Raw genomic sequence first — 89,642 nt, forward strand, 5'->3', positions numbered from 1 at the left:
GACTTCGCGGAGGTGCCGGCGCACATGTTCACGTCCATGTTCACCTGCGCCCGTACGGCGGGCTGGTCGGCGCACATCCTGGAGCAGAAGCGGACCGGACGCCTCGTACGGCCCTCCGCGCGGTACGTCGGACCGGGCCCGCGCGACCCGCGCGAGATCCAGGGGCACGGCGACATCGCCCACTGAGCGGGAACCCCCGGGGCGCGGCCCACGCGCCCCGGGGCGACAGCGCTCACGCCGGTGTCAGCAGACCCGGGTGATGCCGTTCCGCCACCAGCGGGTGGGCCCGCAGCTTGCCCTTCAGTTCGTTGTAGCCGTACTCGGCGAACAGCGGGTTGGCCGGGTCTGCGGTGACGCCCGGCGCCGCCGACGCGTGCGGGAAGGGCAGCGGCTCCACGCGCGCGTCGAGGCGCGGGTTGTAGAAGAACGGCACGGAGAACCGCTCCACGGCCGACGGCGGTGACACCACCCGGTGGTTGGTGGCGACGAGGTACCCGTCGGTCGCGACCTCCAGCAGCTCGCCCAGGTTCACCACGAACGCGCCCGGCAGCGCCGGCACGTCATGGAACAGCCCGTCCTCGCGCTGCACCTGCAACCCGCCCACCGCGTCCTGCAGCAGCAGCGTCAGGAAGCCGTAGTCCTTGTGCGCGCCCACGCCCTGCTCGGCGCCGTCGCGCGCCCGCCCGGGGTAGCGCACCAGCTTCAGGTGCGGATGCGCCCGCTCCCCGAAGACCGGGTCGTAGAAGTCCGGCGGGGCACCGATCGCGGCGAGCAGTTCGCGCAGCAGCCGCTCGGCGACCCCGCTGAGCCGGTCGATCCAGTCCAGGGCGGCGGTGCGCAGCTCGGGCAGGGACTCGGGCCACTGGTTCGGGCCCTGCAGCCACCAGTAGGCGGGCTCGTCCGGGCCCGGTGCGCGGGCCGGCCGCTCGGCGCCGATGTCGAGCTGGTCCCGCCAGTCCCGGCGGCCGCCGGTGCGCTCGTCGCCGGTGCGGGTGTAGCCGCGGAAGTGCGGCGAGTTGACGTTGTCGAGGGCGAGCCGCTCGGCTTCGGGCAGTGCGAAGAAGCGCCGCATCGCCGAGTCGAGCCGCGCGGTCTGTGCCGCGCCGACCCCGTGGCCCACCAGCTGGAAGAAGCCGACGTCGTGCGCGGCGGCGTGCAGCCGCGCGTGCAGCACGGCCCGCGCCTCGGGGCCGCCGTCGGCGAGCGACAGGTCGATGATCGGGAGTTGCCGGTACGACGGAGTGGACCGGTGCGACGGGTCGGACGGGTACGTCGGGTTGGACGGGTACGTCAGGGTGTGCGACATGGGTGTGTCCACGTGGAGGTGAGGCGGCGGTGACCGCGGAAGGAAAAGGGGGCCGGACTGCTCAGAAGGAGCGTCGACAGCCCGTGCTCGTGACGCGGACGTAGTCCACGTGGCGGCGTCGAACGAGCGAAAGCATGCCCTCAGGGTACTGCGCGCCGGAGAATCCCCGTATGACGCGCCTCACGGCCGCAAGTCCTCCGGGAAACGCAGACGGCCCGTGGGCTTGGTCCTCTCAAGGAGGAGCCGGCCGGACGTACCGGCAGCCCACGGGCCGGGTGACTGCGTTGGATTGGCCGGCTGCGTGCGTCGCGCGCACGCCGGTCCGGCGCCGAACCGAGTACGACGGCGGGCCGTTAGCCCGCAGTCACCTCGCGCGTCCGGGATTCACTCATGTACCGGATCACCTCCTTTCAGCGATGGCACCCACCCTAAGAACCGGTCGGGCAGTCATCAACAGCTTTTTCGAGAAGCGCGGCCGCGGATCGCGGTCCCAGGCGTCGCGCCGGCCTTCCGGCGACCGTTCCCGGCGTGATCGCGCCGCCGGGGCGGACGGGGCCCGGTGCGGCGCGGGCGGTGGTGCCGGGCGATCACAACGATTCCTTCGCGATATTGCGGGAACCCCGTGTGGGCTGCGTCACGTTCCAGTTGAATGAAGGCCAACAACGGTCCGACGAGGGGCTGACGAGAGGCCGACGAGGGTCGGCCAGGGCCAAGCCTGCAGGGGGTCCACAGGTGAGTGCTTCCCGGCGTAGCGGGACCACGGACGAGCTGGGGCCGGACGAGCCCGAGCCGCCCGAGCGGGGCGGCGCCGCGAGTGCCGAGCACATCGGCGGTTCCGATCTGCTCGCGGCGCTGCTCGACGGCATGGACGCGGCGCTGTGCGCCTTCGACGCCGACGGCGTCGTCACCCACTGGAACCGCGAGGCCGAGCGGATCCTCGGCTGGAGCGCCGCCGAGGCGGTCGGCCGGCAGGGGTTCGCCGGATGGGCGGTGCGCGCGGCGGACGCCGAGGAGATCGAGCGGCGGCTGATGGCGGCGATGCACGCGCCGGGGCGCCAGGTGCACGAGTTCGCGCTGGTGACCAAGGACGGCGGCCGGGTCCTGGTGCGCACGCAGTCCGCCGCCGTACGCGGCCCGGACGGCGAACCCGCCGGCGTGTACTGCGCCTTCAGCGAGGTGCACGCGCAGATCGACCTGGAACGGTCGATCGCGCTGAGCGAGGCGCTGTTGGAGGACGCCTCCTGGGGTGTGGTCCTCGTCGACGCCGACCTGCGCCCCGCCGTCGTCAACGCGCACGCGGCCCGCGCGCTCGGCTCGGGCCGCACCGCCGTCCTCGGGCGCCCGCTCGGCGACCTGCTCACGCACGGTGTGGAGGAGGTGGAGAACGCGCTCACCCACGTGCTGGCCGAGGGCGCGCCGCCCGCGCTCACCGAGATGTGGGTGGGGGTGCGCACCCCCGACGGCGAGCAGCGGCGCTGCTGGCGCAGCGGCTTCCTGCGGCTGGCCTCGCCGCTCGCCGAGGAGCCCGTGCCGCTGGGCGTCGGCTGGCTGTTCCAGGACGTCACCGAGACCAAGCAGGGCGAGCAGGAGGCGTCAGTGCTGCGCTTCCGCACCAACCAGATGCACCGGGCCGCCCGCGCGGCGGCCGAGTGCGAGGACCCGGCGGAGGCGGTCACCGTCCATCTGGACTTCGCGCTGGCCGGTTTCGCCGACCACGCCCTGATCGACCGGGTGGCGGGCGGCACGACGTCCGGCGACGGCGGGACGACGCCGCTGCGGCTGGTGCGCATCGCCGAGACCCCGTCCGGCGGGCCGGGCCCCGCCGCGCTCACCGGCCGGGCCGGTCTGCCCGTGCGGTACGCCGAGGGGCACCCCGCGCTGCAGTGCGTGGCCCGCGCCGGTTCCGTGCGGGCGGGCAGCGGCGCGGTCCCGCAGGAGCGGTCCGCCGAGTGGGCGCGGGGCCGCCAGTGGCCGCAGGACACGGTCCACGCGCTGTGTGCGGCGCTGCGCAGCAGGGGCCGCACCCTCGGCGTCGTCACCTTCCTCCGGGGACGCGGCCGTACCGCCTTCGAGCGCTCGGACACGACCTACGCGGAGGACGTGGCCCTGCGCATCGCCGCCGCGCTCGACCTCGCGGACACGGCCCGGACGGCCGGACCGGAGGAACCCCGGGGGCGCGAGGGCTCCGAGGGGGCCGAGAAGGCCGCGGGATCATGGGGACCTGAGGGACCTGAGGGACCTGAGGGACCTGAGGGGCCTGAGGGACATGGGGGACCTGAGGGACCTGGGGGACCCTGGGCGCAGGGCGAGCGGTAGGCGCGTCAGTGGCGGTAGAAGATCCGGTCCCGGTACTCCTCCATCACGCGGCCGTTCCACTCGTGGCCCCCGTCGACGTTCCCGGAGCGCAGCAGCGGGGGTTCGACGCCGCGGTCGGCGAGGGCACCGGCGGCGGTGGCCATCACGGCCTGGAGGAGGGCCGTGGTGACGACCGTGGAGGCGGGCGCGAAGGGCGCGGGGACGGCGTCGTGGGTCAGCTCGGCGTCACCGACGGCGATCTTCGAGTCGAGGACGATGTCGCAGTGGTCCTTCAGGAAGCTCCCCGAGGCGTGCCGCGACTTGGTCTCGCTCGCGTACGCCACCGAGGTCACGCCGATGACCTTGACGCCGAGGGCGCGGGCGTTGAGCGCCATCTCGACCGGCAGGGCGTTGCGGCCGGAGAGGGAGACGATCACCAGGGCGTCGCCGGCCCGCACGGGTGAGGTGTCGAGGACGGCGCTCGCGAGGCCGTCGACGCGCTCCAGGGCGGAGCCGAGGGTGGCGGGGGTGACGTCGACCCCGACCACGCCGGGGACGGCGAGCAGGTTCATCAGCGCGAGGCCGCCCGCGCGGTACACGAGGTCCTGTGCGGCGAGGGAGGAGTGGCCGGCGCCGAAGGCGAAGAGGCGGCCGCCGGCGGCGACGGTGTCGGCGAGCAGGGTGCCGGCGGCCCGGATCCCGTCGGCCTCCTCGTCGCGGACCCGCCGCAGCAGTCCGATCGCCGCGTCGAGGAACTGGCCGCCGAGCGTACGGTCACTCATCCGAGGGGCCCCTTTGCCGTGTCCGGTGTCCGTGTCGCGGATCACGGTGCGGTCTGGACCAGTGCGGTGTCAATACGGCGTGGGGGCGGTCGGGAACCGGGCGGTTCCTTCCGTGCGGCACGGTTGTCGGCGGCATCCGGCAGAATTGGGCACAGGGCCAGCGCACGCGTTCGCCGGAGAGCCGTCGAGCCTCCGGGAGATCTCATCGAGGGGCACGTATGTCCGGACTGATCGACACGACGGAGATGTATCTCCGCACCATCCTCGAACTCGAGGAGGAGGGTGTCGTCCCCATGCGCGCCCGTATCGCCGAGCGCCTCGACCAGAGCGGTCCGACGGTTAGCCAGACGGTGGCCCGTATGGAGCGGGACGGACTGGTGTCGGTCGCCAGCGACCGTCATCTGGAGCTGACGGACGAGGGCCGTCGCCTGGCCACCCGGGTGATGCGCAAGCACCGCCTCGCCGAGTGTCTTCTGGTCGATGTGATCGGCCTGGAGTGGGAGCAGGTGCATGCGGAGGCCTGCCGCTGGGAGCACGTGATGAGCGAGGCCGTCGAGCGGCGCGTGCTGGAACTGCTGCGCCACCCCACCGAGTCCCCGTACGGCAACCCGATCCCCGGCCTGGAGGAGCTCGGCGAGAAGGACGGCGCGGATCCGTTCCTGGACGAGGGCATGGTCTCGCTGGCCGACCTCGCCCCGGGCGACGAGGCCAAGACCGTCGTCGTGCGCCGGATCGGCGAGCCGATCCAGACCGACGCGCAGCTGATGTACACGCTGCGCCGCGCGGGGGTGCAGCCCGGTTCGGTGGTGAGCGTGACGGAGTCGGCGGGCGGGGTGCTGGTCGGCAGCGGTGGTGAGGCCGCCGAACTGGCGGCGGACGTCGCCTCGCACGTCTTCGTCGCCAAGCGCTGACCTGCGCCCCGGGCGCGGACGGCGGGCCGCCGGGAAAGCGGCGGCCGGAAACCGCAGCGCCGTGTCGCGTCTCGTGCCAGTCTGTCGCTGAGGCACAGCCGAGGCATATGACCTAGGGGGCGGGAAGATGTGCCGCAGACGAGCGGAGGGCCCCGGCGCCCAGTGGCGCCGGGGCCTGTCCTCCCCTGTGCTGACCCGGAGCCCCGAGCTCTCAGGGTCATTCCCGTCGGACCGGTTTCCCCGAGCGGTCCGCCTCCCGCAGAAGATCTCCCCTCGACAACGGCGATCATTCCTTGAGTGTCGTCACTCGTACGAGGGGTGTTGGCCGGGAAGAGAGCGAGTCTCGAATGCGAGTTCGATAATCTGCGCGTGACGTGAGAGCGGCAACGGCAACAGCACCAGTACGCGTGAGAGTGGGCAGCGGCCGAGCGAAGCCAGGGGGTGCCGGACCAGTGGCGCGACGCAGCGACGTGACCGGGGCGGGAGGCGTACGCCTGGCCGCGTGGGAGTTCGGCGACCCGCCCGAGCCGGTGCCCGACCGTCCGATGCCCGTCCCGTTCCCGCCCGGCCGGCCGGCCGGAGCACCGGACGGCCACGGGCAGCGCGCCCCCGGCGTGCTGTTACTGCACGGCCTGATGGGCCGCGCCTCGCACTGGGCGGCCACCGCCCGCTGGATCGCCGAGCGCCACCGCGCCGTCGCCCTCGACCAGCGGGGCCACGGCCACAGCGAGAAGCCCCCGCGGGCCGCCTTCACGCGCGAGGCCTACGTCGAGGACGCCGAGGCGGCGCTCGAACAGCTCGGCCTCGCCCCGGCCGTCCTCGTCGGCCACGCCATGGGCGCCCTGACCGCCTGGCAACTCGCCGCGAAACGCCCCGACCTGGTGTGCGGCCTGGTCATCTGCGACATGCGGGCCTCCGCCCTCGGCGCGGCCTCGCAGCGCGAGTGGACCGACTGGTTCAGGTCCTGGCCCGTACCGTTCGCCACCCTCACCGACGTCCGCAGGTGGTTCGGTGCGGACGACCCCCGGGTCGAGCGGCCCGACCCCGCCCGCGGCGCGTACTTCGCGGAGATCATGCGGGAGTGCGCCGACGGCTGGCGGCCGGTGTTCGACCCCGAGCAGATGCTGCGCTCGCGCGAGACCTGGGTCTACGACGCGCACTGGGAGGAACTGGCGCAGGTGCGCTGCCCGACCCTGGTCCTGCGCGGACCGGACGGGGAGCTGGGGCGGGCGGAGGCGCAGGAGATGGTGCGGGTCCTGCCCCGGGGGGAGTACGCGGAGGTCGCCGACGGGGGACACCTCGTCCACTACGACCGGCCGGCGGCCTGGCGGGACGCGGTGGAGCCGTTCCTGGAGAAGGTGCTCAAGACCTGACCTGCCCCGCGCCCCGCGAAGGGCCGCCCGGGCCGGACCGGCTCCCTCCACCCGTTGTCGACCTGCGATCACCCGTTGCCGACCGGCTGCTGCGGTCACCCGTTGCCGGCCGGTTCCCCCTCCGCCCGATGCCGACCGCCGTTCACCCCTTGCTGACCGCCGTGAGGATCTCCGGCAGCCGGGCCGCCGTCCTCGGTGCCGCCAGCCGCAGCCCCAGCCAGGTCAGCAACGCCCCGTACCCGGCGCCGCACGGCAGCAGCAGCCAACTCCACGCGTTGCCGACCCCGGTGACGTTCCACCAGATGGACACCGCGATGACGGGCGAGCACAGCAGGGCCGCCGCGACCATGCCGCCCACGATGCCCGCCCAGGCGAGCCCCACCTGACCGGGAGCCACGTTCTTGTGGCCCTCCTGGGGGATGGAGTAGGGGAAGCGGGCCGACGTCCAGGCGCCGGTGGCCAGCAGGGCGCCGAGCAGCGCGAAGGAGAGCCCCAGCACCTCGGGCAGCCGGGCCCAGTCGCCGAGGAGCCCGGTCGTCACCACGGTCACCAGCGTCACGTACGGCAGGGTGATCACCAGCAGTGCCAGCGCCCGTCCGCGCAGCTCGACGTACGCGTCCCGCGGGGAGGAGATGGTCATGGCGACCGTCCAGAAGGCGGAGGTGTCCTGGCCGAACTGGTTGTACATCTGGATGCCGAGCATCCCGGCGGCGAAGCAGGCGAAGTAGACCGAGCCGGTGCCCTGCACCGCGTTGAACAGCGGCACGATCAGACCGATGGCCAGCGCGGTCACCCAGGCCGCCTTGGTCTTCGGGTCGCGCCACACGTACCGCAGGCCGCGCTCCATGACGGCCCCCGTCCGCCCCGTGGGCAGCAGCCGGGCGAGACCACCGGAGCGCCGCCGGCCCGCGCCCGGCTCGGCGGCCGGCAGCGTGGACCCGTCGGGCGCGGTCATCAGCCGGTCAAGGCTCGCCGCCCACGCACCCACCAGACCCGCCAGCGCCCCGGCGCACAGCAGGAGCTGCAGCACCGCCGCACCGTACGAGCCGTCGCTCGCCGAGTCGGCCGCGCCGACGGCCGCCGCGGGCGGCACCCAGCGCAGCACGTCCGCGACCGGGTCGAGCTGCCCCAGCCCCGACGTGCCGAGCCGCTGCACACCGAAGTTGACGACCTGCGCGCCGACCGCGACGACCAGTCCGCTGAGCACCGCGAGGTCCCGGCCCCGGCGGCTGGTCAGCAGCCGCATGTTCGCGGCGGCCACGGCCCGCGCGAGGGCCACGCACACCAGCAGCCCGAGCACGACGCCGACGGCCCCGACGGCGTACGCGAACGCCCCGTGCGCCACGGACACCACCGAGCCCGCCAGCAGCAGGACGGTGAACAGCGGGCCGATGCCCACCAGGGAGGCGGCGAGCAGCGCGCGCACCAGAGGGCGGGGCCGCAGCGGCAGCATCACCAGCCGCGTCGGGTCCAGGGTCTCGTCCCCGGCCGGGAAGAACAGCGGCATCACCGCCCACCCCAGCCCCAGCACCGCCACCAGCGGCAGCACCAGGGACGCGGCGTGCTCGTGACCGCGCAGCGCGATCAGCCCGATCAGCTGCAGCGCGGCGAACGCCACGACGAGCACGGCGGAGGCGACGTATACGGCCCGCCGCCCGCCGGACTGCCTCAGCCCGTTGCGCAGCAGCGACAGCTTCAGCCGGACGACGGTCGCGGTCAGCGGGCTCATCGGGTGCCGCCGCCCAGCCAGTCCAGATCCGACCCGGCGTCCCGCCCCGGCGCGCCGACGAGTTCCAGGAACGCCCGTTGCAGCGAGGGCGCGTCGCCCCGGACCTCCGCGAGGGGGCCCTGGGCCCGGATCCGCCCGGCGGCCAGCACCGCCACCCAGTCGCACAGCGACTCCACGAGCTCCATGACGTGGGAGGAGAAGACCACGGTCGCGCCGGAGGCGGTGTAGCGCTCCAGGACGCCCCGGATGGTCTGCGCGGACACCGGATCGACCCCCTCGAACGGCTCGTCCAGGAAAAGCACTTCGGGGTTGTGCAGCAGCGCCGCCGCCAGCCCGATCTTCTTGCGCATGCCGGTCGAGTAGTCCACGACCAGTTTGTGCCGGGCGCCGGCGAGGTCGAGCACGTCCAGCAGCCGGTCGGCCCGCCGGTCCGTCTCCGCCCCCGGCAGACCGCGCAACCGCCCGGTGTAGCCGAGCAGTTCCCGCCCCGACAGCCGTTCGAACAGCCGCAGGCCCTCGGGCAGCACCCCGATCCGCGCCTTCACGACCACCGGGTCCCGCCACACGTCGTGTCCGACGACCTCCACGCTCCCGGCGTCGGGCCGCAGCAGCCCGGTGACCATCGACAGGGTGGTGGTCTTCCCGGCACCGTTCGGTCCGACGAGCCCGATGAAGCGGCCGGCCGGCAGATCGATGTCGATCCCCCCGACCGCGACCTGCTCCCCGAACCGCTTCCAGAGTCCCCGCACCCGAACAGCCGCTGACGTCATGCGTCAAACCCTACGGCGGAGTCAACGGCCGGGCAGAGGCGCGCAACAGCGCGGGCGAGCCCGCCGGACCGGCACCCGCGGCCCTACCGGTCCCGCCCGCACGCGTACGCGAGCGGTGAGATCAGCTCCTCGGCGTCCGGCAGCCACCGGTTGGCCGGCGTCGGCCGGCAGGCCCACTGCACGGCGCCCCGGGACCCGAACCGGGTCGGCGGGGCGGCGACGTACGCGCCCTCGCCGAGCGCCGTCAGATCGAGGGAGGACAACGACCAGCCCAGCTTGCGCACCAGATCGGCGATCTTCACGGCGGCCCCCGGCAGCACGAAGAAGTGCATCCGCCGGTCCGGCGACAACGTCACCGGACCCAGCGTCAGTTCCATCCGCTCCATGCGCGCCAGCGCCAGGAACCCGGCCGTCTCCGGGACGGAGATCGCGTCGAAGGTGCGCCCGGTCGGCAGCAGGATCGACGCGGTCGGCTGCTTCTGCCACATCCGGCGCGCCACGGTCGCGCTGCCGGTGGCCTGGGTCGCCCAGTCGGGCCGGGCGGGATGCGCCCCCGGCGCAGGGCACCCGGCGTCTTCGCAGGAGCAGCGTTGCGCCCCGTCCACGGCTTCCAGCCAGGTGCCGGGAAAGACGTCCCAGTGTCGCTCCTCGGCGTAACGGACGGCGGTCTCCAGCAGCGATTGTCCGCGCTGCTTCGGGATCTGAGCGGCTTCGGTGCCCGCGATGGTGTCTTCCACGATGAACACAACTCTGGCGGTCACCAGGGGTTACGCCCGCGCGCGTGCGCGGGGGAGGTGCATCGCTCCGGGCTCCGGGGCGCATGGGTGCACGGGCGGGGGCGCGTGGAACGAACGGGAGCGGGAGGGGGTAGTCAGGAAGGGGGTCGGCATCCGCCTTTACCCCGGCAATCCTCGCATGCCTCGCATTTTCGTCCTGTGTGCGGGGCATTGATCTTCACGGCCGGATCTTTTCGCTTCATCAGGCTCGCAGGGGGTTATGCCATGGCCGCAAGGCCGCTTGTGGCGCGGCAGCCGAACGAACGGTTGCAGGCGCTCATCCAGGAAGCCGGGTGCTCGAACGCCGGGCTCGCACGCCGGGTCAACATGTGTGGCGCCGAACACGGGCTCGACCTGCGCTACGACAAGACGTCCGTGGCCCGCTGGCTGCGCGGCCAGCAGCCGAGGGGCCGGGCACCGGCGATCATCGCCGAGGCACTGGGCCGCAAACTCGGCCGTACGGTCACCATCGACGAGATCGGCATGGCCAACGGCAAGAACCTCGCCTCCGGCGTCGGCCTGCAGTTCTCGCCGACGGTGCTGGGGGCCATCGAGCAGGTCTGCGAGCTGTGGCGCAGCGACGTGGGGCGGCGCGACTTCCTGTCCGGGTCGTCGGTGGCGGCCTCCGCGCTGGTCGAGCCGAGCCGGGACTGGCTGATCTCCGCCCCGGACGCGCAGGTCGCGCGCTCGGCGGGGCCCCGCGTCGGGCAGTCCGACGTGGCGGCCGTGACCGCCATGACGCGGGCGCTGGTCGACCTGGACCACCAGTACGGCAGCGGGCACGTCCGCCCGGTCGTCGTGCACTACCTCAACAGCGTCGTCTCGGGACTGCTGGCCGGCTCCTACCGGGAGGCGGTCGGCCGCGACCTGTTCGCCGCGGTCGCCCGACTCACCGAACTCGCCGGGTACATGGCCGTGGACACCGGCCAACCGGGCCTGGCCCAGCGGTACTACATCCAGGCGCTGCGGCTCGCCCAGGCGGCGGGGGACCGCGGCTACGGCGGCTACGTCCTCGCCGCGTCCATGAGCCACCTCGCCGCGCAGCTCGGGAACCCGCGGGAGATCGCGCAGTTGGCGCGCGCGGCGCAGGAGGGGGCGCGGGGGCGCGTGACCCCGCGTGCGGAGGCGATGTTCCACGCCGCGGAGGCGCGCGGGCACGCCCTGATGGGCGACGTGCGCGCCGCGCAGGCGGCGTCGGGGCGCGCGGTCTCGGCGCTGGAGGCGGCGGATCCGTCGTCCGGCGACGACCCGGCGTGGATCGCCCACTTCGACCAGGCCTATCTCGCCGACGAGTTGGCGCACTGCCACCGCGATCTCGGCCAGGCCGAGGCGGCGGCACGCTGCGCCGAGCAGTCTCTCGCCGGCCACCCGGAGAGCCGGGCCCGCCGGCGTGCCATCGGTTACGTCCTGCTCGCCACCGCCCAGGTCCAGCAGCGCGAGGTGGAGCAGGCCTGCCACACCGGCCTGCAGGCCGTGGAACTGCTGGAGACCCTGCGCTCCAACCGCGGCGCGGAGTATCTGGAGGACCTCCAGCAGCGGCTGGAACCCTTCCGGGAGGAGGCGGTGGTGAGGGAGTTCGGGGCGCGGCTCGACGTCCAGGTCGCGGCCTGAGCGCCGTCAGCGGGGTCACAGGGCGGCAGGTCGCCTTCTGAGCTGCGTGGCACGGACTTTGGGGGACCCGGTAGCGTGAGCCGACGATTCCGAAGGTCCCCCATCAGCAGGAGTCCCGGTGACGCAGAGTGGACAGGGCGAGGAGCCCTCGTCGCGACCCGCGCGCGAAGGCATCGTGCTGCCCTCCGACGGCGGCGAACCCCTGCTGCCGGGCTTGTCCGGCGGCCCCCAGGGCCCGCCCGGCCACGCCGACGGCTACGGCGGCGGTTACGGCCACGGCGGGTACGGCGCCCCGGCCGGTTACGGCGACCAGGCCGGTTACGGTCACCAAGCCGGGTACGGCGACGCCGGCGCCGACGGCGGCGGCCACCTGCCGGGGCAGCAGCCCGGCCCGCCCGACGCCTCGTACGGCGGCCCGCAGCCCGGCGCGGTACCCCAGCCGGGTGCCGACGGCGGCTGGGGCGGCGGCTGGGACGCCGGCGCGCAGCAGGGCGTGCCCCCGCAGCCCGGCCCCGGCGCGCAGCCCGGCGCCGCGCCGCACGCCGGTCCGGGAGCGCACCCCGGGTCCCCGCCGCAGCAGCTGTCCGCCCCCGGCGGCTGGCCGCTTCCCGCGGACCAGCAGCAGTGGGGCTCCGCCCCGCCGCAGCCGGGGCAGACGGGGGCGGACCCGTGGGGCGGCGGCGCACGGTCCGGCGGCCCCGGCCCGCTGCCGCCCGAGAACGCGCCGCAGCCGCCGTACGGCCAGGGCCGGACCGCGGGCGGGCCGCTGCCGCCCGCCGCGGACGAGGGCGCGACCCAGTACATACCCCCGGTGACCGGCGCGCCGGGCGGCCCCGGCACCGGTCCCGTGGACAACGCCACCCAGTACCTGCCGCCGGTCGCCGCGCGCGCCGACGAGGGCGCCACCCAGTACATACCCCCGGTCCCGTCCGGCGCGCTGCCGCACGAGAACCGGGCGGAGCCGACGCGCTACCCGGGAGCCCAGGCACCGGCCGCCCCCGGCGGCTCCGACGCCGACGCCACCCAGTACATACCGCCGGTGACCGGTGCTCCGGCAGGCCCGCAGGGCGGCTACGGCGGTCCGGGCGCGCCCGGCGGCGACGGACGGCAGCCCCCGGCGGAGTTCGACAACCTCTTCCGCGGGGGTCCCGCCGACGCCGAGGCGCCGGCCGCCTCCACCCAGCAGATGCCGCGCTTCACCGAGCCGCAGTCCGGCGGCCACGGCACCCCGGCCGGCTACGGCGGCCCGCCGCAGGGCGCCCCGGCCCCGCAGGGCTCCTTCATCCCGCCGTCCGCGCGCCGCGCCGTGCACGACGACGCCGACGACCACGGCGGCCGCCGCGGCGGCACCGGCTCCCGGCTGCCGCTGTTCGCGGCGATCGGCGTCGCCATCGCCGTGGTGGGCATCGGCGCCGGCGCCCTGCTGGGCGGCGGGGGCGGAGGCGACGACAAGGACGACGGCAAGACCGTCGCCGCGTCGGCGCCCGCCGGGACGCCGTCGCCGTCGGCGACCGTCGACGAGGCCGAGCAGCAGGCGATCGCCCTGGACAAGCTGCTCGCCGACAGCGGCACCAGCCGGGCCAGCGTGATCAAGGCCGTGTCGGACGTGAAGTCGTGCGGCAACCTCGCGCAGGCCGCCGCCGACCTGCGGGCCGCCGCCCGACAGCGCGCCGACCTGGTCACTCGCCTGGGGGCCCTGCCCGTGGACAAGCTGCCCCAGCACGAGGCGCTGACCACCGCCCTCACCAAGGCCTGGCAGGCGTCGGCGTCCGCCGACAACCACTACGCCGCCTGGGCCGACCAGGTCGCCGCCAAGAAGAAGGACCTGTGCAAGAAGGGCAAGGCGCGGGCGACGGGGGAGACCCAGGCCGGCAACCGGGCCAGCGGCACCGCCACCGCCCAGAAGGGCAAGGCGGCTCCGCTGTGGAACGCCATCGCCCAGCCGTACGGCCTGACCCAGCGCCAGCCCAGCCAGCTCTGAGCCGGCTGCCCGGCGCCGGACGGCCGCCGGGCTCCCCTGGGTTCCCCGAGGCCGCCGGTCAGAGGTCGGCGGCCTCCAGCGTCCGCGTCACGTCGACGAAGCCGTTCCTGGCCGCCACCAGCCGCCCGTCACGGACCACCTGCAACGTCACGTCGGCGTTGACCAGGCGCGGCAGGCCGACCGAGCCGAGCCGCTCGGCGAAGCCCCAGCGCAGCGTCGGCGTGAGGCCGCCCGTGGTGACCTTCAGCCCGTCGTTCAGGGCGCCCCGGACCGTGTCGGCGCTCACCTCGCCGCCGCCGAGCGACTCCACGACCTTCCGGAAGACGGTGTAGGCGAGGTAGGTCGTCTGCACGCCGGTGTCGTCCGGGTCGATCCGGTTGTCGGTGAACGCCTCCTCGTTGATGATCTTCTTCATCTCGTCCCAGCGCTTGTCGCTGGACACCGGGTACCAGCCGGTGACGTACGACCCCTCGTAGGGGCTGCTCGCCCCGCCGGTGGAGTTGATCAGCGTCTGGTCGACGCTGCCGAGGACGGTGCCGGTGCGGACGTCGGCGGCCTTGTCGCCGGTGCGCCGGAAGGAGTCCATGAAGGTGCTGGTGCGGTCCCCGAGCACGGGCACCACACAGCCCTCGCCGTCGTCGCCGCGCCCCGCCGCCCGCAGCGCCCGCTCGGCCTCGGTGGAGTACTCGGTGGCGTCCTCGGCGGCGCGCTGGTCCCGGGCGCCGTCGTGGCCGCGGGACTTCAGGCCGGAGTTCAGCATGCCGGGCAGGGAGTCGCCGGCGATGGTGTCCGGGCGGATCAGGGCGACCTCGCCGCAGGTGCGGGCGAGCTCCTGGCCGAGGCCCGCCAGCAGCGCGGGCTGGCCGCCGTTGACCGGGTAGGACAGCGGACTGGTGAACTCGGCGGTGGTCACGCCGTAGCCGCCGATGTACGGGATGCCGGCGCCCTCCAGATGCGGCAGGAAGGACGCGGAGTACTGGCTGTAGGAGCCGACGACCGCCACGGCGCCCTCCTTGACGGCACGCCGGGCGCAGTCCGCGGCGCCCACCGTGTCGTTGCGGTCGTTGCAGGCCAGCACCTTCAGTTCCCGCCCGTTCAGGCCGCCCTGGGCGTTGATCCAGCGGGCGTAGGCGAGGGCGAAGGCGGGCATGCCGGGCTTGTTGGTGGCCGTGGTGTCCTCCGGCGCCCACGTCATCACGGTGATCGGAGTGTCGCCGGAACCCCCCGTGGTGCCGGGGAGGACTCCGCAGCCGGCGACGAGCGACGCACCGGCGGCCAGGGCGCCCGCGTGCAGCGCGGTGGATCTGAGCCGCCGGGTGAAGCGGCGGTACGTGGGGAGAAGGGGGCTTCGTGTACATCGCCTGCCGGTCATGGACACGCACGATTCCGTCACACCACTAACCCGGGCGTGACCCGAGAGCAACGGAAGGTGACGTGACGGTGAATTGGGGGAGCCGGGGCGCTGCGCGCAGGTCGCGGCGAGGGCGGGACGCGGCCGGTGTGACACGGATCGTACGATCGATGACCGTGCAAGCTCAGGAGAACACTTCCCGTCGCGGCCGTCGCTCATCCACCATGGGCGGCATGCCACTCAACGACATGCCGTGGTGGCGCTGGCGCAGCAATGTGCGCTCCGCGCTGCACATGCTCTCCGACCCGGCGTTCCAGCGGGACGTATGGCTGGCCGGTGCCGACGGTTACGGCGACGTCACCGACGCCGTGTACCGCCTGGTCGAGGACACCTGGCTGGACAACTGGTCCGCCGAGAAGTACGTCGGCACGATCTTCCGCGACTCGCAGGAGGCCGCGCTGGTCGACACCGCCGTGCTGCGGGTGCTGCGGATCATGCACCAGGTCGGGCCGGACGCGCCGGTCGCGGCCTATCTGGAGCACCAGGGCTGGCCGGACGCGGTCCGGGCGGCGCGGGACGCCCACGTGCGGCTCGCGGCGAGCGACGGCGACGACCCGGACGCGCCGCCGCGCAGCCTGGAGGTCCTGCGGATCATGACCCGGGCCGCTTAGGACCCGGCGCCGGGCGGGTCCGCGTTCCGGGACGCCTGCCCGGAGCGGGGCGCGGTATGGGACCCTGTGCTGCATGAACGAGCAGCCCACCCGAGCCGCCGCGGCCCTCGCCGACCAGTACGTCCTCACGCTGTCCTGCCCCGACAAGCAGGGCATCGTGCACGCCGTGTCCAGCTATCTGTTCATGACCGGCTGCAACATCGAGGACAGCCAGCAGTTCGGCGACCACGACACGGGACTGTTCTTCATGCGGGTCCACTTCTCGGCGGAGGCGCCGGTGACGGTGGACAAGCTGCGGGCCAGCTTCGCGGCGATCGGCGACTCCTTCCAGATGGACTGGCAGATCAACCGGGCCGACGAGAAGATGCGCGTCGTGCTGATGGTGAGCAGGTTCGGGCACTGCCTGAACGACCTGCTCTTCCGGGCACGGATCGGGGCGCTGCCGGTGGAGATCGCGGCGGTGGTGTCCAACCACACGGACTTCGCCGAGCTGGTGGGCTCGTACAACATTCCGTTCCACCACATCCCGGTGACGAAGGAGACCAAGCCGGACGCGGAGGCGCGGCTGCTGGAGCTGGTGCGTGAGGAGCGGGTGGAACTCGTGGTGCTCGCCCGGTACATGCAGGTGCTCTCCGACGACCTGTGCAAGCAGCTGAGCGGGCGGATCATCAACATCCACCACTCCTTCCTGCCGAGCTTCAAGGGCGCCAAGCCGTACCACCAGGCGCACGCCCGGGGCGTCAAGCTCATCGGGGCCACGGCGCACTACGTCACCGCCGACCTCGACGAGGGGCCGATCATCGAGCAGGAGGTCGAGCGGGTGGGGCACGACGTCACCCCCGACCAGCTGGTGGCCGTCGGGCGCGACGTGGAGTGCCAGGCACTGGCCCGGGCCGTCAAGTGGCACGCCGAGCGGCGCATCCTGCTCAACGGCCGGCGGACGGTCGTCTTCGCCTAGCCGAGCCCGGCCGACTGCCGAGTCCGGCCCCCGGTGGAAAGGGTGCCCTCCGCCGTCGGCCACCGCCTACATCCGGCTCAGTGACGCCACCGAGAACAGCACGTCTCTGATCGCCCCGCGGTCGCCCACCTGGCCCGCCGCCGCCTCCTCCGGCGGAACGCGGCCTGCCGCGAGATGGCAGAACTCCACGCCGTCCAGGGCCACGTGGGCCACCTCGTGGTCGGCGGAACCGAGGGCGGCGGGGGAGTCGAGCGGGATGTGCCACTGGCCGCCGCCGTGGCCCTCGATCTCCAGACGGAGGCTGCGGCCGGGCCGGCCGGCGGTGACCAGGCCCTGGACCGGTTCGGCGAGACCGGCGCGGCGGCGGGCCGCGAGCGCGTCCGGGAGCAGCCCGGCGGCCCGTTCGATCAGCTGGTTGAGATGGCGGGGCGCGGGCGGCCCGTGGGGGTAGTTCACGGCGTCCGCGATGTCCTCCGCGTGCACCCAGCACTCGAACGCCCGGTCCAGCATCGCGTCCCGCAGCCGCAGTTCCACGCCCGCCCCGAACGCCACCCCGAGCTCCCCGGCACCGCCGTCGGCGCAGGACGCGGTCCGCACGATCGCGTGGGTCTGGTCCCGCCACGGGCCGCGCACCGACCGGGTGTGCGGGAAGCGCGCCTCCTTCCAGTACCTCTCCGTGCGGTCGGCCGGGGTCGCGACCGGGTCGTCCCCGCCGGTGTCGGCGGTGCCGGCGCCCTGGTGCAGCGGGTCCGCCAGGCCGAGCGCCACCGCGACCAGCCCGTCCACCGCCAGCAGGTGCGCGATCACCCCGGCGACCGTCGTACGGCGCCGCCGGGTCGCCTCGCCCTCGTACCACCGCAGCCGTACCGGCGCGTGCCACTCGGCGTCGCCGAAGTCCTGCAGCAGGGCGTCCAGGCGGGCCGTCTCCGCGTCGTAGGGCGCGACCCACTCGGGTACCGGGATGCGCGGCGGGCGCCGGTCCAGGCAGCCGTCCAGGACCCGGGTGCGCAGCCCCGGGTCGAGGTCGAGGCTCTCCGGGCGCTGCAACAGGCCGACCGCCTCGCGCAGTCGGCGCGCCTCGTCCGCGCAGGAGCCGCAGTCGCCGAGGTGCGCCTCGACGGCGGCGGCCTCCTCGGCCGAGCAGGCCGCCAGTGCCCAGGCACCGAGCAGCGCCTTGAGCACCGGGTGCTCCAGACGCGGCGGCGTCGCCGTGTCCCCCTCGTCATTCACGCCGTGCGTGTCCTCCCCCTCGGCACGGTCGGACGGCATCGTGGTGTGGGGCGCCGGAGGCGGCTGGTCAGGTCCGCGTCCGTCGCCTCGATGCCCGCCGTGGTCGGTGCGATCGGTGTGGTGGCCGGTGTGGTGCGTGTGGTCGTCGTCGTGCCTGTGGTCGGTGTGGTGGCCGCCGCGGCGGGCGGGGTGGTCGCCGCGCCCCTCGGTTCTTCCCTGGGACCCGCCGCGGCCGTCGTACGCCTCGTGCCGTCCCGCACCGGTCACGCCGCACCCCCGTACCCGGGCGGGGCGCCGGGGGCCGCGGAGTCGTGGGCGGTGGCCAGCAGCTGCAGGCCGAGGCGGAGGCGGCGACGCGCCTCGTCCTCGGTGATGGCGAGGTCGGCGGCCGCCTGGCGGTAGTCGCGGCGCTGGAAATAGGCCAGCTCCAGGGCGGCGCGCAGTGGGGCCGGCATCGACTGGACGATGTAGTCGGCGCGGGCCGCCACCGAGGCGTGCCGCACTCGGTGCTCCAGCTCCTCGGGGGTGCCGGGGCCGCCGAGGGCGAGGGCGGCGGTCCCGGTGGCACGCAGCCGCTGCACGGCGAGACGGTGGGTGAGGGCGGCGACCCAGGTGCGCAGGGGGCCCTGCCGGGGGTCGTAGGCGTCGGGGTGCTCCCAGACGTGGCGGAAGACCTCGCGGGTGACGCGGTCGGCGGCCTGTTCGTCTTCGAGCACCCGATGGGCGAGTCCGTGCACGAGTGAAGCGAAGCGGTCGTAGAACTCACCGAGGGCGGCTGCCTCGCCGCGGGCCAGCCGCTGCTGCATCGTGCGGTCCCAGCGGGCCGGTGTGTCCTTCGCCGCCATGTGAACCCCCTCACCCCGTGCCTGCGTCAAGCCTGCGTCCTCGGTCCCTCCGAATGTAGTCGGCACGTCCGAAAGCGCACGCCCCTTTGTCGCGATGTGCGCCCCCCGTGCGATCCGTGTCCGCCCTCGATCGAACCGGATCGAATACGACGGAAACAAGCCTCTTTCCTTTGGTTTCTGTTTTCCGGCTCGTGTTTCGGGGAACGGCCGCTGGGCAGCCGCGCTGCAAGGAGGCGAAGGGACCGCTTCCGTACCGGCGAGTGAAGGGCGTGGTGGTGGCTTTCAAGGTGACCTGCGGTGAGCAGGCCGGATGGGCCGTGCTCCAGGTGTCCGGGGAACTGGATCTGATGACCTCGCCGGTGCTGCGGCAGCGGGTGCACGACGAGGTGGCGGACGGGCGGCGACTGGTCGTCCTCGACCTGTCCGAGGTGCGCTTCTGTGACTCCAGCGGCATCGGCGTCCTGATCGCCGCCCGCCGGCTGCTGCGCAGTTGCCAGGGCCGCCTCCGGCTGGTCCTGCCGGCCCGGGGCGCGGTGGAGGGCTCGCACGTCAACCGGGTGCTCGGGGCGCTGGGCGTGCGGCGGCTGTTCGACGTGTACGTGGACGTGGAGGACGCGGTGGCCGAGGGGTCGGAGCCGCTGTCGGCGTAGCGCGAAGAGCCGGGGACGGGACGCGAGACACCGTGTTCCGTCCCGTCCCCGGCTCTTCGCCGTTGCCGGGGCGCCGGACTACGAGGGGCTGTTGTACCGCTCGATCATGTGCATGCTGTTGAAGGTCCAGCTGCCCGCGGGCGCCTCCCAGCTGTGCAGCGGCGAGTTGAGTGTGCCGTCCGCCTTGCTGGTCCAGGTGATGGTCTTGACCCTGCCGTCCGCGTATCCGTAGACGGTGGCGAGGTCGTCGCGGCCGTCGCCGTCGTAGTCGCCCGTGACGATCTTCATGCCGGAGCGGGTGTAGTTCCCGGCCGGGGTGCTCCAGATCTCCGTACGGTCGCCGAACGCCCCGTTGCCGTCGAGGGTGAACCGGATGACCGCGTCGTGGCCGTCGCCGTAGTCGTACCAGCTCACGATGTCGTCGTGGCCGTCGCCGTCGAAGTCACCGGAGTGGATGCTGGCCCGGTCGAAGTTCCAGCCCGTGCTGTTCCAGCCGTGGACGGGCTCGTTGAATCCGCCGTCGGCCTTGGCGAGGAAGGTGATGAGCTTCACCTCACCGCTGGCGTAGCCGTACAGCGTGCCGAGGTCGTCGCGGCCGTCGCCGTTGAAGTCGCCGGTGGTGAACTTCATGTTCGAGGCGGTCCAGCCGTCGGTGCGCTGGAACGAGGAGAACGGCGCGCTGAAACCGCCGACGGCGTTGGCGAGGAAGGTGTGCAGCTTGTCGCTGCCGTCGGCGTAGTCGTACCAGACGGCGATGTCGTCGCGGCCGTCGCCGTTGAAGTCGCCCGCGTTCGCGGTCATGCGCGAGAAGGTCCAGCCCGACGTGACCTTCCAGGAGTGCAGCGGGTTCTGGAAGGTGCCGTCCCCGTTGCCGAGCCAGGTCAGCAGCGCGACGTCCCCGTTGGCGTAGCCGTAGAAGGCGGCCACGTCCGCGATGCCGTCCCCGTTGAAGTCGCCGGTCAGCCGCTTCATGTTCTCGGCCCAGTAGTTGCCGGGGGCGGTGTACCACCCGTGCACGGGGCTGTCGAACCCGCCGTTGTCGGTGGCGAGGAAGGCGTGGATCTTGTCGCTGCCGTCGGCGTAGTCGTACCAGTCGGCCATGTCGCTGCGGCCGTCGCCGTTGTAGTCGTGGCGCGGCGCGCTGTTGCTGGACCACTTGGAGACGCCCTGGGCGTCTCGGACGACCAGGTCGCCGCCGGGCCGCAGGGTGGCGGTGCCGCCGGTGGCGGCGGTGGCGGACTGCCACAGGACGGTGGTGCCGGCGGCGTCGCGGACGACGAGGTTGCCGGTGGTGTCGAGCGCGGCGGTGGCGTCGGGGTGGCCCGCGGTGCCGGCGGACCACAGGGTCCTGCCGGCGGGGGAGACGACGGCCAGGTCGCCGTCGGTGCGCATGGTCAGCCGGACCCGGCCCGCGATCAGACTGTCGCCGGAGGACAGCCGCTGTCCGGCGGTGAGGCGGGAGGCCGGCATCGCGCCGATGTCGTCGACGCGGCCGGCGATGGCGCCGTTGCGGGTCTGGGCGGGGTCGGAGCCGAAGCAGCCGCCCTGCCAGGAGCGGCTGCCGACGCCGACGAGTTGCGGGGTGCCGCCGGTGACGCGGAGCAGCGGGGCTCCGGCGTCGCCCTTGCAGATCGCGTCGTCGGCCGTGGTGCCGTGGATGTCGACTTCGGTGGCGGTGACGGCTTCGACGGTGAAGGAGGCGGTGTGCAGGCCGGTGGGCGCCCACTCCGTCCTGGTGCGTCCGTAGCCGGGAACGGTGAGTGTGTCGCCCTGGGCCGTGGGGGTGGTGGAGACCTTGACCGGGGTGATGCCGGTGGCGGGCTGTGCGAGGCGGGCCAGGACCAGGTCGCGGCCGGGGCGGGGCACGAGGTCGACGATCTCGCTGACGTGTCCGCCGGTGGTGGTCAGGTCGGTGCGGCCGACGGTGGCGACGGTCTTCTCGGCCGGTGCGCCGGGGGCGAGTTCGCCGGAACCGCCGGTGAAGCAGGAGGCGGCGGTGAGGATCCACTGCGGGTCGACGAGAGCGCCGGTGCAGGCGTGCAGGGTGTCCTCCCCGTCGCCTATCTCCAGCCGTGCGGTGAAGGCGTAGCCGCCGTCCGTCACGGCGGGACCCGTGACGGCGTGCGCCGACGCCGGCAGTCCGGCGGTCAGCAGGGCGGCGGCCAGGAGGCCCGTCGCCATGGCGGTACGGCGTGGAACATGTCTGGTCATGAAGCGGTGTTCACTCCTGCCGATAAGTGACGATAAAGGGAAAGAGGAGCCGGGCGAGTGCGAACCGCTTCGCAGTCCGGCAAGGGCGGAGGGGATCTCGCGCGCCCGCCGCCGCATTTCTCGGAATCCGCGAAAGGGGGGCCGCGTCGGTCATCGCCCGTACCGGCCCGGATCGTCCGTCCCGTGGGCCGGGGGCCGGTTTCACTGCTTTCCGCTCGACCGCGGACCGCGCAATGGCGGACGGACCGCCGTGTCCCCGGACGTGGCAGTCTTCTCTCATCGCCGGACATCCCCCCTTGTGTCCAGACGGCGAGCACCGAAATGCAGTGAGCTCGAACGTCTTCACCCTACACACGTAACTCCGGGGTCCGGCGGACGGGTTCGAGGGGCGTTATCACGCCATGTCCGAAAACCTTTCCCGCAGCCGGTACTTGAGCACCTTCCGCAGGGTTTCATTGCGCGGCAGGGCGTCCACCACTTCCAGTTGCTCCGGCAGTTTGTGCACCGACAGACCGCGCGCCCGCAGATACGACGTCACCGTGTCGAGGGTCACCGCGTCCGCCCCGTCGGGCTGTTCGACCACCGCGCAGACGCGCTCCCCGCGGTCGGGGTCGGGCAGGCCGATCACCGCGGTGTCGGCGATGTCCGGATGGGCGCACAGCAGGTCCTCGATCTCCTTGGCCGAGATGTTCTCGCCCTTGCGGATGATCACGTCCTTGCGGCGGCCGGTGAGGACGAGGTGGCCGGTGGCGGTGAGGTGTCCGAGGTCCCCGGTGCGCAGGAATCCGTCCGCGTCGAAGACCTCCGCCGACTGGGCGGGGTCCAGATAGCCCCGGCAGACCGCTTCGCCGCGCAGCCGCACCTCCCCGTCCACGATCCGGATCTCCATGGACTCCGGCGGCCGTCCCTCGGTGGTCGCGAGGTGCTCCGCGGTGTCGTCGGGCGACCCCATGGTGATCATCGGGACTTCGGTCATGCCGTACCCATGGGTGAGCTGGACGCCCATCTCCCGGACGACGGCGTGGTACAGCTCGGGCGGCTTCGGCGCCCCGCCGCCCGCGAGCAGCCGGAGGGAGGGAACGGCCTTCTCGCCCGGCGGCAGTTTGCGCTGCTCGGCGAGGAACATCGAGTAGAACGCGGTGGAGCCGCCGGCCACCGTCACCCCGTGGCGCCGGTACTCCGGCAACGCGTCCGGCAGCGCGAAGTGCTCGAACAGCACCGCCGGGAAGCCGTACAGCAGCAGCATCACCGTGTAGTCGGGGCCGCCGATGTGCGCGTAGGGGAACGCCACCGAGCCGACGTCGTCGGCGGACAGCCGCAGCGCGTGGGCGAGGCAGGCGCCGCCGGCGATCAGTGAGCGGTCGGTGTGCAGCACGCCCTTGGGGTCGGAGGTGGTCCCGGACGTCCAGTAGATCCAGCGGACCGAGGTGCCGTCGCGGGGCGGGGCGGGCAGCGCGTCCGGGTCGCCGTCCGGGAGGGCGTCGTACGCCTCGAAGACCCCCCGGGCGCCCAGCCGCCGGGCCATCTCCGTGTGGTCGAAGCCCCGCCAGACACCCGGCACCGCGAAGTACTCCGCCCGCGACTCGCGCAGCGCGAAGCCGACCTCGCGGTCCCGGTAGAAGGGGATGACCGGTGACTGCACGGCGCCCAGGCGGGCCAGGGCGAAGACCAGGACGACGGTCTCGATGCGGGTGGGCAGCTGCCAGGCGACCACCGTGCCGGGGCGCACCCCCATGGCGTACAGGCCGGCCGCGGTGCGCTCGGCGCGGGTTCGCAGGCCGTCGAAGGTGACGGTCCGGTCCTTCTGGAGCAGGACGGGCCGGTCCGGGGTGAGCCGGGCGCGGCGGTCCAGCAGGTCCCACAGTGTGCGGGCGGTGCCCAGGGAGTGCGGGGTCTCGTTCACGGGTGCCCCCTGCTTGGCTGACGACTCGTCAGGTGCCATGCTATCTGACGAGTCGTCAGATAGTGAGACAGGACTCGTCAAGGAGCACTCCTCAGGGAGAACTCCTCAGAGAGAACCGTCAGCTACCCACGGTCCGGCGGAGGCCAGCCATGGAGACCGAACTGCCCCGTGTCGTCAGCGTCGACGACCACGTGATCGAGCCCGCGCACCTCTTCGACACCTGGCTGCCCGCCAAGTACCGCGACCGCGGCCCCCGGCCGCTGACCGCCGGGATCGGCGAACTCGCCTACATCGGCGGCAAGTACCAGATCACCATGGACCCCGACGGCCCGCCCACCGACTGGTGGGTCTACGAGGACCTGAAGTTCCCGTACAAGCGCAACATCGCCGCCGTCGGCTTCGACCGCGACGAGATGACCCTGGAGGGCATCACCCGCCAGGAGATGCGGCGCGGCTGCTGGGACCCCAAGGCGCGCCTCGCCGACATGGACCTCAACCACGTCGAGGCCTCCCTGTGCTTCCCCACCTTCCCCCGCTTCTGCGGGCAGACCTTCGCCGAGGCGCACGACAAGGAGGTCGCCCTCGCCTGCGTCCGCGCCTACAACGACTGGATGGTCGAGGAGTGGTGCGGCGACAGCGGCGGCCGGCTCATCCCGCTCTGCCTGGTCCCGCTGTGGGACGTGGCGCTGGCCGTCGAGGAGATCCGGCGCAACGCCGCGCGCGGGGTGCGGGCCGTGACCTTCTCCGAGATCCCCACCCATCTCGGGCTGCCGTCCATCCACTCCGGCTACTGGGACCCCTTCTTCGCGGTCTGCCAGGACACCGGCACGGTGGTCAACATGCACATCGGCAGCAGCTCCCAGATGCCCGCCGCCTCCCCCGACGCCCCGCCGGCCGTCCAGGCGTCGCTCAGCTTCAACAACGCCATGGCCTCGATGACGGACTTCCTCTTCAGCGGGGTGCTGGTGCGCTTCCCGAAGCTCATCCTCGCCTACTCGGAGGGCCAGATGGGCTGGATACCGTACGCGCTCGAACGCGCCGACGACGTCTGGGAGGAGCACCGCGCCTGGGGCGGCGTCCGCGACCTGATCCCCGAACCGCCCTCCACGTACTACTACCGGCAGATCTACTGCTGCTTCTTCCGCGACAGGCACGGCGTCGCCTCGCTGGACACCGTCGGCCGGGACAACGCGACCTTCGAGACCGACTACCCGCACGTCGACTCGACCTTCCCGCACACCAAGGAGGTCGCCCTGGACCATGTGAAGGGCCTCGACGACGAGACGGTGTACAAGCTGATGCGCGGCAACGCGATCCGCATGCTCGGCCTCGGCCTCGACGGCAACCCGGCCCGCTGATGGAACTGGCCGGCACCCCCGAGGAGGAGGAGTTCCGGGCCCGGCTGCGCGCCTGGCTCCGCGCGGTGCTGCCCACGCTGCCGCCCGAGCCGCCGCCCGACGACTGGCCCGCCCGCCGCGCCTACGACCTCGGCTGGCAGCGGCGGCTGTACGACGCCGGGTACGGCGAGGTGCACTGGGACGCCCCGCCGGCGGTACGGCTGGTCTTCCTGGAGGAGACGGAGCGGGCGGGCGCGCCCTACGTCGGCGCCAACTTCGTCGGGCTGCTGCACGCCGGCCCGACCGTCGCCGCCGAGGGCACCGACGCGCAGCGGGCCCGCTGGCTGCCGCCGATCCTGCGCGGCGAGGAGGTGTGGTGCCAGGGCTTCAGCGAGCCGGACGCTGGGTCCGACCTCGCCGCCCTGCGCACCCGCGCCCGCCGCGACGGGGACGTCTACCGGGTCTCCGGGTCGAAGATCTGGACCTCGCACGCCGAGGTCGCCGACTGGTGCGAGCTGCTGGTGCGCACCGACCCGGCCGCCGGGAAGCACCACGGCATCACCTGGCTGGCCATGCCCATGGACGCGCCCGGCATCACCGTACGGCCGCTGCGGACGCTCGCCGGGTCCGCCGAGTTCGCCGAGGTGTTCCTCGACGACGTGCCGGTGCCGGTCGCCAACCGGGTGGGCGAGGAGAACGACGGCTGGCGGGTCACCCAGGTGACGCTGTCCTTCGAGCGGGGTACGGCCTTCGCGGGCGAGGTCGTCGCCTGCCGCCGCGTCCTCACCGAACTGGCCCGCGCGGCGCGGCGCAACGGCCGCTGGGACGACCCGGCGCCGCGCCGCCGACTGGGCGCCCTGGACGCCGAGTTCCGGGCGCTGTGGCGGCTCGTGCAGTGGAACGTCAGCGAGGCTGCGGCAGGTGTCCCGGGAGTGGGCGGCTCGGTCTTCAAACTGCGCTACTCGCACGCCCGGCAGGAGCTGTACGAGGCCGCCGCCGAGGTCCTGGGCGACGACGCGCTCGACCTCGACCGGCCCTGGGTGCGCGACCGCCTGTCCGCCCTCTCGTACACCATCGCCGCCGGGACCTCCCAGATCCAGCGGACCATCGTGGCGCAGCGGATTCTCGGGCTGCCGAAGGGACGGTAGAGGCAGGTGCGTTTCCGACTGAGCGACGAACAGCGGGACTTGCGGGACAGCATGCGCGCGCTGCTGACCCGGCGCTTCCCCGCCGAGGCGCTGCGGGCCGCCGTGGCCGAACCCCGCCTCGACCGCGGCCTGTGGCGGGAACTGGGTGCCGCCGGCTTCTTCGCCCTGCGCCTGCCGGAGTCCGGGGGCGGCGTCGGCCTCGGCCTCCCGGAGGCCGCCCTCGCCTTCGAGGAGGCGGGCCGCGCCCTGTTGCCCGGCCCCCTCGTCCCCACCCACCTCGCCGCCGGCCGTGTCCCCGGGGCGGCGACCGGGGAGACGGTGGTGACAGCGGTGGACGGGGGGCTGGTGGAGTGGCTGGAGGAGGCGGACGTGGTGGTGGGGGCGGACGGGGTGATGGGTTCTTACGGGGTGGCGGGTTCTTACGGGGCGACGGGGTCGGAGGTGGTGTCGGGGGCGGGCGGGGCACCGGGGTCACGGGACGAACCGGCCGTGGAACAGGTACCGGGCGTGGAACGACAAGTACCGGGCGTGGGACGGGTACCCGCGGCGGGCGGCTCCGGTGCCCGCGGGCCGCTCGGGGCCGTACCGCTGCGGTCCGTGGACCCGCTGACGCCCTTGCACCGGGTGCCGGGGACGGCGGGGGGCGCGGGCGCGGCGGCCGGTTCGGGCGCCGGCCCCGGAGCGGGGGAGGCCGGCGCCGGTCGGGCCGCCGGGTCCGGTTTCGGCGCGGGTCCCGTCGCCGTGCTGCTGTCCGCCGCCGAGCAGGTCGGGTCGGCCGGCCGGGTGTGCGAGCTCGCGGTGGGGTACGCGCGGCACCGGGAGCAGTTCGGGCGGCCGATCGGGACGTTCCAGGCGGTCCAGCACCTGTGCGCCGAGATGTTCGCGCGGGTGGAGACGGCCCGGGTGGCCGTGTACGCGGCGGCTGTGACCGGCGACCCCCTGGACATCGCCGCCGCGCGCCTGCTGGCCGACGAGGCCGCCGTACGCGGTGCGCGGGACTGCGTGCAGGTGCACGGCGGCATGGGGTTCACCTGGGAGGCGGAGATCCACCTGCACCTCAAGCGCGCCTGGGTGCGTGCCCGGCGTGGCGGCGGCCGCACGGAGAGTGAGGAGGCGCTCGCGGCGGGGCTGGTGCGGGCGGGGGGCGGCTAGCGCCGGCCGCCGCCCTGGGCTGGGGTGGCGGGGGTGGCGGCCGGCCGACGCTCCCGAGCCGGGGCCAAAGGTGTCGCGGATCGTGGCATTCCGTCATCACGCACCGTAGTGGGCCGCCGAGACCGGGTTGTGTCCTTACCGTGCCCCGTCACGTCCTGGAGTCGTGGAGTGGCTCCGGTACCTTCGGGGGATGCGAGTGGTTCCCGGTGCGTGGCGAGCCGGTGTTGCCTGTTCGACTCCCCCCGCGGGGCGTCGCACAGTATGCCGCACGGGTACTCCTTCGCGCTGGAATATGCCTGAAGCGCTTGTTGGGGTGACACAACGTCAACCATCCTGTGCGGTAAGGGATTCACGGTCCGTCACCCCGCTTCCCGCTGTTGTTCTGCGCATGCGGAAAATGGCTACGATCGTGGCCCTCGTCGTCACGGTGTTCGTGTGTCGCGCGTGGTTCGCGTGGCGTGCGCCCGTGTGTCCGCCGGTTCGGATGGTGTGAGCGGTGCAGGTGCTTCAAGTGCAGCTGGAGATCCGGCCCGACCCCGCTGAGGTGGGGCGGGCCCGGAAGTGGGCCCGTTCGCGCCTGGCCGGGTCCGGTATGGGTGACGATGACCCCCTCGCCGAGACGCTGGTCCTGCTCGTCTCCGAACTCGTCACCAACGCCGTGGTGCACACCGGCCGTCCGGCGGTGCTGCGGCTGAGCCTCCCGGCGTCGGACGCGGCGTCGGACCCGGCGAAGGGTGCGGTCACCGTGCGCCTTGAGGTCACCGACCGCAGCGAGCGGGTGCCGGTGCCCCGCTGTGCCAACGGCGACGCGACCGGCGGCCGGGGGCTGGCCCTCGTCGACTGCCTCGCCGACCGCTGGGGATGGAACGTCGAGGGAGCGGGCAAGCGCATCTGGTGCGAGCTGGACCGCTGCGCCGCGTCCGACGCCATGACGGCGGTCGGCGGCAGTGTGGGGCGCCCGGAGGCGGCGTGCGGCGCGTACGAGCCGTACCAGGGGTGCGGGGGCGTCGAGGGGCTCGCCTACGAGGCTGTGTGACCCGCTGGGGCGCGGGGTCGCAGGGAGCGCTGCCGGTCCGTCAGGAGCCCCGGGTCGTGCGCCCGGACGTGCTTCCGTGCGCGCCCGTGGTGAATCGGACCAACCCCCACAAACTTCCGACCCCCTGTTGACGAGACGTGTCCGTTTGATCACGCTTGTGGTCAGCGATTCGCCGCGAGGGGACGACGAGGGGCTCGGTGACGGAGACCCTCGACGAGTGTGGGTCGTGGATTCGGCGCCGTCCCGGCTCAGGGCCGAGGGGGAGCGGGGCGGGTGCGCCGAAGCCGGTCGGGCGGTGCGCGGTGCCGTGCTCGGGGCGGGCGCGGCGCGCCGCCGGCCGGAGGCCGGAACGTCCCGGCGGAAGGCTTCGGGGGCTTCGGGGGGAGCTTCCGAGGGGGGCTTGGGGAGAGCCCCTGGGGGGCCTTCCGCCGGGATCCGCCGGCATCCCGCGGGGGTTCCCGTGCGATCCGGGCGGGCGGACGCGGTCTCGTGCCGTCGGGGGTCGCCGGGGGCGGGGCCGGGTTGCGGGACGGCTACCGGCGCTCGCGTCCCGCCGGGGGCGGGCCGGGCTGCGGGACGGCCGCCGGCGCTCACGTCCCGCCGGGGGCGAGGCGCGGCTACAGGACGGCCACCGGGGCCACCGGCGCTCCCGTGCCGCCGGCGAACGGCTCGGGCGTCGCCGACAGCAGGAAGGCGTACCGGCCACTCTCTCCACAGGCTGTGGACAACTCCTCCAGGTTCCAGTTCTGACCCTGCATCATCCCCATCTCCACCAGGTCCAGGGCGTGCACCGGCAGCCACAGGTCCTCGATCTCCGGGGGGAAGATCTCGAAGGTCAGCGTGTCGTTGGCGACCGCCGCCACATCCCGGGCGTGGAACCACTCGGGGGTGCGGACCGACAGGCCGGGCGACGGATACCCGTAGGCGTGCCGGTCGCCCGCCAGGAGCACCCGGACCTGCCCCGTCCGTACGAGGACGATGTCGCCGGCGCGCACCCGCGTACCGGCGAGTTCCTCGGCCGCCGCCAGGTCGCCCGGGGTGACCGCGTGGCCGCCGGGCAGCCGCTCCACGCCGTGTGCCCGGGCCACGTCCAGCAGTACCCCGCGCGAGACGATGTGGCGCGGCTTGTCGATCCCGGCGAAGGCGGCGCCGGCGTGCGCGGTGATCAGCTCCGCCGGGCGGCCGTTGTAGAGGCGGCCCGAGTGCGAGACGTGGCTCAGCGCGTCCCAGTGGGTGCCCGCCTGCAGGCCCATCGTCACCGCGTCGTCGCTGCACGCCACCGTGCCCGGACCGAACAGCTCCTGGTTGATCTGCACCATGGCGTGCAGGGGGTTGACCCGGCCCGGGATCACACCGGTCTGGACGCCGTCCTCCCGCAGCGGGAGGGCGAGCGCGACGCGTCGGCCGGTGCGGACCTCGGCCGCCGCCGCGCGCACCACCTCGTCGGTGATCAGGTTCAGCGTGCCGATCTCGTCGTCGGCGCCCCAGCGGCCCCAGTTGTTGACGCGCTCGGCGATTGCGTGGAACTCGGCCGGAAGTGTCATCCGGTGCCTCCCCGGGGCTTGTCCTCGCGCGGCTGACCGGTCATAAAATCTAACGGTCCGTCAGATTCTGCGGGAAGGGGCCGGACGTGGGGAACTTCTTGGCCGGCAAGGTCGTGGCCGTGACCGGGGCGGGGCGCGGCATCGGACGGGCGGTGGCCCTCGCCGCGGCGGCCGAGGGCGCCCGCGTCGTCGTCAACGACCACGGCGTCGCCGTGGACGGGGCGGCACCGTCCAGCGAGGTGGCCGAGGCGGTCGTGAAGGAGATCGCCGCGGCGGGCGGCGAGGCCGTCGCGGTCGCCGACGACATCTCGACGATGACCGGCGGGCAGCGGGTCGTGGACACCGCCCTGGCCTCCTACGGGCGCCTCGACGGGGTCGTCTGCGTCGCCGGGATCCTGCGCGAGCGGATGCTGTTCAACATGACCGAGGAGGAGTGGGACCCCGTCGTCGCCACCCACCTCAAGGGCACCTTCACCGTCTTCCGCGCCGCCTCCGCCGTGATGCGCGCCCAGCGGTCCGGGACCCTCATCGGCTTCACCAGCGGCAACCACCAGGGATCGGTGTCGCAGGCCAACTACAGCGCCGCCAAGGGCGGCGTCATCTCCCTCGTGCGCAGCGCCGCCCTCGGCCTCCACAAGTACGGGGTGACCGCGAACGCGGTGGCCCCGGTCGCCCGTACCCGGATGTCCGCGAACGTCCCCGTCGAACTCGCCGAGATGGGGGAGCCGGAGGACGTGGCCGCGCTGGTGACCTACCTGCTGTCCGACCGGGCCCGGGAACAGGGCGTGACCGGACAGGTGTACACGATCGCGGGCGCGAAGCTGGCGGTGTGGGCGCAGCCGCGTGAGCTGCGCGCCGCCTACGCCGACGGCTCCTGGTCCGCCGAGCGGATCGCGGAGGTGCTTCCCGGGTCCGTGGGGGTGGATCCGATGCCGCTGCTGGAGCGGGTGAAGGAGATGGAGCGCGCGGCGAGGGAGGGGGCTCGGCCGAACGCCTCCTGAGGCGGGGCGGGTTGTGCGTCGGCGGGTGCGGGACGCGTCGTGGTCGATCGCGCGGTTCCCCGCGCCCCTGAAGGAGTTGGAGTGAGCGTGGAGTTCGAAGTCGACCCTGCTGACGAGGACCTTCGTGCCGAGGCCCGGGCGTGGCTCGCCGAGCACGTGCCCCACGCCGCCGGCCGGCGGAGCTGGGAGCGCACGCTCGGCGCCGCCGGGTGGGTCGGGATCGGGTGGGGGGAAGGGGGCTACGGCAACCGGGTGGCCTCGCTCGGCGGGCAGGTGGCCTGGGCGGAGGAGTACGTGCTATCCGGGGCGCCCGGGCGGTGCGGGCACATCGGGGAGAACCTGCTGGCACCGACACTGCTCGCGCACGGGACACGGGAGCAGAAGGAGCGGTTCCTGCCGCCCATCGCCGCGGGCGAGGAACTGTGGTGCCAGGGCTACAGCGAGCCGGAGGCCGGGTCCGACCTCGCCGGGGTGCGCACCCGGGGCGAACCGCAGCCGGACGGGACGTACCGGGTCACCGGGCAGAAGATCTGGACGTCGCTCGCCCGGGACGCCGACTGGTGCTTCGTGCTGGCCCGGACCGACCCCGGCTCCCGGCGCCACCACGGGCTGAGCTTCCTGCTCGTCCCGATGGACCAGCCCGGCCGCATCGAGGTCCGGCCGATCCGGCAGATGACCGGGACCAGCGACTTCAACGAGGTGTTCTTCGACGGCGCCCGCGCCGAGCAGCGCGTCGGCGCCGAGGGCGACGGGTGGCGGGTCGCGATGAGCCTGCTCGGCTTCGAACGCGGGGTGTCCACACTGGCCCAGCAGATCGGGTTCGCCGAGGAACTGCGGCAGGTGGTGCGGACCGCCGTGGCCAACCGGACCGCCGCCGACCCCGTCGTGCGCGACCGGCTCGTCGAACTGTGGGGCGAACTGCGGGCCATGCGGTGGAACGCGCTGCGCACCCTCGGCAGTTCCCCGTCCCCCGGAGCACCCAGCGTGGCCAAGCTGCTGTGGGGCGGCTGGCACCAGCGGCTCGGGGAGGTGGCCGTGCGGGTGCGGGGGGCCGGCGCGGGCGTCGGACCGGTCGACTGGTCGGCCGCCGCGCCGTACGAACTCGACGACGTCCAGCACCTGTTCCTGTTCTCCCGGGCCGACACGATCTACGGCGGCTCGGACCAGATCCAGCGCACGATCATCGCCGAGCGGGTGCTCGGCCTGCCCAGACAGCCCAGGCAGTAGGGAGACGGCCGTGATGCGAGGCGTGGTGTTCGACGGGCGGCGGGTCGAGGTCGCCGACGACCTCGGCGTACGCGAGCCCGGCCCCGGGGAGGTACGGGTCGCCGTCGCGGCGGCCGGGCTGTGCCACAGCGACCTGTCGGTGATCGACGGGACGATCCCCTTCCCGGTGCCCGTGGTGCTCGGGCACGAGGGGGCGGGCGTCGTGGAGGCGGTGGGGGCCGGGGTGACGCACGTCGCCGCCGGGGACCACGTGGCGCTGTCCACGCTCGCCAACTGCGGGGCCTGCGCGGAGTGCGACCGGGGACGGCCCACCATGTGCCGGCGGTCCATCGGACGCCCCCAGCGGCCCTTCACCCGGGCGGGCCGGCCGGTGTACCAGTTCGCCGCCAACTCCGCCTTCGCCGAGCGGACCGTCGTCAAGGCGGTGCAGGCGGTACGGATACCACCGGAGATCCCGATGGCGTCGGCCGCGCTCATCGGGTGCGCGGTGCTGACCGGGGTGGGCGCCGTCCTCAACCGGGCCCGGGTGGACCGCGGCGACAGCGTGCTGGTGATCGGGGCGGGCGGGGTCGGACTCAACGTGATCCAGGGGGCGCGGCTCGCGGGCGCGCTGCGGATCGTCGCCGTGGACGCCAACCCGGCGAAGGCCGAGGCCGCCCGCCGGTTCGGCGCCACCGACTTCCTGACCTCGGTGGACGAGGTGCGCGAGATCCTGCCGCACGGCGTCGACCACGCCTTCGAGTGCGTCGGCCGCGTCGAACTGATCCGCGCCGCCGTGGACCTCCTCGACCGGCGCGGCCAGGCGGTGCTGCTCGGGGTGCCGGACGCCCATGCCGAGGCCCGCTTCCTCGTCTCCTCCCTCTTCCTCGACAAGGCCGTCCTCGGCTGCCGCTACGGCTCCTCCCGGCCCCAGCGCGACATCGCCCTCTACGCCGGCCTGTACCGGGCCGGGCGGCTGCTCCTGGACGAGCTGGTGACCGCCACGTACCCGGTCGAGGACTTCGCGAAGGCCCGCGCCGACGCGGAGGCGGGCCGGGTGGCGCGGGCGGTGCTCACGTTCTGACGGCCCTGCCTTGCGTCTCGCACCGTCCGGACCCTTCCCATCTGACGGTCCGTCAGTTTCAATGGAGGGGTGATGGGACACGCAGGAGCGGCCGCCGCCGCCGTCCGGCACCTCCGACCGGTCTCGGCCGCACCGCCGGCCGGGACCGCACCCCCGGTCGAGCCGCCGCCGCGCCCGCGGCTGCGGTGCGTCGGCGAGGACGAGCGGGCGGCCGTCGACCAGGGCGAGTTCCGCCGGGTGCTGGGCCACTTCGCGACCGGTGTCACGGTGATCACCGCCCCCGCCGCACCGGACGAGCCGGCCCCCGCCGGCTTCGCCTGCCAGTCCTTCACCTCCCTCTCCCTCGACCCACCCCTCGTCGCCTTCATGGTCGGCCGCACGTCCACGACCTGGCCGCGCATCGCCCGGGCGGGCGTCTTCTGCGTCAACGTGCTCGGCGCCGCACAGGGTGACCTCTGCCTGGCCTTCGCCCGCAGCGGCACGGACAAGTTCACCGGCGTCGCCCACGACCCGGCCCCCGTCACCGGCTCCCCCCGCCTCACCGGCGCCGCCGCCTGGATCGACTGCGTGGTCCACGCCGTCCACACCGGCGGCGACCACCTCGTCGTCGTGGGCCGCGTCAGCGCCCTCGGCGCCGACGACGACACCGCGCCGCTCCTCTTCCACCGGGGCCGCTTCCGGCGGTTCGGCGACCGGTGATCGGCGAGTGCGTGTCACCGGCGTCCGCGCCGGCCTGCGCCTTCCGGCCCGCGCGGTGACACGTACCCGCCGATGGCCGGCCCCGGTACACGGGCCTCAGGCCGTCGCCGCGAGGGGCGGCGCCGGGCGGCGGCGGATGACCAGGGCCATCAGGGCCGCCGCCGCGCACAGCGCGCCCGAGGCGTACCAGACGACGTCGTAGGAGCCGAAGACGTCGCGGGCGACGCCGCCGAGGAACGCCACCAGGGCCGCCCCGACCTGGTGCGAGGCGAGGACCCAGCCGAAGACGATGGCGCTGTCGTCGCCGTAGTGCTCACGGCACAGCGCGAGGGTCGGCGGGACCGTGGCCACCCAGTCGAGGCCGTAGAAGACGATGAAGAACACCATCGGCGGGTGGACCGTCGGCGCCAGCAGCAGCGGGAGGAACAGGAGGGAGACGCCGCGCAGGGCGTAGTACACCGCCAGCAGGCGGCGCGGCTCGAAGCGGTCGGTGAACCAGCCGGAGGCGATCGTGCCGACCACGTCGAAGACCCCGATCACCGCCAGCAGCGACGCCGCCGCCGTCACCGGCATCCCGTGGTCGTGGGCGGCCGGCACGAAGTGGGTCTGGATCAGGCCGTTCGTCGACGCGCCGCAGATCGCGAAGGTGCCCGCCAGCAGCCAGAAGGGGCCGGTGCGCACCGCCGACAGCAGCACCCGCACCGCGCGCGTCGCCGCCCCCGCCACCGGGGCCGGCTTCGGGACGAACTCCGTCGAGCCGTACGGCTTCAGGCCCACGTCGGCCGGGTGGTCGCGCAGCAGCAGCCACACGAACGGCACCACCGCGAGCGCGGCCAGCGACACCGTGACCGCCGCCGGACGCCAGTCGTAGCGGGTCACCATCCACGACAGCAGCGGCAGGAAGATCAGCTGGCCGGAGGCGGAGGCGGCCGTCAGGATGCCGCTGACCAGGCCCCGGCGCTCGGTGAACCAGCGGTTGGTGACCGTCGCCGCGAAGGCCAGCGCCATCGACCCCGCGCCGAGGCCCACCAGCACACCCCAGCACAGCATCAGCTGCCAGGCCGCCGTCATCCACACCGTCAGGCCCGAGCCCAGCGCGATCACCGTCAGGGCGACGGCGACCACCCGGCGGATGCCGAAGCGGTCCATCAGGGCCGCCGCGAACGGCGCGGTCAGCCCGTACAGCGCCAGGTTCACGGAGACGGCCGCCCCGATCGTGCCGTGCGACCAGCCGAAGTCCGCCTGCAGCGGGTCGATGAGCAGTCCGGGCAGCGAGCGGAAGGCGGCAGCGCCGATGATCGTGACGAACGTGACGGCGGCGACGAACCACGCCCGGTGCACGCGCCGTCCCCGGCGCCGCCCCTCGACGCCGTCCGTCCCTGCTGGTGCTTCGGTTGTCTGGGTCACGCCATAGAGCTTCCGGTCCGCCGCCCCGCGCGACGAGTGGCCCGATGGACAGGGTTCGCTAGGATCGGGCCATGGACCGTGAGCCCGGGTACCGTCCCCACCGCGTCGTCGTCCTCGCCCTCGACGGACTGCTCCCCTTCGAACTGGGCATCCCGCACCGCATCTTCGGCCGCCCCCGCGACGCCCTGCGGCGCCCCCTGTACGAGGTGGTGACCTGCTCCGTCCGCCCGCCGGGCCCCGTCGAGACCGACGCCGACTTCGCCGTCCACGTCGCCCACGGCCCCGAGGCCCTCGCCACCGCCGACACGGTGATCATCCCGGCGTCCTACGAACTCGGCCCGGTCCACGACGACGGCGTCCTCACCGACGAACTGGCCGCCGCCCTCGCCCTGATCCGGCCCGGCACCCGGCTCGCCTCCATCTGCACCGGCGTCTACGTCCTGGCCGCCGCCGGACTCCTCGACGGCCGGCCCGCCACCACCCACTGGGCCGACGCGGACCGGCTCCAGCGCATGTTCCCCCGTGTCAGGGTCGACCCCGACGTGCTGTTCATCGACGACGGCGACGTCCTCACCTCGGCCGGCGTCGCCGCCGGCATCGACCTGTGCCTGCACATGGTGCGCCGCGACCACGGCACCGCCGTCGCCAACGACGTCGCCCGCCGCACCGTCGTACCGCCGCACCGCGACGGCGGGCAGGCGCAGTACATCGAACGGCCGGTGCCCGACCCCCAGCAGGCCACCACCACCGCGGCCCGCGCCTGGGCGCTCGGCCGGCTGCACGAGCCGATCCAGCTGCGCGACATGGCCGCGCGGGAGGCGATGTCCGTACGGACCTTCACGCGCCGCTTCCGCGAGGAGACCGGCGTCAGCCCCGGCCAGTGGCTCACCCAGCAGCGCGTGGAACGCGCCCGGCACCTGCTGGAGACCACCGGCCTGTCCGTCGACCAGGTCGCCCGGGACGCGGGCTTCGGCACCGCCCAGTCGATGCGCCAGCACCTCCAGGCGGCGCTGGGGGTGACGCCGACGGCGTACCGGCGGACGTTCCGGGCGGGCGCCGGACCTGCCGGACAGCCTGTGCCGCGACGGGACCCGGGTGCCAGAGTGGGGGACACCACGTCCTCGTAGAGCAGGAGATCGTCCGGCATGGCCGTCATCCACCACACCGTTCTCAGACCGAGCAAGCTGGAACTGCTCGCCGCCTGGCTGCCCTCCCGGCCGTGGTACCGCGGCGGCGCGGCCGGGCCCGAGCTGGTGAAGTCCGGCGGGTTCCGGCTGGACGACCCGGAGGGCGAGGTCGGCATCGAGTTCATGGTGGTCACGGACGTCTCCGGGCCCGAACCGGTCCCGTACCTGGTCCCCCTGACCTACCGCGGGGCCCCGCTCGACGGGGCCGAGCACGCCCTGGTCGGCACCATGGAGCACGGCGTCCTGGGCCGCCGCTGGGCCTACGACGGCTGCCACGATCCGGTACTGGCCGCCCAGCTGACGGCGCTGCTGGAGGGCCGGGCGCAGGCCCAGGACCAGAACACCAGCGATCTGCCCGACCGCGAGATCACCGCGTCCTACGACGGTGCGGGCCCCCTCGGCGACGCGGTGACCCCTGCCGTCGCGGACGACGAGGACGGCACCGAGCTGACCGTGTCCGAGGACGTGGTCCTGCGCCTGCGGAGGACGCCCCGCGCCACCCCGGAGGGCGCGCCCGTCCTCCCGCAGGGGGCGATCGGCCATGTCACCGGCGCGTGGCAGCAGCCTGACGGCACCCACGCCCGGGGGCTGTTCGCCGTGCTCCGCCCACGAGCCTGAGACGGTCCCCGCGACGGGCGCGCGGGCGGCGGGAGTTGCGAGCCCCGCGGCCCGGGCGGGCGTCAGCGGCCCCGGAAGTCCGGTGAGCGGCGTTCGGTGAAGGCGTGCAGGCCCTCCTGGGCGTCGTGGGTCGTCATGTTGATCTCCTGGGCGGCCGCCTCCGCCGCGAAGGCCGTGGCGCGGTCGGTGTCGAGGGAGGCGTTGACGAGGTGCTTGGTGAGGGCGAGGGCCCGGGTGGGGGCGGTGGCGAGGCGGGCCGCCCATGCCTGGGCCGCCTTCGCCAGCTCGCCGTCCGGGACCGCCCGGTTGACCAGGCCCAGGCGTTCGGCGTCGGGTGCGGTGAGCGCGTCGCCGAGGAACATCAGCTCCTTCGCGCGGTGCGGGCCGACGAGGCGGGGCAGCAGGTACGCCCCGCCCGCGTCGGGGACCAGGCCCCGGCGGACGAACACCTCGATGAACCGCGCCGAGTCGGCGGCCAGCACCAGATCGCAGGCGAGTGCGAGATGCGCGCCGAGCCCGGCCGCCGTCCCGTTCACCGCCGCGATCACCGGCTTCTCGCAGTCCAGGACGGCGGAGATCAGGCGCTGGGCGCCCAGCCGGAGGGTGCGGGCGACGTCACCGGCCACGCGTGCGGCCTCGGTCACGCGTGCGGCCTCGGTCACGCGTCCGGCCCCGGCCGCCGGGCTCGCGCCCCGCACGCCCCGCAGGTCCGCCCCCGCGCAGAACCCCCGCCCCGTCCCCGTCAGGACGACCACCCGGACGTCCGGGTCGGCCGACGCGGCGGTCAGCAGCGCGATCAGCCCGTCGCGCATGGCGGGGGTGAGGGCGTTGAGCGCCTCGGGCCGGTCGAGGGTGATGTGGGTGATGCCGCCGTCGGTGGTGGTCCGCACCCCGGCGGTCACCGGCACACCGCCAGCGCGTCCAGCGCCACCGCGCCCTGCCCGCGGTCCAGGACCATCAGCGGGTTGATGTCCAGCTCGGCGAGCAGACCGTCCAGTTCGAGGGCCATGCGCTGGACGCGCAGCACCACCTCGACCAGGGCGTCGGTGTCCGCCGGGGGACGGCCCCGCACACCGTCCAGCAGCGCCCGCCCCCGCAGCTCGGCGAGCATGTCCCGGGCCTGCTCCTCGCCGAACGGCGGCACCCGTACGGCGGTGTCGCGCAGCACCTCCACCAGCACCCCGCCGAGTCCGACCGTCACCGTGGGTCCGAAGAGGTCGTCCTGGGCCACGCCCACCACCATCTCCACGCCCCGCTCGACCATCTGGCAGACCAGGATGCCGTCCAGGGACACGTCCTCGTAGCGGGCGGTGTCCGTCAGCTCGCGGTAGGCGTCGCGGACCTGGCTGGCCGAGGTCAGGCCGACCTTGACCAGGCCCAGTTCGGTCTTGTGAGCGATCCGGGCGCCGGACGCCTTCATCACCACCGGGTAGCCCACCTGCCCCGCCGCCCGCACGGCCGCCGCGGCGCTGGTGACCAGCTGCTCGCGCGGGACGCGGATGCCGTACGCCCGCAGCAGCTGCTTGGCCGCGTGCTCGCTGAGCCGGCGGCCCGGCTGGAACAGGTCGCGGACCTTGCGCAGGGACGGTGAGGGGGTGCGGGGCGCCTCGTCGAAGGGGGAGCGGTAGGAGCGGGTGAAGCGGTGGTGGTCGAGGTGGGCGCGGACGGCTGTCAGACAGTTCGCCACGGTGCGGAACGTGGCCACCCGGGAGGAGCCGAGCAGGACGTCGCGGTAGGCGGGCTCGGTGCCGACGGGGGAGCCCCACACCACGCAGACCAGCTTGTCGGTGTGCTCGGCCGCGTCCACCAGGTCCCGCACCAGCCGGTCGCTCAGCGGTGGGAACGGGCCGGTGACCGGGCAGATCAGGACGCCGATCGACGGGTCGTCGAGGATCGCGTCGATGATCTTCCGGCCGCGCTCGTCGCCGACCGGATGGCCGCCGCTGTCGACCGGGTTGGCCACGTTCAGGTACGCGGGGATCCACCGGTGCAGCTCCGCCTGCCGGGCCGCCGACAGCCGGGGCAGGTGCAGCCCGGCCGCCGTCGCCAGGTCGGCGACGTGGGCGCCGGTGCCGCCGGAGATCGAGTAGACGGCGACGCCGTCGGCGCGCGGCGGGCGGGCCCGCGCCAGCAGGGCGGCGGTGTCCTGGAGTTCGTCGAGGCCGTCGACGCGGATCACGCCGTACTGGCGCATCGCGGCGTCCACGACGTCGTCGGCGCCGGTCAGCTTCCCGGTGTGGGAGGCGGCGGTGCGGGCGCCGGTCTCGGTGCGGCCCACCTTGACCGCGACGACCGGTACCCCGCGCCGGGCGGCCCGGTCGGCGGCGAGCAGGAAGGCGCGGCCGTCCTTCAGCCCCTCCACGTAGGCGGCGATGGCGCCGACCTCCGGCTGTTCGGCGAAGTAGGAGAGGAAGTCGGCGGTCTCCAGGTCGGCCTCGTTGCCGGTTGGCGCCCAGTGGGAGAGCCGGACGCCGAGCTCCTGGAGGGCGAAGACCGGGCGCCCCTGGTGACCGGACTGGGTGATCAGCGCGATCGCCGGTCCGGTCAGGTCGTCGCGGAAGTGCTCGAAGGCGTTGAGGTTGGTGTTGGGGCCGAGCAGCCGCAGCCCCGAGCGGCGCACGGCGGCCGCGAGGCGGGCCTGCGCCGCGGCCCCCTCCTCCCCGGTCTCCGCGAAGCCGGAGGCGAAGGCGACCGCGAACCGCACCTTCGCCTCGGCCAGTTCCTCGATCACCGGCAGCGGATCGGAGACCAGCAGCACGGCCAGGTCGACCCGCTCGGGCAGGTGGGCCACGCTCGGCGCGCAGGGCAGGCCGAAGACCGTGGCGCGGGTGGGGTGCACGGGGTGCAGCCGGGCCCCCACCCGCTCGGCCCAGGCCACCAGCTGCCGGGTGATCCCGGCGGCCGGCCGCCCCTCGGCGTCACTCGCGCCGACGACGGCGACGGACTCGGGGCGGAAGAACCGGTCGAGGTCGGGGACGTCCGCGTACAGCGGCCGGCCGCTGACGTCCAGGTCACCCGCGTCGGCGGGCCGGCCGTGGACGGCGGGCCCGGGCGGTTCGCCGCACGCGAGGACGCGGGCCCGGCGGGAGTCGGTGGTGAGGGTGCCGTGGGTTGATCCGAGCATCGATCCGCCCCGCTCCTGTGTGACTGCCGAGTAAGCTGACGTCCTGTCAGATTAGCGAACTGACGGGGCGTCAGGAATACGGCTGCGCAGAGCAGAATGCGGGGCGGGCGACCCTGGGGCGTCGCGCCCCGGGGTGTCGTTGCGCCCGGGGTGTCGTTGCGCCCGGGACGTCGTCACGCCCGAGGCGTCGTCACGCCCGGGACGTCGTCACGCCCGGGTGTCACGGGTCAGCCGCCGAGCCGCGCCGTGTCCGGGCCGCTGCGCGCGGCCACCGCCTTCGCGATCTTCACCGCGTCCATCGCCAGCTCCCGGAACATCCCGCTGATCGGGTTGGTGAACCCGGTGAAGTAGAGCCCAGGGGCGTTCTGAGGCGTACGCGGTCCGTGCACCGCCGGTCTGCCCCGGCCGTCCAGCACGTCCAGGTGCCCGACCAGGCCCTCCAGCGCGCGCTCGTACCCGGTCGCCGCGATCACCGCGTCCGGCGAGATCCGGGTGCCGTCGGCGAGCAGCACCTTGTCGTCCTCGAACCCTTCGACGGCCGCGACGACCTCGACCTTCCCCTTGCGCACCGCGTCGATCAGACCGACGTCCTGCACCGGCACCGCGCCCTGAAGGACCCGGCTGTACAGCCCGGTGTCGGGGCGCGGCAGGCCGTACGCCGTCAGGTCCGGGGTCAGTTTCGCCACCGGCCGCGCGAGCCGGTCGACCAGGCGTACCGGCAGCCGGCGTACGAGGACGCCGGAGTACTGGGCCGCCCAGCCGGCCGTGGAGCGGCGCACGATGTGCGGCGCCGTGCGCACCGCCAGCCGGACGCGCGAGGCCCCGCTCTCGGCCAGGTCCACGGCGATCTCCGCGCCGGTGTTGCCGACGCCGACGACCAGGACGTCCCGGCCGGCGTACGGCGTGCCGTTGCGGTAGGCCGAGGCGTGCAGCAGCTCGCCGCCGTACGTGTCCGCGCCCGGCCAGTCCGGCAGGCGCGGGGTGTGGTTGTAGCCGGTGGCGACGACCACCGCGGCCCCGGTCAGCTCCCGGCCGCCGGTGGCGTGCAGCAGCCAGCCGGTGCCGTCGGGGGCGCGGTCGACGCGGGAGACCTCGACGCCGGTCACGATCTCCAGGTCGTGGTACTCCGCGTACTTCTCCAGGTAGCGCACCACGTTGTCGCGGGACACCCACCGCCCGAACCGGCGCGGCATCGGCAGGCCGGGCAGGGCGGACAGCCGGCGCGTGGTGTGCAGGTGCAGCCGGTCGTAGTGGCGTCGCCAGGAGGCGCCCACCCGGTCCGACTTCTCCAGCACGACGGCCCGTATGCCCCGGGCCCGCAGCGCGTACGCGGCGGCGAGCCCGCCGGGGCCGCCGCCTATGACGTAGACGGGGTGCGCGGCGGGCGGGGCGGAGGTGGTCCCCGACGGTGCTGAGGGTGCTGACGGTGTGGAGTCGGCCATGCTCGCGAGCGTAATCACATGCCGCGTTGATGGGTATCGGTCAAGACCGGAATTGGTTGCGGATTGATCACGGATGGGCGGGAAGTGTGCGGGTCGTGTGGCGTGGGTCTCCTTGCGTCGGCGTCCACCACTTCCCGGGGCCGTAAATCTGACGTACCGTCAGATTCATGGACTCGATCTGGCTGGACGGTGCTCAGTGGCTCGCGGTGCTGCGGATCGGGCTCGGTCTGTGGTGGCTGGAGAGCTGGCGGCACAAGGACAAGAAGAGCTGGTTCGAGGGCTCGGGCATCGCCTGGGCGGCCGGCGTGGCGGCCAAGCACCGCTGGACCGCGGTCCGTTCCGGCTTCGACACCGTGGTCCGGCCCCGGCCCCGGACCATGGCGTACGTCGTCGCGTACGGCGAACTCGCGGTCGGCCTCGGCCTGGTGGCCGGCGTCCTCACCCCGGTCGCGCTGGCCGGGGGCCTCGCCCTCAACCTGCTCTACTTCGTCCTGATGATCCACGACTGGGCCGAGCAGGGGCAGAACTCGATGATGGCCCTGATCTCGGTGGTCGGCCTGTTCGGGATGGCGTGGCAGACGTGGTCGGTGGACGCGGCGCTGGGGTGGTTCTGATGGGGAGCCCGGAGGCGGTCGGCCGGTCGGAGGCCCTGGAGGCGGAGGCGGAGGCGGTCGGCCGGTCGGAGCGACCGGGGGCGGAGGCCCGCTACGACATCCCCGAGACCGACGCCTTCACGCGCGCGTACTGGACGGCCGCCGCCGAGGGCCGGCTGCTGGTCCGCCGCTGCCGTGCCTGCGACCGGGTCCACCACTACCCCCGCGAGTTCTGCCCGCACTGCTGGAGCGAGGACGTCCGGTGGGAGCGGGCGAGCGGCCGGGCGGCCCTCTACACCTGGTCGGTCGTCCACCACAACGACCTGCCGCCGTTCCGTGACCGCACGCCGTACGTCGCGGCCGTGGTGGAACTGGCGGAGGGCCCGCGCATGATGACCGAGGTGGTCGAGGCCGTGCCCTCGGACCTGCGGGCGGGCATGGACCTGTCGGTCGCCTTCCGGGACGGTGTCCCGGTCTTCCGGCCGTCGTAGCCGGCCCGTCCCCGCACCTGACCGCGCCCCCGCCGGGAAACCGGGTGAAACCCGCGGCCGTGGCCGCTTCAATGACCGCATGGACACGGACCGCACCCCAGCCCCCGCCCCGGCCCCCGAACTCCACGGCCACGGCCTGCGCCTGTGCACCTGGGACGTGGAGCGCGACGACCACGTCGAGGCCTGGTGGCACGGCCAGCGGGACCCGGAGTTCAAGCGCTGGAACACCCCGCTGGTGTTCGTGACCGACATGGACAGCTCCCGTGACTCCCTGCGCCGCTGGGCCGAGCGGACCGCCGACGGCGAGGGCGTGGCCTTCCGCGTGGCCGACGCGGCGAGCGGCACGACACTGGGCCAGATCAGCGTCAGCGCCGTCAACCGCACCACCCGCAGCGCCATCGTCGGCTACTGGGTCCTGCCCGAGGCGCGCGGTCACGGCGTCGCGACCCGCGCCCTGCGGCTGATGGCCCGCTGGGCGTTGGCCGACTTCGGCCTGCACCGGCTGGAGCTGGGCCACGCCGTCGGCCACGAGGTGTCCTGCCGCGTCGCCGAGAAGTGCGGCTTCCGGTACGAGGGCACGCTGCGCGGCGCGATGTTCGAGGCGGGCCGCCGCGACGCCTTCCGCGACATGCACCTGCACGCCCGCCTGACGACGGACCCGGAACCGAACCCGAACCCGGCGCCGAACCCGGCCCCGAACACGGACCCGGAACAGACTCCCTGAGCCCCCTGGGGACGAGACGGGCTTCGCTCGAAACCCCATCCGTCACCTGCGTATCAAGCACGGCGTTTCGGCCACCCGCGCCGGCTCCGGGGGCCGTACGCCACCGCGACCGGCCCGCACCGCCCCCGGAACCGCGGGCCTGCGCGGAGTCCGAAATCGAGCGCGTTCGAATCACCCGCCCTCTCGTTGAGCCGGGCACCGCCGGACCACCCAGGTGCGGCGAAACGGCTTGAGGAGGAACGCGGGTGACCGTGACCGAGAACCCAGGGAACAGGCAGAACGCCGGAGCCGGCCCCGAGAGTGCGGCGGGCACACCGCCCTACCCGCCGCCCGCGACCCTCACCTACGGCGGCAAGTGGGGCAAGAACCCGCTGGCCGAGGCCAGTTTCGGGCGGATGTGCGCCCGGCTGCCCGGCGTTCTGGGCCGCACCGCGCGCATGGCCTGGGCCGTCGACCGGCCCGCCGTCGCCCTGCTCCTCGTCTGCCAGTTCCTCACCGGCGCGGCGGCCGCCGTCGTCCTGGGTTTCACGGCACGCGCCATGACCCACCTCCTCGGCACCGGCGAGGTGTCCGAACGCCTGCACGCCGCCCTGCCGGCCCTGGTGGTCGTCACCGTCGCCGCGGCGACCGGCCGGATCAGCGGCGCCCTCGCCTCCTACGCCGACGGCCGGATCACGCCCCGCCTGGTCACCGAGGCCGACGTGGCGCTCGTCGCCGCCGTCTGCCGGGTGGAGGCCGCCGCGTACGGCGAGGACGGGTTCGCCGACCGGCAGGAGGCCGCCGAGGTCGGCGTCACCCGCACCACGTACATGGTCAAGGACGCCCAGCGGTTCATGGCCGCCCTCACCCGCATGATCGCGGCGGCCGGCGTGATCACCGCCCTGCACCCCCTCCTGCTCCCCCTCCTCCTGCTCGCCGTACTGCCCACCGGCCTCGGCGCCGTGCTCTCCGCCCGCGTCGACTACGAGACCCACTACGCCAACGTCGGCGACCGGAACGTCCGCGGCATGATGCGCACCTGGGCGACCTACTCCCGTTACACCGACGAGGTCCGCGCCAACGGCATGACCGGCTACCTCGTCCACTGGTACCGCGCGCTGTCCGAACGCATCGACGAGCGCACCCTGACCGCGGCCCCCCGCACCCTGCGCATCGTTCTCGCGACCTCCGCCCTCGGCGGGGCGTTCCTCCTGGTCACCTGGGCCTGCCTGGCGTGGCTGGCGATGACCGGCCGGATCGCCCTCCCGGTCGCCGCCACCGCCGTCGTGGCCGTCCAGACGACCCTCGGCGCCCTCTCGCAACTCGTCCAGAACGGGGCGGCGATGTTCCACACCTCCCTCTACCTGGCCGACATGCGCGCCTTCCTCGACCTGGCCGCCGAACGGGCCCCGAAGCGAGGCGAGTCGACGATCCCGGCGGACGTCCCCGAGATCGCACTGGACGAGGTGGTGTACCGCTACCCCGGCAAGGCGGAACCGGCACTCGACGGGGTCTCGCTCACCCTGCGCCGGGGCGAGATCCTCGCCGTCGTCGGCGAGAACGGCTCCGGCAAGTCCACCCTCACCAAACTCATCACCGGCGTCCTCCTGCCCGACAAGGGCACCGTCCGCTGGGCCGGCACCGACCTGGCGACGGCCGACCCGGATTCCCTGTGGACCCGCACCGCCCTCGTCCCCCAGAACTTCGCCTGGTGGCCCCTGCGCGCCCGCGAGAACATCACCCTCGGCCAGCCCCGCACCCACGACGACGCCCCGGTCTGGGAGGCCGCCGACGCCGTCGGCATGCGCGAGGCCGTCGAGAAGCTCCCGCACGGCCTGGACACCCTCCTGGCCCGCGAACTCTTCGGCGGCGCCGAACTCTCCGGCGGCCAGTGGCAGCGCCTCGCCTGCGCCCGCGCCCTCTACCGCCGCACGCCGCTCCTCATCCTCGACGAGCCCACCTCCCAGATGGACCCGCGCGGCGAGCACCAGATCTTCCTGCGCGTCAAAGGCATCGCCGCCGAACGCATCACCATCGTCGTCACCCACCAGCTGGAGAACACCCGCCTCGCCGACCGGATCGTCGTCCTCCAGAACGGCCGCATCACCGAGGAGGGCACCTACGACGAACTGGCCTGCGCCAACGGCCTGTTCGCGGAACTCCTCACCCTGTCGAAGGACCGCTAGGACGGCCGGGACCACGTGCAGGGTCCGAGACTCGATGCGCAATTTCGGCCGAGGGTGCGCAATGAACGCGCAAACCCAGGGCTCGGTGAGCATGCGCTACGGTTCGCGGCCGTCGTTGTCGATCTCTTGCGGCCTTTCGGGCAGTGGCCCGGAACCGGTGGGTGCGACCACGAGCGCGGCGAGTTCCGCGGCGAGATCGGATGGGACGGGGTCACCGGTAACGAGCAGTCTGAGATAGACCGGACCGAGCAAGACCTCGATGGCCAGGCCCACGTCCGTCAGGCGCAGCCGCCCCTGTTCCTCGGCGCGTCGCAGCACCTCGTGCAGGATCTCTCGCCGCTCCCGCTCCACCGCGCGCAGAGCGGCGGCGAGCTCGGGCGATCGGGGCAGTTCACTGACCAGTCCGGCGATGACCCGCCCCAGAGATGTGCCGGTGAGAAGCCGGATCGTGTTGGACAGCACGGTCACGAGATCCGCCAGCGGGTCGGCGGTGTCGGGGGCTTCGGGGTTGGCCTGGGCGAAAGCCTCCCGGACCGCGGCCGCGATCAGCTCCGTACGGTCTTTCCACCGTCGGTAGACCGTGGGCCGGGAGACGCCCGCGCGGGCGGCCACCGCGTCTACCGACACCCCGGCCGCCCCGCCCTCCGCCAGCAGTTCGACAGTCGCTCGCAGGATGCGCTCCGAGGCTTCGCTGCTGCGCGGGCGGCCCGGCGCGGACGTCCGCTCAGCCACCGGCCACCACCGGCCCGCGGGCCGCGACGCCCCTGTCGTACGCGGCGAATCCGTCCTCGATCCCCATCGCGACCTGCTTCACCTCCACATACGGCACGGAGAACAGATCGGTGTCCCGGACCGCTTCCCAGAACATGTAGTAGGCGGAGAGGTCCTCGGTCTCCACGAACAGGATGTCGCTGTACTCGGCGCAGAATGCCTCCGCGTCGAACCAGCGCAGCCTGATCCCCTCGGCGCGGGCGGCCAGCGCCTTGACCGTCTCCCAGACGGCGGCGCGTTCCGCCCGCTCGAGCCGGAGCCAGGCGGGCTGGAACCGCAGCATGTTCATCACGATGTAGGTCATGGCGCTTCTTCTCCTTCACGGGATCTCACCCGACCGAGGAGAGATAGATTACAGTACTGCTATGTAATTCAAATCGTCGAAGGAGGTTCAGTCGTGTCGGCAGGACTGACTGTGATCACTGGCGGCACCGCGGGCGTGGGACTGGCCCTGGCGCGCCGGCTCGCACATCAGGGCGAGCAGGTCGTCGTCTGTGGGCGGGACCGGACCCGCGTGGCAGCAGCCGACGCCGTACCGGGCATCGAGGCCCTGCGGTGCGACCTCACGGTGGAGAGTGACATCGCCTCCCTGGCGGCAGAGCTGCACGCGCGAGGAGGCGTCCGACTGCTGGTCAACAACGCGGCTGTGCAGTTCGGTTACCGAGTCGCCGAGCACGACCGTGACGCCATGCTGCGCGACGTGGACACGGAGATCGGCACGAATCTGACCGGCCCGGTCAAGCTCACCGCACTGGTCCTGCCGCTGATGCTGCCCGGCAGCGCCATCGTGAACATCACATCGGCCCTGGCCCTGACACCCAAGCGCAGCGCACCCCTGTACTGCGCCACCAAGGCCGCACTGCGCAGCTACACCACCGCCCTGCGCTACCAGCTCGCCGACGACGAACGCGGTATCCGGGTGACGGAGGCCGTGCTGCCCCTGGTGGACACGGCCATGACGGCCGGCCGGGGCAGTGGCAAGATCAGCCCGGAACAGGCCGCCAGGGAGCTGCTGGACGGCCTCGACCGCAACCGCCCCGTCGTCCGCGTGGGCAAGGTCCGCGCCCTGGCAGCCCTTCACCGCCTGTCCCCCGCACTCGCGGCGCGCCTACTCCGGGACAGCTGACCACCCTTCCCGCGCTGTGCCCAGATGCGGAGCGTGACACCCAGACGAGGCGCACAGTTGCCGATTGCGCACCGCCCACCAACGGCCTCCACACCTCACTGTGCGCGCCGCGCACCTCCGTTGCAGGTCGCAGCCTTCCCGATGCGCACGACTCCGCGGAAGCTACAGCCACACCTGCACCGGTTCTCCACCAAGATCGCTACAACCTTTTCCGGCTGTGGCGCACATCACCGCGACCCCACGGGCGTTGGCCGGATCTGCCCCCCTTTCTGAGGTGGACGGCGCCTGCCGGCTGCGGCTTCGATGAGGGCGGCGACCGCAGGGGGGCGGCGACATCTCTTCCCTGGCGCGGGCCGTGCGCGGCGGCGGGGGCCGGCCCTCCGCCGGGGAGGCCGTTCGAGCCTCGCGCCCGGCTCCGCGTACCGCGGGTGGACCGACGACCGCGGCAGTCCGTCGACGGCCGGGACCACACCCGGCCGGGATCAGTGGAGCAGAAGGGGAGCCGTGATGCCACAGCCTTCGGGGCGGGCGTTCAGCAGACGTCAGATCATCGGTATTTTCACCGGGATGGCGGCCGGGGCCGCGATACCCGCCTGGACGATCGGGGCGGCCCGTCCGGCCTTCGCGGCGGGCGAGGCCGGCACCGCGGCGATGCCGGAGGGCACGGGCCTGCCGGACACCGACCGCGGCAAGGTCGTCTGGGCCTACCGCTCGGGCGGCCGTGCCGTCCGCACGGCGGCCGCCGCCGCCCTGGTGGGCACCGCGGCGGACGTGACGGCGTTCCTGGAGCAGAAACTGCCCGCGGCCCGCGCCGAGGACAACCGCTTCACCCTCACCAAGTCCCTGGTCTCGGCGGGCCGGGCGACACGCGAGGGCATCGACGGCGCACTGTCCGCCGGAGACGCGGCGGTCGAGACCTTCCTCAAGGGCGGCTTCCGGACCGCGGTCCACGAGGACCTCCGCGTGGCCGCCACCACCGTCATGTCCCACGGCGACCGTGCCGTCAAGCGCGCGGCGTCCGCCGTCCTGGACACCGACGAGGACTTCGCGCTGCGCGCCTTCCTCAGCGGCGGGCAGTTCACCGCCCACGAGGAGGACGAGCGCGTACAGGTGCTCACCATCCTCATGTCGGCGTCGCCGCAGGTGGCCGAGTACGCGCAGCGGGCGCTGGACGACGGGTCGCCGAGGGCGGTCCGCTGGTTCCTGGAGACGGGCCAGTACATCGCCCGGGCGCGGGACGAGGAATCGGCGACGATCGAGCAGCTCGTCGAGGTCGTCGAGAAGGAGGGCCGCCGCGCCGGCCGGAAGACCGACGAGGCCCTGGAGCTGTCCGCCCAGGCGGTCGAGGCCGCCGAGAAGGCGAAGGCCGCCGCGCTGGAGGCCAAGGCCGAGGCCGAGGCCGCCGAGCAGGACGTCCAGCGCTCGGCCGCCGCGGCGAACAAGGCGGCGCAGGCCGCCAAGGGCGCCGCCGCGGCCGCCTCGACCGCCGTGTCGGCGTCGCGCACCGCGCAGGCCGCATCGCGTCGCGCGGTCGCCGCCGCACAGGCCGCCGCTGCCGCCGCCGCGTCGGCGGGGCGCGCCGCGGCCCGCGCGTACCGTGCCGCGATCGCCGCCTCCAAGGACGCCTCGAAGGCGTCCGCGGCCAGGTCGGCGGCGGAGGCCGCGCGGAAGATGGTCGGCTACGTCCGCTCCGTGGCCCTGAAGGCCGACATCGCCGCCGTGGCCGCCGCCGCGGCCGACCAGGCCGGCGCCGCCGCCGCCGGTTCGGCGGTCAACGCGGCCGCCGCCGCCCGCGCCTCCGCCGACGCGGCCGTGGCCTCCGGCGCCGCGCAGTCCGAGGCCGCCGCCGCGCAGCGGGCCGCCGCCGAGGCCGAGGCCGCCGCGAACCGCGCCACGCAGGCCGCGGGCCGGGCCCGCACCCTGGCCGGGAAGGCGGCCGCCGCCGCCCGCACGGCCCGGGACGCCGCCAACAGCGCCGCCGACCACGCCGAGAAGGCGGCGGACGCCGCCGAGGAGGCGGCCGACCATGCCGGCGAGGCGGTCGACTACGCCAACCGTTCGACGGCCGCCGCCGACGCCGCCCTCGAAGCGGCGAACAAGGCGGCCGACGCCGTCGCCGAGGCCCGCGAGGTCGAGCGGGCGGCCCGCGACGCCGAACTCGCCCGGCTGGCCGAGGAGACCGAGGAGGCGATCGAGCGGGCACGGCTGGAGGCGACCGCCGAGACCGACCTGCTCGAACAGGCCAACCGCCGGCGCACCCAGGAGGCGCGGCTCTCCGACGAACTCCTCGCACTCATCGGCACCGCGGAGTCGGCGCTGAGCGACGGGAACACCGCCGCCGCCGTGACGGCCGGGCGCAAGGCCGCGGTCCAGCTCATCGACCGGTCGGGCACCTGGACCGGGCAGGCCGCCGAGTTCGCGCTGGCCGGGTCGGACGAGGACGTCGTCCACTGGGTCGAGGCCGACCGCGTCATCGCGATGAACCAGGACGACGCCGAGAACGCGGCGGCCATCGCCGCGGTGTCCACGAAGAACGTGGCCACGGCGGCCCACGACGCCCTGCAGACCGAGGACGCCGCCCGGATCCGGGGATTCCTGGAGAGCGGGGCGGTCGCCGCGGCCAGGGAGGACAACCAGGTCGAGATCCTCACCCTGCTGTCCGACGCCTCCACCGGCAAGGCGGTGCGCGCCGCGGCCCAGGCGGCGCTCGACGCCGGAACCGCCGAGGCCCTGCACACCTTCCTGCACGTCGAACGCGCCGCCGCCGTCCACGAGGACGACCGGGTCGCGGCCACGACGCTCCTCGCGAACGGCGGCCCCTACGTCAAGGCGGCCGCCCAGATCGCCCTCGAGGGCGACACGCACATGCTCCGCCAGTTCGTCGGGACGACGCAGTACGACTTCGCGCGGCTCGACCACGACCACGCGACGCACGTCAGCGCGATCCGCGCGGCCATCGCGCGCGCCGCGAAGATCGCCTGGGACGCCATGGAGGACGCGGCCCGCGCCTCCGAGGCGGCCGCACTCGCCCGCAACGCCGCCTCCGACGCCACCGACTGGGCCAACCGCGCGCAGGGCTACGCCGCTGACGCCAAGGCGTCCGCCGACGAGGCTCGCCAGAACGCCGAGGCCGCCGAGGGCTCCGCGGCCGCCGCCGCGCAGTCCGCCGAGACCGCGCGCCAGGCCGCCGCGGCGGCGCGCCAGGCGAGCAGCGTGGCGCGGCACGCGGCGACGCGGGCCGTGCAGTCCGCCACCGTCGCCGCGTCCTACGCCGCGGACGCCGCCGCGTCGGCGACGGCCGCGCGCAAGGCGTCGCTGGAGGCGGGCAAGGACGCGGCCGCCGCCGCGCAGGCCGCGTTCGAGGCCAAGGTGCTCGTCATCCAGGCCGCGATCCGCCAGGCGATCCAGGACGCCCTGGACAACGCGACCGTTCCCATCAACCCCGAGGAGAACGGCCTCCCGGAGGGCGCCGAGAGCTGCCTGACGCCGTTCGGCGACCCGGTGCCGTCCGGCAACGACACCAACCCCTGGGAGCTGGGCTGGAGCTGGCTCACCGGTGACGGCCCCCGGTCGCAGTGCTTCGGCCCGGACGACGAGTTCACCAAGCTCTACCGCGACCACCAGTTCACCAAGGAGGCCATCGCCTTCTTCGCCTCCCGCACCAAGTCCGGTGACTACGAGCTGGGCCACACCTACATGTACGACTACCAGCTCGGCGGCTTCGACGGCGTGGGCAAGTACCTCACCGACTACGGGACGCTGACCACGGCCGGCCTCACCGGCAACCTGGCGTACACCTTCCTCGGCTCGCACTACGTGCGGATGACGCCCATCCGCGAGAACGCGGACGGCTCCGTGGTGTGGCGCTACACCGCGTTCAACGAGTCGGACATCGAGTCCGCGACGCACCCGCCCGTCATCGGCTACACGGACTGGTGGAGCGACACCGTCGGCTCGCTGGTCGACAAGATCGTCGGTGACTCCGGTCCGCTGTCGCCCAAGACCCAGGTGATCCAGTTCGACGTTACGCTGGGGCCGTGACAGGCAAGAAGGCCGTCGGCCGCTGGCCGGCCGCCGCCCTGACCGCCGCCGCGCTGCTCCTCTCGGGGTGCACGGGCTCGGACTCGGTCGACGTCGGCGAACTGCCCGGCGTGTACCGCGACGCCGCGTCCGGCGGCGAGATCGTCCTCGATCCCGACGGGACGTTCGCCGCCACCCACGTCCCGGGCGACGCGATCGGCGGCGGCCGTACCGCCCCCGCCGACTTCGCCGGCCGGTGGGAGTACGTCGACAGCAGCGTGGCCGCCGACTTCGTCTACCTCACGGTCGACGACGGCGGCCTCGGCAAGGCCGGTGGCCTGAAGGTCTACCCGAGCGGCAGCACCCTGGAGTTCCACCCCGACCCGGACGCCCCACCGTCCCTGGTCCTCACCAGATCGCCGTCCTCGTAGTCCCCCACGCCCTCGGTCCGGCCCGGCTCCCAGCCCCGCCGGACCGAGGCGCGCCGGACCGGGCGCGTCGGCAACGGTGACCGCGTGGAACTCCGCCGGTCAGCCGTGCTCAGCGGCAACGCCGGCGAACAGGACGGCTGCCGCACCGAGAACACGTCGGCGCGTCCGAGAACAGGAGTCGAGGCCCGGTCGGCAGGCTCAGCGGTCGGCGGTGCCGGGTGGTACGACCCATTCGGCGGCTTGGCCGGTGAGGGAGGCGATCATGTCGAAGTCGCCGTCGTAGTGGAGGACTGTCCGCCGGTGCAGTTCCGCCGTAGCGGCGATCAGAAGGTCGGGGAGGGGCAGCGCGCGGTGGAAACCCGCGTTGAGAGCGTGGTGTTGGACCTCCAGGGCGCGGGCGAAGGTGTGTTCGTCGGCGTGGAGGTAGTCGAAGGCATGGGGCCAGGTGCTGATCCGGATCGCCTCCGAGTTGTCCCGTGCGGAGTGGATCATCTCGTACTCGGTGGGCCGGCACACGGCCAGGAGGTAGCGCTCGTGCAGTGGCTTGAGTACCTCCTGACGTCGGGTCTGGCCCAGCGGGCGAGGGCGGACTTGTCGATCAGGTAGCGGTCCTGCATCAGGCGGCCCGCCCTCCGTCGCGGTCGCCGCTGCGCTTGAGGGAGCCGTCGGGGTTGCGGGGACCGGTGTTCTTCACGATCTCGCTGAAGTCCAGCTCGCCGGCGTCGATGGCGTCGAAGCCCTCCTGCCGCAGATGTCGCTTGACGGCGTCTTCCATGGCGAGGCGGACAGCTTTGGCTTTGGTCTTGGTGCCGAAAATGCGCATGGCCTCGCGGACCATGTCTTCGTCGAGGTCGATGACGGTTCTGGCCATCAGGATGGTCCCTTCGGGGAGGCTTCTGTGCTTCAGCTGTACGTGCCGCCTGTGCTCGTCTCCTTGAAGAACTCCAACGACTCCCGCTGCCAGAGGTAGACGGTCCAGGGTGAGGGCTCTGCGGCCGGGTCCGTCCGGGCTCGTTCGCAGGCTTCCTCCGATTCCCTCGCCGGTGACTCCACCGACTCCGTGGTCCACGCCTGCGGGGCGATGGGGCATCGGCGGGCAGCGGACTGAGACGGGAGCCGGTCGAGTTGTTGTCAGGCGTCGCGCCACCACGGGGGGCGGATGGTCTCGTTCTCGTCGGCGGCGCAGTTGACGCCGTGGACGACCTCTGAGCCGGCCAGGTCCCAGCCGGTGATGCCGTTGCCCTGCCGGGCCAGTTCCACCAGGCGGGCGCGGTGGGTTCCGCTGCCGATGTCCACGTCGCACGTCTCGACGCTGGTCCAGGAGCGTCCGTCCAGGGCGGCGGTGATCGCCACGGCGGGCAGGACGATGCCGCCGAGCAGCAGTCCGGCGATCCACAGGGCGTCGGCTGCACGCTGGGGGGCGGTCTCGGCCCGGTTGCCGGTGCGGCGGCCCGTGGTGTCCTCACGGCGGCCGGTCTTGTAGTCGACCATCACCCCCACCCTCAGTACATAGGAGGCCAGGCCGGTGGCCAGGCCCCAGCCCAGGCCGTTGAACGCACCGACCACCACCCCCAGGGCTGCCGGAACCACGGCGGCAGTGGCCGCGGTCACCGCCATGGGGGTGACCCGATGTCCGAGGGCACCGCCCCTGGCCGCGAAGTGGGCGTAGGTGGCGCGCGAGACGACCACGGCCAGCACCGTGGCCAACAGGGCCTCGTTCAGGAACATGCCGATGAGGATGTCCGCCCAGTTGCCCGGACCCATGGCGATCAGCGCGTCCCTGGCCGCATCACCGCCGCCGAGGGTCCAGGCCAACTTGAGCGCCGGGACCGCGAGCACCACTGCCAGCAGCACCACGTGCCCGGCCCTCTCCCGGTAATCCCCGGGCGCCCTCTCTTCACTCATGCGACGAGTCTCACGGACCACCCGGCACCGGCAAGGTCCGACACACGTACACACCTACGTCACCCTGACGAGCCGAAGTCAGTAACGGTGACGCAGACGATGACGGCGACTCGTGCAGACGCACCCTTTGATGAAGAACTGCAAACCCGAAGTGATCGACCAGTTCCCGGAGATGTACAACAACAACTGGCGTCGCGCATTTGGAATGGAGCTCCGGTGATCCTCACGGAAGGCGGCAGTCGGGTCGCGATCCGGACAGACGAGGAGTCTGCCGCGTACGTCGGCGTGGATATCGTATGCGGCGAGCGTGCGGCTGCGCCGGAATCCGGTCATGCGGCGCGGGCCGTCGTGGAACTGAGCCGAGCATTGGGCGGCGTGACGATGCGGGCGTTGCTCGGTGCCGAGTTCTCGCCGGATCCTCGGGGGGCGGTGACCGTGTTCGAAATTCCTTTCGGCGAGTCGGCGGGGCTTGGTGCGGTCACCGGCTGCGGAAGTGAACTCGGCCCTCCGCTGGTAGCCGGATTGCCCAGCGACTTCGCCGCAGCAGCTCTCGACGGACTGGCCGGGGACACGGGGGTCGCTGCATTGCCGGCCGGGCTGTTGCGCGTGGGCCGCGCGGGCTTCGACGAGGTCGGTTCCTCCGAGATGGCGTTCAAGCTCGCTGGACGACTGCTGCGGTGCGTGGTCGACGCTCTGCTGCGCGGCCGGGATCCATACAACGCAGTACGGGCTGCGGTCGGCGCCTGGTGACGGCGTGTTCCACGGTGCGGAGGGCCGGGCTGACGCAGGTCCGGTGCGGCTCGCGCCCGCAGGGGATGCCGATATCTGTTACGGCCACAGCAGCCGACGCCGCCAACCCCCGCTGTCGCGCCTGCACTCCAGCCGTACGTGCCGCCTGTGCTCGTCTCCTTGAAGAACTCCAACGACTCCCGCTGCCAGAGGTAGACGGTCCAGGGTGAGGACTCTGCGGCCGGGTCCGTCCGGGTTCGTTCCCAGGCTTCCTCCGATTCCCTCGCCAGTGACTCCACCGACTCCAGTGGCTCGCTCTGGTGGCCGGGGAGGGCGGAGGCAAGGGCGCCCGTCGATCCGGCGCGGAGATCGGCCCGGGCTGCCGCCGTACCGGTCACGACCGGGCCCTTGACCCGCGCTGACCCGGACGGCTCACCGTCCAGGGTCCTCGCCAGGTCGACGGCTCCGTCGGCATGACGGCGGTCGGCCCGCAGCCGATACCAGGTGCGAACACGTCCTCAGAGCAGGTGATCGGCGTTCCCGGCCTTGATTCCCAGGATGAGCGCGCGGAGGGCTTCGCGGGTGTCGGTGAGCGGGGCGTCCTCGTGTCCGGCGACGGCGATGTAGGCGTTGCCGGTGGGGTCGGTGCCTATGCGGAAGCAGTTGGCGCCCTCGGCGCAGTACGGGTCTTCCCAGGTGATCTCGTTCATCGTGGGTTCCTCAGAAGTCGCTGGCGATCCGGCGCATGAAGTCGCGCGATGCGGCGGGTGGGAGTGATGCCGTGTCCATCCAGTCCAAGTGGGCACGATACTTGTCGAGTTGTGACTGGCCGTGCAGGAATTCCGGCCCGTGAGCCGAGTCCAGCTCCACGGTGTCGAGTTGCGGTACTGGTCCCTCGGCGTAGATCACCGCCTGCCCGGCCCCGGGGAAGGCTCCGGCCCGGAACGGGATCACCCGCACCTCGATGTTCTCCCGCTCGGACGCCTCGCAGAGGTGGTCGAGCTGCGCCCGCATCACTCTGGCCCCGCCGAACTCGACGCGCAGGGCGGCCTCGTGGACATACCCGATGTAGTCGATGGGGCGGTCTCGGTGCAGCACCTGCTGGCGCTGCATGCGGAGGGCTACGCGCAGTTCGACTTCACCGGGTGACAGGGGTGGCAGCGCGGCGGCGAAGAGAGTGCGGGCGTAGGCGTCGGTCTGGAGCAGCCCAGGTACATGCATCGCCAGACCTGCCCGGATCCGCCGTGAGTGCCACTCCAACTCGGCGATGTCCATGAGTGCAGCCGGGAGTTGGCCTCGGTAGGTGTCCCACCAGCAGGGGGTGTTGTCCGCTGCCATCTCGGCGAGTGCGTCGACGTAATCCTGGTCGTAGCAGTCGTAGTTGCAGGCGAGAGTGCGCAGCCGGTCCGGAGTGATGATGCGGACCCCCGCCTCGATGTTGGAGACCTTGGTCCGGTCGATGCCGAGCAGCCCGGCCGCGTACTCGGTGCTCACTTGCGCCGCGAGGCGCATCTTGCGCAGCTCCGCGCCCAGGCGCTTCTGGCGCTGGGTGGGTGTCGCCCTTGGCGGCATGTGTCGATTCCCTCCCTTGGTTGCGGCGCCAGTCTGCCGGTTGGCGCGGTGGCAGTGCACCAGAGTGGTGGCAATTTTGTTCAAGCAGTGGCAACGTGCCACCATTTCGCTCTACAGTCTGTGACGCAGCGACCACGCAAAGCGCATAGTCGCCTCGGAAGTGCATCACGTGGACCCGCCCGCGTCCTCCTCCCCTGGGAGGGGTGGGTCCGCGTCAGGGAGACAGGCCACCGGGGCTGCCGAATGCCTCTCCGCTCACCCTTCGTACCCGCTCAGGGAGTTGCCGTGCATCCAGACACCGCGTCCTGCCGGACGCCCAAACTCACCCCCGCCGATGCCCCGTTCACTGCCGTCGGCCCCGAATCCCTCGCCTGCAGCCTCACCCTCCCGGCAAACCCTCGAAGTCCCGGCATCGCCCGAGCGGCAACCCGTACCGTCCTCCAGGCCCACGGCCTGCCCGAGACGACCGACGCCGTCGTCCAGGTCGTCAGCGAACTGACCGCCTGCGCCTGCCGTTTCTCCACCACACCGGAGATCTACATCTCCCTCCGCTACCGGGACACGGCTCTACGCGTCACCCTTTACGACGGCCACCCCCGCCACACCCACCCCCGACTCGACGCCGCCTGCCGGACCCACCGCCGCCTCGCTCTCCGCGTCCTCGATCAGGTGGTCCACGCCTGCCGGGGTGACTGGGGCATCGGCGGCCCGCGCGCCGACCCGGTGGGCGGCACCAGGATGTGGGCGGTGCTGCCTCACGAAGGTGCAGCGGGCTACGCGCCGGGGCGGGCGGGCACGCCGGTGACGGCGGATCCCAGCCGGTGACCGGCACTCTGTTCGCCGCGCTCCACTGCTGCTGACGGCGGCCGCACGCTCCGAACCGTGGCGATGCAGATGCGGGCCGGGCCCTGGTGGGCCGGCCCGCATCACCTGTCTCTCGTCACCCGACGGCTAGAAGATGCCGGTGATCAGGGTTCCCCAGCCGGCAGTACCGGCGAGGTAGGGCTTGCGGTGCGTGGTGGGGCCGCCGGGGTAGGTCAGGAGGCAGCCGGTGGGGCAGGTGGTGGAGGTGAGCGTTCCCCCGCTGTCGACGTACTGGATCTGAAGGTCGGGGTCGGCGGGGGTGGTGGCCCAGAAGTCGCCGTACTCCTCGTTGGCGGTGGGCTGGAACTGCTTGAACTGGGTCACCTGGCCCCAGTCTTCGACGGACGAGTCGACGACGGTGCCCTGGATGTTGCCGGGCGAGGTCAGGTACGGACGCGAGGTCCATCCGCCGCTGCCGTACTCCGTGGGCGTTCCGAGGGAGAACGTGCAGGAGTCGGGGCAGGTGCCGGTGAGCTGGCCCGGGTACAGGTAGAGCTTGCCGTCGGAGGGGTTGCGGCCGATCAGGTCACCGACTCCGTCGCCGTTGATGTCGTCGACGGCGAGGTTGGTGAAGTCCCGCCATCCGCCTGTGCCGATCACGGTAGGCGTGGCACTGAAGGGCTGGGTCTGGTCCTGGCCCCCTTCGACGAAGTTGCCGCTGTAGAGGTACAACTTGGCGTTGACGCAGTTCGGAGGCGAGGAGATTTCACTGGAGCCTTTTGCTCGGCTTCATGAGCTCGGAATGGCTCGAGAATTCAAGATGGTAGGCAAAAGCTCGATGCGGGAGTTCGTGGGGTGATTTCGATGCGAGTTGCTGGTGGTGGTGCTGCCATCATAATTAGTCTAGGGTTGCTGATGTCGGCGTGCTCCATGTCGAAGCCGGGGCGGTCGGAGTCATGCCTGAGTGGAGGTCTCTCGGGAGAGCTAAAGAGGAAGTATTCCTTGGATAATCTTCCGGATGTGTCATCCTTTCGTTTCTGTGAGAGGGAGGATGGGGACGGGTTTTCGGCGAACATGCCATTTGTCGCGGAACCGGCCGAAAGTGTCGAGTATCTGGCCTCTATGGGAATGCGTTGGAAGGATTTCGTTCGCGCTTCCCCCGAGCTGGTCAGTCGACTTTCTCATGCATCGGGAGCGGGGTGGGCGTTGAAAAACGGTAACCCCTACCTGACGAACTCATACGCTCGCGAATGGAACGGGGAGTGCTTGGTGGATTATCACGCTTACGTGCCCGCAGGGAAAGCGTGGAAGGGGGACGTGTATGTCGGGATGTATTGCCAGCAGTAATCGCTCTGACCGCTTCGAGTAGCGCGGGCTATGGAATCGTTGTGTGCTAAGCAGCCGGTGAGGTTCAAGCGAAATCAGCGACATCGCTCACACGGAAAATCGTGCGGCAGGCAGCGCCACTGTACCCCGATGCGGTCCACGTACAGGATCGCGTTCATGATTTCGCTCGCGCTCGGGCGTGCGTCCGATGTCCACCGCATGGCGACGCCGCTCGGTCCGCTAAGACCGTGTCCTACGTGGTGAGGCGGATGAGCCGCTTGTAGCAACACAGGGCCGAGGCAAGTCCGAGAAACGCGAGGTAGTTGCGGGAATGGCGCTCGTAGCGCGGGCTGAGTCTGCGTCCGATGCCTAACCTCGCGCTTTCACGCGGCAGGGCGTCCGGTGGGTGATCAGAAACGCAGAGAGTGCTCCTCGCTGTCGCGCTTGGCGGAGACTGCCTGGCAGACGTGGGCATGCTGCGGGCCGAGCCGGCGGTGTTCGGGCCGGTGGCTTCCGACCCGACGGTGTCCCGGCTGGTCGACACGCTGGCAGCGGAGGGGAAGCGTGCGCTGACCGCACTGCGCCAGGCCCGCGCTCAAGCCCGTGAACAGGTGTGGACGTTGGCCGGTGACGCGGCGCCGGACGCTTCCGGTCAGGTGGTCGTGGACCTGGACGGGGTGCTGGTGATCGCGCATTCCGAGAAACAGGACGCGGCCGCGACCCGGAAGAAGACCTTCGGCCATCATCCGCTGATGGGGTTCGTCGACCACGGCAGGGGCGGGTCCGGGGAGCCGGTGGCCGCCCTGCTGCGGCCCGGGAACGCGGGCAGCAACACCGCGGCCGACCACATCGATGCCGCCCGGCTCGCCCTGGCACAGCTGCCGAAGGTTGGTTGGGATGTAATTCCACGGGGTTGATAATCTATATTCCGCATATGTGCTGCATGTGGGGCGCACCCCGATGCCTCCAGCTGCAGTGAGGAGTGGTTTCGATGAGTAGGTATATTGACATCGCATTCGAATTCAATAAGGCTAACTCTGTGTCGTCGATCATCGGCGCCCTCGTGGGTGGGGGCTGGCGGCCGGATGATGATGGACGGATCAAGTTTCTCGTCGAGCCTGATTTGTTCGATTGGGAGGATATGCCTCTCGATTGCGATTGCGTTGCAATCGAAAAAATGGAGGTGGCTAGGATTGTTAACGGATCGTGTGCAATTATCCTTACGTGGGAGAATACTGGAATCGGGGTATCGTTTCTCATCTCCTCCGCGGGGAGGCAGCTATCGGTAGATCCAAGAGTCGATACGGTTTATAGGCGGGATGTCGATATTTACGTTGACTTCGAGTGGTATATCTCCAAAATTCTTCCTTCTGTGAGTGGCTTGGGCCTAAGCGGATACCGCATCTCCGATCTGCCGGCCTGAATGGCTGCGGCCAGTGCCGGAGCACCCGCCGCACCTTCGCGATCCACGTCAGTGGTAGAGCTGGAGCTGTTCCACCAACGGCAGGCTCCCCGCCCCGAGCCCCACCGCGATGGCGAGCTGGCCGAATCCCCTGGTCCGCCCCCGTCACCCGGCACTCTGCTGGAAGGTGTTCGACGTCATGTTCTCGGTCGTTCCGCTCTCGAACGGGGGATTCGTGAACTGCAGCAGTACGTCAAGCAGTCGAGTCCCGACGCCAACGGCGCTCTGGTGTACGCCTAGTCATGTCGCCTGTGGAAACCAGCACGAACTCGCCGCCCAGACCCGCAGTTTCTTCCACCGCGACAGCGTCGGCTCCACATCGTGCGCGAATACCTCGGCGACCGATACGTCCGGTACCTCCTCGACGAGTGAGCCCCGTGAATTTCTGATCAATACGCTTGTTTACCACCCGTGATTACGGCCACAGCAGCTGACGCCGCCACCCCTCGCCCTCGCGCCTGTACTCAAGCCGCACGTGCCGCCGCCTCTCGTCCCCCTGGAAGAACTCCACCGACTCCGGCCGCAGGCGGTACAGGGTCCACGTGGAGGAATCGGCGGCCGGTTCCGTCCGGGCCCGGGTCCATGCCTCCTCCGATGCTCGGGCCAACTCCGCCACCGACCCCAGCGGCTCGCTCTGGTGCCCCGTGAGGGCCGCGGCCAGGGCGCCCGTCGATCTGGCGTGGAGGTCGGCCCGCGCCTCCTCCGCCGTGCCGGTCACGACCGGGCCCCGGACCCGTACCTGGCGGCCCAGGGTCGGCCAGTAGAAGGCGAGAGCGGCGTACGGGTGGGACGCCAAGGCGCGGCCCTTGGTGCTGGTGCGATGGGTGCCGAAGGACCAGCCGGTGTGGTCGGCGCCGTGGAGCATGACGATGCGGACGTCGGGGTGGCCGGCCTCGTCCGTCGTGGCGAGCGACATGGTGTGCGGCTCGCGTTCGCCCGCCGCCACGACCTCCGCGAACCAGGTGGTGAAGAGGGCGAGGGGGTCCGCGGGGGCCGAGGCCGGGTCGAAGGGCGGAAGGGTGGTCGTCGCCGGGTCCCAGACCCGTTGTGACCTCAGGAGTTCATGGAGTGCGTGGAGATCCGGTGCCATGGCGTCATGGTCACACCTGGCCCAGGTCCGACGACACCCACCTCTCCGGACGCATGTGGATCACCACCTGCTCGCCGTGTTCCTTCCACGCGAAGTCGACGTAGCCGTCGACCTTCTCGGCGGGCAGGTACCGGGCCGACATCTTGCGCAGTTCCTCCTTCGTCGCCGGGTCTACCGCCACAACCGGGCCCTCCACCGACACGTACCGAATCGTCGGCTCCAGGCGGTCGACCATCAGGGTGAAACGGCCCGCGGCCTCGATCAGGCCGTACTTGCGCGACTCCCGGCCCGTCATGATCCATACGTCGCCGCCGTGCTCGTACCAGTACCAGATCGGTACCGACAGGGGTGCCCGGCCCGGTCCGCCGTCCACCGACAGTGCGGCGATGTGGGGCTCGGACAGGAACGTCTCTCGTTCTTCGCGGCTCAGGGGCATCGGAGGATCCTTAAGTATGTTGGGCGGTCAACGGGGCGGGCCGCAGCGACAACACCGCCCCCACCCGTCGCCTTCCCGGCCCTCCCGCGCACCGCTCAGTTTCGGCCGAGCACCACCGTTCCGGACGAGCAGAACCATCCCCCGGTGCCCGAGGCCACGCCGAGCCGCGGCAACCCGCCGTCGCGGGCCCGCACCTGCCGGGTCCCCGCCTCGCCCCGCAGCTGACGTACTGCCTCGACCAGCAGGAACAGGCCGCGCATGCCGGGGTGCTGGGCCGAGAGGCCGCCGCCGTCGGTGTTCACCGGGAGGGCCCCGTCGGTCACCGTCAGGCGGGCGTCCGTCACGTACGCCCCGCCCTCGCCCTTTCCGCAGAAACCCAGGTCCTCCAAGGTCACCAGCGTCATGTAGGTGAAGGCGTCGTAGAGCTGCGCGAAGTCCATTTCCGGTGGTCCGACGCCGGCCCGTTCGAAGGCCAGGCGTCCGCTGGCCGCCGCCGGGGACACCGTGAAGTCCTCCCACTCCGACATCGCGGCGTGGGACACCGCCTCTCCCGTGCCCAGGATCCACACCGGGGGTGTGCGACAGTCCCGTACGTACTCCTCGGCGGTCAGCAGCACCGCCGCGCCGCCGTCCGAGCGCAGGCAGCAGTGCAGCTTGGTGAACGGGTCGGCGATCACCGGCCCGGAGAGTACGTCGTCGACGGTCAGGGGGTCCCGGAACATCGCCTCCGGGTTCAGGGCCGCGTTCGCTCGGGCCTGGACCGCGACCTGCGCCAGCTGCTCGGCCGTCGTGCCGTACTCGATCATGTGGCGGCGGGCCGCCATCGCGTACTTGGCGATCAGGGTGTGGCCGTAGGGGACCTCGAACTGGGTCGGGCCGCGCCCGCCGAAGGAGAGTGTGCCCGTGCGGCGGCCCGCCTTCACGTCCGAGCGGGCCGTGGAGCCGTACGCCAGGAGTACGGCGTTCGCGTGGCCCGCCGCTATCGCGTCAGCGGCGTGGGCGGCCATCACCTCCCAGGTGGCGCCGCCCACCGAGGTGGAGTCCACCCAGGTGGGGCGCAGGCCCAGGTAGTCGGCGACCTCGACGGGGGCGAGGGTGCCCAGGCCCGCCGACGCGAAGCCGTCGATCAGCCGCCGGGGCAGGCCCGCGTCCGCCAGGGCGCGGCGGGCCGCCTGGGCGTGGAGGGTGTACGGCGTCGCGTCGGGTACTCCTCCGCAGTCGGAGAGGGCGACGCCCACCACTGCGACGTTCCGGCTCCCGCGTGTCATCGGCGGCCTCCCGACCCTGGGCAATCCGTCCCCGCCCCCCTAATATGACGGACCGTCAGATGAAGACGGAAGAGTCAGGCAAGAGCCAGGGAGCCGCCATGGACGCCCGCCTCACCGCCGAGCAGGACGACATCCGCCGCGCCCTGCGCGAACTCCTCCGCAAGCGGTGCACCGGCGCCGACGTCCGGCACGCCGTCGACACCCCCGCCGGACACGACCCCGCCCTGTGGACCGCCCTCGCCGGCCACCTCGGCCTGCCCGGGCTCGCCCTGCCCGAGACGTACGGCGGCGTCGGCTGCTCGGTGACCGAACTCGCCCTCGCCGCCGAGGAGACGGGACGCGTCCTGGCGCCGAGCCCGCTGCTGGCCACCGCCGTCCTCGCCGCCCCCCTGCTGCTCGCCCTCGGCACCGACGTCCAGCGCGCCGAGCTGCTGCCGCGCATCGCCGCCGGACAGCTCACCGCCGCCCTCGCCGTGCCCGGGTCCGCCCTCGCCACCGCGCTCGCGCTGACCGGCCCCAACAGCGGCGAGTGGGCGGGCGGCGGGCGCGCCGGGGGTGTCCAGGCCCGCCGGGTCGGCGGTGGCTGGCGGCTGTACGGGGAGGCGGCCCAGGTCCTCGACGGGCACGACGCCGGACTGCTGCTGGTCGCCGCCCACAGCGGGGGGTACGTCCGCTCGCGCGTGCTGCTGTTCCTCGTGTCCGGGGAGGCGTCCGGACTGGTCCGGGTGCGGCAGACCGCGCTGGACGCCACCCGGCCCCGGGGACGGATCCAGCTCCGCGACACCGAGGCCGAACTGCTGGGCGACGGTGATCCGGCCGCCGTGCTCACCGCGCTCGCCGCCACCGGCGACACCGCCGCCGCCCACCTGGCCTGCGAGGCGGTCGGCGCGGCGGAACGGGCGCTGGAGCTGACCGTCGGGCACGTCGGGCGGCGCGAGCAGTTCGGGCGGCCCATCGGGTCCTTCCAGGCCGTGCAGCACCGGCTGGCCGACGTCTACGTCCGGGTGCAGGCGGCCCGCTCGGCGGCCCACCACGCCGCCTTCGCGGCCGGGTCCGGCCGCGAAGACGAAAGGGAGTGGGTCGGCGGGCTCGCCCTCGCCCAGGCCCTGGACGCGCTGCGGGTCTCCGCCGCCGAGGCGGTCCAACTGCACGGGGGGCTCGGTTTCACCTGGGAGCACGACGCGCACCTCTACGTGAAGCGGGCCGCCGGTGACGAGTTGCTCTTCGGGCCCGTGCACCGGCTGCGGGCCCGCGCGGCCGACCGGGCCGGCCTCTTCGACGCGTCCGATGCACGCGATACATCCGACGCGCGCGATACACGCGATACATACGACGCCTCCGACCGGAAGGCGGTGGTCCTGTGATCGGCGTCAGGCTCGTGCAGAAGGTGTCCGCCACCCGTGCCTTCGCCCGGATCGGGCCGCACGTCTTCCCGCCGCTCGACCGTGCCGTGCACCGCCTCACCCGCGGGAAGGTCCTGCTCAGCGCCCAGATGCTGCCGGGGGTCGTCCTCACCTCCACCGGCGCCCGCAGTGGGCAGGCCCGGCGCACCCCGCTCGCCTGCATGCCCGACGACAGCGGCTGGATCCTCGTCGGGTCCAACTTCGGCCGGCCCGGCCACCCCGCCTGGACCCACAACCTGCTCGCCCACCCCGACGCCGAGATCAGCTGGAAGGGTGCCGACGTCCCCGTCACCGCCCGCCTGCTCAAGGGGGAGGAGCGCGAGGCCGCCTGGAAGGCCGTCCTGGCGTTCTGGCCGCCGTACGCCGCCTACCAGGAGCGGGTGGAGCGCGAGATCCGCCTCTTCCGGCTCACCCGGCGGGCGTCATAGGCGTACGCCACGGGGACTGCGTCACAGCGCGTGCTGGACCAGCAGGAACGCCCCTATGCCCAGCATGGCCGCGCCCGAGGTGCGGGTCACCGCGCGGGCCGCGGCCGGGCGGGCCGACAGGAGGGCGCGGGACAGGGCGCCCACGATGCCGTAGACCAGGGCGCAGCACGCCATGTGCAGGACGCCGAGGGTGGCGGTCTGGGCGGCCACCGGGAGGCGGGCGGCGCTGCCGGTGGTGAGGAACTGCGGAAGTACTGACAGGTACAGCAGCAGCCCCTTCGGGTTCAGGCCGCTGATCGCCGCCCCGCGCAGGAAGACCGACGTACGCGACGACCCCAGCGTCTCTGCGCCCGTCCCCGTCCCCGTCTCCTCGCCCGTCCCTGTCCCCGTCTCCTCGCCCGCCCCCGGCACCCCCGGCCGCCGTACGACCCCCCAGCCCAGCCACACCAGGTACGCCGCACCCGCCACCGTCAGGGCGGTGAGCAGCGCCGGGGAGCCGGCCACCAGGACGGCCAGGCCCGCCGCCGCCAGCGCCGTGTGCAGGGCGTAGCCGCTGACCAGGCCCGCCACCGCGATCCCCACCGACGCCGGCCGACCGCGCAGCCCGGCGGCGATCGTGTACGCCCAGTCGGCGCCCGGTACGCACACCAGCAGCAGGTCGACGGCGAGGAAAGAGAACAGCGCTCCTGAGTCCATGACGGTGAGATTAGGAACTTTTGTCGCGAAAGTGTTCCTGAAGTTTGCCACCAGGCCATCCCATGCCGGGAAAATATGCCTCATGGACGACGTGGACCGGAAAATCCTTGCCGAGCTGCAGCAGGACGGGCGGCTGACCGTGACCGAGCTGGCCGCGCGGGTGCGGCTGAGCGTCTCGCCGTGCCACCGCCGGTTGCGCGAGCTGGAGCGGTCGGGGGCGATCAGCGGGTACCGGGCGCTGGTGGAGCCGACCGCGCTGGGGCTGACCTTCGAGGCGCTGGTCTTCGTGTCCATGCGGCAGGAGGACCGGGACACGGTCGCCGAGTTCGAGAAGGCGCTGGCCGACATCCCGCACGTACTGGACGCCGAGCGGCTGTTCGGCGAGCCCGACTACCTGCTGCGGGTGGCCACCGCCGACCTCGCCGCCTTCCAGCGGCTCTACGACGAGCGGCTGGCGACGCTGCCGGGCGTGCAGCGGCTGACGTCGACGCTGGTGATGAAGCACGTGGTCAAGGACCGGCCCCTGCCCGCACAGGCATGAGCCTCTGGCCGCCCGTGCCCCGTGCGGCCCTGAGCCGCCGCCCCGTAAAGCCGCGAGCGGTGGCCACCCGTGCGTCAGGTGGACCACCGCTCGTGAGACAGGACGTGAGGGTTACTTCGTGGGCTTCTTCCCGGTGACGCCCAGGTGCACCAACAACGCTACGTTCGGCTTGAGTTCGGCCTGCTTCACACCCCAGCTGGTGAAGCCCTTCTGGTGCGAGGCGACCGCCGCGAGCATGGCGACGAGCGAACCGGCGATCGCCGCCGGGTTCACGTCCTTGTCGACCCGCCCCTTGGCCTGGAGCTCGGCGACCGCGTCCGCGAGGGAGTTGTTCACCGAGTTGAGGATCTTCATCCGGAGTTTGTAGAAGCGTTTGTCCCCCTCGGCCGCGCCGAGGTCGACGACGCGCAGGATCGCGTCGTTGTTCCGCCAGAACTCCAGGAAGCCGTCGGTCAGTTCCTGCGCGGTCTGCCAGCCGGCCTTGCCGACCCAGGAACGCCCCTCCAGCAGCTCGGCCAACCCGGCGCCCTCGGCGGCCATTTGCTCGGCGATCTCCAGGACGGCTCCCTCGACGTCCGGGAAGTACTGGTAGAAGGTCGCGGGCGAAGTGCCCGCCTTCCGGGCCACGTCGATCACCTTGACGTCCCGGTAGGGAGAGGAGCTGAGCATCTCGCTGAGGCAGTCCAGCAGCTTCTGCCGCGTCGCCTGCCCGCGCCGACCGGCAACGCGGCCGTCGACGGTACGCACTTGTCCTGTCATGCCGTCAGCTTACCGAGGGGGTGTCCGAGCGCGATTCGGCCGACTGCAAATGGGGTGCGCGGGTGCTCGGAGGCGGGTGTTGCTGGTCTGCGGGGTGCGTCGGCCGCCGCTACTTTGGGTTCATGGCCGAAAACAGGGCATCGGAGTCAACGGGGGCATCGGAGTCATCAGGGGCGCCGGAGTCGTCGGGGTCGTCGGGGTCCTCGGAACCGACAGCGTCGCCTGAGTCACCGCCCCCGCCCCCGCCCGGCTCCCCCGAGCGCGTGGAGTCACCGCCCCCGCCCGGCTCCCCCGAGCGCGCGGAGGCACCCCCACCACCCCCCTCCGGCGCCACCGAGAGCGCGGCGGCGCGGCTGTACGCCGAGGGCGTCCCCTGCTGGGTCGACGCCCAGCTGCCCGATCTCGACGCGGGCCGCCGCTTCTACGGCGAGCTCTTCGGATGGACGTTCGAGGACGCGTACGGCGGCTCGGTGTGGGCCCGGCTGGACGGTGAGCCCGTCGCCGCGCTCGCCCACAAGGCGGACGGGCGGATGCCCACCGTCTGGACGGTGTACTTCGCCGCCCCGGACATCGAGGCGACCGCCCGCCGGGTCCTGGCCGCCGGGGGTCAGGTCGTGATGGCTCCGCTGCGGGTCGCCCGGCTGGGTGTCGCCGCCCTCGTGACCGATCCCGAGAACGCCGTCTTCGGCCTGTGGCAGGCCGACACCCACCCAGGCTTCGGGCGGCGGCGCGCCCCCGGCGCCTTCACCTGGGCGCAGCTGTACACCCGCGACACCGAGCGCGCCAACGCCTTCTACGGCGATCTCTTCCACGACGCCCTGTTCGGCCCGGACGCCGACCCCGACTTCGGGCGGGCGCCCGTCTCCGACGTCTTCCCCGCGGAGATGCCCCCGCACTTCGTCGTCCATTTCCAGGTGGCGGACTGCGGCGCGGCGCTCGATACGGTCATCCGGCTCGGCGGCCGGGTGCGGGCCGGCCCGTTCACCGCCTCGTACGGCACGGTCGCCGTCGTCAGCGACAATCAGGGGGCGTCGTTCGCGCTGCTGGAGCGCCACTAGGCTCTGCTCTGATATGAGACACCCCGTTTGTGCAAGGGTTCGCCAGCGGGCGTCCGGCCGGGAACAATCAGGGTGCGTGCCGCCAAGGCGGTGCGGTGGTGAGACGCTGCACGGGGCCGCGTGAACACATCGGTGGCGCGGCCCGTACGGGGAGGTGGCAGGCAAGTGGTGGATCAGCTGACGCAGCACGATCCGCGGCGGATCGGGCCGTTCGAGGTGCTGGGACGGCTGGGTGCCGGCGGCATGGGGCTGGTCTATCTCGCGCGCTCGGCGTCCGGCCGGCGGGTGGCGATCAAGACGGTGCGCACGGAGCTCGCGGAGGACCAGCTCTTCCGCGTGCGCTTCACGCGTGAGGTGGAGGCGGCCCGGGCGGTCTCCGGCTTCTACACGGCGGCCGTGGTCGACGCCGACCCGCGCGCCGCCGTGCCGTGGCTGGCCACCGCGTACGTGCCCGCGCCCTCCCTCGAAGAGATAGTGAACGAGTGTGGGCCGCTGCCGGCCCAGGCGGTGCGCTGGCTGGCGGCGGGTGTCGCCGAGGCGCTGCAGTCCATCCACGGCGCCGGGCTGGTCCACCGTGACCTGAAGCCGTCCAACGTGCTGGTCGTCGAGGACGGCCCCCGGGTGATCGACTTCGGTATCGCGTCCGGCGTGTCGAACACGCGTCTGACGATGACGAACGTCGCCGTGGGCACCCCCGCCTACATGTCCCCGGAGCAGGCGAAGGACTCGCGGAGCGTGACGGGCGCGTCCGACGTCTTCTCGCTCGGCTCGATGCTGGTGTTCGCCGCCACCGGGCACCCGCCGTACCACGGCGCGAACCCGGTCGAGACCGTCTTCATGCTGCTGCGCGAGGGCCCGGACCTCGAAGGACTCCCCGACGAGCTGCGCCTGCTCATCGAGTCGTGCATGCAGATGGACCCCACCGCCCGGCCCAACCCGGCCGACCTCCAGGCCCAGCTGGCGCCCCACCTGTTCGGCTCCGGCTCGGACGACAGCGGTACCGCGTCGGCGTGGCTGCCCGAGCGGGCGGTCGCCCTCATCGAGACCCGCCGCGGCGGCCGGACCACCGCGTTCCCCGCGTCAGGCCGAGGCGGACACGGCGGACACGGCGGGCATGGTGGCCCCGGTGGCCCCGGCGGGCATGGTGGCCCCGGCGGCCACGGTGGCCCCGGCCGGGGCGGCTCCGGTGGCGGCCTGCCCGCCGTGCCGCCCCCGCCGTCCCACGAGCCCGCGCTGCCGGCCCACCCGGCCCGGCCGCCCGTGCCGGCCGGCGTCGGCGCCCCGGACACCGGCCCGGTGCGGCTGGCCGGGGCCGCCGTTCCGGTCGGGCCCGGCCCGCGCGTCGCCGATGTCCGCGCCTCCGCCGCCACCAGGGCGCCGGCGCCCGACCCCGGCCTGGTCGCCTCCTGGTCCAAGCCGCGCCCCGGCGTCAACGGCGCCGACCCCGCGGTGCCGCCCGCGCCGGCCGCGCCCCCGGAGGCCACCGGCTGGCGGCCCTGGCGGTTCCGCATGTCCAACGACGTCTGGGGCACCCCGGCGGTCGGCGGCGACCTGGTCTACGTCACCTCCTTCGAGGTCCACGCGCTCGACGTGGCCACCGGCCGGCGCCGCTTCAAGACCCGTGACGTCGCCTGGTCCATGGCGGTCGCCGACGGCCGTATCCACGCCTCCGACGGCCCCACCCTGTTCGCACTGGACTGCCGTGAGGGCCTGGACCTGTGGCGGGTGCAGACCGAGGCCTGGGTGTACACGCTCAAGGCGGAGCGGGGCACCGTCCTCACCGGGACGCGCGGCGGCGGCGTCCAGGCCTGGGAGGCAGCGGGCGGCCAGAAACTGTGGGAGATCACCGGCTGCCAGACCGACTTCGAGTCGCCCGAGGCGGGGCCCCAGCTCCACGAGGGCACGGTGTACGTCTGGCAGGACGCCCGGCTGCGTGCCCTGGACGCCCGTACCGGCGAGGAGCGCTGGTCGTACCCGATCGGCGACGCGGCCTCCTGCGGCGGCGTCCCGGTCCGGGTCACCCCGGCCTCCGACGGTTACGTGTACGTCTCGGCCGGCACCCGCGTCCTCGCGGTCGACGTGGTCAGCGGCATGGTGCGCTGGCACTTCGAGGCCCCGGCGGTCTTCCTGTGCCCGCCCACCTTCGTGCCCGGCCCCGCGGTCACCGGCGGCGGCCTCTACCTCGCCGACTACCTCGGCACCGTGTACGCCCTCGACGCCACCGACGGCCGCGACCGCTGGCGCATCGCCACCGAGGCACGGTCCTCCGTCGAGCCGGTGCTCGTCGCGGGCGGCCACGTCCACGTGGGCAGCGGCAAGGGCCTGTACACCCTTGACGCGGTCACCGGCACCCCGAAGTGGCGCTTCCAGGCGGGCGGCGACATCGTCGGCGCGCCCGCGGTCGCCGAGGGCCGCATCCACTTCGGCTCCACCGACCACCTCCTGTACACCCTCAAGGCCGACGACGGCCGCCTGCGCTGGAAGCTCGCCACCGGCGGCGAGATCACCGGCTCCCCGGTGGTGAAGGACGGCGTGGTGTACGCGTGCAGCAAGGACCGCTGCGTGTACGCCCTGGACGCGGAGAAGGGCACCGGTACGGCACGCACGTCGTGACGCCGCAGGGCGGTCGCCGGGCTGCGGCGGGACGGACGGCCGGGGGTGCGGGACGGTCGGTCCGGCGTGTGCAGGGCGGTCGCCGGCGCCTGCGGGACGGTCGGTCGGGGCAGGACGAACTGACCGCCGGTCACCGCACCTCGGGCGGGGTGGTCCGCCGGGCGGCGTACAGGGCCGCCTGGCGGTCGGCGGGCAGGTTGCCCAGCGCGATCAGGTGGGGTGCCTGTGCGAACGCCGCCGCCCGGGCCGTCTCCCCGGCCGCCCACAGCGCCCGTACGGTGCCCTGCACGGCCTCGGCGGGATACCCGGCGAGCACCGAGGCGCGGGCCACGGCGGCGGCGCGGGCTGCGCCCGCCTCGGTGACCTCGGAGACCAGTCCGACCTGGTGGGCCCGCCGCGCCGACACCCGTTCGGCGGTGCCCATCAGCATCATCCGGGCGGCCTCCCCGTAGGGCATCCGGTGTGCCATCAGCACCGACTCGTAGGCGCTGACCATCCCGTAGGTGGTGTGCGGGTCGAAGAAGGTGGCGTCGGCCCCGGCGATCAGGAACTCGCACTCCCCGAGCAGGTAGAAGGCGCCCCCGCAGGCCATGCCCTCCACGGCGGCGACGACCGGCTTCCACAGGCCGTTCGCCTTGGGCCCGACGTCCAGCAGCGGATCGTCCTGCATGTAGGGGGAGGCCGGCTGGGGGACCGCGGTGTCGCGGTCGATGCCGGTGCAGAAGGCGCGCGTCCCGGCGGCGGCGAGCACCACGGCCCGCACGGAGTCGTCGTACCGGAACCTCCGCCACGTCCGGCGCAGCCGCTCCGCCAGCCCGGTGTCGATGGAGTTGAGCCTCTCCGGCCGGTCCAGGGTCACCACGGCGACCCCGCTGCCGGCGTCCGCCTCGACGAGCAGGCTCACGGCCGCTCCTCCAGGACCCACCGGGGCAGCCCGTCCGCGCCGAACACCGCCCGCACCCGTGCCCCGATCCGCAGCCGGTCCGGGGGCACGGAGTCGAGAGCGGCGTCGGCGCGGGCGACGACGTTCCCGACGAGCCGGATCCCCGGATGCTCGGCGAGCTCCACGACGACGACGTTGTAAGGGGCGCAGCGCGCGTAGTCGGGCAGCAGCGGCGGATGGGGGAGTACGTACGACCAGATCCGCCCTCGCCCGGACACGGCCCGCCACTCGCTCGCGAAGGACTGGCAGCGGGGGCAGCAGGGGCGGGGCGGGAAGCGGGGCTCGGCGCAGTCGGCGCAGTACTGGACGCGCAGCTCGCCCCGGGCGGCGTACTCCCAGAAGGGGGCGCCGTCGGGGTCGGTGACAGGGGTGAGCACGGTGGTCAGCTCCTCAGCAGCAGTGCGGAGGTGGGTACGCCCTCGCCGGCGGTGACGAGGCAGGTGGCGGCGCCCGGCACCTGGGCGGTGCTGGTGCCGCGCAGTTGCCGGACGCCCTCGGTGATCAGGTTGAAGCCGTGGATGTACGCCTCCGACAGCCCGCCCCCGGCGGTGTTGAGCGGCAGCCGCCCGCCGGTCTCCAGGGCGCCGCCCTCGGTGAAGGGGCCGCCCTCGCCGCGCCCGCAGAAGCCGTAGCCCTCCAGGGAGAGCGGTATGAGGGGGGTGAACGCGTCGTAGATCTGGGCGACGTCGACGTCCTGGGGCGTGAAGTCGGCCTGTTTCCACAGGTGCCGGGCGGCGGCCCAGGACGGCCCGGTCAGGGGGTCGTCGGTCCAGTAGTTGACCATGCCGTGGTGCTGTGCGGGCAGGCCCTGGGCGGCGGAGTGCACGTACACGGGCCGCTGCCGGCAGTCCCGGGCGCGCTCGGCCGAGACGACGACGCAGGCCGCCGCGCCGTCCGTTTCCAGGCAGTTGTCGAAGAGGCAGAGCGGCTCGCTGATCCACCGGGACGTCATGTACATCTCCCGGGTGAGGGGCCGTTCGTACATCACGGCGGCCGGGTTCTGGTTGGCGCGGTTGCGGCAGGCGAGGGCGACGTTGAACAGGTGGTCGCGGGTGGCGCCGTACTCGTGCAGGTAGCGGCGGGCCAGCATGGCGATCTCGTCCGCGGGCCGCAGCAGCCCGAAGGGCCGCGTCCACTGGCCCGGCGTGGGCAGCTGCGCCCGGACGTTCGTCCACGGCCGCGGCCCGCTGCCCCGTTTGCGGGACCGCCAGGCGACGCCGACGGTGGCCTGTCCGGCGGTGATGGCGGCGGCGAGGTGGGCGACCGTGGCGCAGGAGCCGCCGCCGCCGAAGCCGACCTTGCCGAAGAAGGTCAGGTCGCCGAACCCGACGGCCTTGGCCAGTTCGACCTCGTCGGTCTCCTCCATGGTGTAGGAGGCGAGCGCGTCGACCTCGCCGGGCGCTATCCCCGCGTCGTCGAGGGCGGCGACGACGGCCCGGCAGGCGAGGCCGCGCTCGTCCTCCTCGAGTCGCTTGGCGAAGGCGGTCTGTCCGATCCCGACGATGGCGGTGGCGTCTTTGAGGGACACGGCCCGCACCTCCGATCTCCGCACGGCGGCCACGACTGTGGCTGACAGGTCGTCAGATTACAGCTAATCTGACGGACAGTCAGCTGGTGTGGTGCGGGGCGGGGAGGCGGCCGTTCATGGAGTGGCGGAACATCCCGGAGCTGGTGCGCTGGTCGGCGGTGCGGTACGCGGACACCGAGGCGGTCGTGGACGGCCGTACCCGGATCACCTACGCAGGTCTCGGCGCCCGCGTCGAACGCGCGGCCGCCGCCTGCCTGGCCCACGGCCTGCGCCCCGGCGAACGGGTGGCGATCTGGGCCCCCAACTCCCTGGACTGGCTGGTCGCAGCCCTCGGCGCGGTCACCGCGGGCGGAGTGCTGGTCCCTCTCAACACCCGCTTCAAGGGCGCCGAGGCGGCCGACGTCCTGCGCCGCAGCGGGACCCGGCTGCTGTTCGTGACGGGCACCTTCCTCGGCACGTCGTACGTGACCTCGCTGAGGCGGGCGGTGGGGGCGGGGCGGGGGCCGGACCTCCCGGGCCTGCCGGAGCTGCGCACGGCGGTGGTGCTGTCCCAGGACGCGCCCCCCGGCTTCCTGACCTGGCCGGACTTCCTGGCGGCGGGGGAGGGCGTACCGGCGGCCGAGGTGCGCGAGGCGGAGATCCCCGCCGACTCGGACATCGTCTACACCTCGGGCACCACGGGCCGCCCCAAGGGCGCGGTGATCACCCACGCGCAGACCCTGCGCGCCTACGACACCTGGAGCGACCTGGCCGGCCTGCGCCACGGCGACCGCTACCTCGTCGTGAACCCGTTCTTCCACACCTTCGGCTACAAGGCCGGCGCCCTCGCCTGCCTGACCCGGGGCGCGACCCTGATCCCGCAGCCGGTCTTCAACGCCGGGACGGCCCTGGCGAACATCGCCGCGGAGCGGGTCTCGGTCCTGCCCGGCCCGCCGACCCTGCTCCAGTCCCTCCTCGACCACCCCGCCCGCCGCGACCACGACCTCTCCTCCCTGCGGCTGGTGGTGACGGGCGCGGCGGTGGTCCCGCTGCGGCTGGTGCGCCGCCTGCGCGACGAACTCGGCGTCGCGACCGTCCTCACCGCCTACGGCCTCTCCGAGGCGTCCGGACTGGTCACCATGTGCCGCCGGGACGACCCGCCCGAGGTGGTCGCCGCCACCTCGGGCCGGCCCGTGCCCGGGGTGGAGGTGCGGGTGGCCGACGGCGCGGGCGCCGCCCTCGCCCCCGGCACGCCCGGCGAGGTCCTGGTCCGCGGCTACAACGTCATGCGCGGCTACGACGGCGACCGCGCGGCCACCGGGGAGGCGCTGACCCCGGACGGCTGGCTGCGCACGGGCGACATCGGCGTCCTGGACCGGCAGGGCAACCTGACGATCACCGACCGCCTGAAGGACATGTACGTCGTCGGCGGCTTCAACGCCTACCCGGCGGAGATCGAACAGGCCCTCGCCCGCCACCCCGGCGTCACCGAAGCGGCGGTGGTCGGCGTACCCGACGCCCGCCTCGGCGAGGTCGGCAGGGCGTACGTGGTCCGCCGGCCGGGGGCGTCGCTCACCGCCGACGAGCTGATCGCCTGGTCCCGGCGCGAGATGGCGAACTACAAGGTGCCGAGGACGGTCCGCTTCGTGCGCGAGCTGCCGAGGAACGCGAGCGGAAAGGTGCTGAAGGGCGAGCTGCGGGGCGGGGACTGAGGTGGTGAAGGGCGAGCTGGGGGACAGAGGCTGACGATCACTCGGTCAGCCGGACCTCCAGCCACGGCCAGACGGCGGCCAGCCGCCCGGGATGCTCGGGCCGGTCCACGGCCGGCACCAGCACCGGCCGCAGCGGGGCCGACGGCAGGAAGCGCACGGTCGTCCCGGTGGTCCCGTCGCCGGGCACGGGCTCCAGACCGGTCACCGGGACGCCGTACTCGTACCGCTGGGTCCAGGAGCCGTCGTGCCGCCGGTTGGTGTGCACCAGCCACTCGCTGAGCGCGGCGACGACGGACATCCCGCGCCGGGGGTGCCCGTCGGGCAGCCGCTCGGCCCCCGGGGAGTCGAAGAACCGCAGGTCCTTGGTGGCCATCACCGGCTTGCGCACCACCCGCCCGGACACGTCGACCCTGGTGTCCGTCCCCCGCCCGTCGTCGGAGACGGCGACGGACCCGTCGCGATGCACGGTGACCACACAGGTCCCGCGGCCCCTGCCCAGTGCCTCGTCGGCGGCGTACGCCACCACCTCCAGCACCAGATGCCAGGCACCGCCGGGCGCGAACTCCCCGGCCCGCTCCCGGACATGAGCGAGATGCCCCTCGTCCACCGACGCGGCCCAGTCATGCGTGGTGTTGACCCACTCGCCCCTCGAAGCACCCATACGCCGAGTATCCCGGGCCGATCCCCGACCCCGGCGGACGACTCCCCCTGCCACTCCGGGCACCCGGTGGACGACTCCCCCTGAAACGCGAATACGGCCGCGGCGGCTCCCCCTCGGCGCCGCCGCGGCCGTCCCCCCTGCGGTGGTCGTCAGCCGGCGCTCTCCGTGGTGGCGTGGTTCTCCAGCAGCATCTTCTGGGGGCCGGTCGCGTGGTTCTCCATGACGGTCACCTCGTCGCCGGCGACCTCGCCCCGCGGCGCGTTCAGAGGCGTCCCCGTGGCGTGGTTCTCCAGCGTGGTCAGAGGCGTCCCGGCGACCTCGCCCTGCGGCGCGTTCAGAGGCGTCCCGGTGGCGTGGTTCTCCAGCGTGGTGACGGCCTCGTCGCCGGTGGCGTGGTTCTCCTGGGGCGTGGCGACCGCCGTGTCGATCGTCTCGTCGCTCATCGTCGTGACTCCTCTGGTTGAGCTGCTGGACCGGGGTCCGGAAGTACCTGCCCGGTGACTCCCCCGAGGGCCACCGGACAGGCGTGGAGGCCGCCACCCTACGGGTGGGCCTTCACCGGCGACCCGCCTGCCCCCCGAAGCGCCGGATCGCGGTACCGAGCGTGCCGCCCGGCGATAAACGAACGATGAACGCCCCGCGTGGGGGCGGTACTCGGGCCCGCTCGGCCCGCTCGGCCGGGCCTGGCCCGCTCGCCCCGGCCGGGCCCGCTCGCTCCGCTCAGGCGCCGCTCACGCGGCGGTCGCCGGGGCGAGCAGGGCGCGGACCTCCGCGGCCTCCGGGGAGCCCAGCCGGTCGAAGACCGACAGCGCCTCCTGCCAGCACGCGCGGGCCCGGTCGGACTGGCCGAGGCTGTTCAGACTGCGCCCGAGCACCGTCAGCACGTTCGCGCGGCGCCACTCGCCGCCGATGCCCCGCAGGACGGACAGGGACTGCTCGGTCATGGCGGCCGCGTTGGCCGGCCTGTGCGCGGCGAGGTGGACCTCGGCCATGCGGAAGAGCGTCATGCCCTCCCAGAGTCGCTGGCGGCTCTCCCGGAACACGCCCAGCGCGTCGTCCAGGCAGGACAGCGCCTCGTCCAGCCGGCCGGACCGGGTCAGGGCCAGGCCGAGGGCGTAGCGGGCGTTGGCGCCGCGCAGGGAGTGCCCCAGGGTGTCGTAGATCGCGACGCCTTCCCCGGCCAGTTCCACGGCGCTGTCGACGCGGTCCGTGGCGAGGTGGATCCGGGACATGTTGCACAGGGCGCTCGCCTCGCCGGGCCGGTTGCCGTCGGCCCGGTAGTTGGTGAGTGCCTCGCGCAGATGGACCTCGCCGTCGTGGTGGCGCCCCTGGTAGAGCGCGATGATGCCCCGGTCGTTGGGGGTGCAGCCGCTCGGCAGCGGGTCCTTGGTGGCCCGGGCCAGTTCCATGGCGTGGTGGGCCTCCTCGTCGGCCTGGGCGAACCGGCCGGCCACGATGTGCACGTTGGTGATCGCCATGCGCGCCCGGCCCTCCGCCCGCGGGTCCCCGCCCGCGCGCGCGGCGTCCCGGGCGGCGAGCGCCGACTCCTCGTACTCGCGTGCGTTGGCCCCCGACTCGGCGAGGTCCTTGGCGGCCCACAGCAGGTCGATGGCGCGGCGCAGCCGGCCGCCCCGCACCGAGTGGCGTACGCAGGCGAGCAGGGTGGTGGCCTCGGTGTACAGCCAGTCCAGCGCGGCGCGCCCGTCGGTGAACCGCAGCCCCGGGTACTCCGTGGCCTGGAGGTGGTCCACCAGCCGGTCCCCGGGCCGTTCGATCGCGTACACCCCGGCCGCGGTCGCCAGGTAGAAGTCCAGCAGCCGCGACATGGCGGCCTCGCGTTCGCTCGGCGGCTGTTCGTCGCGTTCGGCGCAGGCGCGGGCGTAGAGGCGGACCAGGTCGTGGAAGCGGTAGCGGCCGGGGGCGGCGGATTCGAGGAGGGAGGTGTCGACGAGGGATTCGAGGAGGTCCTCGGTGTCGTCGGCGGGCAGGTCGAGGACGGCGGCCGCGGCGGGCAGGGAGATGTCGGGCCCGTCGGCGAGGCCGAGGAGCCGGAAGGCGCGGGCCTGGGCGGGTTCGAGCTGGCCGTAACCGAGTTCGAAGGTGGCCTTGACGGCGAGGTCGCCGGCCTGGAGCTCGTCGAGGCGGCGGCGTTCGTCGGCGAGCTTCGCGGCCAGCACGGACACCGTCCAGGTGCGCCGGGCCGCCAGCCGGGACGCGGCGATGCGGATGGCGAGCGGCAGGAAGCCGCACGCGGCGACCACGTCCAGCGCCGCCTCGCGCTCCGATCCGACCCGCTCCTCGCCGACGATCCGCGTGAACAGCGCCAGCGCCTCGTCCGGCGACATCACGTCCAGGTCGACGAGGTGCGCGCCGGCCAGGTCGACCATGCGCACCCGGGACGTGACCAGGGCCGCGCACCCCTCGGTGCCGGGCAGCAGCGGCCGCACCTGGGCCGCGTCCTTGGCGTTGTCCAGCAGCACCAGCACCCGCCGGCCGTCCAGCACCGACCGGTACAGCGCCGCCCGTTCCTCCAGCGAGTCGGGGATCGCGGAGTCGGCGGTGCCCAGGGCGCGCAGGAAGGCGCCGAGGACGGTCTCCGGCTCGGCCGCCCGCTGGCCGGCGCCCTGCAGGTCGATGTACAGCTGGCCGTCGGGGAAGGCGGCCCGCGCCTGGTGGGCGACGTGCACGGCGAGCGTCGTCTTGCCGACGCCGCCGATGCCGGCCAGCGCGGACACGGCCATCACCCGGCCCTCGCTGCCCGACGCCGCAGCCAGCACCTCGCTCAGCTCCCGCACGGAGGCGGAGCGCCCGGTGAAGTCCGGCACGGTCGCCGGGAGCTGGGCCGGGCGCACCGGGACGACCGCCGGTTCGGCGGCCGGCGCCGGGGGCTCCGCGAGGGCCGGGTCGGCGCGCAGGATGCGGCCCTGCAGCTCGCGCAGGCCGCGCCGCGGGTCGACGCCGAGTTCCTCGGCGAGCAGGCGGCGGGTGTCGGCGTACACCGCGAGGGCCTCCGCCTGCCGGCCGCTGCGGTACAGGGCGAGCATCAGCAGCTCGCGCAGGCGTTCGCGCAGCGGGTGGGCGGCGGTCAGGGCGGTCAGTTCGGAGACCGCCTCGGCGTGGCAGCCCTGCTCCAGGTCCATGTCGAGGCGGGACTCCAGCAGGCCGAGCCGCCACTCCTCCAGCCGGACCCGCTGGGCCTCGGCGTACGGGCCGGGCACGCCGGCCAGCGCCTCGCCGTCCCACAGGTCCAGCGCCCGGTTCAGGGCCTCGCGCGCCCGGGTGAGGTCACCGGCCGCCCGGGCCTTCTCGGCCTCGGCGGCCAGGTGCTGCGCCTCGGTCAGGTCCAGCGCGCCCTCGCCGAGCCCGCGCACGGCGTACCCGCCCGACTCGCTGACCAGGACCCCGGGGTCGAGCACCTTGCGCAGCCGGGAGGCGTACGTGCGCAGCGCGGCCAGCGCCTGGGAGGGCGGTTCCTCGCCCCACAGCGCGTCGATCAGCTCGCCGGCGGTGGCGGTACGGCCCTCGCGCAGCAGCAGCGCGGCGAGCAGCGCCCGCTGCTGCGGGGAGCCGGTCGCCAGCGCCGTGCCGTCCCGCCAGGCCCGTACGGGTCCGAGCACGCCGAAGCGCACGGCCGTCCGCCCGGGCACCTCGGCACCCCCGCCGTCGCCGGCGGGGCCCGGACGCCTCTGCTCCGGCACGCGCGGTCCACGGTCGTCCATTCGGAGTCCCCCTCGGCTTCCTCACCATCAAGGTCAGTTTGCCCTGTCCATGCCGGAAACGTCAGCCGGGCGAGACCCCGATCACAGGCGGGTGGGCGGGAGTGCACGAAGTCCGCACATCGTCCCCGCACCGTTCCCCGCGGACCGCCGGCCGACACCCTAGCTGACGGTCCGTCAGATCAGCGCTACCGTGGCGGACATGGACTCCGAGACGACCACGACCCCCGTCACCTCCGGGACCACCACCCTGCCCCGGATCATCTCCGTCGACGACCACACCGTCGAACCCCCCACCGTCTGGCAGGACCGCCTCCCGGAGAAGTACCGGGACACCGGCCCCCGCGTCGTCCGCGCCCCGCTGAAGGAGATGACCTTCCTCGGCGGCCGCTTCAAACCCGTCATGGGCCGCCCCGGCAGCGACGACGGCCCGCTCGGCGACTGGTGGGTCTACGAGGACCTGCACCGCCCGCTGACCCGCCTGGACACCGCCGTCGGGTACAGCAGGGACGACATCCGGCTGGAGGTCATCACCTACGAGCAGATGCGCCCCGGCTCCTACGACGTGCCCGCCCGCCTCGCCGACATGGACGTCAACCACGTCCAGTCCGCGCTCTGCTTCCCGACCTTCCCCCGCTTCTGCGGCCAGACCTTCACCGAGGCGCGCGACCACGACCTCGGGCTGCTCTGCGTGCGCGCCTACAACGACTGGATGGTGGAGGAGTGGTGCGGCCCGCAGGCCGGGGGCCGGCTGATCCCGCTCACCCTCATCCCCCTGTGGGATGCCGAGCTGGCCGCGGCCGAGGTCCGCCGCAACGCCGCACGCGGCGTGCGTGCCGTCGCCTTCTCCGAGATACCCCCGCACCTCGGCCTGCCCTCGGTCCACACCGACGACTGGGACCCCTTCCTCGCCGCCTGCGCCGAGACCGGCACCGTAGTCGCCATGCACATCGGCTCCAGCAGCCGCATGCCGTCCACCTCCGCCGACGCCCCGCCCGCCGTGGGCTCCACCATCACCTTCGCCAACTGCTGCTTCTCCATGGTCGACTGGCTGATGAGCGGCAAGTTCGAGCGGTTCCCCGGCCTGCGGGTGATGTACGCGGAGGGCCAGATCGGCTGGATCCCGTACATCCTGGAGCGCGCCGACGTCGTGTGGGAGGAGAACCGCGGCTGGGGCGGCGTCGCCGGCAAGGTCCGCCGGCCGCCGTCCGAACTCTTCGCGGAGCACGTGTACGGCTGCTTCTTCGACGACGCCTTCGGGCTGCGCAACCTGGACGCCATCGGCGTCGGCAACGTCCTCTACGAGACCGACTACCCGCACTCCGACTCCACCTGGCCGAAGTCCCGCGAGGTGGGCGAGGCGCAGATGGGGCACCTGCCCGCGGACGTCGTCGAGCGGATCGTCCGGGGCAACGCGATCGAGCTGCTGCAGCTCACCCCGGAGGGGCTCTGGTCGCCGTGAGGTACGGCATCCAGCTGCCCGTCCAGGCGCAGAGCACCCTCTTCGCCGAGCCCTGGGAGGCCGCCGCCGGCCCCGCCGACCTGGTCGCGGTGGCGCGGGCCGCCGAGGCCGCCGGGTTCGCGTACGTCGCGGTCTGCGACCACGTCGCCGTCCCGCGCCGCCTGGCCGCGGCGATGAGCACGGTCTGGTACGACCCCGTCGCCACCCTCTCCTACCTCGCCGCCGCGACCGAACGCGTCCGGCTGCTCAGCCACGTCGCCGTCGTCGCCCTGCGCCACCCGCTGCTGACCGCCAAGCAGTACGCCACCCTCGACCACCTCAGCGGCGGACGGCTCGTCCTCGGGGTCGGGGCGGGGCACGTGCCGGAGGAGTTCGCGGCGCTCGGCGTGGACTTCGGCGGCCGGGGGGCCGTCCTCGACGAGACGGTGGACGCGCTGCGTGCGGCGCTCGGCCCGGACGAGTTCCCCGAGCACCACGGCAAGCGCTACGACTTCCAGGGGCTCGGCCAGCGCCCCCGCCCCGCCCAGCCGCACGTCCCGCTGTGGGTGGGCGGCTCCTCGCCGGCCGCGGTGCGCCGGGCCGCGCTGAAGGGGGACGGCTGGCTGCCCCAGGGCGACCCCCGGGACCGCCTGCCGGACCAGATCGCCCGCATCCGGCGGCTGCGCGAGAGGCACGGCCGGCACGGCGACTTCACCGTGGGGGCCCTCGCCGAGCCCCTGTACCTCGGCACCCCCGCCTGGGACGTCGGCCGCCGCACCCTGACCGGCGCCCCGGACGCCGTCGCCGAGTCGCTGCGGGCGTACCGGGCGATGGGCGTGCACCAGGTCCAGGTCCGGTTCCGCAGCCGGAGCCGGACGGAACTCACCGACCAGATCACCGCGTTCGGCGCCGACGTGGCGCCCCTACTGGGCTGAGGAGACGGCATGGGCAAGCTGGACGGACGGGTCGTCATCGTCACCGGGGCGGCGCGCGGACAGGGGGAGCAGGAGGCGCGGCTCTTCCGGGCGGAGGGCGCGGACGTCGTCGTGGCCGATGTGCTGGACGAGCAGGGGCAGGCGCTGGCGAAGGAGCTGGGCGCGCTGTACGTCCACCTGGACGTGGGGGAGGAGGCCGACTGGGACGCGGCCGTGTCGGCGGCGCTGGAGGCGTACGGGAGGCTCGACGGGCTGGTGAACAACGCCGGCATCCTGCGCTTCAACGCGCTCGTGGACACCCCGCTGGACGAGTTCATGCGGGTCGTGCGGGTCAACCAGATCGGCTGCTTCCTGGGGGTGAAGGCGGTGGCGCCGCGGATGCCCGAGGGTGGCGGGACCATCGTCAACACCGCCTCCTACACGGGGCTGACCGGCATGGCCGCCGTGGGCGCCTACGCCGCCACCAAGCACGCCGTCCTCGGCCTGACCAGGGTCGCCGCACTGGAGCTCGCCCCGCGCGGCATCCGGGTCAACGCCGTGTGTCCCGGCGCGATCGACACGGCGATGTCCAACCCCTCCCGGCTCGACCCGGACGCCGACCCGGAGGAGACCGCGCGGGCCCTGGACACGCTCTACCGGGGCCTGGTGCCGCTGGGCCGGATCGGGCGCCCGGAGGAGGTGGCACGGCTGGCGCTGTTCCTGTCCTGCGCGGACTCGTCGTACATCACCGGGCAGCCGTTCGTGATCGACGGCGGCTGGCTGGCCGGGGTGTCCATTGTCTGACTGACCGTCAGCTATTGACGGTGTCAGCCGCCGATGCCAATCTGACGACTCGTCAGCTAACTGAGCCGGGGACGGTGACCGCCGTGGAATTCGGGCTGTTCGTACAGGGATACGTGGGCAAGCGCGCCGAGACCGACCCGCTGGCCGAGCACAAGGCGCTGATGGAGGAGACCGAGTACGTCATCCAGGCCGACCGGTCCGGCTTCAAGTACGCCTGGGCCTCCGAGCACCACTTCCTGGAGGAGTACTCCCACCTGTCCGCCAACGACGTCTTCCTCGGCTACCTCGCCCACGCCACCGAACGCATCCACCTCGGCTCGGGCATCTTCAACCCGCTCGCCCAGGTCAACCACCCGGTGAAGGTCGCCGAGAAGGTCGCCATGCTCGACCACCTCACCGAGGGCCGCTTCGAATTCGGCTCCGGACGCGGCGCCGGCTCCCACGAGATCCTCGGCTTCCTCCCCGGCATCACCGACATGAACCACACCAAGGAGATCTGGGAGGAGACGATCGCCGAGTTCCCCAGGATGTGGCTCCAGGACGAGTACGCCGGCTTCCAGGGCAAGCACTGGTCGCTGCCGCCCCGGAAGATCCTGCCCAAGCCGTACGGCAAGTCGCACCCGGCGATGTGGTACGCCGCCGGATCCCCGCCGTCGTACGCGATGGCCGCCCGCAAGGGCCTCGGCGTGCTGGGCTTCAGCATCCAGAAGGTGTCCGACATGGAATGGGTGCTGGAGCAGTACAAGACGGCCGTCGTGGACGCCGAGCCGGTCGGCGACTTCGTCAACGACAACGTGATGGTGACGACGACCGCGATCTGCGCCCCCACCCACGACGAGGCCATCCGCATCGCCGTGAACGGCGGCCTGCACTACCTGCCGTCCCTCGTCTTCCGCTACCACGACACCTTCCCGCGCCCCGAGGGCTTCCCCGAGTGGCCCGAGACGCTGCCCGAGTACACCGCCGAGTTCGTCGAGATCCTCATCGAGGAGGAGCTGCTGATCTGCGGCGACCCCGACGAGGTGCTGCGCCAGTGCAAGCGGTGGGAGCAGGCCGGCGCCGACCAGCTCAGCTTCGGCCTGCCGGTGGGCGTCCCCAAGGAGGAGACGCTCCAGACGATCCGGCTCATCGGGGAGCACGTCATCCCCAGGATCGACACCGACCCGGTGCACCGGACGACCCGCTTCCGCCAGTCCGCGTAAGGGGGCCGGACCATGCTCGACCACGTCATCAGGGGCGCGACCGTCGTCGACGGGACCGGCGCCCCCGCGTACACCGCCGACCTCGGCATACGGGACGGCCGGATCGCCCGCGTCGGCCGGATCACCGAGCCGTCCCGCACCACCGAGGACGCCGCCGGCCTCGTCCTCGCCCCCGGCTTCGTCGACCCCCACACCCACTACGACGCCCAGCTCTTCTGGGACCCGTACGCCACCCCCTCCCTCAACCACGGCGTCACCACCGTCGTCGCCGGCAACTGCGGCTTCACGCTGGCACCCCTGCACCCGGACCGGCCCGGCGACGCCGACTACACGCGCCGCATGATGGCCAAGGTCGAGGGCATGTCCCTGATCGCCCTGGAGGAGGGCGCCCCCTGGACCTGGCACGGCTTCGGCGAGTACCTGGACGCGCTGGAGGGCCGGATCGCGGTCAACGCCGGCTTCATGGTGGGGCACTGCGCGCTGCGCCGGCACGCGATGGGCCCGGCGGCGATCGGCGGACAGCCCGGCGGGGAGCAACTGGCCGCGATGACCGCCCTGCTGCACGACGCGATGGACGCCGGCGCCTGGGGACTGTCCACCACCCAGTCGAGCACCCACACCGACGGCGACGGCGCCCCCGTCGCCTCCCGCCACGCCCGCCCGGCCGAGCTGCTGGCCCTGGCGAAGGCGGTCGGCGAGCACGAGGGCACCCAGATCGAGGCGATCGTCGCGGGCTGCCTGGACCAGTTCGCCGACGAGGAGATCGACCTGCTGGTGGAGCTGAGCGCCACCGCCGGCCGCCCCCTGAACTGGAACGTCCTCACCGTCGACGCGGCCGTCCCGGAACGGGTCCCCCGCCAGCTGCTCGCGAGTGAGCGGGCCCGCAAGGCCGGCGGCCGGATCGTCGCCCTCACCATGCCGATCCTCACCCCGATGAACATGTCGCTGGGCACCTTCTGCGCGCTCAACCTCATCCCCGGCTGGGGCCCCGTCCTCGCCCTGCCGGTGCCCGAGCGCATCGCCCGGCTGCGCGACCCGTCGGTCCGCGCCGAGCTGCTGCGGCACGCCGAGGCCAAGGAGGCCGGCGTCTTCCGGCGGCTGACGAACTTCGGGCGCTACGTCGTCGGCGACACCTACAGCCCCGCCAACGACGGCCTGACCGGGCGGGTCGTGCGGGACATCGCCGCCGAGCGCGGCCAGGACCCCTTCCACTGCCTGGTGGAGATCTGCGCCGCCGACGACCTGCGCACGGTGCTGTGGCCGATGCCCACGGACAACGACCCGGCGTCCTGGGCGTTGCGCGCCGAGACCTGGCGCCACCAGGACGTGCTGCTCGGCGGCTCCGACGCGGGCGCCCACCTGGACCGCATGTGCGGGGCGCCCTACACCACCCGGTTCCTCGGCGACTGCCTGCGCGGCCGGAAACTGGCGGGCCTGGAGCAGGCGGTGCGCATGCTGACCGACGACCCGGCACGGCTGTTCGGCCTGCGCGGGCGCGGGCGCATCGCCGAGGGCTTCCACGCCGACCTGGTGCTGTTCGACCCGGAGCGGATCGACGCCGCCCCGGCCACCCTGGTCCACGACCTGCCCGGTGACAGCCCGCGCCTGGACTCCAAGGCCCTCGGCGTCCGCGCCGTCTGGGTCAACGGGGCCGAGACGATCCGCGACGACACGGTGACCGGCGCGGTCCCGGGACGGGTGCTGCGCTCCGGCCGGGACACCCGGACGGTGAGCACCCGGTGAGGCAGCGGCTGTTCGTCGGCGGCGAGTGGGTCGAGCCGGACGGCGGCCACTACGCCGTCGTCGACCCGGCGTCCGAGGAGACCGTCGGCTGGGCGCCCGAGGCGTCCCCCGAGCAGGCCCGCGCGGCGTGCGCGGCGGCCCGCGAGGCGTTCGAACGGTGGTCGCGGACGCCCCCGGAGGAACGGGCGGCGGTGCTGGCCCGCACCGCGCGGATCATCCACGAGCGGTCGGCCGACCTGACGGCGCTCGCCCAGGCCGAGACCGGCGCCACCACGGCCACCGCCCGCGCCATGCAGGTCGGCGTCGGCGCGGCCCGCTTCCGGCGCTACGCGCGCGTGGAGCCCGCGGAACGGGCACTGCCACCGCAGATCAACGAGGCCGGTCCCATGGGCGGGGGCGGGGTCCTGGGCGCGCTGGCCGTCCGCCAGCCCGTCGGCGTGGTCACCTGCGTCACCTCGTACAACAACCCGTGGGCGAACCCCGCCGGGAAGGTCGCCCCGGCCCTCGCCATGGGCAACACGGTAGTGGTGAAACCCGCACCGCAGGACCCGCTGTCCGTGTACCGCATGGCGGAGGCGCTCCAGGCGGCCGGGCTGCCGCCGGGCGTCGTCAACGTGGTGTCCGGGCGCTCGGTGGCCGTGGGGGAGGCGACCGTGGCCTCGCCGGACGTCGACATGGTCAGCTTCACCGGCTCCACGGCCGTCGGGCAGCACATCGCGGAAGTCTGCGGCCGGACCATGAAACGCCAGCTGATGGAGCTGGGCGGCAAGGGGGCCGCCCTCGTCCTCGACGACGCCGACCTCGACTCGGCGGTGTCCGGCATCGGCACCACCTTCTCCTTCTACAGCGGCCAGATCTGCACCGCCCCGACCCGGGTCCTGGCCCAGCGGGGCGTGTACGACCGCCTGGTGGACCGGCTGGCCGGCTACGCCCGCCGCCTGAAGGTCGGCGACCCGAGGGAGCGCGACACCGTGGTGGGCCCGCTGATCTCGGCGGCCCACCGCGACCGCGTGGAGTCGTACGTCGAACTGGCCCGCAAGGAGGGCGCCGTGGTCGTCACCGGCGGCGAACGCCCGCCGCTCGACCGGGGCTTCCACACCGCACCCACCGTCCTGGCCGACTGCGCCAACACCATGCGCGTGGCCCGGGAGGAGATCTTCGGCCCCGTGGTGGCGGTGATCCCCTTCGACGACGAGGAGGAGGGCATCGCCCTCGCCAACGACTCCGACTACGGCCTCATCGACTACGTCTGGTCCGCCGACACCGCCCGCGCCTTCCGCATCGCCCGCCGCCTGCGCGCCGGCGGGGTCGGGGTGAACACCGTCGGCCGCAACATGGAGGCCCCCTTCGGCGGCTTCAAACAGAGCGGCGTCGGCCGGGACGTCGGCTCCTACGCCCTGCACGCGTACAGCGAGCTGCAGGCGATCGTGTGGGCGGGGTGAGGGGTGAGGGGTGAGGGGTGGGCGGGCTGAGCCGGCTGGGCGGGGCGGTGGGCTGCGGGCCGCCTTGGGCCTGCCGACCGGCCCGCGACGATCCGGATGCCGACCAGTCGGTATCGACAGTCGGCCCGCGGCCCGGTAGAGATGGGCACAGCATCCGCGGACCGAGAGGCCAGGCCCCATGCGCATCGCCGTGACCATCTTCCTGACCGACGAGACGATCACCCCCACCCGGCTCGCCCAGGAGCTGGAGCAACGCGGCTTCGCGGGGCTCTACCTGCCCGAGCACACCCACATCCCCGTCGAGCGCACCACGCCCTACCCGGCGGGCGGCGAGCTGCCCCGCGAGTACGGCCGTACCCTCGATCCGTTCATCGCCCTGGGCCAGGCCGCCGCCGTCACCGAGACGCTCGGCCTCGGCACCGGCATCACCCTCGTCGCCCAGCACGACCCGATCGACCTCGCCAAGCAGGCCGCCACCCTCGACCACCTCTCCGGCGGCCGCCTCACCCTCGGCGTCGGCTACGGCTGGAACGTCGAGGAAGCCGCCGACCACGGCGTCGAGTGGCGCACCCGACGCGAACTCGTCCGGGACCGCCTCGCCCTCATGCGCGCCCTGTGGGCCGACGAACCCACCGCCTACAAGGGCGAGTTCGGCAGTGTGCGGGCCAGCTACGCCCACCCCAAGCCGGTCCGGGCGCCGCGCGGCCCGGTCGTCGGCCCGCGCACCCTGGTCGGCGGGGCGGCCGGACCCAAGCTGTTCTCCCACATCAGCGAGTACGCCGACGGCTGGCTCCCGATCGGCGGCCGCGGCCTCGGCGAGGCCCTGCCCGTCCTGCGCACCGCCTGGACCGACGCCGGACGCGACCCCGAGACCCTCCAGATCGTCCCGTACGCCGTCCAGCCCACCGCCGGCAAGCTCAGCCACTACGCGGACCTCGGTATCGATGAGGTGGTGGCGCAGTTGCCCCCGGCGGGCGAGACGGAGACGCTACGGATCCTCGACGCATACGCCGAGTACCTGTGAACCGAGAGCACCCTGCACCGGGGGCGCGGGGAACCGCGCGACCAGCCACAACACCGACCCGCACCCGCTGACGGGCCGCACCCCCGACACAGAACCCCGAAACCCGCCGAACCGGCGGAGCCAATACGCTCGGAGGATGACGACTTCCGCGACCTCCGGAACCGGACCCACCGAGAACTCCCTGCGTCGCGCCCTCAGACGTGCCCGGGACGGCGTCGCCCTCGACGTCGGCGAGGCGGCCGTCCTGCTGCAGGCCCGCGGCGAGCACCTCACGGACCTCGCCGCGTCGGCCGCCCGTGTGCGGGACGCCGGCCTGGCGGCGGCCGGCCGGCCCGGCGTCATCACCTACTCCAAGAGCGTCTTCGTCCCCCTCACCCGGCTGTGCCGGGACAAGTGCCACTACTGCACCTTCGTCACCGTCCCCGGAAAACTGCGCCGCGCCGGACACGGCATGTTCATGTCCCCCGACGAGGTGCTGGACATCGCCCGGCGCGGCGCCGCCCTCGGCTGCAAGGAAGCGCTGATCACCCTCGGCGACAAGCCCGAGGACCGCTGGCCCGAGGCGCGCGAGTGGCTGGACGCGCACGGCTACGACGACACCATCGCCTATGTCCGCGCGATCTCCATCCGCATCCTGGAGGAGACCGGCCTGCTCCCGCACCTCAACCCGGGTGTGATGACGTGGACCGACTTCCAGCGCCTGAAGCCGGTCGCCCCGTCCATGGGCATGATGCTGGAGACGACCGCGACCCGCCTGTGGTCCGAACCCGGCGGCCCCCACCACGGCTCCCCGGACAAGGAGCCGGCCGTCCGCCTGCGCGTGCTGGAGGACGCCGGCCGCTCCTCCGTCCCCTTCACCTCCGGCCTGCTGATCGGCATCGGCGAGACCTACGAGGAGCGGGCCGAGTCCCTGTTTGCGCTCCGCAAGGTCTCCCGGGCCTACCACGGCATACAGGAACTGATCATCCAGAACTTCCGCGCCAAGCCCGACACCGCGATGCGCGGCATGCCGGACGCGGAACTCGACGACCTCGTGGCCACCGTGGCCGTCGCCCGCCACATCCTGGGCCCGTCCGCCTGCCTCCAGGCCCCTCCGAACCTCGTCGACAGCGAGTACGGGCGGCTGATCGGCGCCGGCATCGACGACTGGGGCGGCGTCTCCCCGCTCACCATCGACCACGTCAACCCCGAACGCCCCTGGCCGCAGATCGAGGACCTCGCCGGGAAGTCGGCGGCGGCCGGCTTCGAACTGCGCGAACGGCTCTGCGTCTACCCGGAGTTCGTGCGCCGCGGCGAGCCCTGGCTGGACCCGCGGCTCCTCCCGCACGTCCGTGCCCTCGCCGACCCCGACACCGGCCTGGCCCGCCCCGACGCCGTGGTCGAGGGCCACCCCTGGCAGGAACCCGAGGACGCCTTCGTCGCGTCCGGCCGCACCGACCTGCACACCACCATCGACAGCCAGGGCCGCACCTCCGACCGCCGCGACGACTTCGACGAGGTGTACGGCGACTGGGCCGCCCTGCGCGAGGCCGCCGCCCCCGGCATGGCCCCCGAGCGCATCGACGCCGACGTACGCCAGGCCCTGCGCACCGCGGCCGACGACCCCACGCGGCTCACCGACCCCGAGGCGCTGGCCCTGCTGCACGCCGACGGCCCGGCCCTGGACGCGCTCTGCCAAGTGGCCGACGACGTACGGAAGTCCGCGGTGGGCGACGACGTCACCTACATCGTCACCCGCAACATCAACTTCACCAACGTCTGCTACACCGGCTGCCGGTTCTGCGCCTTCGCGCAGCGCCGCACCGACGCCGACGCCTACACCCTCTCCCTCGGCCAGGTCGCGGACCGCGCCCAGCAGGCGTGGGAGGTGGGCGCGGTGGAGGTCTGCATGCAGGGCGGCATCCACCCCGACCTGCCGGGCACCGCCTACTTCGACATCGCGAAGGCGGTGAAGGAACGCGTCCCCGGCATGCACGTCCACGCCTTCTCCCCCATGGAGGTGGTGAACGGAGCCACCCGAACCGGTATGTCGATCCGCGAGTGGTTGACGGCCGCGAAGGAGGCCGGACTCGACTCGATCCCCGGCACCGCGGCCGAGATCCTCGACGACGAGGTCCGCTGGGTGCTGACCAAGGGCAAGCTGCCCACGGCCACCTGGACCGAGGTGATCACCACGGCCCACGAGCTGGGCATCCGCTCCTCCTCGACGATGATGTACGGCCACGTGGACCAGCCCCGGCACTGGCTCGGCCACCTGCGCACCCTGGCCGGCATCCAGCAACGCACCGGTGGCTTCACCGAGTTCGTGACGCTGCCCTTCATCCACACCAACGCCCCGGTGTACCTGGCCGGCATCGCCCGCCCCGGCCCCACCGTGCGGGACAACCGCGCGGTGACGGCGATGGCGCGGCTGCTCCTGCACCCGCACATCCCCAACATCCAGACGAGCTGGGTGAAGCTGGGCTCGGACGGCGCGGCGGAGATGCTCCGCTCCGGCGCCAACGATCTCGGCGGCACCCTCATGGAGGAGACCATCTCCCGGATGGCGGGCTCCTCCTACGGCTCCTACAAGTCGGTCCGCGACCTGATCGCGGTCGCCGAAGCGGCCGACCGCCCGGCCCGCCCCCGCACCACCCTCTACGGCGAGGTCCCCGAGGAGCGCAGGCGGGCGGCGGAGGCCTCGGACGGCCACCTGCCGGACCTGCTGCCGGTCCTGGACTGAACCCGGACCAGCCCTGGACCAGCCCCGGGCCGGCCCCGGGGCGGGGCCAGGGCGAACCCTGG

At 73.2% G+C, this 89,642-nt stretch carries 76 protein-coding genes and 4 pseudogenes (1 of these 80 cut by a window edge); 44 read left to right on the forward strand and 36 right to left on the reverse strand.

The genetic code is table 11. The annotated features are described in order from the left end of the window. A protein-coding gene (locus tag ACSLTV_RS13820) for a citrate synthase 2 (RefSeq protein ID WP_432137349.1) crosses the window boundary here: on the forward strand, positions 1–186 show its 3' end. The gene continues 915 nt to the left of window position 1, outside the view; 186 of the gene's 1,101 nt are visible here — the last part of the coding sequence; its start codon lies off the left edge, out of view; its stop codon occupies positions 184–186. A gap of 46 nt (positions 187–232) precedes the next feature. Here ACSLTV_RS13820 and ACSLTV_RS13825 read toward each other — a convergent pair whose 3' ends face one another. After that, complete coding sequence (locus tag ACSLTV_RS13825) at positions 233–1,306, reverse strand: isopenicillin N synthase family dioxygenase (RefSeq protein ID WP_432137350.1); 1,074 nt, start codon at positions 1,304–1,306, stop codon at positions 233–235. Between the two features lie 732 nt (positions 1,307–2,038). Between ACSLTV_RS13825 and ACSLTV_RS13830 the strand changes: the two genes are divergently transcribed. Further along, on the forward strand, positions 2,039–3,622 hold the full coding sequence (locus ACSLTV_RS13830) for a PAS domain-containing protein (protein WP_435612214.1): 1,584 nt from the start codon (positions 2,039–2,041) through the stop codon (positions 3,620–3,622). 5 nt (positions 3,623–3,627) lie between these two features. Here the strand turns inward: ACSLTV_RS13830 and ACSLTV_RS13835 are convergent, their stop codons facing one another. Continuing rightward, a complete protein-coding gene (locus tag ACSLTV_RS13835) occupies positions 3,628–4,383 on the reverse strand; it encodes an SIS domain-containing protein (protein ID WP_432137352.1) in 756 nt (251 codons plus the stop codon). A 218-nt stretch (positions 4,384–4,601) separates the two neighbouring features. Between ACSLTV_RS13835 and ACSLTV_RS13840 the strand changes: the two genes are divergently transcribed. Continuing rightward, positions 4,602–5,294 carry a metal-dependent transcriptional regulator gene (locus ACSLTV_RS13840; RefSeq protein ID WP_432137353.1) on the forward strand — a complete coding sequence of 231 codons (693 nt, stop codon included), beginning with the start codon at positions 4,602–4,604 and terminating at the stop codon, positions 5,292–5,294. Between the two features lie 452 nt (positions 5,295–5,746). Further along, entirely contained in the window at positions 5,747–6,667 is a 921-nt protein-coding gene (locus tag ACSLTV_RS13845) for an alpha/beta fold hydrolase (protein WP_432137354.1), read from the forward strand. Between the two features lie 142 nt (positions 6,668–6,809). Here the strand turns inward: ACSLTV_RS13845 and ACSLTV_RS13850 are convergent, their stop codons facing one another. The 3 genes from ACSLTV_RS13850 to ACSLTV_RS13860 form a co-directional block, all read right to left on the reverse strand. Then, positions 6,810–8,396 carry a transporter gene (locus tag ACSLTV_RS13850; RefSeq protein WP_435612215.1) on the reverse strand — a complete coding sequence of 529 codons (1,587 nt, stop codon included), beginning with the start codon at positions 8,394–8,396 and terminating at the stop codon, positions 6,810–6,812. Then, on the reverse strand, positions 8,393–9,166 hold the full coding sequence (locus ACSLTV_RS13855) for an ABC transporter ATP-binding protein (protein WP_435612216.1): 774 nt from the start codon (positions 9,164–9,166) through the stop codon (positions 8,393–8,395). Before ACSLTV_RS13855 ends, ACSLTV_RS13850 begins: the two co-directional genes overlap by 4 nt. An 83-nt stretch (positions 9,167–9,249) precedes the next feature. Then, positions 9,250–9,912: a bifunctional DNA primase/polymerase gene (locus ACSLTV_RS13860; protein ID WP_432137414.1), complete on the reverse strand. Its 663-nt coding sequence runs from the start codon at positions 9,910–9,912 to the stop codon at positions 9,250–9,252. A gap of 255 nt (positions 9,913–10,167) precedes the next feature. Between ACSLTV_RS13860 and ACSLTV_RS13865 the strand changes: the two genes are divergently transcribed. Continuing rightward, the gene (locus ACSLTV_RS13865; protein WP_432137357.1) at positions 10,168–11,553 is read left to right on the forward strand and encodes a transcriptional regulator; all 1,386 of its coding nucleotides are present in this window, start codon (positions 10,168–10,170) and stop codon (positions 11,551–11,553) included. 118 nt (positions 11,554–11,671) lie between these two features. Next, complete coding sequence (locus tag ACSLTV_RS13870) at positions 11,672–13,534, forward strand: hypothetical protein (protein WP_435612217.1); 1,863 nt, start codon at positions 11,672–11,674, stop codon at positions 13,532–13,534. A gap of 58 nt (positions 13,535–13,592) precedes the next feature. On the opposite strand, the gene ACSLTV_RS13875 is transcribed toward ACSLTV_RS13870, so the two are convergent. Next, positions 13,593–14,906 carry an ABC transporter substrate-binding protein gene (locus ACSLTV_RS13875; protein ID WP_432137359.1) on the reverse strand — a complete coding sequence of 438 codons (1,314 nt, stop codon included), beginning with the start codon at positions 14,904–14,906 and terminating at the stop codon, positions 13,593–13,595. Between the two features lie 149 nt (positions 14,907–15,055). Between ACSLTV_RS13875 and ACSLTV_RS13880 the strand changes: the two genes are divergently transcribed. Further along, entirely contained in the window at positions 15,056–15,556 is a 501-nt protein-coding gene (locus tag ACSLTV_RS13880) for an SCO4402 family protein (RefSeq protein ID WP_432137360.1), read from the forward strand. Positions 15,557–15,629: 73 nt separating this feature from the next. Continuing rightward, positions 15,630–16,514 carry a formyltetrahydrofolate deformylase gene (gene purU, locus ACSLTV_RS13885; protein ID WP_432156390.1) on the forward strand — a complete coding sequence of 295 codons (885 nt, stop codon included), beginning with the start codon at positions 15,630–15,632 and terminating at the stop codon, positions 16,512–16,514. A gap of 66 nt (positions 16,515–16,580) precedes the next feature. Here purU and ACSLTV_RS13890 read toward each other — a convergent pair whose 3' ends face one another. Together ACSLTV_RS13890 and ACSLTV_RS13895 are read right to left on the reverse strand one after the other, a co-directional pair. Next, positions 16,581–18,011, reverse strand: coding sequence for a zf-HC2 domain-containing protein (locus ACSLTV_RS13890; RefSeq protein ID WP_435612218.1), 1,431 nt, complete (start codon positions 18,009–18,011; stop codon positions 16,581–16,583). After that, positions 18,008–18,589 (reverse strand): sigma-70 family RNA polymerase sigma factor, encoded by a 582-nt coding sequence (locus tag ACSLTV_RS13895; protein ID WP_432137363.1) that lies wholly within the window; start codon positions 18,587–18,589, stop codon positions 18,008–18,010. Before ACSLTV_RS13895 ends, ACSLTV_RS13890 begins: the two co-directional genes overlap by 4 nt. A 269-nt stretch (positions 18,590–18,858) precedes the next feature. Here ACSLTV_RS13895 and ACSLTV_RS13900 point away from each other — a divergent pair, with 269 nt between their 5' ends. Beyond that, positions 18,859–19,239, forward strand: coding sequence for an STAS domain-containing protein (locus ACSLTV_RS13900; protein WP_432137415.1), 381 nt, complete (start codon positions 18,859–18,861; stop codon positions 19,237–19,239). 78 nt (positions 19,240–19,317) lie between these two features. Here ACSLTV_RS13900 and ACSLTV_RS13905 read toward each other — a convergent pair whose 3' ends face one another. Together ACSLTV_RS13905 and ACSLTV_RS13910 are read right to left on the reverse strand one after the other, a co-directional pair. Next, positions 19,318–21,450, reverse strand: coding sequence for an FG-GAP-like repeat-containing protein (locus tag ACSLTV_RS13905; protein ID WP_435612219.1), 2,133 nt, complete (start codon positions 21,448–21,450; stop codon positions 19,318–19,320). Positions 21,451–21,844: 394 nt separating this feature from the next. Next, on the reverse strand, positions 21,845–23,353 hold the full coding sequence (locus ACSLTV_RS13910) for a class I adenylate-forming enzyme family protein (protein ID WP_435612220.1): 1,509 nt from the start codon (positions 23,351–23,353) through the stop codon (positions 21,845–21,847). A 149-nt stretch (positions 23,354–23,502) separates the two neighbouring features. On the opposite strand from ACSLTV_RS13910, the gene ACSLTV_RS13915 reads away from it, so the two are divergent. The 4 genes from ACSLTV_RS13915 (at position 23,503) to ACSLTV_RS13930 (ending at position 28,026) form a co-directional block, all read left to right on the forward strand. Next, on the forward strand, positions 23,503–24,711 hold the full coding sequence (locus ACSLTV_RS13915; RefSeq protein ID WP_432156387.1) for an amidohydrolase family protein: 1,209 nt from the start codon (positions 23,503–23,505) through the stop codon (positions 24,709–24,711). Beyond that, positions 24,711–25,838, forward strand: coding sequence for an acyl-CoA dehydrogenase family protein (locus tag ACSLTV_RS13920; protein WP_435612221.1), 1,128 nt, complete (start codon positions 24,711–24,713; stop codon positions 25,836–25,838). The genes ACSLTV_RS13915 and ACSLTV_RS13920 overlap by 1 nt, the downstream gene beginning before the upstream one ends. Positions 25,839–25,844: 6 nt before the next feature. Next, entirely contained in the window at positions 25,845–26,990 is a 1,146-nt protein-coding gene (locus ACSLTV_RS13925; protein ID WP_432137368.1) for an acyl-CoA dehydrogenase family protein, read from the forward strand. A gap of 511 nt (positions 26,991–27,501) precedes the next feature. After that, complete coding sequence (locus ACSLTV_RS13930; RefSeq protein WP_432137416.1) at positions 27,502–28,026, forward strand: ATP-binding protein; 525 nt, start codon at positions 27,502–27,504, stop codon at positions 28,024–28,026. A gap of 617 nt (positions 28,027–28,643) precedes the next feature. Here the strand turns inward: ACSLTV_RS13930 and ACSLTV_RS13935 are convergent. Further along, a complete protein-coding gene (locus ACSLTV_RS13935) occupies positions 28,644–29,570 on the reverse strand; it encodes a cyclase family protein (RefSeq protein WP_435612222.1) in 927 nt (308 codons plus the stop codon). Between the two features lie 86 nt (positions 29,571–29,656). On the opposite strand from ACSLTV_RS13935, the gene ACSLTV_RS13940 reads away from it, so the two are divergent. From ACSLTV_RS13940 to ACSLTV_RS13955, 4 genes are all read left to right on the forward strand, one after another. Continuing rightward, positions 29,657–30,571, forward strand: coding sequence for an SDR family NAD(P)-dependent oxidoreductase (locus tag ACSLTV_RS13940; RefSeq protein ID WP_432156383.1), 915 nt, complete (start codon positions 29,657–29,659; stop codon positions 30,569–30,571). Between the two features lie 87 nt (positions 30,572–30,658). After that, positions 30,659–31,798 (forward strand): acyl-CoA dehydrogenase family protein, encoded by a 1,140-nt coding sequence (locus ACSLTV_RS13945; RefSeq protein ID WP_435612243.1) that lies wholly within the window; start codon positions 30,659–30,661, stop codon positions 31,796–31,798. Between the two features lie 13 nt (positions 31,799–31,811). Further along, positions 31,812–32,861, forward strand: a complete 1,050-nt coding sequence (locus ACSLTV_RS13950) for a Zn-dependent alcohol dehydrogenase (protein WP_432137371.1) — start codon at positions 31,812–31,814, stop codon at positions 32,859–32,861. A gap of 72 nt (positions 32,862–32,933) precedes the next feature. Beyond that, on the forward strand, positions 32,934–33,560 hold the full coding sequence (locus tag ACSLTV_RS13955) for a flavin reductase family protein (protein ID WP_432137372.1): 627 nt from the start codon (positions 32,934–32,936) through the stop codon (positions 33,558–33,560). 96 nt (positions 33,561–33,656) lie between these two features. Here ACSLTV_RS13955 and ACSLTV_RS13960 read toward each other — a convergent pair whose 3' ends face one another. Then, a complete protein-coding gene (locus ACSLTV_RS13960) occupies positions 33,657–34,967 on the reverse strand; it encodes an MFS transporter (protein WP_435612223.1) in 1,311 nt (436 codons plus the stop codon). 71 nt (positions 34,968–35,038) lie between these two features. Here ACSLTV_RS13960 and ACSLTV_RS13965 point away from each other — a divergent pair, with 71 nt between their 5' ends. Continuing rightward, positions 35,039–36,094, forward strand: a complete 1,056-nt coding sequence (locus ACSLTV_RS13965; RefSeq protein WP_432137374.1) for a GlxA family transcriptional regulator — start codon at positions 35,039–35,041, stop codon at positions 36,092–36,094. 18 nt (positions 36,095–36,112) lie between these two features. After that, a complete protein-coding gene (locus tag ACSLTV_RS13970; RefSeq protein ID WP_432137375.1) occupies positions 36,113–36,772 on the forward strand; it encodes a maltokinase N-terminal cap-like domain-containing protein in 660 nt (219 codons plus the stop codon). A 62-nt stretch (positions 36,773–36,834) separates the two neighbouring features. On the opposite strand, the gene ACSLTV_RS13975 is transcribed toward ACSLTV_RS13970, so the two are convergent. The 3 genes from ACSLTV_RS13975 to ACSLTV_RS13985 form a co-directional block, all read right to left on the reverse strand. Then, entirely contained in the window at positions 36,835–37,680 is an 846-nt protein-coding gene (locus ACSLTV_RS13975) for an enoyl-CoA hydratase/isomerase family protein (RefSeq protein ID WP_432137376.1), read from the reverse strand. Then, positions 37,671–39,896, reverse strand: a complete 2,226-nt coding sequence (locus ACSLTV_RS13980) for an acetate--CoA ligase family protein (RefSeq protein WP_435612224.1) — start codon at positions 39,894–39,896, stop codon at positions 37,671–37,673. The genes ACSLTV_RS13975 and ACSLTV_RS13980 overlap by 10 nt, the downstream gene beginning before the upstream one ends. Positions 39,897–40,123: 227 nt before the next feature. After that, complete coding sequence (locus ACSLTV_RS13985; RefSeq protein ID WP_435612225.1) at positions 40,124–41,338, reverse strand: flavin-containing monooxygenase; 1,215 nt, start codon at positions 41,336–41,338, stop codon at positions 40,124–40,126. Between the two features lie 167 nt (positions 41,339–41,505). Here ACSLTV_RS13985 and ACSLTV_RS13990 point away from each other — a divergent pair, with 167 nt between their 5' ends. From ACSLTV_RS13990 to ACSLTV_RS14005, 4 genes are all read left to right on the forward strand, one after another. Next, entirely contained in the window at positions 41,506–41,952 is a 447-nt protein-coding gene (locus tag ACSLTV_RS13990; RefSeq protein WP_432137379.1) for a DoxX family protein, read from the forward strand. Then, positions 41,952–42,422 carry a Zn-ribbon domain-containing OB-fold protein gene (locus tag ACSLTV_RS13995; RefSeq protein WP_435612226.1) on the forward strand — a complete coding sequence of 157 codons (471 nt, stop codon included), beginning with the start codon at positions 41,952–41,954 and terminating at the stop codon, positions 42,420–42,422. The genes ACSLTV_RS13990 and ACSLTV_RS13995 overlap by 1 nt, the downstream gene beginning before the upstream one ends. 79 nt (positions 42,423–42,501) lie before the next feature. Continuing rightward, the gene (locus tag ACSLTV_RS14000; RefSeq protein ID WP_435612227.1) at positions 42,502–43,146 is read left to right on the forward strand and encodes a GNAT family N-acetyltransferase; all 645 of its coding nucleotides are present in this window, start codon (positions 42,502–42,504) and stop codon (positions 43,144–43,146) included. Between the two features lie 245 nt (positions 43,147–43,391). Next, the gene (locus tag ACSLTV_RS14005; RefSeq protein WP_435612229.1) at positions 43,392–45,311 is read left to right on the forward strand and encodes an ABC transporter ATP-binding protein; all 1,920 of its coding nucleotides are present in this window, start codon (positions 43,392–43,394) and stop codon (positions 45,309–45,311) included. Between the two features lie 96 nt (positions 45,312–45,407). Here the strand turns inward: ACSLTV_RS14005 and ACSLTV_RS14010 are convergent, their stop codons facing one another. Together ACSLTV_RS14010 and ACSLTV_RS14015 are read right to left on the reverse strand one after the other, a co-directional pair. Then, a complete protein-coding gene (locus ACSLTV_RS14010) occupies positions 45,408–46,043 on the reverse strand; it encodes a TetR/AcrR family transcriptional regulator (RefSeq protein ID WP_435612230.1) in 636 nt (211 codons plus the stop codon). After that, the gene (locus ACSLTV_RS14015; protein WP_432137383.1) at positions 46,036–46,386 is read right to left on the reverse strand and encodes a darcynin family protein; all 351 of its coding nucleotides are present in this window, start codon (positions 46,384–46,386) and stop codon (positions 46,036–46,038) included. Before ACSLTV_RS14015 ends, ACSLTV_RS14010 begins: the two co-directional genes overlap by 8 nt. A gap of 93 nt (positions 46,387–46,479) precedes the next feature. Between ACSLTV_RS14015 and ACSLTV_RS14020 the strand changes: the two genes are divergently transcribed. The 3 genes from ACSLTV_RS14020 to ACSLTV_RS14030 all read left to right on the forward strand — a co-directional run bounded on the left by ACSLTV_RS14020 (position 46,480) and on the right by ACSLTV_RS14030 (position 51,659). Continuing rightward, positions 46,480–47,208: an SDR family oxidoreductase gene (locus ACSLTV_RS14020; RefSeq protein ID WP_432137384.1), complete on the forward strand. Its 729-nt coding sequence runs from the start codon at positions 46,480–46,482 to the stop codon at positions 47,206–47,208. 507 nt (positions 47,209–47,715) lie between these two features. Continuing rightward, a complete protein-coding gene (locus ACSLTV_RS14025) occupies positions 47,716–51,249 on the forward strand; it encodes a hypothetical protein (RefSeq protein ID WP_435612231.1) in 3,534 nt (1,177 codons plus the stop codon). Then, a complete protein-coding gene (locus ACSLTV_RS14030) occupies positions 51,246–51,659 on the forward strand; it encodes a hypothetical protein (protein ID WP_432137386.1) in 414 nt (137 codons plus the stop codon). The genes ACSLTV_RS14025 and ACSLTV_RS14030 overlap by 4 nt, the downstream gene beginning before the upstream one ends. A 198-nt stretch (positions 51,660–51,857) precedes the next feature. Here ACSLTV_RS14030 and ACSLTV_RS14035 read toward each other — a convergent pair. From ACSLTV_RS14035 to ACSLTV_RS14045, 3 genes and pseudogenes are all read right to left on the reverse strand, one after another. Next, a pseudogene (locus ACSLTV_RS14035) lies at positions 51,858–52,276 on the reverse strand (PIN domain nuclease). Next, the gene (locus ACSLTV_RS14040; RefSeq protein WP_432137387.1) at positions 52,276–52,530 is read right to left on the reverse strand and encodes a type II toxin-antitoxin system VapB family antitoxin; all 255 of its coding nucleotides are present in this window, start codon (positions 52,528–52,530) and stop codon (positions 52,276–52,278) included. Before ACSLTV_RS14040 ends, ACSLTV_RS14035 begins: the two are co-directional and overlap by 1 nt. A gap of 260 nt (positions 52,531–52,790) precedes the next feature. Then, complete coding sequence (locus ACSLTV_RS14045) at positions 52,791–53,564, reverse strand: hypothetical protein (protein WP_432137388.1); 774 nt, start codon at positions 53,562–53,564, stop codon at positions 52,791–52,793. Between the two features lie 87 nt (positions 53,565–53,651). Between ACSLTV_RS14045 and ACSLTV_RS14050 the strand changes: the two genes are divergently transcribed. Then, on the forward strand, positions 53,652–54,314 hold the full coding sequence (locus ACSLTV_RS14050) for a hypothetical protein (protein WP_432137389.1): 663 nt from the start codon (positions 53,652–53,654) through the stop codon (positions 54,312–54,314). A 497-nt stretch (positions 54,315–54,811) separates the two neighbouring features. On the opposite strand, the gene ACSLTV_RS14055 is transcribed toward ACSLTV_RS14050, so the two are convergent. Beyond that, entirely contained in the window at positions 54,812–55,003 is a 192-nt protein-coding gene (locus tag ACSLTV_RS14055; RefSeq protein ID WP_432156370.1) for a hypothetical protein, read from the reverse strand. Positions 55,004–55,013: 10 nt separating this feature from the next. Continuing rightward, positions 55,014–55,865, reverse strand: a complete 852-nt coding sequence (locus tag ACSLTV_RS14060; RefSeq protein WP_432137391.1) for a helix-turn-helix domain-containing protein — start codon at positions 55,863–55,865, stop codon at positions 55,014–55,016. Between the two features lie 285 nt (positions 55,866–56,150). On the opposite strand from ACSLTV_RS14060, the gene ACSLTV_RS14065 reads away from it, so the two are divergent. Beyond that, a complete protein-coding gene (locus tag ACSLTV_RS14065; protein ID WP_432156369.1) occupies positions 56,151–56,690 on the forward strand; it encodes an ATP-binding protein in 540 nt (179 codons plus the stop codon). Positions 56,691–56,816: 126 nt separating this feature from the next. Here ACSLTV_RS14065 and ACSLTV_RS14070 read toward each other — a convergent pair whose 3' ends face one another. The 3 genes and pseudogenes from ACSLTV_RS14070 to ACSLTV_RS14080 all read right to left on the reverse strand — a co-directional run. Beyond that, positions 56,817–57,401 (reverse strand): hypothetical protein, encoded by a 585-nt coding sequence (locus ACSLTV_RS14070; protein WP_435612232.1) that lies wholly within the window; start codon positions 57,399–57,401, stop codon positions 56,817–56,819. A 707-nt stretch (positions 57,402–58,108) separates the two neighbouring features. Next, positions 58,109–58,235: pseudogene (locus ACSLTV_RS14075) on the reverse strand (transposase); the annotation flags it as partial. A gap of 13 nt (positions 58,236–58,248) precedes the next feature. Next, positions 58,249–58,356 (reverse strand): annotated as a pseudogene (locus tag ACSLTV_RS14080) (IS5/IS1182 family transposase); the annotation flags it as partial. Positions 58,357–58,426: 70 nt separating this feature from the next. On the opposite strand from ACSLTV_RS14080, the pseudogene ACSLTV_RS14085 reads away from it, so the two are divergent. After that, a pseudogene (locus ACSLTV_RS14085) lies at positions 58,427–58,882 on the forward strand (transposase); the annotation flags it as partial. A 104-nt stretch (positions 58,883–58,986) separates the two neighbouring features. Then, positions 58,987–59,418 carry a hypothetical protein gene (locus ACSLTV_RS14090; RefSeq protein WP_435612233.1) on the forward strand — a complete coding sequence of 144 codons (432 nt, stop codon included), beginning with the start codon at positions 58,987–58,989 and terminating at the stop codon, positions 59,416–59,418. 454 nt (positions 59,419–59,872) lie between these two features. On the opposite strand, the gene ACSLTV_RS14095 is transcribed toward ACSLTV_RS14090, so the two are convergent. The 3 genes from ACSLTV_RS14095 to ACSLTV_RS14105 all read right to left on the reverse strand — a co-directional run bounded on the left by ACSLTV_RS14095 (position 59,873) and on the right by ACSLTV_RS14105 (position 62,251). Then, positions 59,873–60,547: a pyridoxine/pyridoxamine 5'-phosphate oxidase gene (locus tag ACSLTV_RS14095; protein WP_435612234.1), complete on the reverse strand. Its 675-nt coding sequence runs from the start codon at positions 60,545–60,547 to the stop codon at positions 59,873–59,875. Positions 60,548–60,557: 10 nt separating this feature from the next. Continuing rightward, entirely contained in the window at positions 60,558–60,983 is a 426-nt protein-coding gene (locus tag ACSLTV_RS14100; RefSeq protein WP_435612235.1) for a pyridoxamine 5'-phosphate oxidase family protein, read from the reverse strand. 95 nt (positions 60,984–61,078) lie between these two features. Then, positions 61,079–62,251 (reverse strand): thiolase C-terminal domain-containing protein, encoded by a 1,173-nt coding sequence (locus ACSLTV_RS14105; RefSeq protein WP_435612236.1) that lies wholly within the window; start codon positions 62,249–62,251, stop codon positions 61,079–61,081. Between the two features lie 98 nt (positions 62,252–62,349). Between ACSLTV_RS14105 and ACSLTV_RS14110 the strand changes: the two genes are divergently transcribed. Continuing rightward, positions 62,350–63,615, forward strand: a complete 1,266-nt coding sequence (locus ACSLTV_RS14110; protein ID WP_435612244.1) for an acyl-CoA dehydrogenase family protein — start codon at positions 62,350–62,352, stop codon at positions 63,613–63,615. Further along, entirely contained in the window at positions 63,612–64,082 is a 471-nt protein-coding gene (locus tag ACSLTV_RS14115; RefSeq protein ID WP_432137398.1) for a nitroreductase family deazaflavin-dependent oxidoreductase, read from the forward strand. The genes ACSLTV_RS14110 and ACSLTV_RS14115 overlap by 4 nt, the downstream gene beginning before the upstream one ends. A gap of 21 nt (positions 64,083–64,103) precedes the next feature. Here the strand turns inward: ACSLTV_RS14115 and ACSLTV_RS14120 are convergent, their stop codons facing one another. Further along, positions 64,104–64,778, reverse strand: coding sequence for a LysE family translocator (locus ACSLTV_RS14120; RefSeq protein ID WP_432156364.1), 675 nt, complete (start codon positions 64,776–64,778; stop codon positions 64,104–64,106). Positions 64,779–64,860: 82 nt separating this feature from the next. Here ACSLTV_RS14120 and ACSLTV_RS14125 point away from each other — a divergent pair, with 82 nt between their 5' ends. Beyond that, on the forward strand, positions 64,861–65,319 hold the full coding sequence (locus ACSLTV_RS14125) for an Lrp/AsnC family transcriptional regulator (RefSeq protein ID WP_432156363.1): 459 nt from the start codon (positions 64,861–64,863) through the stop codon (positions 65,317–65,319). Between the two features lie 111 nt (positions 65,320–65,430). Here ACSLTV_RS14125 and ACSLTV_RS14130 read toward each other — a convergent pair whose 3' ends face one another. Continuing rightward, a complete protein-coding gene (locus tag ACSLTV_RS14130; protein WP_432137420.1) occupies positions 65,431–66,066 on the reverse strand; it encodes a TetR family transcriptional regulator in 636 nt (211 codons plus the stop codon). Positions 66,067–66,431: 365 nt separating this feature from the next. Here ACSLTV_RS14130 and ACSLTV_RS14135 point away from each other — a divergent pair, with 365 nt between their 5' ends. Both ACSLTV_RS14135 and ACSLTV_RS14140 read left to right on the forward strand, forming a co-directional pair. Beyond that, positions 66,432–67,136 (forward strand): VOC family protein, encoded by a 705-nt coding sequence (locus ACSLTV_RS14135; protein WP_432156401.1) that lies wholly within the window; start codon positions 66,432–66,434, stop codon positions 67,134–67,136. A 165-nt stretch (positions 67,137–67,301) separates the two neighbouring features. Then, the gene (locus ACSLTV_RS14140) at positions 67,302–69,749 is read left to right on the forward strand and encodes a PQQ-binding-like beta-propeller repeat protein (protein WP_435612237.1); all 2,448 of its coding nucleotides are present in this window, start codon (positions 67,302–67,304) and stop codon (positions 69,747–69,749) included. A gap of 130 nt (positions 69,750–69,879) precedes the next feature. On the opposite strand, the gene ACSLTV_RS14145 is transcribed toward ACSLTV_RS14140, so the two are convergent. The 3 genes from ACSLTV_RS14145 to ACSLTV_RS14155 are packed head-to-tail and all read right to left on the reverse strand — an operon-like array spanning position 69,880 to position 72,220. Continuing rightward, on the reverse strand, positions 69,880–70,653 hold the full coding sequence (locus tag ACSLTV_RS14145; RefSeq protein WP_432137402.1) for an enoyl-CoA hydratase/isomerase family protein: 774 nt from the start codon (positions 70,651–70,653) through the stop codon (positions 69,880–69,882). Then, positions 70,650–71,069: a Zn-ribbon domain-containing OB-fold protein gene (locus ACSLTV_RS14150; RefSeq protein WP_432137403.1), complete on the reverse strand. Its 420-nt coding sequence runs from the start codon at positions 71,067–71,069 to the stop codon at positions 70,650–70,652. Before ACSLTV_RS14150 ends, ACSLTV_RS14145 begins: the two co-directional genes overlap by 4 nt. A 5-nt stretch (positions 71,070–71,074) precedes the next feature. Further along, positions 71,075–72,220, reverse strand: coding sequence for a lipid-transfer protein (locus ACSLTV_RS14155; RefSeq protein ID WP_432156362.1), 1,146 nt, complete (start codon positions 72,218–72,220; stop codon positions 71,075–71,077). Positions 72,221–72,336: 116 nt separating this feature from the next. On the opposite strand from ACSLTV_RS14155, the gene ACSLTV_RS14160 reads away from it, so the two are divergent. Then, positions 72,337–73,911, forward strand: a complete 1,575-nt coding sequence (locus ACSLTV_RS14160; protein WP_432156361.1) for a FadD3 family acyl-CoA ligase — start codon at positions 72,337–72,339, stop codon at positions 73,909–73,911. A 37-nt stretch (positions 73,912–73,948) separates the two neighbouring features. Here ACSLTV_RS14160 and ACSLTV_RS14165 read toward each other — a convergent pair whose 3' ends face one another. The 3 genes from ACSLTV_RS14165 to ACSLTV_RS14175 all read right to left on the reverse strand — a co-directional run bounded on the left by ACSLTV_RS14165 (position 73,949) and on the right by ACSLTV_RS14175 (position 78,291). Next, on the reverse strand, positions 73,949–74,572 hold the full coding sequence (locus ACSLTV_RS14165; protein ID WP_435612238.1) for an ATP-binding protein: 624 nt from the start codon (positions 74,570–74,572) through the stop codon (positions 73,949–73,951). Positions 74,573–74,721: 149 nt separating this feature from the next. Beyond that, on the reverse strand, positions 74,722–75,015 hold the full coding sequence (locus ACSLTV_RS14170; protein WP_432137407.1) for a hypothetical protein: 294 nt from the start codon (positions 75,013–75,015) through the stop codon (positions 74,722–74,724). 288 nt (positions 75,016–75,303) lie between these two features. Continuing rightward, a complete protein-coding gene (locus tag ACSLTV_RS14175; protein WP_432137408.1) occupies positions 75,304–78,291 on the reverse strand; it encodes an AfsR/SARP family transcriptional regulator in 2,988 nt (995 codons plus the stop codon). Positions 78,292–78,490: 199 nt separating this feature from the next. Here ACSLTV_RS14175 and ACSLTV_RS14180 point away from each other — a divergent pair, with 199 nt between their 5' ends. The 8 genes from ACSLTV_RS14180 (at position 78,491) to ACSLTV_RS14215 (ending at position 89,580) form a co-directional block, all read left to right on the forward strand. Continuing rightward, the gene (locus ACSLTV_RS14180; RefSeq protein ID WP_432137409.1) at positions 78,491–79,750 is read left to right on the forward strand and encodes an amidohydrolase family protein; all 1,260 of its coding nucleotides are present in this window, start codon (positions 78,491–78,493) and stop codon (positions 79,748–79,750) included. After that, positions 79,747–80,664, forward strand: a complete 918-nt coding sequence (locus tag ACSLTV_RS14185; RefSeq protein ID WP_432137410.1) for a TIGR03619 family F420-dependent LLM class oxidoreductase — start codon at positions 79,747–79,749, stop codon at positions 80,662–80,664. Before ACSLTV_RS14180 ends, ACSLTV_RS14185 begins: the two co-directional genes overlap by 4 nt. A gap of 9 nt (positions 80,665–80,673) precedes the next feature. Next, the gene (locus ACSLTV_RS14190) at positions 80,674–81,447 is read left to right on the forward strand and encodes an SDR family NAD(P)-dependent oxidoreductase (protein ID WP_432137411.1); all 774 of its coding nucleotides are present in this window, start codon (positions 80,674–80,676) and stop codon (positions 81,445–81,447) included. A gap of 83 nt (positions 81,448–81,530) precedes the next feature. Continuing rightward, entirely contained in the window at positions 81,531–82,649 is a 1,119-nt protein-coding gene (locus tag ACSLTV_RS14195) for an LLM class flavin-dependent oxidoreductase (protein WP_435612245.1), read from the forward strand. Between the two features lie 12 nt (positions 82,650–82,661). Further along, complete coding sequence (locus tag ACSLTV_RS14200; RefSeq protein ID WP_432139577.1) at positions 82,662–84,392, forward strand: N-acyl-D-amino-acid deacylase family protein; 1,731 nt, start codon at positions 82,662–82,664, stop codon at positions 84,390–84,392. After that, positions 84,389–85,834, forward strand: coding sequence for an aldehyde dehydrogenase family protein (locus tag ACSLTV_RS14205; RefSeq protein ID WP_432156356.1), 1,446 nt, complete (start codon positions 84,389–84,391; stop codon positions 85,832–85,834). The genes ACSLTV_RS14200 and ACSLTV_RS14205 overlap by 4 nt, the downstream gene beginning before the upstream one ends. 178 nt (positions 85,835–86,012) lie before the next feature. Beyond that, positions 86,013–86,858 carry an LLM class F420-dependent oxidoreductase gene (locus tag ACSLTV_RS14210; protein ID WP_432139579.1) on the forward strand — a complete coding sequence of 282 codons (846 nt, stop codon included), beginning with the start codon at positions 86,013–86,015 and terminating at the stop codon, positions 86,856–86,858. Positions 86,859–86,994: 136 nt separating this feature from the next. Further along, positions 86,995–89,580 carry a bifunctional FO biosynthesis protein CofGH gene (locus ACSLTV_RS14215; RefSeq protein ID WP_435612239.1) on the forward strand — a complete coding sequence of 862 codons (2,586 nt, stop codon included), beginning with the start codon at positions 86,995–86,997 and terminating at the stop codon, positions 89,578–89,580. The last annotated feature ends 62 nt before the right edge of the window (positions 89,581–89,642 follow it).

Origin of the sequence: Streptomyces sp. bgisy159 (genome assembly GCF_965341775.1) — a bacterium.
Classification (GTDB): domain Bacteria; phylum Actinomycetota; class Actinomycetes; order Streptomycetales; family Streptomycetaceae; genus Streptomyces.

What these genes read in the sequence shown, in the direction of transcription:
- ACSLTV_RS13995 (WP_435612226.1), top strand. Translation starts at nt 41,952, where the DNA reads ATGGGGAGCCCGGAGGCGGTCGGCCGGTCGGAGGCCCTGGAGGCGGAG.
- ACSLTV_RS14095 (WP_435612234.1), bottom strand. Translation starts at nt 60,547, where the DNA reads ATGGCACCGGATCTCCACGCACTCCATGAACTCCTGAGGTCACAACGG.
- ACSLTV_RS13840 (WP_432137353.1), top strand. Translation starts at nt 4,602, where the DNA reads ATGTCCGGACTGATCGACACGACGGAGATGTATCTCCGCACCATCCTC.
- ACSLTV_RS14125 (WP_432156363.1), top strand. Translation starts at nt 64,861, where the DNA reads ATGGACGACGTGGACCGGAAAATCCTTGCCGAGCTGCAGCAGGACGGG.
- ACSLTV_RS14215 (WP_435612239.1), top strand. Translation starts at nt 86,995, where the DNA reads ATGACGACTTCCGCGACCTCCGGAACCGGACCCACCGAGAACTCCCTG.
- ACSLTV_RS13955 (WP_432137372.1), top strand. Translation starts at nt 32,934, where the DNA reads ATGGGACACGCAGGAGCGGCCGCCGCCGCCGTCCGGCACCTCCGACCG.
- ACSLTV_RS13905 (WP_435612219.1), bottom strand. Translation starts at nt 21,450, where the DNA reads ATGACCAGACATGTTCCACGCCGTACCGCCATGGCGACGGGCCTCCTG.
- ACSLTV_RS13915 (WP_432156387.1), top strand. Translation starts at nt 23,503, where the DNA reads ATGGAGACCGAACTGCCCCGTGTCGTCAGCGTCGACGACCACGTGATC.
- ACSLTV_RS14040 (WP_432137387.1), bottom strand. Translation starts at nt 52,530, where the DNA reads ATGGCCAGAACCGTCATCGACCTCGACGAAGACATGGTCCGCGAGGCC.
- ACSLTV_RS13920 (WP_435612221.1), top strand. Translation starts at nt 24,711, where the DNA reads ATGGAACTGGCCGGCACCCCCGAGGAGGAGGAGTTCCGGGCCCGGCTG.
- ACSLTV_RS14120 (WP_432156364.1), bottom strand. Translation starts at nt 64,778, where the DNA reads ATGGACTCAGGAGCGCTGTTCTCTTTCCTCGCCGTCGACCTGCTGCTG.
- ACSLTV_RS13875 (WP_432137359.1), bottom strand. Translation starts at nt 14,906, where the DNA reads ATGACCGGCAGGCGATGTACACGAAGCCCCCTTCTCCCCACGTACCGC.
- ACSLTV_RS14210 (WP_432139579.1), top strand. Translation starts at nt 86,013, where the DNA reads ATGCGCATCGCCGTGACCATCTTCCTGACCGACGAGACGATCACCCCC.
- ACSLTV_RS14055 (WP_432156370.1), bottom strand. Translation starts at nt 55,003, where the DNA reads ATGAACGAGATCACCTGGGAAGACCCGTACTGCGCCGAGGGCGCCAAC.
- ACSLTV_RS14105 (WP_435612236.1), bottom strand. Translation starts at nt 62,251, where the DNA reads ATGACACGCGGGAGCCGGAACGTCGCAGTGGTGGGCGTCGCCCTCTCC.
- ACSLTV_RS14200 (WP_432139577.1), top strand. Translation starts at nt 82,662, where the DNA reads ATGCTCGACCACGTCATCAGGGGCGCGACCGTCGTCGACGGGACCGGC.
- ACSLTV_RS13950 (WP_432137371.1), top strand. Translation starts at nt 31,812, where the DNA reads ATGCGAGGCGTGGTGTTCGACGGGCGGCGGGTCGAGGTCGCCGACGAC.
- ACSLTV_RS13825 (WP_432137350.1), bottom strand. Translation starts at nt 1,306, where the DNA reads ATGTCGCACACCCTGACGTACCCGTCCAACCCGACGTACCCGTCCGAC.
- ACSLTV_RS13935 (WP_435612222.1), bottom strand. Translation starts at nt 29,570, where the DNA reads ATGACACTTCCGGCCGAGTTCCACGCAATCGCCGAGCGCGTCAACAAC.
- ACSLTV_RS14165 (WP_435612238.1), bottom strand. Translation starts at nt 74,572, where the DNA reads ATGGGTGCTTCGAGGGGCGAGTGGGTCAACACCACGCATGACTGGGCC.
- ACSLTV_RS14060 (WP_432137391.1), bottom strand. Translation starts at nt 55,865, where the DNA reads ATGCCGCCAAGGGCGACACCCACCCAGCGCCAGAAGCGCCTGGGCGCG.
- ACSLTV_RS13985 (WP_435612225.1), bottom strand. Translation starts at nt 41,338, where the DNA reads ATGGCCGACTCCACACCGTCAGCACCCTCAGCACCGTCGGGGACCACC.
- ACSLTV_RS14025 (WP_435612231.1), top strand. Translation starts at nt 47,716, where the DNA reads ATGCCACAGCCTTCGGGGCGGGCGTTCAGCAGACGTCAGATCATCGGT.
- ACSLTV_RS13880 (WP_432137360.1), top strand. Translation starts at nt 15,056, where the DNA reads ATGACCGTGCAAGCTCAGGAGAACACTTCCCGTCGCGGCCGTCGCTCA.
- ACSLTV_RS13980 (WP_435612224.1), bottom strand. Translation starts at nt 39,896, where the DNA reads ATGCTCGGATCAACCCACGGCACCCTCACCACCGACTCCCGCCGGGCC.
- ACSLTV_RS14110 (WP_435612244.1), top strand. Translation starts at nt 62,350, where the DNA reads ATGGACGCCCGCCTCACCGCCGAGCAGGACGACATCCGCCGCGCCCTG.
- ACSLTV_RS14045 (WP_432137388.1), bottom strand. Translation starts at nt 53,564, where the DNA reads ATGAGTGAAGAGAGGGCGCCCGGGGATTACCGGGAGAGGGCCGGGCAC.
- ACSLTV_RS14100 (WP_435612235.1), bottom strand. Translation starts at nt 60,983, where the DNA reads ATGCCCCTGAGCCGCGAAGAACGAGAGACGTTCCTGTCCGAGCCCCAC.
- ACSLTV_RS14090 (WP_435612233.1), top strand. Translation starts at nt 58,987, where the DNA reads ATGAGTAGGTATATTGACATCGCATTCGAATTCAATAAGGCTAACTCT.
- ACSLTV_RS14160 (WP_432156361.1), top strand. Translation starts at nt 72,337, where the DNA reads ATGGAGTGGCGGAACATCCCGGAGCTGGTGCGCTGGTCGGCGGTGCGG.
- ACSLTV_RS14190 (WP_432137411.1), top strand. Translation starts at nt 80,674, where the DNA reads ATGGGCAAGCTGGACGGACGGGTCGTCATCGTCACCGGGGCGGCGCGC.
- ACSLTV_RS13965 (WP_432137374.1), top strand. Translation starts at nt 35,039, where the DNA reads ATGGACCGTGAGCCCGGGTACCGTCCCCACCGCGTCGTCGTCCTCGCC.
- ACSLTV_RS14175 (WP_432137408.1), bottom strand. Translation starts at nt 78,291, where the DNA reads ATGGACGACCGTGGACCGCGCGTGCCGGAGCAGAGGCGTCCGGGCCCC.
- ACSLTV_RS13865 (WP_432137357.1), top strand. Translation starts at nt 10,168, where the DNA reads ATGGCCGCAAGGCCGCTTGTGGCGCGGCAGCCGAACGAACGGTTGCAG.
- ACSLTV_RS14180 (WP_432137409.1), top strand. Translation starts at nt 78,491, where the DNA reads ATGGACTCCGAGACGACCACGACCCCCGTCACCTCCGGGACCACCACC.
- ACSLTV_RS13895 (WP_432137363.1), bottom strand. Translation starts at nt 18,589, where the DNA reads ATGGCGGCGAAGGACACACCGGCCCGCTGGGACCGCACGATGCAGCAG.
- ACSLTV_RS14170 (WP_432137407.1), bottom strand. Translation starts at nt 75,015, where the DNA reads ATGAGCGACGAGACGATCGACACGGCGGTCGCCACGCCCCAGGAGAAC.
- ACSLTV_RS13990 (WP_432137379.1), top strand. Translation starts at nt 41,506, where the DNA reads ATGGACTCGATCTGGCTGGACGGTGCTCAGTGGCTCGCGGTGCTGCGG.
- ACSLTV_RS13855 (WP_435612216.1), bottom strand. Translation starts at nt 9,166, where the DNA reads ATGACGTCAGCGGCTGTTCGGGTGCGGGGACTCTGGAAGCGGTTCGGG.
- ACSLTV_RS14015 (WP_432137383.1), bottom strand. Translation starts at nt 46,386, where the DNA reads ATGACCTACATCGTGATGAACATGCTGCGGTTCCAGCCCGCCTGGCTC.
- purU (WP_432156390.1), top strand. Translation starts at nt 15,630, where the DNA reads ATGAACGAGCAGCCCACCCGAGCCGCCGCGGCCCTCGCCGACCAGTAC.
- ACSLTV_RS13835 (WP_432137352.1), bottom strand. Translation starts at nt 4,383, where the DNA reads ATGAGTGACCGTACGCTCGGCGGCCAGTTCCTCGACGCGGCGATCGGA.
- ACSLTV_RS13970 (WP_432137375.1), top strand. Translation starts at nt 36,113, where the DNA reads ATGGCCGTCATCCACCACACCGTTCTCAGACCGAGCAAGCTGGAACTG.
- ACSLTV_RS13850 (WP_435612215.1), bottom strand. Translation starts at nt 8,396, where the DNA reads ATGAGCCCGCTGACCGCGACCGTCGTCCGGCTGAAGCTGTCGCTGCTG.
- ACSLTV_RS14000 (WP_435612227.1), top strand. Translation starts at nt 42,502, where the DNA reads ATGGACACGGACCGCACCCCAGCCCCCGCCCCGGCCCCCGAACTCCAC.